This window comes from Streptomyces sp. NPDC002403 (assembly GCF_053593015.1).
In genome coordinates this window covers 1-91,570 of record NZ_JBSFBQ010000015.1, presented here as the reverse complement: position 1 = coordinate 91,570, position 91,570 = coordinate 1, and the positions used below count along the sequence as shown (strand labels likewise).

Sequence of the window (91,570 nt, the reverse complement as noted above, 5' to 3'; positions counted from 1 at the left end):
GTCCGTGCCCGTACCGCCGTCGGTCGAAGTACCGCCGCCGTCCGTGCCCGTACCGCCGTCGGTCGAAGTACCGCCGCCGTCCGTGCCCGTACCGCCGTCGGTCGAAGTACCGCCGCCGTCCGTGCCCGTACCGCCGTTGTTCGTCGTGCCGCCGGTCGCCGGGGTGGAGGGCTGGTTCGTCGCCGGCTTCGAGGGCTCGGTCGGCGTGGTCGGCGGGGAGTAGGTCCGCGACGGCGGGGTGTCCTGCTGGTTGCCGGTGGAGTTCTCCGGCACCTGGCTCCGATCGCTCTGCTCGTCGGTCGGCCCGGACGAACTCTTCTTCGGGGACGGCGAACTGGAGACCGTGTCGGGCTTCTTCTCGTGCGTCGGGCCGGTGTCCTTCGCGGCGTTGACCGCGATGGCGACGCCCGCCCCGATGGCGATCAGCGCGAGCACGACGAACAGCCACAGCTTGCCGCGGCCGCCACCGCCGTTGTGCCCGCCCTCGTAACCGCCGTCGTCGGGGTTCATAGGCGGCAGGATCGGACCCTGCGAGGTGTCCCCGTGCGGCGGGTGCCCCATCGCCATCGTGGCCCCGGCGACGCCCATGGCCGGGGTGTTCCCGCCCTCGTGCACCGCGACCGGGCCGGTGTTCCACGTACCGGTGTGGCCGCCCTGCACCTGAAGCATCTGGAGGCTGTACTGGACCAGGCCGCGCATCTCCTCGGCGCTCTGGAACCGGTCGTCCGGGTCCTTCGCGAGGGAGCGCATGACCAGCCCGTCCAGCTCCGGCGGCACCGCGTCCAGGACCTCGGACGGCGGGACCGGAATGTCCTGGACGTGCTGGTACACGACGGACAGCGGCGTCTCACCCGTGAACGGGGGCCGCAGCGCCAGGAGTTCGTACAGCAGGCAGCCGGTGGCGTAGAGGTCGGAGCGGTGGTCGACGGCCTTGCCGAGCGCCTGCTCGGGCGAGAGGTACTGCGGCGTGCCCATGACCATGCCGGTCTGGGTCATCGTCGACTGCGCGCCGTGCAGCGCGCGGGCGATGCCGAAGTCCATCACCTTGACCGCACCGGAGTTGGTGATGATCACGTTGGCCGGCTTGATGTCGCGGTGCACGATGCCGTGCTGGTGCGAGTACGCCAGTGCTTCGAGCACGCCCGAGACGATGATCAGGGCCTGCTCGGGCGGCGGGGGCTCGGCGCTGATCAGGAGATCGCGGATGGTGCGGCCCTCGACCAGCTCCATCACGATGTAGGGGACGGTCGCCCCGCCCACGATGTCCTCGCCGGAGTCGTACACGGCGACGATCGCGTGGTGGTTGAGCCCGGCGACCGACTGCGCCTCGCGCGTGAACCGGGCCTTGGAGACGGGGTCCTCGGCGAGATCGGAGCGCAGGAGCTTCACGGCGACGGTACGTCCGAGCCGGACGTCCTCGGCCGCGAAGACCTCCGCCATGCCGCCCCGGCCGAGGCGGTGGGTCATCCGGTAACGTCCGTCACCGACGACACCGCCGATGCCCCAGGAGTCGGTGCCATCCGAAACTCCGCCGCCGTTTGCTTCGGAATCGGGTGCCATCAGTCCTCGCCGTCGTATCTGTCCGCGCGTCCGCGGGTTCTCACGGTGTCTAGCTGCATTGCCACGTCACGCTACAGCCTCTTTCGGACGCACCGTTTCCGAGAGGGACCGGTCATCCAACCGCCCGGCGTGCCGTCCACGCAAATTTCATGCGGGTCCTGTAACGCTTCCGAGACGCTTCTTGTGCGTAGGGTCACGGAACGGGCACCTGGCTTGACGTGTCGTACCCCTCGGGCAGACTTGGCGCGTAATAGGGATGATCGCGTGAGTCGCGCGCCGAGGGGGAAGCAAGTCATGAGCCAGGACGGCGCACACGGCGCTCAGGGTCGCTACGCGGGCGGTTCGGTCGCCGGCGGGCGCTACCAGCTTCGCGACCTGCTCGGCGAGGGCGGGATGGCGTCCGTATACCTGGCCTACGACACGGCCCTGGACCGCCAGGTCGCGATCAAGACACTGCATACGGAGCTCGGGCGCGAGCAGTCCTTCCGCGAGCGGTTCCGGCGCGAGGCGCAGGCTGTCGCCAAACTGCAGCACACCAACATCGTCTCGGTCTTCGACACCGGCGAGGACGAGCTCGGCGGCGCGCTGATGCCGTACATCGTCATGGAGTACGTGGAGGGGCAGCCGCTCGGCTCCGTGCTCCAGGCGGACATACAGAACCACGGCGCGATGCCGGCCGACCGGGCACTGAAGGTGACGGCCGACGTGCTGGCGGCGCTGGACACCAGCCACGAGATGGGTCTGGTCCACCGCGACATCAAGCCCGGCAACGTGATGGTGACCAAGCGCGGTGTCGTGAAGGTCATGGACTTCGGCATCGCCCGCGCCATGCAGTCGGGCGTCACGTCGATGACGCAGACCGGCATGGTCGTCGGGACCCCGCAGTACCTCTCCCCCGAGCAGGCCCTGGGCCGCGGCGTGGACGCCCGCTCCGACCTGTACTCGGTCGGCATCATGCTCTTCCAGCTGCTGACCGGGCGGATCCCCTTCGACGCGGACTCCCCACTGGCCATCGCGTACGCGCACGTCCAGGAGGAGCCGGTCGCGCCCTCCACCATCAACCGGTCGGTCACCCCCGCGATGGACGCGCTGGTCGCCCGCGCGCTGAAGAAGAATCCGAACGAACGTTTCCCCAGCGCGGCGGCGATGCAGGACGAGATCGCCCGCGTGCTGGCCGCGAGCGGCACCACGGGCGCGCCGGTGATCGTCGCGGGCGGCGGCAACCCGGCGAACAGCGGCTCGGGCGTCGGCGCGACGGTCTTCCCGCCGGTCGACCAGTCCGGCGCGGCGCCCCAGAGCGTCCAGACGCCGTACCAGCCGGGCCCGTACCAGTCGGGCGCGTACGGCCCGTCGACCCCGGCCCCCGCACCGTCGTACGGCTACCCGCAGGCGGCCCAGCCGTACCAGGGCCCGGTACAGCAGACCCCGCCGCCCTACACGGTCTCGCCGCAGACCCGGACCCAGCAGCACTCCGGCTCGGGCGGCGGCTCCAAGCGGAACATGCCGGTGATCGTGGGCTCGATCGTGGTCGCCCTGATCGCGATCGGCGGTCTGATCACGGTGCTCTCGCTGAAGGACAACGACCCCAAGGGCGGCACGACCGCGAACGAGTCCCCGGCCGCGAGCGAGCACAAGGATCCGGAGCGGAACCGGACGATGGACACGGAGAAGTGCACGGACGCGCTGGAGGACAGCGACGACCCGAACAAGGTCGACGCCCCCAACTTCCTGTACAAGGACATCCTCTCCGCGCGGGCGTGCGCGGAAGCGGCGGGCTGGACCATCAAGCCGATCGAGGTGCCGGGGAACGCCTACGCGGAGGACCAGGTCATCGACCAGTTCCCCACGGCCGGCACCGCCGTACCGAAGACCGGCGCCCACTTCGAACTCCGCATCGCGACGGGCGACCCGGCCTGAGTTATTTCGCCCGGATCGGATTGCTCCTTGGCAGAGGCACGTCCTTGACCGACCTCGCAGCAGGAGCATAGGGATCCGCTGTGCAGACCAGGCTCTCTCGGGCTGGATGACGAGCGCGGCCATCCGGACGTGCCGGTCGGAAGAGCGGGACCGCAGCTTGTCTGAAACGAGCGAGATCGTCTTCCTGTCGGTGCGAAGACGATCTCGCTGCATCCTGACCAGTAAAGCCTTCCCTCTGCTCGCCCCCTGCGGCTGTGAGCCGAGTAGGGCAAGCCCACAGGCCACCCCGCAGCCACCTGACCTTCTCAGCCTCGCCGCGGCACTGTGCTGCTACACCCGAATTTCTCCGGCTCGCCACATAGGACACCGCCTTACGAGCTCGTGCATGGTTGGGGTCAGGGCGTGTCGATCTTGTGGTTGGCGTTCTGATCACGCGGGTGTGGTGGCAAGTGCGAGTTCCTTCGTGTGGTGGGTTGCTTGTTGGTCGGTCAGGAGTCCGGCGACGGCTCGGATGGTGCCGGGCAGGCTGTCTCGTCGAGTGTGGTGCCGGGCGAGGGCTCTCCCGTTCTTGAGGTGGGCGATGCCGTGTTCGACGGGGATTCCGGCTGAGGAGAGCGCGAAGCGTGCGGCTTCGTGGTGGGGTGACAACCTGGCCGTGGGTGTGCGCCGCGAGGCCTTGGCAGCCGGCGTCGGCCAGGATCTGCAGGTCGATGGTGTCGGCGAGCAGGTCGACCAGGTCGGCGTCTCAGGCCTGGGTGATGGCCGACCGGTCCACCTGACCAGCAGGCCAGTACGTCGTGGGTGACGCTGTGCCTCAGATGGACGAGTGTGGCCAGGAGCCGGTCGACGAGGACCAGCTTGCACCTCGCGCCCGCTCCGAGCGCCGCCGGCGTGGTCGGTCGAGCAGCGCGGCATCTCTGCGGGCCTGCCGGACCGGCCCCGACTCCGCCACCGGATCAGCAATCACGGCCGCTGAAAGGCCCGTGCCCCGACACTCCGACCTGATCAACCCACGTGCCTGCATCCCCACCACGCACGGCCCCACGAGCCGGCAGGGCCATCGTCACCGCCAACCATGCACGCGCTCGTTAGCAGCCGATTGCAAATCATCAAACGAGCCCCCACACACAAGAAAATTCACCCATTCGAAGCATTGAACATAAAGAAAAAAATCATCTTCGAAAGCAATCAAGAGAAATACACATCACACTCGCGTCACCCATGAGCGGCCACCCCCTACGAGACGCACAAAGCAGGACGGGCACCCACCCCCGAACCCACCCCCGCAAACAATTTGACCATTTGCCACATAGGGAGCGAATCAGGCTACGCGTAGACAAGCCTATGAGGCATGACATACCTTGACATGCACAAGCCGTTCTATATCCTGCACTCAAATTGGCCGAGCTAAGGAATTCCGCATGCGTAAGAAACTGCTGGGAATGGCCGCCGCTTGCATCGCGGCTACAGTCGCCATACCCGCCACCGCATCACCGGCTGCCGCAGAGTCCGTGGGGGCGGCATGCAGCGTCACTGGCGCCTCAGGCAGCGGCTCATGGGAGTTCGTCAACGCCAACAGCCTGAAAAACGTAAATCTCACCATCAAAGACACCGCCGCAGATGGCCACCATGTGGCAATTCAACTACACACAGTGAATCGCAGCGGAGGGTCCCGCTACTGGACCATGCATCATTTGTACGACGGAAAGGGTTCCTCGCACACGTGGACAACGACAGCCACGGATAATAATGGAATCAAGTACGCCTACATCGAAGTCTGGGTAATGGAGGGAAGCACCTGGCTTCAAAACTGCCAAGACCGCTCCATAATCAACCCGTACATCTAGCTCGACAGCAAGCTTCACAGCGCTGCGAACCGGCGGGCGCGAGGGAGGGCCATCGGTTCCCGCTCATGGCCCTCCCTCTCATGAGGGTCCACATGAGCGAATATCCCTATTCGATGCCCCTGCTCCCTGATATTTACGCCCCAGCATCCGTTGAGGTCGAATCAGCCATCCTCCTCCAGGGCTCATCCACCAGCATCAGACAGACCTTGCGTCTACGCGGAAGCGACTGGGACTGAAGCACTACACCGAGATGCCGGACATACCATCACATGTGACGGTATGTCCATGGCTTCAGGACATCTCCCCTCACGGCCCACACGGTGTGTGGCCTGCCTCATATTGACGGCGGGGGCGGCACTGGGGGCTGCGGCGGGAGAGGCACAGGCCGGACAGGGGTCGTCCGGCCGGTCGACAGGACCGCTGAGCTCCCCGGTGACGCCGCCCTCGCGCACCTCGGCCGGAGCCACCGCCCGGCCCTCCGGTGTTCCCGGCGCCGACCCGTCGACCGCAGACCCGGCCACTCCTTCGGCCGAACCCTCGTCCATACCGACGGCCGTTCCCCCGGGCGGCGGATCCGCCGCCCCCGCGCCTCCGGGCCCTCCGCACCCCTCCGCCCCGGGCTCCGGCTCCCCCGCCGACTCGGCGCCGGCCTCGCCCGCGCCGTCGCCGTCCCGCACACCTCTGTCCGACTCCTCCTCCGACCCCTTCTCCGACTCCTCCTCCGGCTCCGACGAGGAGCCGCCGGGGACCGAGGTGCAGCCCCCGCTCGCCGGGCGTGAAGCCGGGGAGGGGCGCTTGCGGCCCGGGCGGCAGCTCTCGCCGTGGGAGTTCGCACACGTGGACAGTTCACTCCCGCAGCCCGACGCACCCCCCGCGCCGACCGATCCGGATCCGGCGCCTGCCGCGACGCCCGAGGCCAACACCGCCCCCGGAGCCGACCGGCTCTCGCAGCAGGCCCTCGACACGACGACCGTGCAGCGGGTGAAACGAGTATCACTGGGCGCGGGAATCGCGCTGATAGGACTGGGGCTGGGCTTCCTGGCGTTCCGCATGCGACGCACGGACTGAGCCGCTCGCTCACCTTCCACGGACTCTCCGCGAACCGGGCCCCACCAGCGCCCATGCACCCGGCGGAGACTTGCGCCGAGGAACATACTCGGTATACATACTGAGTATGTCGATCCGCCACGGGCTGCTGGCCCTCCTGGAGCGGGGGCCCCGGTACGGCTCCCAGCTCCGTACCGAATTCGAGTCGCGCACCGGCTCCACCTGGCCGCTCAACGTCGGCCAGGTGTACACGACGCTCAGCCGGCTGGAGCGCGACGGCCTGGTCGTGCAGGACGACGAGGACGACCAGGGGCACGCTCTCTACGCGATCACCGACGACGGACGCACCGAGCTGCGGAACTGGTTCGAGACCCCGGTCGACCGCAGCAACCCGCCCCGCGACGAGCTGGCCATCAAGCTCGCCATGGCGGTCGGCGCCCCCGGGGTCGACATCCGTGCCGTCATCCAGTCCCAGCGCCACCACACCCTCAAGGCGATGCAGGACTACACCCGCCTCAAGGCGCAGTCGCTCAGCGACGTCCCGGCCAACCGCGACGAGGTCGCCTGGCTGCTCGTACTGGAGCAGCTGATCTTCCAGGCGGAGGCCGAGGCCCGCTGGCTGGACCACTGCGAGACCCGGCTGGTCCGCCTCGCCGACGCCGCCGCCACGGAGCCGGAACCCGAGGTCCGTACGACCGGCCGCGCCATGTCCCGTATCGCCCGCCCCCGCAGCCGGCGCTGAACGCGAAACCTCAGGGGCTTCAGGGCCTCGGGGCCCGCGGCCTCGGACCAAGGCCGCGGGCCCGTCACTCCACACCCGTTCCGAGGGGAACCACCCACCATGTCCTCGCACGTCCCGTCCCGATCCGCGACACCGGCCGGTGCGCCGGTGCTCGAAATCCGGGCGCTCACCCGCACCCACGGCTCCGGCATCGCCGAGGTGCACGCCCTGCGGGGCATCGACCTGTCCGTGTACGCCGGTGAACTCGTCGCCGTGATGGGCCCGTCCGGCTCCGGCAAGTCGACCCTGCTGACCATCGCGGGCGGTCTCGACACCGCGACCAGCGGCCAGGTCGTCATCGAGGGCCAGGACATAGCCGGGCTCGGCCGCAAGGGCGTCGCCGCCCTGCGCCGCCGCAGCGTCGGCTATGTCTTCCAGGACTACAACCTGATCCCCGCCCTCACCGCCGCCGAGAACATCGCCCTGCCGCGCGAACTCGACGGCGTCTCCGTCCGCAAGGCCCGCAAGGAGGCCAGGGCGGCGCTGGAGGAGATGAAGCTCCTGGACATCGCCGACCGGTTCCCGGACGAGATGTCCGGCGGCCAGCAGCAGCGCGTCGCCATCGCCCGTGCGCTGGTGGGGGACCGGCGCCTGGTGCTCGCCGACGAACCGACCGGAGCGCTCGACTCCGAGACCGGCGAGCAGGTCCTCGCGCTGCTGCGCAGCCGCTGCGACCAGGGCGCCGCCGGTGTGATGGTGACGCACGAGCCGCGGTACGCGGCCTGGGCGGACCGGGTCGTGTTCCTCCGGGACGGTTCGGTCGTCGACCAGACGCTCACCGGCCACGCCGACGCGGAATCGCTGCTCTCCCCCGAGGCCGCCAAGTGAGCCTCTTCACCGGCTGGCGCGCCGCCCTCCGGATAGCCCGGCGCGACGCGATGCGGTCCAAGGGCCGCAGCGCACTGGTGGTCGCGATGATCGCCGTACCCGTCCTCGGCGTCACCGCCCTCGACGTGACGTACCGCAGCGTGACACCGACGACGGCCGAAGAGCTGACGGCCGCTATGGGCTCCGCCGACGCGCTCTTCAGCGACGAGCAGATCGGCCCCATCCACCAGCTGCCCGACGCGCAGAGGTACGAGCAGGTCGACGAGAACGCGCCGCTGGACGAGGACGGCCCGTCGATCGACATCTCCACCACGTTCCCCAAGGGCTCACGGGCGATCAGCATCCAGTCGGTCCCGGCCGGCATCACCACCGGTTACGGCGTCGCCACCACCGAGATCTACGAGTTCCGGACCTCGGACGAGCTGGCCCGCGGCAAGATCGACCTCGTACGTGGTGCGTTCCCGCACGGCAAGGACGAGGTGGCGGCCACCGAGCCGTTCCTGAAGTCGAGCGGCCTGCACGTCGGTTCGACCACCACCGTGCGCAACTTCGGCAAGAAGTACACGATCACCGGCGTGGTCGAGCAGCCGGACCAGCTGAAGGCCGAGGCGCTGTACGCCGATCCGGGAGCGGTCATCGCCCCGTGGCAGGCCAGGGCCGACCAGGACAAGAAGGTGCTGCCGCCGAACACCGGCTCCAAGGAATGGCTGGTCAAGGGCCCCGAGGGAGTGGGGGTGACCTGGCCGGACGTCATGGCGGCCAATGAGTCGGGCGTCCTCGTCAAGTCCCGTCAGGTCGTCCTCGACCCGCCGCCGGACTCCGAGATCCCGCTGGCCAGGAAGGGTGTCGAGGCGTACCCGGACACCTCCGGGGAGGTGAGCGCGGCGCTGGTCACCGTGGTCGCCATGGCGGTCCTGGAGATCGTGCTGCTCGCCGGGCCGGCCTTCGCCGTCGGTGCGCGCCGCTCCCGCCGTCAGCTCGGTCTCCTCGGCACCTGCGGCGGGGACCGGCGTCATGTCCGGGCCGTGGTGCTCAGCGGCGGCCTGGTACTCGGCGGCGTCGGGGCCGTGGCCGGTGTGGCGGTCGGGCTGGCAGCCACCGCGGTGTTCCGCCCCATGATCGAGGAGTGGTCCGGGAACCGCTTCGTCTCGCTTGCCCTCAATCCCACAGAACTTCTGGTCATCGCGGTCATCGGCCTGATCACGGGTCTGCTGGCGGCGTTCGCCCCGGCGATCGTGGCGAGCCGGCAGTCCGTGCTGGAGTCGCTCACCGGGCGACGCGGCGTCCGCCGCTCCTCCCGGGTGCTGCCCGTTCTGGGCGCCTGCGTACTGGCCATCGGATGCGCCGTCGCCGTCTACGGCGGCACCGCCGGGGACTCGACGCTGGTCGCCGCCGGCTCGGTGACCGCCGAGCTCGGGCTGCTCGCCTGCATCCCGGTGATCGTCGGCTTCCTCGGGCGGCTCGGCAGCAGACTGCCGCTCTCGCCCCGGCTGGCGCTGCGTGACGCGGCCCGCAACCGCGGCCGTACCGCTCCCGCGGTCGCGGCCGTGATGGCGGCCGTCGCCGGTTCGGTCGCCATCGCCACGTACATGTCCAGCGCCATGGCCGAGGCGGAGTACAACTACGTTCCCGTGCTGAACGAGGGAACCGTCGTCCTCTCCGCCTTCGACGACAAGACCGCCGCCCGGCTCCCGCAGGCACGGGCCGCCGTCGAACGGAACATGGCCGTCACCGGCGGGCACGCCGACTTCCGGCACGTATGGGCGGGCAGCGACTGCAACGTCTACGGCGACGCCGAGAACGCCTGCGGCTCGGTCGAGCTGGTCAAGCCCGCCGGAAAGGCGACCTCCTGCCCGCTCACCGGCAAGGGCGCCAAGGAACTCGCCGCGCGGCTCACCGCCGACGAGCACAAGAAGCTGATGCGTTCCCCCGCGTGCCTCGTCGGCATCATGTCGTCGGGCGTCTTCAACGCCGGTGAGCATGGCATCGTCGTGGCGGACGAAGCCCTGCTCAGCACCTATGTGAAGCTCGACGACCCCGCCGCCGCGAAGGCGCTGGCCGCGGGCACACCGGTACTGCTGAACCAGGTGTTCGCGAAGAACGGCGAAGTCACCATCAAGGCCGTCCACGCCTACAGCGACAAGGACAAGGAGGGCCGGAAGCTGCACCCGGGCAAGGCCCGCACCACCACCGACAGGCTGAAGGTGTACGTGGCACCCGAGAAGTACGCCGCCACCCCCGGGATCAGCATGATCCTTCCGCGGCGGACCGCGGAACGGCTCGGTCTGCACACCCAGGCGAGCGGAAGCGTGTACGCGGTCACCCACGCGCCCACGGACGCCGAGGAGCAGCGGACCTACGGCGCGATCGAGCAGGCCGGTGGCGGCATCTGGGCACAGTCCGAGTCCGGCTCCGGCGGCCGGATCGACAACTCCATGCTGCTGATCCTGACCCTGTTCGCCGGAATGGTGACGCTGGGCGCCGCCGCGATCACGACGGGCCTCGCCAAGGCGGACGCGGAGGCCGACCTCAACACGCTCAGCGCGGTCGGCGCGCCCCCGGGCGTGCGGCGGAAACTCTCCGGCTTCCAGTGCGTGGTGGTGGCGCTCACGGGTGTGGTGCTCGGCACGCTGGCCGGACTGGTGCCTGCGGTGGCCCTGCGGATGGTCGATCTGCGCCAGGCGCTGCAAACGATGCGGATGGAGCCCACGGAGTCGGCGTACACGCCGATCGTGCTGCCCTGGACCACGCTCGGCCTGCTCGTGGTGGGCGTGCCGCTGCTGGCCGGCCTGCTCGCCACGGCGCTCACCCGTTCCCGCCTCGCCCTGGCACGGAGGGCCGGGTGATTCCGGAGGCCGCCGAGGAGGTGCGGCCGGTGGGCTGACCGGCTGACTCGGTGCCCCCGTGGACGGTGGATCAACCGTTTGCGGGGGCACCACGGTGTTGTACGGCAGGTGTGCGAGACAATGGCGCCATGGAGATGCCGAGGAATGAACGGTCGCAGGAGCACCCCCAAGTCCTCGTGGTGGGGCAGGACGGCATGGCGATCGGCGGCGGTGGCACTGACGACGAATCGCGTGAGGTCCCGGTGACGGAGATGGTCGAGCAGCCCGCGAAGGTCATGCGCATCGGCAGCATGATCAAGCAGCTCCTGGAGGAGGTCAGGGCGGCGCCTCTCGACGAGGCGAGCCGGGTCAGGCTCAAGGAGATCCACGCCAGCTCCGTGAAGGAGCTGGAGGACGGCCTCGCGCCGGAGCTGGTGGAGGAGCTGGAGCGGCTCTCCCTGCCGTTCACCGACGAGTCGGTGCCCTCCGAGGCGGAACTCAGGATCGCCCAGGCCCAGTTGGTGGGCTGGCTGGAGGGCCTGTTCCACGGCATCCAGACGGCGCTGTTCGCCCAGCAGATGGCGGCCCGGGCCCAGTTGGAGCAGATGCGCCGCGCCCTTCCGCCGGGCAGCGGCCATGAGGACGAGGACGGCAGCGGGGACCCGCACGGGGCCCTCAGGTCGGGCCCGTACCTGTAGCCCTCGGCCCCCGCGCCTCCGATATCCCTGGTTCCTGATCCCTCATACGTAGGCCCCTGACAGCGGGCGGCACCGAGGCCCGGCGCACATGGTCCATGACCTGCGCGCCGGGCCTTTCCGTGCGGTGGGGCGGGGGGAGGGAGCGGGGCCCGGGCCGGGCCGACGTCAGGCCGCAGGGATCAGGGACGGCATCAGGCCGGGGGGACCCGGGGCGGCATCAGGCCGCGGGGACCCGGGGCGGCATCAGGCCGCGGGGACCCGGGGCGGCATCAGGCCGGGGGGACCCGGGCCGGCATCAGGCCGCGGGGACCCGGGCCGGCATCAGGCCGCGGGGGTTCGCAGCAGCACCTTCCCGATGTGCGCGCTGGACTCCAGCACCCGGTGGGCCTCGGCGGCGTCCGGCATCGGCACCGTGCGGTCCACGACCGGCCGTACGACACCATCCGCGACCAGCGGCCAGACGTGCTCGCGCACGGCGGCGACGATGGCGGCCTTCTCGGCGAGCGGGCGGCCGCGCAGCGAGGTCGCGGTGACGGCGGCCCGCTTGTTCAGCAGGGCACCCAGATTCAGCTCGCCCTTGGCGCCGCCCTGGAGGCCGATGACAGCCAGCCTGCCGTTGACGGCGAGCGCCTGCACGTTCCGGTCCAGGTACTTCGCGCCGACGATGTCGAGGATGACGTCCGCGCCGGCCCCGTCGGTCGCCTTGCGCAGTTCCTCGACGAAGTCCTGCTCCCGGTAGTCGATCAGGATGTCGGCCCCGAGCTCCGCGCAGCGCGCCAGCTTCTCCGGTCCCCCGGCGGTGACCGCGACCCGCGCACCCACGGCCTTGGCGAGCTGGATCGCCATCGTGCCGATGCCGCTGGACCCGCCGTGCACCAGCAGCGTCTCGCCGGGGCGCAGATGGGCCACCATGAAGACGTTGGACCAGACCGTGGCCGTCACCTCGGGGAGCGCCGCGGCCAGAGCCGTGTCGACGCCGTCCGGTACGGGCAGCAGCTGCCCGGCGGGCACGGCGACCTTCTCCGCGTATCCGCCGCCCGCGAGCAGCGCACACACCTCGTCGCCGACCGCCCAGCCGGTGACACCGGGCCCGATCGCCGAGACACGGCCCGAGCACTCCAGGCCGGGGTACGGGGACGCGCCGGGCGGCGGGTTGTAGAACCCCTGCCGCTGCAGCACATCGGCGCGATTGACCGCGCTGGACACGACATCGACGAGGACTTCGCCCTCGCCGGCCACCGGATCGGGCACCTCGGTCCAGACGAGCGCCTCGGGACCGCCGGGTTCAGGGATCGTGATCGCATACATGGCGGCGAGGCTACTCCGCGGCAGGTGAAGGACCGCGAACGGCGCCACGCGGACGGCCGGTCGTACGTCGACGAGGCCGACGGTACGTTGACGAAGCCGGCCGTACGCGGGCTGGACGGATCAGTCGAGTGGGCGCGGTGTCCCCATGTGCGGACCGTCCGGCGGCGACTCGTTCGAGGCACGCACAATGGTGATCAACCGGTCCGTCAACTGCAGCGGACTGGCCGCCGGATCGTCGTAACCCAGCAGCCGATGCCCCCGCAACACGCTGACCACGAGGTCATCGGTCTCCCGGACGCTCTTGCCCACCTCGGCCTTTATCACCGGGCGTTCGACGAGATCGAGCCCGCTGCCCTGCTGGATCAGGTCCTCCATCACCGTGCCCGCGCTGGGGCTGAGCACGGAGAGACCCAGCAGCCGGCCCGCCGCACTGGCACTGGTGATCACCGCGTCGGCGCCGGACTGCCGGAGCAGCGGGGCGTTCTCCTCCTCGCGCACCGCCGCGACGATCTTCGCGCCACGGTTGAGCTGCCGGGCCGTCAGCGCCACCAGCACCGCCGTGTCGTCGCGCTGGGTGGCGATGATGATCTGACGCGCCTTCTGGAGCTCGGCCCGCAAGAGCACCTCACTGCGCGTCGCATCACCGACCACACCGACGAAGCCCTCGGCGTTGGCGATCTCGATCACCTTCGTCGCCGGGTCGACGATGACGATCTGTTCCTTCTTCAGGCCGGTGGCACACAGGGTCTGGATGGCCGAGCGGCCCTTCGTCCCGAAGCCGACGACAACGGTGTGATCACGCAAGTTGGTTCTCCAACGCTTCAGCCGAAAGTCCTCCCGGGTCCGTTCCGTAAGGACCTCAAGAGTGGTGCCGACCAGGATGATCAGGAAGAGCACCCGCAGTGGTGTCACGAGCACCACATTGGTGAGCCGGGCGGTGTCCCCGTACGGGGTGATGTCGCCGTAGCCGGTGGTGGAGAGGGTGACCGTCGCGTAGTACACCGCGTCCAGCAGGTCGACCTTGCCGTCGGCGGCGTCGTGGTACCCACCGCGGTCCAGCCAGACGATCAGCACCGTTGCGGCAAGCACCAGAAGCGCCATCAGCAGCCGCTTGGCGACCTGCCGTGCCGGTCCGTCGACGACTCTGCGCGGGAGCAGGACCCGGGTGGGTACGACATGCTCGTCGGCGCGCCTGGCCATCGCATCGTGGCCGGGAAGTTTCACGTGAAACACCCTTCCGTCCACGGCATCGCCGAGGCCCACGGTAGATCGAGGATCTCCACCTCGGTGCCGGACCGTACCCCGCCCGGCGGTACGACGGCCAGCCCGTCGGCAGCGGCGACCCCGCGAAGCATCGCCGGACCGTTGTACTGCAGCGGTACGACGTGCTCGGCGCCGCTCCTGGTTCCCGCCCCTCCGCCGCCGTATCCGCTTCCCGGTCCGCCGCTACCGCCGCCCGCCCGGTGGACGACGGGGAGCAGCCGGGTGTCACGCGGATGTCCGTGCACCTCGTCGCGCACGACGGCCCGGTACGGCGCCTCCGGCTCCCGGCCGGACAGGCCCCGGAGCAGGGGCTCGGCGAGGGTGAGGAGCCCGGAGACAGCGGCCAGGGGATTGCCGGGCAATCCGACGAGATACGGTCCCCCGCCCCGCGCCCCACCCCGGCTGCCGGATGGCACCGCCGCTGGGTCCTCCCTCCTGAGCCTGGCCAGCAGCATCGGGTGGCCTGGGCGGACAGCGACCCCGTCGACGAGCAGTTCGGCCCCGATCTCGGCGAGGACCGGGTGGACGTGGTCCACCGGGCCCGCAGCCGTACCGCCCGTAGTGATGACCAGATCGGCCTCGGACGTGGTGAGGACACGCCGCAGGGCAGCCGCGTCGTCGCCGAGGCGCTGCGGGGCCGAGACCTCGGCGCCCAGCGCGCGCAGCCAGGGGCCGATCATCGGGCCGAGCGCATCACGGATCAGCCCGTCGTGCGGCAGACCGCCGGTCAGCAGTTCGTCACCGAGCACGAGGACGTCGACGCGGGGACGAGGCACCACGACGAGTGCGTCGTACCCGGCCGCGGCTGCCAGCCCCAGAAGCGCGGGTGTCACCGGCGCTCCGGCGGGCATGAGCCGATCACCGGCACGGCACTCCTGGCCACGGGGCCTGATGTCCTGCCCGGGCAGGACCCGATGCTTCGCGTGAAGGAGCCCCTTGGCCTCGACCAGGTGCGCGTGCTCGCTGCGGATCACGGCGTCGGCTTCCGCCGGAATGCGGGCGCCCGTGGCGATCCGTACGGCATCTCCGTCGGGCAGTGTGGCGGGGGTGCTCCGCCCGGCGAGGATGCCCGGGTCCCTGCTCGGGCCGGCACCGGCCCTCTTCTCGTCCCCGGCCCCGGCCCCGGCGGCCTCGCGGATGTTCCAGGGCCCCGGTCCGGAGACGACCCAGCCGTCCATGGCAGAGGTGTCGAAGGACGGCAGATCGGTGAGCGCGACGAGCGGCTCGGCGAGTACGTGCCCGAGCGCCTGGTCAAGCGGGACTCTGCCTGCTCGGACCTCAACGGCCTGCCCCGTCCGGACAGCGAGCGCTCGCGCCTCCCCCCAGGGGACCGAGACCGAGTGGCTCTGCTGGTGCCCGTGCTGGTGCCCGCCCTGGTGCCCGTCCTGGCCAAGCGCGTCGGCCGCGTCGGCGTCCCGGTCCGGGGGCAACGAACCAGGTGCCGCCGCGGGACCAGCGGGTTCGTCCGCAGGACGAGGCTGCCCGGTGGAGTGCGGCTGATCTGCGGAGTGCGACTGATCCGGGGCGTGCGGCGCACGGGCCGAATGGCTCCCGACCAGCGCGAGAGCCTGCTCAACGGCCCGGTCCACCGAGGTCTGGCTTCGCTCCCCGCTTTGCGTACGGTCGCCCCCCGAGAAAGAACCGACGGCCGAGGAAGAACCGGCAGCCGCGGAGGAGCCGACGGCCGGTGAAGAACCGGCAGCCGGGGAAGAACCGACGGCTCCGGAAAGGCTGGTGGCCGGGGAAGAATCCGCGGCCGGGGACGGCCCGACGCCCATCGACGCGATATCCGCGCCCGGAGGCCGATCGGACCCACCGCTGCGTGTGGTCATTGCGTCTCGTTCTCGTCCGCCCAGCGAAGGGCGAGCGCCGCGGCCTTGCGGGCGGCCTCGGCCACCGCCGTGGCTCCGTCGCCCCCTTCTTCGCTGCTCGCCTTGGCCGCCGCGTACCCGACGAGGAAGGTCGTCAGCGGCGCGGCGGGCCGGGCGACACCATGGGCGGCGTCACGGGCGAGATCGAGCAGGACGCCGGTGTCGACGTCGAGGTCGATGCCGAGTTCGTTCTTGACTGCGGTGATCCATTCATCCAGCACGGCCCCATGCTCTCTGATACGGGCCCGGGCCGACGCGATGTCCTCCCAGGTGTCGCAGTCGAAGGAGGCGAGCGGGTCGGCCGCCACCCGGGCAAGGTCCAGTTCCTGCGTCAGCAGGCGCAGGGGGAGTCCGGACAGACCGCCGTGCTCGGCGGCGAGCAGTGCGAGCTCACGGCGCAGCGGTTCGGCACGGTAGGCGGCGACGAGAGGCTGGTCGCGACCCTGCTGATCGATGCACAGGGCCCCGTCCCGCTGTCCTTCCCCGGCGGCGTCCAGAAGCGCTCCGACGGTGCCCGGCCCGAGGAACGGCAGGTCGGCGGAGAGCACGAGGACCCGGTCCGCCGCAGTCCGTCGGACCCCTGCGTCGAGCGCGGCCAACGGACCGCCGCCCCGGGGCTCTTCGCGCGTCCAGATCACCGGCCGCACGGTGGCCCGGCGGCCGCCCACCACCACCGTGGTCGAGGCGTCGGCGCAGGCCGCGAGGACCCGGTCGAGCAGTGCACGGCCACCGACCCGGATCCCTGGCTTGTCGGCACCGCCGAGCCGCTTGGCGGCCCCTCCGGCAAGGACGATGGCGTCATACACGGTCATGCATCCGAGTATGCGGGCCGCGGAATCCCGTTGATCCTCCCGGTCGGCCATCGAACCGGTCGAGCCGATCGGGAGGGTCGGGAGGATCGAGCGGGGGAGGCGAACAGGAGCCCACGGACGTTCCCGCCGCACCCGCCGTCTCCACCGCACCCGCCTACAACGTGCGCAGCAGCACCGCCGGTTGTTCCACACAGTCGGCTATGTAGCGCAGGAAGCCGCCCGCCGTGCCGCCGTCGCAGACCCGGTGATCGAAGGTCAGCGAGAGCTGGACCACCTGTCGTACGGCCAGCTCCCCCTGGTGCACCCAGGGCTTCGGCACGATCCGGCCGACGCCCAGCATCGCCGCCTCGGGGTGGTTGATGATCGGGGTCGATCCGTCGACTCCGAACACCCCGTAGTTGTTCAGTGTGAACGTGCCGCCGGTCAGCTCCGCGGGGGTCAGCCGCCCGGCCCGCGCCGCCTCGGTCAGCCGGGCTATCTCGGCCGCGATCGATTCGGCGTTCCTGGCCTGCGCGTCCCGCACGACCGGGACGACCAGGCCCCGCTCGGTCTGCGCCGCGAACCCGAGATGGACCTCCGGCAACCGCACGATCTCCCGCGCTTCCAGGTCCACCGTGGAGTTAAGCTCGGGGAACCGGGCCAGCGCCGCGGTGCAGATACGCGCCAGCAGGGCCAGCACAGAAACCTTGGGCCCGCCGGCCGTCCCACCGACGCTGTTCATCGCGGACCTGGCTGCCATCAGTTCGGTGGCATCGGCATCGACCCAGCACGTGGCGTCCGGGATCTCCCGACGGCTGCGAGCCAGCTTGTCGGCGACCGCGCCCCGTACACCGCGCAACGGAATCCGCTGTGCGGCCGGTCCCGCCGGCACCGCCCCGGAAGCCGGCTCCACCACCACCTCCGGCATCGGTGCCGAAACCGGCCGGGGAGCCGCCGTTGCCTCGGCCAGCGCCCTGATCGCGGATTCGACATCGGCCCGCAGGATCAGCCCGGCCGGACCGGAGCCCACCAGCTGCCGCAGATCGAGCTCATGCTGCCGCGCCAGCTTCCGCACCAGCGGGGAGACGACCGCCACCGGTCCCGTCGCCGTATCCGGCACGGGATCGTGCGCCGGCGCCGGAGCCACGGGCCCCCTCGCGGGAGCAGCTGCCGTCACGGCAGCGGGACGGACGCGACGACGGCGCGCCACCGGTGCGCCCGTCCCGTACCCGACCAGCACATTGCCGGACGACTCCACCTCACCGGAACCGGGACCGGAGGCAGATCCGGAACCAGCGCCGGAAACCGAACCGGCCCCGGACCTGGCCCCGGCGCCGGGCGTGGAACCGGAATCGGACCCGGCCCCCTCGTCGTCCGACCCCACCGCGACCGCCACCGTCAGCAGAGGCGACCCGACCGGCAGTTCCGAGCCCTCCTCGCCGAACCGCGCGGTCACCACACCCCCGTAGGGGCACGGCACCTCCACCATCGCCTTCGCCGTCTCGACCTCGACGACCGGCTGGTCGATGGCGACGACATCGCCGACCTCCACCAGCCAGCGCACGATCTCCGCCTCGGTGAGCCCCTCACCGAGGTCCGGCAACTTGAATTCGAGTACCTGGGGCATCAGCTCTCCGCCTCCCACTGCAGGCGGGCGACCGCGTCCAGCACCCGGTCCACGCCCGGGAGATGGTGCTTCTCCTGCATCGGCGGCGGATACGGAATGTCGAACCCCGCGACCCGCAGCACCGGCGCTTCCAGGTGATGGAAGCAGCGCTCGGTGACCCGGGCCGCGATCTCACCACCCGGACCGCCGAAACCGGAGGACTCATGGACGACGACCGCACGCCCTGTACGCCGTACGGAAGCGGCCACGGTCTCGTCGTCGAACGGCACCAGCGAGCGCAGGTCCACGACCTCCAGGTCCCAGCCCTCCTCGACGGCCGCTTCCGCCGCCTCCATGCAGACCGGCAGCGACGGCCCGTACGTGATCAGCGTCGCGCTGCGGCCCGTCCGGCGGACGACCGCCCGGCCTATCGGCTCCACCGCCACCGGCGCGTCGGGCGACCAGTCCGCCTTCGACCAGTAGAGCCGCTTCGGCTCCAGGAACACCACCGGATCGTCGGAGGCGATCGAGGCCCGCAGCAGCCCGTACGCGTCCTCGACCGTGGCGGGCGTGACGACATGGAGGCCGGGCGTCGCCATGTAGTACGCCTCCGAGGAGTCGCTGTGGTGCTCGACCCCGCCGATCCCGCCGCCGTACGGCACCCGGACCGTGATGGGCAGCGGCATGGCGCCGGCCGTCCGGTTCCGCATCTTCGCGACATGGCTGATGAGCTGCTCGAACGCCGGATAGGCGAAGGCGTCGAACTGCATCTCCACCACGGGCCGCAGTCCGTACATCGCCATGCCCACGGCCGCCCCGAGGATGCCCGCCTCGGCCAGCGGGGTGTCCGTGCAGCGGTCCTCGCCGAACTCCTTCGCCAGACCGTCGGTGATCCGGAAGACCCCGCCGAGCGTGCCGACGTCCTCACCGAGGACGTGCACCGTCGGGTCCTGCGCCATCGAGTCGCGCAGCGCCCTCCCGAGTGCCTGCGCCATCGTGGCGGGCTTGGCCTTCACCGTCCGCTCCCCGGCCGTCGCCGCTGCGGTGGTCATCGCCCGTCCTCCCCGTCGTCATGGCCGTGCTGATCCTGCTGGTCCTGCTCGGCTTCCAGCTCGACACGCAACCGGGCCGCCTGCTCACGCAGTTGTGCGGTCTGCTCCACATAGACATGGGAGAACAGATCCATCGGGTCCAGCACCGGATCGGCGTTCATCCGCTCGCGCAGCGCGGCTGCCATCCGCTCCGCGGCCTGGCGTGCCTCTTCGATCCCGTCGTCACCGAGCAGCCCCCGCCCGGTCAGCTCCCGCTCCAGAAGCCGGATCGGGTCGTGCGCGCGCCAGGCCTCGACCTCGCTGTCGACGCGGTAACGAGTGGCGTCGTCGGCGTTCGTATGGGCGTCCATGCGGTACGTCACCGCCTCGACGAGCGTCGGCCCGCCGCCGCTCCGGGCCCGCGCCACCGCCTCGCCGAGAACCTGGTGCATCGCGGCCGCGTCGTTTCCGTCCACCAACCGGCCCGGCATCCCGTACCCCACGGCCTTGTGCGCCAGGGACGGCGCGGCGGTCTGCTTCGCCAGCGGTACGGAGATCGCGAAGCCGTTGTTCTGCACGAGGAAGACGACCGGGGCACGCCAGACGGCCGCGAAATTCAGCGCCTCGTGGAAATCGCCCTCGCTGGTCCCGCCGTCACCGACCATGGCGAGCGCCACCACGTCGTCACCCTTGAGGCGCGCCGCGTGTGCCAGCCCGACGGCGTGCGGCAACTGGGTGGCGAGGGGGGTGCAGAGCGGTGCGATGCGGTGTTCGCGCGGGTCGTAGCCGGTGTGCCGGTCGCCGCGCAGCAGCGTCAGCGCCTCGACCGGGTCCAGTCCGCGCGCCACCGCGGCAAGGGTGTCCCGGTAACTGGGGAAGAGCCAGTCCCGCTCCTCCAGCACCAGGGCGGCCGCTATCTCGCAGGCCTCCTGCCCCGTGCTCGACGGGTAGACGGCGAGCCGGCCCTGCTTGGTGAGGGCGGTGGCCTGCGCGTTGTACCTGCGGCCGCGGACCAGCTCCGCGTAGAGCCTCAGCAGCAGCTCGGGATCGGCGTCGGCCGCGGCGTCCGTGCCGAGCACGCGGTACGGCTCGGGGTCCGGGAGCAGCGGCGCGGGATCGGTGAGCGGCTTCCAGGCCGGGGGCGGCGTGGGCCGGTAAGCAGCCGCGCCGGGCAGCTCTTGGACCGTCATGACAAGCACCTCCTGGCATCGAGGGGTTTCGAGCGGCGTCTGTCGGCATCGGGGATCGTCCGATGCCTAGGGGTGTCGAAATACATCGAAATGTCGAGCGCTGTCCGAGGCACGAGTGTGGTGCCCCTCACCTACCGATTGTTCGGTCGCGAGCGCATTTTGGCTACAGGCGCCTTCAGCCTGTGGACAAACGGTTCTCCACAGCCTGGGATAGAGGCAGGTCGTCCAGGACAGGGAGGCGGGGGCACATGTCAGCTGAACAAATGGCCGACGGGGGCGAGGACGCCGGCCAGGTTCCGCCCGCGCGCCCGCTCGACGCCATCGACCGCCGCATCCTGCGACTGCTCCAGACGGACGGCCGCGCCTCGATACGGTCGGTGGCCGACCGCGTCCATGTGTCCCGGGCCAACGCCTATGCCCGGATCAACCGGCTCATCGACGACGGCGTGATCCGAGGCTTCAGCGCGCGCGTGGACCACGAGCGGGCAGGGCAGGGAGCCTCCGCCTACATCACTCTCAAGATCGTCCAGAATTCCTGGCGCACGGTGCGCGAACAGCTCCAGGCACTGCCGGGTGCGACTCATATCGCGCTGGTCAGCGGCGACTTCGATGTACTGCTGCTGGTGCACACCCGGGACAACAGGTCGCTGCGCGAACTGGTCCTGACGCGGATCCAGGCCATTCCCGAGGTGCTCTCCACCCGCACGCTCCTCGTGTTCGAGGAGACGGACCTGGCCCCAGGCCCGGACAGGCCCACCGAGCTCACCTGACGACCGTCCGGCCACCGGCCGACGGCTCGGCGTCTCGCCGGCTCAGCGGCTCAGCGGCTCAGCGGCTCAGCGGCTGGACCGCATCCCCTCGAAGGCCACACGAACGAGCGTGTCCGCCAGCCGTTGCCCGTCGACCCCACCGTCGGGCAGCGGCCGGTACCACTCCACCAGGGAGTTGACCATTCCGAAGAGCAGCCGGGTCACCAGCCGTATGTCCACGTCGGAGCGGAGGTCGCCGTCCGCGACCGCCGCCTTGAGCAGATCGGTCACCCGCTGGTCGAACTCGCGCCGCCGCTCCATGGCCCAGCGCTCGGTCTTCGTGTTGCCCCGCACGCGCAGCAGCAGCGTGACGTAGGGCAGTTCGGCTATCAGCACGTCAACGGTGCGACGGGTGACGTACTCGACCCGCTCGATCGCACGCCCCTGCGTCGCCCCCGGCTCGTCGAGAATCCCGAAGAGCCCGTCCAGCGCCCGGCTGACCGCGCGGCGCAGGAGCTCCTCCTTGCCCGCGACGTGGTGGTAGATGGACGACTTCGAGATGCCCGCCGCCTTGGAGAGGTGCTCCATGGACGTGCCGTCGTAGCCGCGCTCGTTGAAGACACGGACGGCAACGGTGAGCAGAGTCTCCGGGGTGTACGTGTCCCGCTTGGCCGTGGTCATGTCCGCGATCCTCCCCTACGAGTTGTCCACAGGTTTGGCGGGCCCCCTTGTCCCGACCGATCGTTCGGTTACTCTAACTCTGTCCGCCCGTCCCTGCCCAGCTCGATGAGGAGTTGGTCCGTCATGGCCGCCGAGCTCTCCCCGCACCTGTTGTCCGAGAAGCACCGCCCCACGCTCGACCAGGCCCTCGACGCGATCCGTACGCGCGCCTACTGGTCCCCGCACCCCGAGCACCCGAAGGCATACGGCGAGGGCGGCGCCCCGGGCAGCCTGGGTGCCGCCGAGGGCAAGGCCGCCTTCGACGCCGTGCTGAACACCCGGCTCGACCTCGGCCAGCCCGGCACCGACGGCTGGACGGGCGGGGAGGTCTCGCCGTACGGCCCGGAGCTCGGCGTCGAGTATCCGCACGCCGACCTGGACGTCCTGCTTCCGGCCATGCGCGCGGCCATGCCTGCCTGGCGTGCGGCGGGCCCCGAGACCAGGGCTCTGGTCTGTCTGGAGATCCTCGCGCGGATCAGTGCCAGGACCCACGAGTTCGCCCACGCCGTGATGCACACCAGCGGCCAGGCCTTCATGATGGCGTTCCAGGCGGGCGGCCCGCACGCCCAGGACCGCGGCCTGGAGGCCGTGGCGTACGCGTACGCGGAGCAGATCCGCACCCCGCAGAGCGCCGACTGGTCCAAGCCGCAGGGCAAGCGCGACCCGCTCCGGCTGCAGAAGTCGTTCACCGCGGCACCACGCGGCATCTCGCTCCTGATCGGCTGCAACACCTTCCCCACATGGAACGGATACCCCGGCCTCTTCGCCTCCCTGGCCACCGGCAATCCCGTCCTGGTGAAGCCGCACCCCCGCGCCGTGCTGCCGCTCGCGCTCACGGTGCAGCTGGCCCGCGAGGTCCTCGCCGAGGCGGGCTTCGATCCCGAGCTGGTCGCCCTGGCCGCCGAGCGACCGGGCGAAGGCGTCGCGAAGACCCTCGCACTCCGCCCCGAGATCAGGATCATCGATTACACCGGGTCCACCGCCTTCGGTGACTGGCTGGAGACCAATGCCCGCCAGGCCCAGGTCTACACGGAGAAGGCCGGGGTCAACACGATCGTCCTCGACTCCACGGACGACTACCGCGGCATGCTGTCCAACCTGGCGTTCTCCCTCTCCCTGTACAGCGGCCAGATGTGCACGACCCCGCAGAACCTGCTGATCCCCCGGGACGGCATCACCACCGACGCCGGCGACAAGACGTACGACGAAGTGGTCGCCGACATCGCCGCCGCGGTCAGTGGGCTGCTGGGCGACGACAGCCGGGCGAACGCCCTGCTCGGCGCACTCGTCAACCCCGATGTGAAGGCCCGCCTGGAGGCAGCCGCGGATCTGGGCGAGGTCGCCCTGCCCTCCCGTGAGGTGGCCAACCCGGAGTTCCCCGACGCCGTGGTCCGCACCCCCGTCGTCGTCAAGCTGGACGCCACCAAGCCGGACGACGAGGAGCACTACCTGTCGGAGTGCTTCGGCCCGGTCGCCTTCGCGGTGGCGGTCGACTCGACGGCCGACGCCGTCGAGCTGCTCCGCCGCACGGTCCGTGACAAGGGCGCGATGACGGTCGGCGCATACACCACCTCACCGGAGGTGGAGCGCGCTGTGGAAGACGTCTGCCTGGACGAATCGGCCCAGCTGTCGCTGAACCTGACCGGCGGGGTGTACGTCAACCAGACCGCCGCCTTCTCCGACTTCCACGGCTCGGGCGGCAACCCGGCGGCGAACGCGGCATTGTGCGACGGAGCCTTTGTGTCCAACCGCTTCCGCATGGTGGAAGTACGCCGCCAGGCGTGATCCGACCGGGGTCCGGGGGCGAAGCCCCGCCCCCGGACCAGGCGTCCAGGGCCTTTCGTCCGGATCAGGCCGGACCAGGGATCTCCGCGTACCGCTGCACCCACGCGTGCATGGCGACAGCGGCCGCGGCGCCCGCGTTGATCGACCGCGTCGAACCGAACTGCGCGATGGAGCACACCATCACCGCGTGCTTACGGGCCTCCTCGGTGAGCCCGGGCCCTTCCTGCCCGAAGAGCAGTACACAGCGCCGCGGCAGCTCGGTCCGCTCCAGGGGCACCGCCCCCGGCAGATTGTCGATCCCGATGATCGGCAGGCCCTCCGCCTCCGCCCACGCGGTCAGCGACTCCGTGTCGGGGTGGTGCCGCACATGCTGGTACCGGTCGGTGACCATCGCGCCGCGCCGGTTCCAGCGCCGCCGCCCCACGATATGGATCTCCTTGGCGAGAAAGGCGTTCGCCGTGCGCACCACGGAGCCGATGTTGAAGTCGTGGCCCCAGTTCTCGACCGCGACATGGAAGTCGTGCCGCCGCAGATCCAGATCGGCGACGATCGCCTCCCTGGTCCAGTACCGGTAGGCGTCGCCCACGTTGCGCCGGTCGCCGTGGGCGAGCAGCTCGGGGTCGTACCGCTCGCCCTCGGGCCACGGCAGCGGGTGGGGCCCGACGCCGATCTCCGTCCCGAAACCGTCGTCGTACTGCAACGGCTCCGCGGAACGCCCGGTCCCTTCCGGCCGACCGGGCTCCTCGGCCGACGACGCCCCGCCGCCGCTGCCTGCGCTGTCCGTGCTGCGTGTACTGCCACTCTCACTACTGCTGCTCACCCGACGAGCGTATGGCCCCCGTCGCCGCTGTGCTGCGGGACCTCCTCGTCATGAGTGCCACGCCGCTGCCCGGGCACTGTGCCCCGGCCCGGGAACAGCCGTCCCCGGGCGCGGGTCACCCGGCCGCCGAGCCACACCAGGAAGACGGTCGGCAGGAAGACGGAGTCGGCGGCGATCATCGCCATGGAGAAGAACGGCAGCCCGAGCAGCAGAGCGATGCCGGCGTGCTCACACATCATGGCGACGAGCAGCACGTTCTTGACCCGCCGGTTGAACAGGGTGAAGGGAAACGCGACCTGGACCACGACCGTGCCGTACGTGATCAGCATCACCATGACACCGCTGGAGGCGAGGATGTCCGACAGCCAGGGCCAGGGCGTGAAGTAGTCGAGCTTGAGCGGGTAGTACAGCGCCGTGCCGTCCTGCCACCGCGATCCCTGGATCTTGTACCACCCCGCGGTGGCGTAGATCAGACAGACCTCGGCCATGATCACGACGAGGGTCGCGTTGTGGGCGAGGTTGGCGATGACATCGAGCAGGGTGCGGGATTCGCTGTGCGGTGCGTAACGGTTCACCGCCCACCAGGCACCCTCGCCGACCCAGAGGATCCAGAGAAGGGTCGGCAGCCACCAGGTGCCGCCGAGCCCGTCGGTCGCACTGGCCACGATCAACACCAGGCCGAGCACCGCCCAGAGGACCGCGCCGGCCACGGTCCCCCTCGCCGGGCGCCGGGAATCGTCCGCTCCCGCACGCGCCTGTCGCGCCGCACGCCGGGCGTCCAACGACCAGACCCGCCCACAGCGCGTGAGCATCAGATAGATCGCCATGAGATGGATGACGTTGTCGCCGCCGTCGCCCATGAAGATGCTGCGGTTCTGCAGGGAGAGCACGCCGGCCATGAAGAGGACCGACATGGCCCGGGTGTGCCAGCCGACCATCAGCAGCGCCGCGGAGATCAGCGCGACCGCGTACACGGCCTCGAACCAGACCGTGTTGTCCGACCACATCAGCGCGGTGAACGCCTGATTCCCGGATATGAGCTGCTGCGCCATGTCCCAGCGCCAGGGGGCGTCGGGGCCGTACATCTCGTGGCGATGCGGAAATTCGCGCAGCAGGAAGAACAGATAGGTGGCCGAGAAACCGATCCGGATGACGGCACTCTGGTACTGGCCGAAGGGCGTGGAGGTGATGCGCTGGATGGAGCGGGCGATCTTTTGGTCGATCTTTGGCTCGATCTTGCGGTCGAGGGCGGGTGCACTCATTTGTCCGCCCCCTCGGCGCCGGCGGGAAGGTCCGCCGCGGTCACCGTCCACCACGGCAGCACCCGGTAGGACGGCCTCGTACTGATCTTCTCCTCGCTCCATGCGGGCGCCGCGACGGACCGCACCTCGGACCGGACCTGGATGCGCTCGACGGTGCCGCCGTAGTCGTGTTCACCGAGGCGCAGCATCGCGATCCGCCGGATGTAGCGCTCGGAGAGCTCACCGCGAAGGCCGATGGCCCGGTTCTCGTTGTCGTGGGAGCCGAGGTAGAAGTCCCAGCCGCGGCGGAGTTCGTTCTGATGGATGTGACTGGGGAGAAGACTGCCGCGTATCGCCTTGCCGTCCTCACCGGAAAGGCTCATCCAGGCAGTGGTGCGGCGCCCGTCGGGGCCGGCTACCTCGGCCCGTACGTGGATGGCGATGTTCTGCTGGAGCGGATTCGGGGCGAAGAGCTTCCAGTTCTGCTCGAACTCGGGATAGATCCAGTCGTCGACCGCTTCGCCGTGCTGTTTGGTGATGGTGTTGGAGGGAGCGACGTGCAGAAACACCATGGCCAGCTGCCCACAGGCGACCAGCCCGATGACGGAGAGCGCGACTGCGGCGACGATCTGGTACGGAAGCGACAGGGCCGCTATTCCGCCACGGGGTCCTGGTTCCCGAGGCCCTGATTCGTGAGGCGGCTCCGATTCGCGAGGCTCCGACTCACGGGGCTCCGATTCGCGAAAACCTGATTCCTGCGCCCGACCAGCACCGAAAGCCACGTGTCCACGCTGGTCGGGCCCCGGCTCGGAACTTCCGCCCCCGCTGTCGGCACCCCTGTCGCCGTACGAATCCATCCCGCCCCGATCCCCGTCGATCCCCGGTCAGTTATCCACAGGGTTGACACCCTACGGGCCGTCGACTCACCATTGAAGACATTGAACCGAACGATCGGTCGGTAGGGAGCCCGGGATGGCGGCAGTGACTGCGGACCAGACAGCGCAGGCGGGAGCGGACAGGCCCGAAGGGGCGGACGAGGCCCTGGAGGCGGTGTTCGACGCCGCGGTGGCAGCGGACGAGCGCATCGAGCCACGCGACTGGATGCCCGATGCGTACCGCGCCTCGCTGGTCAGGCAAATGGCCCAGCATGCCCACTCCGAAATCATCGGCATGCAGCCGGAGGCCAACTGGATCTCGCGTGCGCCCTCGCTGCGCCGCAAGGCGATCCTGATGGCCAAGGTGCAGGACGAAGCGGGCCACGGGCTCTATCTCTACAGCGCGGCGGAAACGCTCGGCACCGGCCGCGAGGAGCTGCTCGACAAACTGCACGCGGGCCGCCAGAGGTATTCATCGATCTTCAATTACCCGACGCTCACCTGGGCGGACGTCGGCGCGATCGGCTGGCTCGTGGACGGCGCCGCGATCACCAACCAGGTGCCTCTGTGCCGCTGCTCCTACGGCCCGTACGCCCGGGCGATGGTCCGCATCTGCAAGGAGGAGTCCTTCCACCAGCGCCAGGGGTACGAGCTGCTGCTCACCCTCAGCCGCGGCACCCCGGCGCAGCACGAAATGGCGCAGGACGCGGTGAACCGCTGGTGGTGGCCGTCCCTGATGATGTTCGGCCCGCCGGACGACGCGTCGGCCCACTCCGCGCAGTCGATGGCCTGGAAGATCAAGCGCCACTCCAACGACGAGCTGCGGCAGCGCTTCGTGGACATCTGTGTCCCGCAGGCCGAGGCACTGGGGCTCACCCTCCCCGACCCGGACATCCGGTGGAACGAGGAGCGCGGACAGCACGACTTCGGGGCGATCGACTGGAAGGAGTTCCAGGAGGTCCTCAAGGGCAACGGCCCGTGCAACGAGCAGCGCCTCGCCCAGCGCCGCCAGGCGCACGAGGAAGGCGCCTGGGTCCGGGACGCGGCGGCTGCCTACGCCGAGAAGCACACCGCGGCACAAGCGCACGCAGCACCACACACAGCAGCGAGGAACGGGGAGGCGACAGCATGAGCAGCTCGACCGAATGGCCACTGTGGGAGGTGTTCGTGCGTTCGCGCCGTGGTCTGTCCCACACCCACGCGGGCAGCCTGCACGCCCCGGACGCGGAGATGGCCCTGCGCAACGCCCGCGATCTGTACACGCGCCGCTCCGAGGGCGTCTCCATCTGGGTGGTCCCGTCCGCCCAGGTCACGGCTTCCTCTCCGGACGAGAAGGACTCCTTCTTCGAACCGGCCGGCGACAAGCCGTACCGGCATCCGACGTTCTACGAGATCCCGGAAGGGGTGAAGCACCTGTGACCGCGGCCCTCGCCCTGGGCGACGACGCGCTGGTGCTCTCGCACCGGCTGGGGGAGTGGGCGGGCCACGCGCCCGTGCTGGAAGAAGAAGTGGCCCTGGCCAACATCGCCCTGGACCTGTTGGGGCAGGCCCGCGTGCTCCTCTCCCTCGCCGGCGACGAGGACGAGCTGGCGTATCTGCGCGAGGAGCGCGCCTTCCGCAACGTCCAGCTGGTCGAGCAGCCGAACGGCGACTTCGCCCACACCATCGCCCGCCAGCTGTACTTCTCCGCCTACCAGCGGCTGCTGTACGAGCAGCTGGCATCGGGCGAGGGCCCGTTCGCCGGGCTGGCGGCGAAGGCCGTCAAGGAGGTCGCGTACCACCAGGACCACGCGGAGCACTGGACCCTGCGGCTCGGCGACGGCACGGACGAGAGCCACGACCGGATGCAGAGCGCCGTGGACACCCTGTGGCGGTTCACCGGTGAGCTCTTCGAGCCCGTCGAGGGGGTGGAGATCGACTGGCAGTCGCTGCGGAGCGGCTGGCTGGAGTCCGTCTCGGCGGTGCTGGAGCGGGCCACGCTGACACTGCCGGCCGGCCCGCAGTCCGGAGCGTGGACGGCGGGCGCGGGACGCCAGGGCATCCACACCGAGCCCTTCGGCCGCATGATCGCCGAGATGCAGCATCTGCATCGCAGCCACCCGGGGGCGTCATGGTGACCGGGACACTCCTGGAGGAGGAGCTGCACCGCCTCGCGGGCTCCGTACCCGATCCCGAACTGCCGGTGCTAACCCTGGACGAGCTGGGGGTGGTCCGGGGCGTGGATGTTCTCGCCCCCGGCAAGGTCACCGTTCGGCTCACCCCGACCTACACCGGCTGCCCCGCGATCGAGGCCATGTCCGCCGACATCGAGCGAGTGCTGCACGACCACGGCATACCGGAGGTCTCCGTGGTCACCGTGCTCTCACCGGCCTGGTCCACGGACGACATCAGCGCGGAGGGGCGGCGCAAGCTGGCCGAGTTCGGCATAGCGCCCCCGCGTCCGCACGATGCCACGGCCCCCGCGAACGGTCCGGTGCCGCTCACGCTCTCGGTGCGCTGCCCGCACTGCGGTTCGACCGATACGGAACTGCTGAGCCGGTTCTCCTCCACCGCGTGCAAGGCGCTGCGCCGCTGCGTGACATGCCGCGAACCGTTCGACCACTTCAAGGAGTTGTAGATGTTCCATCCGCTCCGGGTCCGCACGATCGAACGGCTCACGGACGATTCGGTGGCCGTCGCCCTCGCGGTGCCGCCCGAGTTGCGCGAGACCTTCCGCCACCAGCCCGGCCAGCACCTCAACGTGCGGTACACGGTCGACGGCGAGGAGATCCGCCGCTCGTACTCGATCTGCTCCCCGGTCACCGCCGCGGAACAGGACGATCCGGTGCTGCGTGTGGGCATCAGGCTCGTCGACGGCGGCGCGTTCTCCACGTACGCGCTGAAGGAGCTCGCCGTCGGTGACCTGGTCGAGGCGATGCCTCCGATGGGCCGCTTCGTGCTGGCACCCAGCGCCGGACACTTCGCGGCGATCGTCGGCGGCAGCGGGATCACACCGGTCCTGTCCATCGCGGCCACGCTGCTGGCACAGGAGCCCGACGCCCATTTCTGTCTGATCCGCAGCGACCGGACAGCTCTTTCGACGATGTTCCTGGACGAGGTCGCCGACCTCAAGGACCGCTACCCGGACCGCTTCCAGCTGGTCACGGTGCTCTCCCGGGAGGAGCAGCAGGCAGGTCTCCCCTCCGGCCGCCTGGACCGGGACCGTCTCACCGAGTTGCTGCCCGCGCTGCTTCCGGTGACCGAGGTGGACGGCTGGTACCTCTGCGGGCCCTTCGGACTGGTCCAGGCCGCGGACCGGGCGCTGCGCGGACTGGGCGTCGAACGGACCCGTATCCACCAAGAGATCTTCCATGTGGACGACGGCCCGAACGCATCCGCCCGTCCCCGGGTCGAATCGCCCGCCCACAGCCGGCTCACCGCCACCCTGGACGGCCGTTCCGGCACCTGGCCGGTGGAGGAGGGCGAATCGCTGCTGGAGACCGTGCTGCGCAGCCGCGCCGACGCTCCGTACGCCTGCAAGGGCGGGGTGTGCGGGACCTGCCGGGCGTTCCTGGTCTCGGGCGAGGTGCGGATGGACCGCAACTTCGCGCTGGAGCCCGAAGAGACGGACGCGGGTTATGTGCTGGCGTGCCAGTCGCACCCGGCGACCCCGGAGGTGGAACTCGACTTCGACCGCTGACCGCACCCCGCCGCCACCCCCGCCCCTCGGTCTGCCCGTCTCCCGCTCCTCCACTGTTCCCTTCTTGTAGAACCTGTTCTATCTTGACGACCCGTCAAATTCGGGCACGGGGCATCGGTCAGCGGGAGGCCAGGACAGTGGACTTCACCTTCACCGAGGAACAGCAGGCAGCCGTGGAGGCAGCGCGAGCGGTCTTCTCGGGAGTCGTACCGGACGGGGTTCCCAGCCCCGCTCTCGTGCCGGGCGCGGTGGCCGAGGACATCGACCGCCCGCTGTGGGCCGGGCTCGCCTCAAGTGATCTGCTGAGTCTGACGCTTTCGCCGGAACACGGCGGGGCCGGGCTCGATCTCGTCGCGCTCTGCCTGGTGTTGCGGGAGTCCGCCAAGGTGCTCGCGAGAGTGCCGTTGCTGGAGACGTGCGCGGTCGCGATGGCACTCCAGCGCTACGGAGACCGGCAGTTGGCCGCCGAACTGCTGCCCCGGGCCGGCCGGGGTGAGCTGGTCCTCACCGTCGGGGCCAACGGCCGCTCCGGTCACGATCCGGCCGAACTGGCCGTCACCGCCCGCCTGGAAGCGACAGCCGGAACCGTCCCGACGGACCGCGGCGGGGACACCGCCTGCTGGGTGCTCGACGGGGTGCAGTCGGCGGTGCCGTGGGCGCATGCAGCGGACTGGATCGCGGTTCCGGCCCATACGGACGGGGGCCGGGCGGTCATCGCCCTGATCCAGCCCGCCCAGGAGGGCGTCACCCTGGCCGAGCAGGTCTCCACCAGCGGTGAACGGTTCGCGGAGGTCCGGCTGGAGGCGGTACGGATCGACGGCCGCGCACTGATCGACGACGCCGGGGCCTGGGAGTGGCTGCGCGCCCTCCTCACCACCGGGACCTGCGCGCTCGCGCTGGGCCTGGGCGAGGCCGTGCTCGCCATGACGAGCGAATACACCGGCAAGCGCGAGCAGTTCGGCTTCCCGGTGGCGACGTTCCAGTCCGTCGCGGTACAGGCCGCGGACCGGTACATCGACCTACGGGCCATGGAAGTCACGCTCTGGCAAGCGGCCTGGCGGATCTCCACCGGGGCCGACGGGAAACTCCCTGCCGAGGGCGACATCGCCGTGGCGAAGATCTGGGCGTCGGACGGCGTCCGCCGGGTCGTACAGACGGCACAGCATCTTCACGGTGGCTTCGGAGCGGACACGGACTACCCGCTGCACCGCTTCCACGCCTGGGCGAAGCAGATCGAGCTGTCCCTCGGTCCGGCAGCGGCACACGAGGAGGCACTGGGCGACCTGCTGGCCGCACACCTCCTCGGCTGACACCGGCCACGGGCGGGGTCGCGGACAGCGGCCACGGGCGGCGATCACGCCCCCGGCAGAGCGGCTGCCCGGCTCAGAGCACGAAGGCCGGGCTGCCGTTGTCCGTGACCATCGGGCGTCCGGCACCGTCCCAGGCCAGCATCCCGCCGTCGATGTTCACGGCATCGATGCCCTGCTGCACCAGGTACTGGGTGACCTGGGCCGACCGGCCACCGACCCGGCACATCACGTGCACGCGCCGGCCGTCGTCGGCGGCCTCGGTCAGCTCACCGAAGCGGGCCACGAAGTCGCTCATCGGGATGTGCAGAGCGCCCTCGACATGGCCGGCCGCCCATTCGTTGTCCTCCCGGACGTCCAGCACAAAGCCGTCCGACGGAACCGCCGCGACATCCACCGAGGGCAGCGGTGCGAAATTCATGGGTCATGCCTTCTCTCGTACGTACGCTCCTGAGTCACCCGGAACGCTACTGCACCAGGCCCGCCAGCTCGGCCTCGCGCTGCGCGACCTCGCCCAGCAGCTGCTCGGCGATCTCGGTGAGCAGCCGGTCCGGATCGTCCGGCGCCATGCGCAGCATGGCCCCGATCGCGCTCTCCTCCAGCTCCTGGGCGAGCACCGTCAGCAGTTCCTTGCGCTGGGTCAGCCAGTTCAGCCGGGCGTAGAGCTCCTCGCTCTCGCTCAGCTCCGTCTCCGGGGCCACCGGACCCGCCGCCCACTCCTGCGCCAGCTCCATCAGGAGCGCCTCGTCCCCCCGCCCGTAAGCGGCGTTCACCCGGGCGATGAACTCGTCCCGGCGGGCCCGCTCCGTCTCGTCCTGCGCCAGGTCCGGGTGGGCCTGGCGGGCCAGGTCGCGGTAGAGCTTGCGCGCCTCCTCGGTCGGCCGGACCCGCTTGGGCGGCCGTACCGGCTGCTCGGTCAGCATCGCCGCGGCCTCGGGGGACAGCCCGTCGGAGTCGATCCAGTCGTGGAACAGCTCGTCGACACCCGGCATCGGCATGACGATCGCCCGGGCCTCCTGAGCCTTGCGGATGTCTTCCGGGTCTCCCGTCCTGGCAGCCCGGGCCTCCGCGATCTGCGCGTCGAGCTCGTCGAGGCGGGTGTACATGGGCCCGAGCTTCTGGTGATGCAGCCGGGAGAAGTTCTCGACCTCGACCCGGAAGGTCTCCACCGCGATCTCGAACTCGATCAGCGCCTGCTCCGCCACCCGGACCGCCTTCGCGAGCCGGGCCTCGGGCCGCTCCCCCTCAGCACGACCATCCGGGCCCCCACCGGCACCGCTCTCCGGTCCGTCACCGCTCACCGGTCCGTCACCGGCCGGCCGGCCCTGCTGCTCAAGCGGCTCGCCCGGCCCGTACTGCTCGTGCTGCTCGCTTCGGACGTGCTGCTCTTGCTGTAGGCCGTTGTCCTGCCGGTCGTTGTCCTGCCGGTCATCGTCGTTCCGGGTGGTCGGCACCCCGGCGGCTTCGTGGGTCACCCGTCCAGCGTATGGCCACGGCCCGCGTCCTGAGGACCCGCGGTCGGCCCGATGCCCCTCAGACGCCCAGTTCGGCGGCTATCCGCCCCGAACCGATGGCCCGCACCAACTCCGCGTGGTCCGCCTCCGTACGGTCCGCGTAGGTCACCGCGAACGCCGCCACCGCCTCGTCCAGTTCCTCGTTCTTGCCGCAGTATCCCGCGATCAGTCGCGGATCCGCGCTGTGCGCATGGGCCCGCGCCAGCAGCGCACCGGTCATCCGGCCGTAGTCGTCGACCTGATCGGCTGCCAGCGCCGCCGGGTCCACGCTGCCCTTGCGGTTCCTGAACTGCCGCACCTGGAACGGGCGTCCGTCCACCGTCGCCCAGCCCAGCAGGATGTCGCTGACGACCTGCATCCGCTTCTGCCCGAGCACCACCCGGCGCCCCTCGTGCGCCACCTCCGGCACATCGAAGCCGACCGTCGGCAGATACGGCGCCAGCACGGAGGGCCGCGCCTCCTTCACCTGCAGTACCAAGGGCTCACCGCGGTGATCGAGCAGGAGCACCACGTACGACCGGGTGCCGACGCTCCCGGTGCCGACCACCCGGAACGCCACATCGTGTATCGCGTACCGGGCGAGGAGCGGAACCCGGTCCTCCGAGATCGTGCCCAGATAGTCGCCGAGTCCCGCCGCGACCGCCGCGGCCTCCTCGTCCGGCACCCGGCGCAGCACCGGCGGCGCGTCGATGAAGCGGCGTCCGCCGTCCCCGGAATCCTCGGTGGACTTGGCCGCGAAGCGGGCGCTGGTGTTGTTGCGGGCCTTCTCCGAGACCCGCTCCAGCGTGCCGAGGAGATCCCGCGCATCCGTGTGCGAGACCAACTCCTCGTCCGCGATGGCGTTCCAGGCGTCGAGTGCGGGCAGCTTGGCCAGCAGCCGCATCGTCCGCCGGTACGCGCCCACCGTGTCGTACGCGCCCCGCCGGCAGGTCTCCTCGTCCGCCCCGGCCTCGCGCCCCGCGAGCACCAGCGAGGTGGCCAGCCGCTTGAGGTCCCACTCCCACGGGCCGAACACGGTCTCGTCGAAGTCGTTCAGATCGATGACCAGGCTGCCCCGCGCATCTCCGTAGAGCCCGAAATTGGCCGCGTGCGCGTCGCCGCAGAGCTGGGCGCCCACCCCGCTGACCGGGGTGCCCACCAGGTCATGGGCCATCAGCCCGGCCGAGCCGCGCAGAAAGGCGAAGGGCGTGGCCGCCATCCGTCCCACCCGGATCGGGGCGAGCGAGGGCACTCTGCCCCGGCTCGACTCCTCGACCGCCCGCACCGCATCGGGCCGCCCCGCCGGAAGGTCCAGGAACGCGTGCGAGGTCCTGGGCACCCGCTCCCGCAGTGCCTTGCCCGCCGCCCTCGGCGAACGCGTCGCGCCCCCGCCCGCCGCGGCTGCCCTCCGTGCGAATCCGGGCACGACCGGAATACGCGGATCACCCGTCACAGCCCGCTGAACAGGCACTGTCGCTTCGATGTCGCCCATGGCGCGCAGCCTCCCCCGCCCTCGCCCTGCGCTCCTGGCCCGGCGCCTGTCGCAGATCAATTGCGACGAAGGTACCGCCGTCGGCGGAAAGCCGTCTGCCCCTGTGGAAAACTCACTCGGCGACCTGTGGGCAACGCGTCCGCGGCCTGCGGGCAACGATCCACCCTGGTCAGACGGCTGGACGGCCAGACGGCTGGACAGCTGGACAGCTGGACGGCTGGACAGCTGGACGGCTGGACAGCTGGACAGCTGGACGGTCGGACGCCAGCAGTCAGACGCCGACGGTCTCTTCCATCTCTTCCTCGATCTCCTCCTCGGCATCCGCCTCGGCCCGCGCTCCGGCCCCGGTCCGGGCGGCGTGCTTCGGCCCGTGGGCTCCACCGGCCTCGACGGAACCGGCGTCGGTGCCGGCCTCTGCCGCCGGCGCCGCGGCCTTCCGCCGCCTCGACTCGGACAGCCCCGCCAGACCCAGCACGGCCAGGCCTGCCACGAACCAGAGCGCAAGCACCAGGACATGTCCGCCGAGCCCGTATCCGTCGAAGTACACATGGCTGCGTACACCCTCGACGAAGCCCGCACCGTTCCAGAAGGAGTGCAGCGAAGCGAAGAAGCCGGGCTGGAGTTCGGGCCGGAAGATGCCACCGGAGCTGGTGAAGTTGAGCATCACGAACAGCACCATCAGACCGAGCGTCGTCCAGCGCTTGAGGAAGGTGTGCAGTCCGACACCGATCAGCAGGATGCCCGCCGAGTAGAGCCAGGCCATCGCCCACAGGCCGCCGAGCCCGTGGTCGACGAGACCGAACAGCGGCCCCGCGAGCACCACCCCGATCACGCTCACCACCAGCGACGCGGCAACAGCCAGCGCGGCCCTGATCCGCAGCGCCAGCACGGCGCCGGCGCCACCGATGACCGCGACCGACGCGTACGAGCCGATACTCACCGCGACCAGCAGGAAGAAGATGCCCTGACCGGTCGGGTCGCCGTCCGCGGTCGGTGCCGTGTCCGTCACCTTCAGCGGGTGCCCCTTTTCGGCGGCGACCTTGGTGAACACCTTCTCGACCACCGTGGCGCTGGTGTCCGAGGACGCACTCGCCACGAGCAGTTCGGGGTGCTTCCCCGGCAGGTAGGCGCCGTAACTCGCCTGTGTCCTGAGGTGGCTCACCGCCGCGGCCCGGTCGGGAACGGTACGTACGCTCAGCGCCCCGTCGCTCTTGTCCTGCAGGGTCTGCGCGAGCACCTGCGCGCTCGGCCCCGACCCGACCACGTCCACCCGCAGTTCGTGCGGCTCCGGGGCGTGGAAGGCCCCGAGGTAGGCGAGCCCCATGCCGATGCACATCAGCAGCGGCGTGACGAAATGGCCCAGCACATGGCGGAGAGCGGCGGCGGTGGAGCCGGTGGCGGCACTCGGGCCTGCGGACATGCGGAACACTCCAATGGTTGGCTTTTACAACTCTTAACTCGTTGTACTATACAACTGAAAATCGAGATCCGCGAGACGGAAGGCGAAACAGTGCCGGGGACCCCCGAGGAACGCGAAGATTCACTGGACGTCATCCAGCGCGAACTGACCGCCTTCGCGCGCCGCGCACGGGCCGCCGCAGCCCGCCTCCATCCGGAGCTCCCCCTGGTCTCGTACACGCTGCTGGCGCACATCGAGGACCGACACGGCTGCCGCGCGACCGACCTGGCCGCGCACTACATGCTGGACAAATCGACGGTCAGCCGACAGATCGGCACCCTGGAGAAGCTGGGACTGGTCGAGCGCCACCCGGACCCCGACGACCACCGGATCCAGGTGCTGCACCCCACCGCGGCCGGAACCCAGGCTCTCGCCTCCACACAGGCCAGCCGTCGTATGGCCTACCAGGAACGCCTCGCGGACTGGACGGAGGAAGATCTCGCCCGGTTCGCGGAGTACCTGCTGCGCTACAACTCGGCAGGCGACACCATTCCGCCCGCCCAACAGAACCCGAGGGTCTGATCAACCCCTGAGCCACCAGAAGCCCCATAGGCCCTATAGACCCCGTACGCCGCCTATGACTTGTACGACCCCTAAGCCCCAAGAGCCCATAGGACGCCTCGAATCAGGCGTTTCACGTGAAACAAGAATCCGGAACCGGGAACGAAGAAGCCCCACAGACCGTTGGCCTGTGAGGCTTCCTTCTTGTGCGCGAGGGGGGATTTGAACCCCCACGTCCCTAAGGACACTGGCACCTGAAGCCAGCGCGTCTGCCGTTCCGCCACTCGCGCAAGAGTGGTGTTTCCAGACTCTCTCACCGCTTGGTGCGATTGCCTGGCGACATGCGGAACATTAGCACGCTGGACAGGGTGGATTCACATCCGTTGTTTGACCGACCGACTGGGGGGAAGCGGGAACGCCGAGCGATCGCCCCCACTCCTCATCTGTGCACCCCGGGTGCGGGACACTGTGAGGAGGCCGCCTCTACCATCCGTGTGAGAGGTGACACTCATCCACAGGGCAGACAAGGGGAACCAGCCGATTTCCCGACGCGTGGATACGATCAGTAAGCAGTACAGGGACGACAACAACGGAGGAGGTGCCCCATGGGAGTCATGAAGCGTTTCGAGCAGCGTCTCGAAGGTCTGGTCAACGGCACCTTCGCCAAGGTCTTCAAGTCCGAGGTCCAGCCGGTCGAGATCGCTGGAGCCCTCCAGCGCGAGTGCGACAACAACGCAACGATCTGGAACCGCGAGCGGACCGTCGTCCCCAACGACTTCATCGTCGAGCTCAGCACCCCCGACTACGAGCGACTCAGCCCGTACTCGGGCCAGTTGGGCGACGAACTCTCCGGGCTGGTCCGCGACTACGCCAAGCAGCAGCGGTACACCTTCATGGGCCCCATCAAGGTCCACCTGGAGAAGGCCGACGATCTCGACACCGGGCTCTACCGGGTACGCAGCCGCACCCTGGCGTCGAGTTCGTCACAGCAGGACCCCCAGGGCCGCCAAGGGCTGCAGGGCCAGCCTCCCTACCCGGGCCCCGGCCGCTCCGCGCAGCCCACCGGCGGCTACGGCTACCCGCCCAGCTCCGCCCCTCCCATGCCCGCGGCCCCGCCGCCGGGCGTCGGACGGCCCGGAGCACCCAGCACCGACCGGCACCCACCGGCCGGGCCCAGCCCCCTGCCGAACGCGCAGGTGCGACGCTGGATCGAGATCAACGGCACCCGCCATCAGATCTCCCGCCCGACGCTGGTGCTGGGACGCAGCACCGACGCCGACGTGCGGATCGACGACCCCGGCGTATCCCGCCGGCACTGTGAGATCCGGACCGGAACGCCCTCGACGATCCAGGATCTCGGGTCTACCAACGGCATCGTGGTAGACGGGCAGCACACCACCCGCGCTACGCTCCGCGACGGCTCGCGGATCGTCGTGGGCAGCACCACCATCGTTTACCGGCAAGCCGAAGGGTGAAGCGGGGGCAATGTCAGAGCTGACCCTGACGGTCATGCGGCTAGGTTTCCTGGCTGTTCTGTGGCTGTTCGTGATCGTGGCCGTCCAGGTCATTCGCAGTGACCTGTTCGGAACGCGCGTCACGCAGCGCGGCTCACGCCGCACTGCGAACGACGCACGGCCTCCACAGGCACGCCAGAACGCTGCGGCACCGCCGCAGCAACGCCAGCAGCCGAGCCGCCAGCGCCGGGGGGCACCCACAAAGCTGGTCGTCTCCGAGGGCAGCCTCACCGGCACCACGGTGGCGCTCCAGGGGCAGACCATCACTCTGGGCCGGGCGCACGATTCAACGATCGTGCTGGACGACGACTACGCGTCCAGCAGGCATGCCAGGATCTACCCCGACCGTGACGGCCAGTGGATCGTCGAGGATCTCGGGTCCACCAACGGCACGTATCTCGACCGGACCCGGCTCACCACCCCGACACCTGTTCCGCTGGGCGCGCCGATCCGGATCGGCAAGACCGTCATCGAGCTGCGGAAGTAGTACGACAATGAGCGAGCGGAGCGAGCGAGCCGCGGCGGTCCGGGCAACGGACCCGGCCCGGCTCCCGACCGGAGGGTGGGCAGTGTGGCTCGAGACCGGCTGTACCCCGAGCCGACGGGAGAGGTGCGCATGAGTCTTTCCCTGCGCTTCGCCGCCGGATCGCACAAGGGCATGATCCGGGAGGGCAACGAGGACTCCGGCTACGCCGGACCGCGCCTTCTCGCCATCGCCGACGGCATGGGCGGCCAGGCAGCCGGCGAGGTCGCCAGCTCCGAGGTGATCTCCACGCTCGTCCAGCTCGACGACGACGTCCCGGGCTCGGACATCCTCACCTCGCTCGGCACGGCGGTCCAGCGGGCCAACGACCAGCTGCGCATGATGGTCGAGGAGGACCCCCAGCTGGAGGGCATGGGCACCACGCTCACCGCCCTGCTCTGGACCGGCCAGCGCCTCGGCCTCGTCCACGTCGGCGACTCCCGCGCGTACCTGCTGCGCGACGGCGTACTCACCCAGATCACCCAGGACCACACCTGGGTGCAGCGGCTGGTCGACGAGGGCCGGATCACCGAGGAAGAGGCCACCACCCACCCGCAGCGCGCCCTGCTGATGCGCGCACTGGGCAGTGGCGACCACGTCGAACCCGATCTCTCCATCCGTGAGGTCCGGGTCGGCGACCGCTATCTGATCTGCTCCGACGGGCTGTCCGGCGTCGTCTCCCACCAGACGATGGAAGAGACGCTCGCCAGCTACCAGGGCCCGCAGGAGACCATCCAGGAGCTGATCCAGCTCGCCCTGCGCGGCGGCGGCCCCGACAACATCACCTGCATCGTCGCCGACGTCCTCGACGTCGACAGCAACGACACCCTGGCCGCGCAGTTCAACGACACCCCGGTCATCGTCGGCGCGGTCGCCGAGAACCAGGCCGCGCAGATGTCCGCGGCCGAGAGCACGGCCGCCATGCAGACCCCCGCCGGACGGGCAGCCGGCCTCGGCCGCCCCGTACCGCCGCCCGCAGGAGGCTTCGGCCCGCCCGGAAGCGGCGACGGTGCAGGCGGCGGCTACGGCGCGACACCCGACGGCTCCTTCGACTCGTACACCGACGACGACTTCGTCAAGCCCGGTGGCGGCCGCAAGTGGCTGAAGCGGTCCCTCTACTCCGTGCTGGCGCTCGCCGTCATCGGCGGCGGCCTCTACGGCGGCTACCGCTGGACGCAGAACCAGTTCTACGTGGGCTCGAAGAACGAACACGTCGCGCTGTTCCGTGGCATCAGCCAGGACCTGGCCTGGGTCTCGCTCTCGAAGGTCGAGAAGGACCATCCCGAGATCGAACTCAAGTACCTTCCGGCCTACCAGCGCAAGCAGGTCGAGGCGACCATCGCCGAGGGCGACCTCACCGCCGCCCGCGAGAAGATCGACGAACTCTCCGTCCAGGCGTCCGCCTGCAGGAAGAACGCCGAACGACGTGCCGCCGAGAAGGCCAGCGCCGACGAGGCCCAGGCGCCGGGTACGGACGCCACCAAGACATCCAGCGGCGCCAAGACGTCCGATGACGACAAGACCAAGCCGACCAAAACTCCCGCTCCTGGTCCCAGCCTCTCGGAGGAAGAGAAGAAGCTGGTCCCGCAGTGCGGTAAGCAGTAAGCCGTAGGGGGCCTTCAGCACCATGAGCGTTGTCACCAATACGACCACGATCGGCGCGATCGACGCACCGAGCCGCCGCAACACCGAACTGATGTTGATGGTCTTCGCCGTCGCCATCTCGGTGTTCGCCTACGCCAATGTCGGGCTCGCCCTCAACGGCGAGCTGCCCTCCGGCATGCTCGGATACGGGCTCGGACTCGCCCTGCTCGGCGGTATCGGCCACCTCGCCGTCCGCAGATTCGCCCCGTACGCGGACCCGCTGCTGCTGCCGCTGGCGACGCTGCTGAACGGGCTCGGACTGGCCATCATCTGGCGTCTGGACCAGTCACCACGGTTCCAGGCAACCAGGGACTTCGCTCCCGCCGCCTCCAAGCAGCTGCTGTTCTCGGCAGTGGGCATCGCGCTGCTGGTCGTCGTTCTGCTGGTCCTCAAGGACCACCGCATCCTGCAGCGCTACACCTACATCTCCATGCTGGTGGCGCTGTTCCTCCTGATCCTTCCGATGTTCTTCCCCGCGGTGAACGGCGCCAAGATCTGGATCAAGATCCCCGGCGTCGGCACGATCCAGCCGGGGGAGTTCGCAAAGATCATCATCGCGGTGTTCTTCGCCGGCTATCTCATGGTCAAGCGGGACGCCCTGGCCCTGGCCAGCCGCCGCTTCATGGGCCTCTACCTGCCTCGGGGCCGTGACCTCGGCCCCATCCTCATGGTCTGGGCCTTCTCGATCCTGATCCTGGTCTTCGAGACCGACCTGGGCTCGTCCCTGCTGTTCTTCGGCATGTTCGTCGTCATGCTGTACGTGGCCACCGAACGCACCAGCTGGATCGTCTTCGGTCTGCTGATGTCTGCGGCCGGCGCCGTCGGTGTGGCCACCTTCGAACCCCACGTACAGCAGCGTGTCACCGCCTGGCTCGACCCGTTCGACGGATGGGGCAAGCTGGCGGCCAGCGAGCAGATGGCCAAGTCCCTGATGGCCTTCGGCTCCGGCGGCACCCTCGGCACCGGGCTCGGTCAGGGCAACTCCGACCTGATCGGCTTCGCCGCGAACTCCGACTTCATCCTCGCCACCGTCGGCGAGGAGCTGGGCCTCGCCGGAATGATGGCCATCCTCCTCGTCTACGGCCTGATCGTCGAGCGCGGTGTCCGCACCGCCCTCGCCGCCCGCGACCCCTTCGGCAAGCTCCTCGCGATCGGGCTCTCCGGCTCCTTCGCCATTCAGGTCTTCGTCGTCGCCGGCGGTGTCATGGGGCTCATTCCGCTGACCGGTATGACCATGCCGTTCGTCGCGGCAGGCGGGTCTTCGGTGATCGCCAACTGGGCCCTGATCGGCATCCTGCTCCGGATCAGCGACACCGCACGCCGCCCCGCGCCGACCCCGGCCCCATCGCCCGACGCCGAGATGACCCAGGTGGTCCGACCGTGAACAAGCCCCTTCGCAGGATTGCGGTCTTCTGCGGGCTGCTCGTCCTCGCGCTCCTGGTGCGTGTCAACTGGCTCCAGTACGTCCGCGCCGACGAGCTGAACGCGAACGAGCACAACCGCCGCGTCCAGATCGAGCGGTACGCACACGAGCGCGGCAACATCATCGTCGACGGGAACCCCGTCACCGGGTCCGTCGAGACCAAGGGCAGCGACTTCAAGTACAAGCGGGTCTGGAAGAACGGCCCCATGTGGGCCCCCGTCACCGGCTACTCCTCGCAGGCCTTCGACGCCTCGCAGCTGGAGAGCATCGAGGACGGAATCCTCACCGGCAACAGCGACCAGCTGTTCTTCGACCGTACGCTCTCCCTCTTCACCGGCGAGAAGAAGACCGGCGGCAACATCGTCACCACCCTCAACGGCGCCGCTCAGAAGGCCGCCTTCAAGGGACTCGGCAACAAGAAGGGCGCCGTCGCCGCGCTCGACCCGCAGACCGGCGCCATCCTGGCCCTGGTCAGCACTCCCTCGTACGACCCCTCGGTCTTCGCGGGCAACTCCCTCAAGGACGCCGATGCCCGGCAGCAGCTCCTGAAGGACAAGGACAAGCCGATGCTCAACCGGGCATTGCGCGAGACCTACCCGCCCGGCTCGACCTTCAAGGTCGTCACCGCCGCCGCGGCCCTGGAGAACGGGCTGTACAACGGCATCGACGACAAGACGAACTCCCCGCTGCCCTGGCGGCTCCCGCTCACCACCGGCAACCTCGAGAACGAGGGCAACATCCCGTGCGAGAACGCCTCGCTCCGGGAAGCGCTGCGGTGGTCCTGCAACACCGTCTTCGGCAAGATCAGCGACGATCTCGGCAACCAGAAGATGATCGACGAGGCCAACAAGTTCGGCTTCAACGAGGAGATCTTCACCCCGGTACGCGCCGACGCCAGCGTCTACCCCAAGGACAACCGGCCGCAGAACGCCATGGCCGGCATCGGCCAGGCGTCCAACCGCGCCACCCCGCTCCAGATGGCCATGGTCGCCGCGGCCGTCGCCAACGACGGCAAGCTGATGCAGCCGTACATGGTCGCCGAGCGCCAGGCCCCCAACCTCGACGTGATCTACACCCACGAAAAGGAGCAGTTCAGCCAGCCCCTCTCGGGTGAGAACGCGCAGAAGCTCCAGCAGATGATGGAGACCGTCGTCAAGAACGGCACGGGAACCAACGCCCTCATCGACGGCGTCACTGTCGGCGGCAAGACCGGTACCGCCCAGCACGGCCTGAACAACAGTGAGAACCCGTACGCCTGGTTCATCTCGTACGCGAAGACCGACAGCGGCTCCCCGGTCGCCGTCGCCGTGGTCGTCGAGGACAGCCAGGCCAACCGCGACGACATCTCCGGTGGCGGCCTGGCCGCCCCGATCGCGCGGGACGTGATGAAGGCGGTCATCGACAGCAAGAAGTGACGCCCATCACATCGGGTGCCATACCTGCACATCGGGATACCGGTCAGGTATCAGGTCCGGACTCCGGGCCGATCAGGTAGTGCGCGGCCGGTAGCGTATGCGCGAGCAGCACACCGCCGGACCACACACCGGTGCGGTCGGGACTGACGGAGAGGGCTGGAACTGTTATGGAAGAGCCGCGTCGCCTCGGCGGCCGGTACGAGCTGGGCTCGGTGCTCGGCCGTGGTGGCATGGCCGAGGTCTACCTCGCACACGACACCCGGCTCGGCCGCACCGTAGCCGTGAAGACGCTCCGGGCCGATCTGGCCCGCGATCCGTCCTTCCAGGCCCGGTTCCGCCGTGAGGCCCAGTCCGCCGCCTCGCTCAACCACCCGGCGATCGTCGCCGTCTACGACACCGGCGAGGACTACGTCGACGGGGTCTCCATCCCGTACATCGTGATGGAGTACGTCGACGGGTCGACGCTCAGGGAACTCCTGCACTCCGGCCGCAAGTTGCTGCCCGAGCGCACCCTTGAGATGACCGTCGGCATCCTCCAGGCGCTGGAGTACTCGCACCGCGCCGGCATCGTCCACCGCGACATCAAACCGGCGAACGTCATGCTGACGCGCACCGGTCAGGTCAAGGTCATGGACTTCGGCATCGCCCGCGCCATGGGCGACTCCGGAATGACGATGACGCAGACCGCCGCCGTCATCGGCACCGCCCAGTACCTCTCCCCGGAGCAGGCCAAGGGCGAGCAGGTCGACGCGCGTTCCGACCTCTACTCGACCGGCTGCCTGCTCTACGAGCTGCTGACGGTCCGGCCGCCCTTCATCGGGGACTCGCCGGTCGCGGTCGCCTATCAGCACGTACGGGAAGAGCCGCAGAAGCCCAGCAACTTCGACCCCGAGATCACGCCCGAAATGGACGCGATCGTGTTGAAGGCCCTGGTCAAGGATCCCGACTACCGCTACCAGTCGGCCGACGAGATGCGCGCCGACATCGAGGCGTGCCTCGACGGCCAGCCGGTCGCCGCCACCGCGGCGATGGGTGCCGCCGGTTACGGCGGCTACAACGGATACGGCAACGACCAGCCGACCACCGCACTGCGCGCCGCCGACCAGAACGGCGCCCCCACCTCCATGCTGCCCCCGGTCAACCCGGACGACGGCGGCTACGGCTACGACGACCGCCCGGACCGCCGTCGCCAGAAGAAGAGCAACACCTCGACGATCCTGCTGATCGTCGCGGGTGTTCTGGTGCTGATCGGCGCGATCCTGATCGGCAGGTCGGTCTTCAGCAACGTCGACAGCGGCAACGAGGTCGATGTGCCGAACCTGGTCGGCACGACCATGAAAGAAGCACAGAAACTCGCGGAGAGTTCCGACGTCGTCCTGAAAATCGGCTCGCGCGAACCGTGCGAGGACCAGCCCAAGGGCAAGATCTGCAGCCAGACCCCGAACTCCGGCGACACGATGGCGAAGAAGGAGACCGTCACGGTCGTCGTCTCCACCGGCGCCCCGAAGGTCGAGGTCCCGGACGTCACGGAGAAGTCCGAGGAGAACGCCCGCAAGAACCTTGAGGACAAGGGCTTCACGGTCAAGGTCGTCTCGGTCGAGTCCGAGAAGACCGAAGGCTCGGTCATCAAGCAGGACCCCGTGGGCAACTCGAAGGCCGAGAAGAACTCCGAGGTCACGATCACGGTCGCCAAGCAGGCGATGCCGGATCTTCCGGACGTCCGCGGACGGACCATCGATCAGGCACTGGCCCAGCTCTCCCCCCTCGGTTTCACCAACATCTCCCAGACGCCGGTGGATTCGAGCGAACCTGCGGGTACGGTCATCGACCAGACCCCGGCCGGCCCGAGCAAGCAGGCGAAGGACGTCCAGATCGTCCTGAAGGTCTCCAAGGGCCCGCAGCAGCCGGAACAGACCACGGTTCCCGATCTGCAGGGCAAGACCCTCGCGGAGGTGAAGGCCCTGCTGGCCGGGGCGGGTCTGCAGCTCGGCCAGGTGCAGGGGCCGAATGACGACAACGCGAGGGTCGTCACCTTCCAGCCCAACAGCGGCCAGCAGGTCGACAAGAACAGCGCGGTCAACGTCCAGACCATGCCGGGCGGCGGAAACGGCAACATCTTCGGCGGCCCGTCCGGCTCGCACCGGAACTGACCCCTGCTCCGTCCGATCCCCGAAGGGCCCCGGCCGCCACACGGCGACCGGGGCCCTTCGCTGTGCCCGCCACGAGGAATACGTTGCATAAAGCACATGCATACGTAAACCGATCGTGTCTTCATATGTGCCGATTCGTTGATCAGCTGGGACGGGGCATCGGACTCCGGCCCGCATCCGGCTATGCGAAGGACCAGGAGCATGATCAATGAGGTCGCTCTGGTGGAATCACAGGCACTGCGTCAGAGCTTCACCGAGCGGACGGAGGCACTCGACCGAGTAAAGGCGCTGTCCTTGCTCCCGAACGGTCTGCACCTGACCACCGCCATGGTCGCCGCCTACTTCAAGGTCGCGGAAACCGTCGTCAACAACCTCCTCAGCCGCCACCGAGAAGAGCTCGAATCGAATGGCCTGAGGGTGATCCGAGGCGCTGAGCTGCAGGAATTTAAGGAACTCACCCTGAGTTCCTATCCGGAGAGTTATCCACAGCCCCGTTCGAGCATGGCACTCTGGCTCCGGCGGACAGTCCTGAACGTCGCCATGCTGCTCCGGGACAGTGATGTCGCACGCCGCGTCCGTACGTACCTGCTCGACCTCGAGCACACCTTCCGGGCGCAGCCGGTGGTCATGGAGGCCCCGCGGCGTGGCAGCGACGTCGAATCGCTCGATGCCCGCATCACACGGCTCAGTGAAGAGAGCTTCACCCTCCTTCTCGGCACCGCTGTCGTTCCCATGCTCACCGCTCTCATCGAAGCATCCGGCGAGCAGCAACGGGAACTCATCAGGCTCCGCGAGAACGTCCAGCGGATCGAGCAGCGGATCGTCCGGCACGACGTCCAACTGCGGCGCCTTCAGCGGACGCAGGAACGGCGTCCCCCAGCCGGAGTCATGGCCGCCATGGATGCCATGAGCTGGCGGGAGTTCGAGCAGCACATCGCCGGACTGCTGCGCCGGGACGACTGCACCGACGTCGAGGTCCACGGCGGGAACGGCGATCGTGGTGCCGACATCACCGCATACACCGCCGACGGGCGCCGACTGGTCGTCCAGTGCAAGAACTTCGCCCCGTACCGCTCGGTGTGGAGCGGCGAAATGCAGAAGTTCGTCGGTACCAAGACTCTGCATCGGGCGGACGTTGCCGTGTACGTGGCGACCTGCCCGTTCTCCCGCGAAGCACAGGACGTCGCTATGCAGGCCGGCGTCACCGCCGTGCACCGCGGCCTCCTGGAGGCCTGGGGCTCGGGCGCGAAACTGCAGGTGCTCAAGTGAACCGGTCGGCCGGGACAGCAGAAGGCCCGAAGTCGCAAGGATTGGTTGCGGCTTCGGGCCGGGCTCATCGTATCGGCTAGCGCAGCTCCGCCGGCTTCGTGCGGTCCTTGTCCACCTTCTCCGTGCGTACCAGTTCGCCCCACACGATGTAGCGGTACTTCGACGTGTAGACCGGCGTGCAGGTCGTCAGCGTGATGTAGCGGCCGGGCTTCTTCGCACCCGATCCCTTCGGTACCGGCTGCAGAACGTCGACGTCGTACTTCGACGTCTCGGGAAGCTCCTTGAAGACCTTGTAGACGTACCAGGTGTCTCTGGTCTCGAAGACGACCGCGTCCCCGGTCTTCACCTTGTCGATGTTGTGGAACTTGGCGCCGTGCCCGTCGCGGTGCGCGGCCAGGGTGAAGTTGCCCTTCTCGTCCCACGGGAGGGCCGACTTCACCGGGTCCGTGTAGTAGCCCGCGATGCCGTTGTTGAGGTTCTCGGTGTCGGTGCCCTTCTTGACCAGCACCTCGCCGTTCTTCATCGACGGGACGTGCAGGAAGCCGATGCCGTCCTTCGTGTCCAGCGCCCCCGGTCCGCCCTCCCAGCGGTCGCGGACGGTGTGGCCCTGCTTGGTGGCCTCACGGTCGGCGAGCACATTCGTCCACCAGAGGGAGTAGACGACGAAGAGCCCCAGCACCAGGCCCGCGGTGATCAGCAGTTCACCGAAGACACTGATCACGGTCGCGACGGGATGGCGGCCCCGGCGCCGGGGCGGGGGCGCGGACTCTCCGGTTCGCTCTTCGTGCTCGGTCCTCGCTGTCACCGCACCCGTCCCTGTCGTGATGATGATTCAGCCCACGAGCGCGTCGGGCTTCCCCTTGCTGCGCGGTCGTTCGTCAACCATCTTGCCCCAGACGATCAAACGGTACGTACTCGTGAATTCCGGCGTACAGGTCGTCAGAGTGATGTACCGGCCCGGCCCTGTGAACCCGGAACCCTGCGGAACGGGATCGATCACCGAGACATTGGACGGCGACGTCTGAGGCAGCGTCTTCGTCGTCTTGTACGTGTAGTACGCGTCCTGCGTCTCGACCACGATCAGGTCACCCGGATTCAGCCGGTTGATGTAGCGGAACGGCTCGCCGTGCGTGTTGCGGTGACCGGCCAGAGCGAAATTGCCCTGCTTGGCCGACGGCATCGCGGTGCGCAGCGCGCCCTCTCCGTAGTGACCGACCATGCCCCGGTCGAGGACCTTCTCCTTGCTGATGCCCTCGGCGATCGGAGCGACCACGTCCAGTTTGGGGATGTGGATGATGGCGAAACCCTGCCCCGCTTCGAACACACCGGGGTTGCGGTCGCCCTTCGCCCAGTCGTCCTGGATCTTGTGCGTCTCCTTGCCGGCGTACTGGTCAGCGCGCACATTCGTCCACCACAGCTGGTACGTGACGAACAGCAGCATCAGCACACCGAACGTGATGAACAGCTCTCCGGTGACCCGGCTGGCCACCACGGCCGGGCTGTCCTTGGCCGCGCGCGCCGCACGCCGTGCCTCGACGCGGGACATCGGTTTGTCGGTCTGCGCGGCAGCCGTGGCCGCAGTGTCCGGCCGCTGTTCGGCACGGCGGCGGCCCCGCCCCTTGGCGGCGCGGCGACGTTCGGCGCGGCCTCCGGTGCGGGGTTCCGGATCGGTGCCTTCGGAGTCCGGTTCCGCGTCCGGCCGGGATTGCCGGAAGCTCTCCGCATCGCCCGCCGGATCCGGCTCAAGGCCCGTCCGCAGGCCGATCGTCTCGTCGTCGAGCGGCAGGGGAAGGGGCGCGGGCTGCGCCCGGGGCTCCGGAACAGGGGCCGGTACGGGGGCCGGAACAGGGACCGGTACGGGGGCCGGAACAGGGGCCGGTACGGGGGCCGGGGCGGGCGTCTGCTGCCCGTACCAGTCCCGTTCGAACCCCTCGGGGTCGTACCACTCCCGCGGAGCCTCCTCGGGGCTCTGTGCCCCCTGTGGCGCCCGCGTCGGTGCCTGCACCTGCGCCGGAGGCTCAGCCTGTGCCCCGGATGCCTCGGCCGGGTTGTTGTCCGCCCTGAACCACGGCGAGGCGTGCCGCCCCGGCAGCGGATCGTTCAACGGGTCCGCCAGCCGGTCGACCGCCGCCTCGAACGCGCCTGCGGCCTCGTACGCTCCTTGCTCGTACGGGCCGTCCTGTCCGGCGTCGTGTTCGGGGCGGAGTGCGGTCACGCGACGGCCTTGCCCACCACCGGCGCGAGCCCCGCCGACCTCGCGACGGCCCCCGTGTCACCGCACTGTGCCAGCCAGTTGGCCAGCATCAGGTGCCCGTACTCGGTCAGCACCGACTCCGGGTGGAACTGCACGCCCTCCACCGGCAGTTCACGGTGGCGCAGCCCCATGATGATGCCGTCGGCGGTCCGCGCCGTCACCTCCAGCTCCGCCGGGACGGTGTCCGGTTCGGCGGCGAGCGAGTGGTAGCGGGTCGCGGTGAACGGGGACGGCAGGCCCGCGAAGACCCCCGCTCCCTCGTGGATCACCGGCGAGGTCTTGCCGTGCAGCAGCTCCGGGGCGCGGTCCACCACGCCGCCGTACGCCACCGCCATCGACTGCATGCCCAGGCAGACCCCGAAGACCGGGACGCCCGTCGCCGCGCAGTGACGCACCATCTCGACGCAGACGCCCGCCTGCTCCGGGGTGCCGGGACCGGGCGACAGCAGGACGCCGTCGAAGCCGTCCTGGGCGTGCGCCGTGGTCACCTCGTCGTTGCGCAGCACTTCGCATTCGGCGCCGAGCTGATAGAGGTACTGGACGAGGTTGAAGACAAAGCTGTCGTAGTTGTCCACGACGAGAATGCGGGCACTCACTGGCCGCCCCCCGTTCCGGTCGAGCCGTCCACCGTCACATCACCGAACGGAAGCAGCGGCTCCGCCCACGGGAAGACGTACTGGAAAAGCGCGTAGACGACGGCCAGCACCAGCACGAGCGAGATGAGCGCACGCACCCATGCGTTGCCCGGCAGATGCCGCCAGATCCAGCCGTACATGCTGTCCCCTCCATTCGGTACGGGACCAGACTAAAGGGCGGGGGCAGAAGCGGGGGTCAGCTGTGGAAAGCTGCCGGCTTGCCTTCGGTCACAGGCTGGGTCGCGTCGAGGTGCGCCCAGGCGATCAGCCGGTGGCTGCTGCCCCATTCGGGGTCGCAGGTGGTCAGCGTCAGATAGCGGCCCGGCCCGTCGAAGCCGGACTTTCGGGGTACGGGGTCGATGACCCCGATGTCGCTCGGCACCGTCCGGTAGGGCTTCTTGTCGATGCGGTACGTGAACCACGTCGTCCCGTCCGTCAGCACGACCGCGTCTCCCGGACGCAGCTTCGGGAAGTCCTTGAACGGATCTCCGTAGGTACGGCGGTGTCCGGCCACCGCGAAATTTCCGGTCGCACCGAGGCGGGCGGTCCCTGTGTAGTGACCGAGGCCCTTCTGCAAGGTCCTGACCTGGGTGTTCTCCAGGACGGGCCACTCCCAGCCCTTGCCGAAGCGGGGTATGTACAGCATCGCGAACGGCTTGCCGTCCCGGTACGCGGCGGAGGCGGGAGGCTCTTTCGAGGACCCCGAGGACCCCGGTGGTTTCGACGCCCCCGACGGATTCGGCGCCGGGGAGGTCTGCGGCCCCGGAGCGGACACCGCCCCCTGTGCCCACCGGCTGCGCAGGGAGTCGATCTGCCCCTCGGTGGCGTCGGCCGCCTTCACTCCGGTCCAGAACAGCACGTACACCACAAAGAGCACGATCAGGGCACCGACGGTGATGCAGAGTTCGCTGAATGTCCTGACGATCAGTCGCACCGACACCTGGCCGGCCTCCCCACAGCCGCTCGCTACTGCTTCACCGGCTCCGCATAGTGGAGGTCCACTGTGCCCGAGTAGCCGGGAAGAGTCACCGCCTCGTGCTCGTCGACTTTCCAGCCGAGCCCGTACGCCTTCACGTACAGCAGGTAGTTGCTGATCGCCGGGGAGTTGTTGAGCGCCTGCTTGAGCTTGCCCGGGTCGCCGACCGCGGTGATCCTGTACGGCGGGGAGTAGACCCGGCCCTGGAGGATCAGGGTGTTGCCGACGCAGCGCACCGCGCTGGTGGAGATCAGCCGCTGGTCCATGACCTGGATGCCCCGGGCACCGCCCTGCCAGAGGGCATTGACGACCGCCTGCAGGTCCTGCTGGTGAATGACCAGGTCATTGGGTTGCGGGTCGGGGTAGCCGGGGTTGGCGGTGGCGTTGGGCGGGGCGTCGTCGAGCGTGACGCTCACCGAGCGGCCGGTGAGTTTCGTGGTGCCGCCGTCCCGCTCCAGCTCCTTGAGCCGGGCGTCCTCCGCCTCGGTGCTGCCGTCGTCCCGCCGGACGAGGGCGTCGATGTCCTCGCGCACGGCCGCGGTGGTCTCGTCCAGCTGGGCGTTCTTGTTGCTGCGCTGCTGGATGAGGTCGGAGAGCTTCAGCAGCGAGGAGTCGGTGCGGATATTGGTGCCCTTGGCCGTGTTGGCGCTGGTGACGAAGATCAGCCCGGCGAGCGCGAAGACGGCAGCGGTGAGCACACGGGCCGGGTGCCGGAAGGTGCGCCGGACGGGCCCTTGGGGAGAGTCGGCAGAATTGCTCAACGTACCCTTATCTCCTTCGGCGCCAGGGAAGCACTACGCTAACGGACGCCCGGGGGAGGCAGCATTCCCCCTCGAGCCCGCCCCGGCGCCAGCCACAGTTCCCTGCGCGGTCACGCAGCGCATCGACAGGAGAGTTCCTCGTGCCGAAGTCACGTATCCGCAAGAAGGCCGACTTCACGCCCCCTCCGGCGAAGCAGGCAACCAACATAAAGCTGACCAGCCGCAGCTGGGTGGCGCCGGTGATGCTGGCGCTCTTCCTGATCGGTCTGGCCTGGATCGTCGTCTTCTATGTGACCGACGGCGACCTGCCGATCAAGGACCTGGGGAACTGGAACATCGTCGTCGGCTTCGGCTTCATCGCCGGCGGCTTCGGTGTCTCCACGCAGTGGAAGTAGTACCGCGGCGCTCGTAGGTGCACAGCGGGGCCCCGTCCCGCAAGCCTTGCCCCGAGTTACCCACAGCGTTATCCACAGGCGGGGGAAAAGGTCAGACGATCTGTGGATAACTCCCTGGCGGTTGACGCCGATGTGACTGCAGCCTCCCCCATCGGGGGATGGCACGCCCCTTGTCCTGACTGGAAAAACCCAGCTCAGCGACAAGGGGCACAGTTGTTCCCACAGAATGCACAAGATCCGGCACCGACTGTGGACAACTACGACTGTGGACAGCCGAACCGGGGGCGATGCCCGCTCAGGTCAGCGCGGCCGTTCTGGCGACGACCACGAGGATCACGGCTGCCAGAACCAGGGCGCAGGTGCCGTACTGCACCAGTGCTCGCCGCTCGCGGGGGGCGTGGACCATGCCGATCGCGATCAGCGTGCCCGCGATCAGGCCGCCGACATGTGCCTGCCAGGCGATTCCGCCCCAGGGGTTGAAGGTGATGACCAGGTTCACCGCGAGCAGCGCGAAGACCGGGCGCATGTCGTAGTTGAGCCGGCGCATGAGGACGGCGGTGGCGCCCAGCAGTCCGAAGATCGCCCCGGAGGCTCCGAGCGAGCCCTGCACGGGCGCGGAGAGCCAGTAGGTGAGGGCGCTGCCCGCCAGGCCGGAGATCATGTAGAGCGTGAGATAACGGGCACGGCCGAGCGCCGCTTCCAGCGGTCCGCCGAGCCACCACAGCCCCAGCATGTTGAACGCGATGTGCCACACCTCCTGGTGCAGGAACATCGACGTCACCAGCCGGTACCACTGCCCCTCCGCGACGCCTTCGAGCGGACCGCCGTAGTGGGTCGTGGCGCGGCCGAGCAGCATCAGCTCGTCGACCAGCGCGGTGCCCCTCGCCAGCACCGCCAGGTACACGGCGACGTTGATGCCGAGCAGGATCTTGGTGACGAGGCGAGGATCGGCGGTGATGGCGCCGCCCGCGACGGTGCGCGGCTGATTGGCGGCCGGGCCGTGCCCCGTACCCGATCCCTGGCGTACGCAGTCCGGGCACTGGAAGCCGACCGAGGCATCGATCATGCACTCGGGGCAGATCGGGCGCTCGCAGCGGGTGCAGCGGATGTTCGCCCCGCGACCGGGGTGGCGGTAGCAGCTGAGCGAGCCGTCCGCCGCGGCCGGCCGGTCCGCGCCTCCCGGCGGCTGCCGGTCCATCGGTCCCATCGCTTCCCGGTCCCTTCGGTCCTCGTCATGACGGACACGGGCACGCACAACGCCGCCCTGCTCGTCCGCTATGTATCAGTACGGACGGGCAGGGCGATTGGTTCCCGAACGGACCATCAGCGTGTGATCGGCCGATGACTTCCGGTGATCAACGGGTCTCGACGACGACCGACTGGATCACGACGTCCTGCACCGGGCGGTCGGTACGGGCGTTGGTCGGCGTGGCGGCGATGGCGTCCACGACCTTCTTGCTGGCCTCGTCGGCGACCTCGCCGAAGATGGTGTGCTTGCCGGTCAACCAGGCGGTCGGCGAAACGGTCACGAAGAACTGCGAGCCGTTGGTGCCCGGACCCGCGTTGGCCATGGCCAGCAGGTACGGCTTGTTGAAGCTGAGGTCGGGGTGGAACTCGTCCGCGAACTCGTACCCCGGGCCACCGGTGCCGTTGCCCAGCGGGTCGCCGCCCTGGATCATGAAGCCGCTGATGACGCGGTGGAAGACGGTGCCGTCGTACAGCTTGTCCGTCGACTTCTCACCGGTCTCGGGGTGCGTCCACTCACGCTCGCCCTTGGCGAGCTCCACGAAGTTCTTGACCGTCTTGGGCGCGTGGTTCGGCAGGAGCCGGATGTCGATGTCGCCCTGGTTGGTCTTCAAGGTGGCGTAAAGCTGCTCGGCCACGATCTGCCTTCCGTAAGTCTTCAGTGACGTCCGACGATCCTCGCACGGACGTCGCGCCCCGGCCGTTCGGCCGCCGTCGGCGAACGCGTGACGCCCGCCTCCCCCGCCCCGTCGCGCCCTTGGCGCGGAGCCGCCGCTTCCGTGCCGCTCCTCGCAGGAACAAATGCGGCCAAGTGCGTGACGCAGCGGCGCGGGCTGGAGCGAACCGTGGCATTGTCGTCGGCAAGCTCCCCTTGCACCGTATTGCCCGCAGGTGTCACTCATGACCTGAATGACCCGGATGCCCGCCCGGCATGCCAGACAGGGCTCCGGCGGGCATGATCTCGAAATGGGTGGAAAGGCGGAGTGTCTACCCGCCACCAAGGAGGAGGATCCCGTGACCCGCATCGACAGCGTGCGCGCCGCAACCGACTCGGCGAAGGACAGCGTGCAGCACGCCGCGGAAGTGGTGGCGCCCTACGCCGACACGGCCAAGGACCAGGCCGCACATCTGGCGCACGAAGCCCGCACACGGCTCGCGCCGAAGGTGTCCAAGGCGGCCCAGCAGGCCCGCGTCCAGTACGACGCGCATCTGGCACCACGTATCGAACTGGCCCTCACCCATGTGCCGCCCAAGGTCGACGAGGCCGGCCGGCGCGCCGCCCTCCACACCCGCCGGGCAGCCCGTACCGCCGCGGACTTCACGGTGCCGCGGGTCGAACACGCGATGGCCGTCGCCCAGCCCGTGGCCGAGGAGGCCACGGCCCGCAGCGCCGCCGCGCTGGCCGCGCTGCGCAGCACCGTCACGGCGGCGGAGATCCGGCAGCTGGCCAGAAAGCACGAACGGCGGGCAAAGGCCGGGCGGCTGTTCAAGGGGCTCGTCGTGGCCGGCCTCGTGGCAGGCGGCGCCTACGCCGCCTGGCGGTGGTGGGACAAGCAGGCCAACCCCGACTGGCTGGTCGAACCGCCCGCTGCCACGGAGGTCTCCGACCGTGCCCCGCTGACCTCGGTCGACGGCAGCGGCCCGACCCCGCTCGACCCCGAGTTCCGGGCCGAGCAGGACGAGTCGGAGGCCGACGGCCCGGAGGGCACGGACGGCACCGGACCGGACGAGCGCCGCTGAACCGGCTCCCGGACGACCGCAGCCGAACAAACAACGACAGCACGCAAAACCCCCTCCGACCGTGTTTGTGCCGGTCGGAGGGGGTTTGTGTGTGGAGCCTAGGAGATTCGAACTCCTGACATCTGCCTTGCAAAGGCAGCGCTCTACCAACTGAGCTAAGGCCCCTAAAAACGGACAGCCCCGGACGCTTCAGCGTCTTGGCCACCGCCGCAGACCAGAGTACCGGGTACTCCCGGGAATCCTGCAAAAAGATGGGGTCTCCCGGTCGGCGACCACTCTCCGTAAGATGCTCGCGAGGTTCGCAGCAGCGAAGCCGCAGCGAAGGGGAGACGCCATGGACGCAGCGCAGCAAGAGGCAACGGCAAGGGCCAGGGAGCTTCAGCGCAGTTGGTACGGAGAGCCTCTCGGAGCGCTCTTCCGCCGACTGATCGATGATCTCGGTCTGAACCAGGCCCGGCTCGCCGCCGTCCTCGGGCTGTCCGCCCCCATGCTCTCCCAGCTGATGAGCGGCCAGCGGGCGAAGATCGGCAATCCCGCGGTCGTCCAGCGCGTCCAGGCGCTCCAGGAACTGGCCGGACAGGTCGCGGACGGCAGCGTCAGCGCGGGCGAGGCCACCGACCGCATGGAAGAGATCAAGAAGTCCCAGGGCGGCTCCGTCCTCACCGGCACCGGCCAGACCTCGACCACCGGCGGCGCCCCCACCGTCCGGCGCGTGGTCCGCGAGATCCAGTCGCTGCTGCGGTCGGTCGCGGCGGCCGGCGACATCATCGATGCCGCCGACTCCCTCGCCCCGACCCACCCGGAACTGGCAGAGTTCCTCAAGGTGTACGGCGCGGGTCGCACCGCGGACGCGGTGGCGCACTACGAGGGGCACCAGAGCTAGGGCCCTTCGTTCGCATCAGATCGGGCCGGGCACTACCTCCGAAGGCCGGCCGTGGGCCGAAACAGGAACTGGGAGCGGGCGCAGCGCAATGGGTGAGGTCTTCGCCGGTCGGTACGAACTGATCGATCCGATCGGACGTGGTGGAGTCGGCGCCGTCTGGCGGGCCTGGGACCACCGGCGCCGCCGCTACGTGGCGGCCAAGGTCCTCCAGCAGAGCGACGCGCACACGCTGCTGCGCTTCGTCCGCGAGCAGGCACTGCGGATCGAGCATCCGCATGTGCTCGCGCCCGCCAGTTGGGCCGCCGACGACGACAAGGTCCTGTTCACCATGGATCTGGTGAGCGGCGGTTCGCTGGCCCATGTCATCGGCGACTACGGGCCGTTGCCGCCCCGTTTCGTCTGCACGCTCCTCGACCAGTTGCTGTCCGGGCTGTCCACGGTGCACGCGGAGGGCGTCGTGCACCGGGACATCAAGCCGGCCAACATCCTGATGGAGGCGACCGGAACGGGACGTCCGCATCTGCGGCTGTCCGACTTCGGGATCTCCATGCGCAAGGGGGAGCCGCGTCTCACCGAGACCAACTACGTGGTGGGAACGCCCGGTTACTTCGCCCCCGAGCAAATGATGGGCGCGGAGCCCGACTTCCCCGCGGACCTGTTCGCGGTCGGTCTTGTCGCGCTCTATCTGCTCCAGGGCAGGAAGCCCGACGCGCAGGCGCTCGTCGAGCACTTCGCCTCGTACGGCACGCCGTCCGCCCCGGAGGGGATCCCCGAGCCGTTGTGGCAGGTCCTCGCGGGGCTGTTGCAGCCGGATCCGCAGGCCCGGTTCCGTACGGCCACGGGTGCGCGCAAGGCGCTGACGGCCGCGGTGGAGATGCTGCCGGAGCCAGGGGCCGAGGACGAGCCGGTCGAGGTCTTCGACCAGATCGGGCCGCTGCCGGCCGGTTTCGGCCCCACCGGACCGGTCACGGCCCCCGCCCAGGACCCTCAGGGTCCGCAGCACCCCCAGAACCCTCAGAAAGTCCAGGAGGCCCAGCCGGACCAGGCGCCGGCCCGGCAGCCCGTACAGCAGTCGTACGCCCAGCCGCCGGTCCCCATGTCGGAGACGGGCAGTTTCCACCTCCCGCCGCCTCCGCGGCAGCCCACGCCGCCGCCCCAGCAGGAGCAGCCGGACGCACCGCACGCGGCCTCCCCCTACGCCGCTCCCGCGCCGAATCCCTCGCAGGCTCCCACGGCCGCCGTGCAGCACGAACCCGCGCTCACCCGCGCGTACACCGTCGGGCAGCCGCAGGCTCCCGCCGCCGCACCCGGCGCGGGGGTGTCCCCGGGTGTCCCGGAGGCCGCCGGGGCACCCGCCCCGCAGAGGCGTCCGGGACCGTCCCCGAAGGTGGCGGTCCCGGTGCTGGTGGTGGCGCTGATCTGTTTCGCGGTGGGCATCTGGGCGCTGACCCAGAGCTGAATCCGGTCGCCCGGGCTCCAGCCGCACGGCGCCCGGGATCGGCTCCGGCTACCAGGCCTGCGGCGGGCCTCCGTACGGCCGGCCGTCGGCGGACGGGCCCGCCGGGGCGGTGCTCGCGGCGCGGCGCCGGGCCAGCAGCGTCCACACCCCGAGCCCGAGCACCAGCACCGAACCCGCGCCGATCCCGGCCATGCCGATCGTCTTCATCCTGTCGCTCCTGGCCGCCTGCGGGGCCGCCTGGCCCTTCCTCGCCATGTCCAGGTCGTCCTGCGTGACCGAGAAGATCCCGGCGTCCCCCGTGTACGGCGAATTCCGGGCCTTCCCCTCGACCTTGATCTTCAGGGTCAGCGGAATCGCCTTGTCGCCGTACGACTTCGCGACCTTCGGGCTCAGCGTCACCGACAGGTAGTACCAGCCGGCGAACCGCATCGCGGCGGTGCTGCTGCTGGAGTCGTATCGGTTCTCGTACGCCACCGGGGGCAGCGGACTCAGCGACACGGACCCGGGCCTCCCCGAGTACGACAGCGGTGTCGCGGAGTCGACGTGGCCGTGCGCCGGATTGTCGAGGGAGAGCGCGAGCGCGTTGCTGATGAAATCGTTCGAGGCGTTGTTGTTGCTCAGGTCCGCGGTGGCGAAGATCTGCTGGCCCCAGTCCACCGGCACCCGGTAGAAGAGGGTCTGCCCCGGCCTGATGCCGTCCTTCTCCCGCCACTCGCCGGTCTCCAGACCGGTCGCGTCGTAGTAGCCGGTGCCGCCCGACCGCTTCTGCGGGGCGGCGGTGGGCGGCACGGGCGAGGCGGACGGCCAGTCCTCCGGTGCGTCGGTCGGCATCGAACCGGCCGATTTCAGCTGTGGTTCCGACGCGTAGCGCAGCTCCAGGTCCCATGCGTCGGGCGCCGAGGTCCCCTTGCTCTCCCGCTCGATCAGGACGTTGTACGCACCGGCCTCCTGGCAGGTGCTGCTGTCCTTCTCCATGGTCCGGTAGGCGTACGTGGCGATCGGGCGGGCGAACTCCGCCGACTCGAACCGCGCGTCGTCCGAACTGCACTGGAGGTCCGTGCTGTCGCGGATGCTGACCGTGATCCCGTCCCCGTAGGCGACCAGCCCGCCGCTCCTGGGCACGGCCACCGCCGAGACGTACGCGTTCGTCTTCGCGTCGAGGTTGAGGCGGTAGTAGAGCTTCTCGCCGGGCTTGATCGAGCTCTTGTAGACCGATCCGGGCGTCAGCGCCGACGCATCGGTGCTGGCCTCCGCACCGTCGATCTCCTTCGCCCCGGGATCGAAGGTGTACGCGGCGGGCTCCCCGGCCGCGAACGCCTGCCCCGGCAGCGCCGCCGCGCACATCGCCGCGACCGCGGCCAGCGCCACCCGGCCCCTGTTGCGCTGCCTCATCACGCGCTCCCCCCAGTCGTCTGTGCGGCCCCCGCGCGACGCCCGCGTACGAACACGAGCCCCGCGAGCACCACCACGGCGCCCGCCCCGGCAGCGGCCGCGATGCCGGTCCATCCTGCCCCGCCCGTACCGCTGCTGTCTTCGCCCCTGATCGAATTGCCCTTCTTGTCCGCCTTCTTGGCCACGGCGGGGGCATGGTGCTCAGGGCCGGCCGGCTCGTCACCGAGGACCGACACCCGCAGCACCGCACCGATCCGCGGGTTCTCGGCGGCCCGCGCCACGTCGTAGCGCACCTGCTGGCCCCAGTCGGCCCGGGTTTTGCTGAAGCAACGTAATGATTTGCTCAGGTGAACTCAAGAGCACAGCCATCACGGTCCCGCAACAGCACGAAGCCCCGGCCGCTCAGCGACCGGGGCCCGCAATCAGGCTGTTCTGTCTCACACACCCGAACCTGCGGGCACGGAGTCAGTCGCCTCCGTCCACAGATCCTGCTCGGCGCGATCCGCCTGGATCTGGCGGTACACGAGGAGCCCGCCGATGGCGGCCAGTGCGACCAGGAGAAGCTTCTTCACCGCGCGACCTCGTCTTTCCTTGACGTAGGGGACTTCTGCCGCCCGACTATACACACCGGCCGATATCAACCGGTGACCTGCCCGCAACCCAACTGGCGCCCGGGGAAGAGCGGCCGTCCCGGGGCCGCTCCTCCCCGGGAGATCCGGCGGCGACCCGCGGCCCGTCACAAGCCCGTCGGGACCGGTTGAACCATAAGAGTGGTGTTCATCCGAAGATCAGCGGATCGGTGGCGTCGGTCCATGAAATCGCGAGCCACATCCACATCATCAGAAAGGTAAGCAAACCGGACCACCCGAAAGCGAGGGGCGCCATGAGCACCTTCAAGCCCAAGAACATCTGGACCGCCTTCGTCACCGCCTTCTTCGCACTGCTCGCCGCGCTGGGACTCATGAGCACCCCGGCGGCGGCCACGGAGCAGAGCGCCACGGAGCCGACCACCACGACCCAGGAGCACATGGGTGCGACCGCGGCAACCGCGACCACCCCGTCGGTGCGATGGACCCTTCCGCGCGACCGGGCGCTGCCACCCACGATGAAGCAGCGCATCCGCGCCGAGGCACACGGCTCCTCACCCGCGACCCGCCATGTGTCCGTCGACACCACGGACATCACGAACACCAGGACCGCCGCCCGCACCGCCCACGGGGCCCCGGCGGGGGACGCGTCCCTCCTTCCGCCCTGAGAGCCGCTCAACTGACGTACGGAGCCCCCGGACCGGTTCACACCGGACGGGGGCTTCTCCGTGCCGCCCAGGGGCCCTTCCCGCCCGCAGGAGCCGGCGCCGACCGCCACCTCGACACCCTCGAACACGCCGGCGGCTCCAGGCACACGACAGCCCCGGGAACACGACGGTCCCGGGCTCCTGGCGGCGGGTCAGATCCACGGCCCACCGCCTCCGACCGGATCGTGCCGCACACATCGGCCGCACCCGCAACACGTACACCCCGCGCACACGCGTCGGCCGTACGGGCCTCGCCCCGCCCCACCCGTCGACCGGATACGCCGAAGGCCCCCCACCGTTTCCGGTGAGGGGCCTTCGTGCTGGTGGGGCTAACAGGATTTGAACCTGTGGCCTCATCCTTATCAGGGATGCGCTCTAACCAACTGAGCTATAGCCCCGCCGCGCTGCTGCGCTGACTTCTGAAGATTAGCGCACGTCGGGGCCAGTCCCAAAATCGATACCCGGCGCTCTACTCGTCCTCGGCCAGCGTGAGCTCGATACCGCCCACGAAACCCGCCGACAAGTTGTAGATGAAGGAGCCCAGCGTCGCCAGCGCGGTCGCCAGGACCACGTCGATCACCGCGATGACCGAGGTGAAGATGAGAACCCGCGGCAGCGACAGGAACGACTGGAGATCGAAGCCGTTGCTGTCGTTCGAACCGGTGGCCTCGCTGATCGTCCCGCCCACGGTGGAGAACACGCCCATCGCGTCCATCACCATCCACAGCACCGCGGACGCCACCACGGTGCAGATGCCGAGCGCGATGGAGAGCAGGAAGCTGACCTTCATCACCGACCACGGGTCGGCCTTGGCCACCCGCAGCCGTGCCTTGCGGGTGCGCGGAGTCGTCCGCGCCCCCGTCCGCGGCCGACGGGCCGCCTGCGCGCCGCCCTGTGTACCGTGCGGCCGGCCGCCCTGCGTCCCGTCCGCGGGCGAGGGATACGCCTGCGGCGGGTGGTACGGCCCGCTCGCCTGACCTTGTGCGGGCTCGCGCTCACCCGGCAACGGCCCGGTCGCATAGCCCTCGTACTGGGGCTGAGGCCCCCGGGTGTCCGTCACAATGCCCCCTTGGGAGTCCGTGGCGGGGCCACGGGCACCGTTCGCTCCTGCTCCGGAAGCGGCCGAACCGGCGCCCGTGGCTCCACTCACGCTCTACTCCTCGTGCTCCCCGGCCGAAGGCGACGTGCCTTCGACATTGCCCTCGACCGTGCTCTCGGCACCCTCCGCCGTCGCGGCCTCGGTGTCCTCGGACCCCTCGACCTCTTCGGCCTCACGACCGGCTTCGGCGTTACGGGCAATACCGACGACGGCATCGCGCTTGCCCAGATTGATCAGTTGGACGCCCATGGTGTCACGGCCCGTCTCCCTGACTTCATTGACTCGCGTACGAATCACACCACCGCCGAGCGTGATGGCGAGGATCTCGTCCGTCTCCTCGACCACCAGCGCGCCGACCAGCGAGCCCCGGTCCTCGACGATCTTGGCAGCCTTGATGCCCAGACCGCCACGGCCCTGAACCCGGTACTCGTCGACGGGAGTCCGCTTCGCGTACCCGCCGTCGGTGGCAGTGAACACGAACGTACCCGGCCGGACAACATTCATCGAGAGCAGTTCGTCGCCCTCGCGGAAGCTCATGCCCTTGACGCCCGAGGTGGCACGGCCCATCGGGCGCAGCGCATCGTCCGTCGCGGTGAACCTGATCGACTGGGCCTTCTTGCTGATGAGCAGCAGATCGTCCTCGGCCGAAACCAGCTCCGCACCGATCAGCTCGTCGGCGGTGCCTTCGGCACCGTCCGCCGTCTCGCGCAGGTTGATCGCGATGACACCGCCGGAACGCGGCGAGTCGTAGTCCTTCAGCGCGGTCTTCTTCACCAGACCGCCCTTCGTGGCCAGGATCAGATAGGGCGCGGCCTCGTAGTCGCGGATCGCCAGGATCTGCGCGATCCGCTCGTCCGGCTGGAAGGCCAGCAGGTTGGCGACGTGCTGACCACGGGCGTCACGGCCGGCGTCCGGGAGCTCGTACGCCTTCGCCCGGTACACCCGGCCCTTGTTCGTGAAGAACAGCAGCCAGTGGTGCGTCGTCGACACGAAGAAGTGGTCGACGATGTCGTCTTCCTTGAGCTTCGTACCGCGCACGCCCTTGCCGCCGCGCTTCTGCGAGCGGTAGTCGTCCGTCTTCGTACGCTTCACATAGCCGCCGCGCGAGATCGTGACGACGATGTCCTCCTCGGCGATCAGGTCCTCGATGGACATGTCACCGTCGAAGGGCACCAGCTTGGAACGCCGGTCGTCGCCGAACTTCTCGACGATCGCCGCCAGCTCCTCGCTGACGATCTTCCGCTGCCGCTCCGGCGACACCAGGATCGCGTTGTACTCGTTGATCTTCGCCTGGAGCTCGTCGTGCTCGGCCGTGATCTTCTGGTGCTCCAGCGCGGCCAGCCGGCGCAGCTGCATCTCCAGGATGGCGTTGGCCTGGATCTCGTCGATCTCCAGCAGGCCCATCAGGCCCTCGCGCGCCACCTCGACCGTCTGGCTGCGCCGGATGAGCGCGATGACCTCGTCGATCGCGTCCAGCGCCTTGAGCAGACCGCGCAGGATGTGCGCCCGCTCCTCCGCCTTGCGCAGCCGGAACTGCGTACGCCGGACGATGACCTCGATCTGGTGCGTCACCCAGTGCCGGATGAACGCGTCGATCGAGAGGGTGCGCGGCACACCGTCGACCAGCGCCAGCATGTTCGCACCGAAGTTGGTCTGCAGATCGGTGTGCTTGTACAGGTTGTTCAGAACGACCTTGGCGACCGCGTCCCGCTTCAGCACGACGACCAGACGCTGACCGGTACGCGACGAGGTCTCGTCACGGACGTCGGCGATCCCGCCGATCTTGCCGTCCTTCACCAGGTCGGCGATCTTCTGCGCGAGGTTGTCGGGGTTGGTCTGGTACGGAAGCTCCGTGACGACCAGGCACTGCCGGTTCTGGATCTCCTCGACCGCGACGACCGCGCGCATCGTGATCGAGCCGCGGCCGGTGCGGTACGCCTCCTCGATGCCCTTGCGGCCCACGACCAGCGCGCCGGTCGGGAAGTCCGGGCCCTTGATCCGCTCGATCAGCGCCTCCAGGAGTTCCTCCTGAGAGGCCTCCGGGTGCTCCAGGTACCACTGCGCACCGGCCGCGACCTCGCGCAGATTGTGCGGCGGGATGTTGGTCGCCATTCCGACCGCGATGCCCGCCGAACCGTTGACCAGCAGGTTCGGGAAGCGCGCCGGCAGAACCGTCGGCTCCTGGTTGCGGCCGTCGTAGTTGTCCTGGAAGTCGACGGTCTCCTCGTCGATGTCCCGGACCATCTCCATGGACAGCGGCATCATCTTGCACTCGGTGTACCGCATCGCCGCGGCCGGGTCGTTGCCCGGAGAACCGAAGTTGCCGTTGGAGTCCACCAGCGGCATGCGCATCGACCACGGCTGCGCCAGACGCACCAGGGCGTCGTAGATCGACGAGTCACCGTGCGGGTGGTACGTGCCCATGACGTCACCGACGACACGGGCGCACTTGTAGAAGCCCTTCTCGGGCCGGTAGCCGCCGTCGTACATCGCGTACAGCACCCGGCGGTGCACGGGCTTGAGACCGTCCCGTACGTCGGGCAGCGCACGCGAGACGATGACGGACATCGCGTAGTCGAGGTAGGAGCGCTGCATCTCCGTCTCGAGCCCCACGGGCTCGACACGCATGCCCACACCGGCGGCGGCCGGCTCCTCTTCAGGTGTCACAGGGTTGTTCTCGTCGGCCATTGCTGGTCAAAGTCCTTTCGAGCGGCGGCTTGCTGGTACGGCCGACTCAGATGTCGAGGAAGCGGACGTCCTTGGCGTTGCGCTGGATGAACGAGCGCCGCGCCTCGACGTCCTCGCCCATCAGCACCGAGAAGAGGTCGTCGGCCTGCGCCGCGTCGTCCAGCGTGACCTGGCCGAGGACCCGGTGGTCGACGTCCATCGTGGTGACGCGCAGCTCCTCGGCGTTCATCTCGCCGAGACCCTTGAAGCGCTGGATCGAGTCTTCCTTGATCCGCTTGCCGTTCTGCTTGCCCAGCGCGACCAGGGCGTCGCGCTCGCGGTCCGAGTACGCGTACTCGAAGTCGTCCCGGCCCCACTTGATCTTGTAGAGCGGCGGACGGGAGAGGTAGACGTGCCCCGCCTCGACCAGCGGACGCATGAAACGGAACAGGAAGGTCAGCAGCAGGGTGTTGATGTGCTGTCCGTCGACATCGGCGTCCGCCATCAGAATGATCTTGTGATAGCGCAGCTTCTCGATGTCGAAGTCCTCGTGGACCCCGGTACCGAAGGCCGAGATCAGAGCCTGGACCTCGGTGTTCTGCAGGATCTTGTCGACCCGGGCCTTCTCGACGTTCAGGATCTTGCCGCGGATCGGCAGGATCGCCTGGTACATCGGGTTGCGGCCGGACTTCGCCGAACCACCGGCGGAGTCACCCTCGACGATGAAGATCTCGCACTTCGTCGGGTCGTTGGACTGGCAGTCGCTCAGCTTGCCCGGCAGCGAGGCGCTCTCCAGGAGCCCCTTGCGACGGGTCAGGTCACGCGCCTTGCGGGCCGCGACACGGGCCGTGGCCGCCGCGATGCCCTTGCGGATGATGTCGGCCGCCTCGTTCGGATTGCGGTCGAACCAGTCCGTGAGCTGCTCGTGGACGACCTTCTGGACGAAGGTCTTCGCCTCCGTGTTGCCCAGCTTGGTCTTCGTCTGACCCTCGAACTGCGGCTCACCCAGCTTCACCGAGATGATCGCCGTCAGACCCTCGCGGATGTCGTCACCCGTGAGGTTGTCGTCCTTCTCGCGCAGCAGCTTCTTCTCCCGCGCGTACTTGTTGACCAGCGTGGTCAGCGCGGCGCGGAAGCCCTCCTCGTGGGTACCGCCCTCGTGCGTGTGGATCGTGTTCGCGAAGGAGTAGACCCCCTCGCTGTACTGCGTGTTCCACTGCATCGCGATCTCGGCCGAGAGGAGACGCTCCTTGTCCTCGGCCTCGATGTCGATCACCGACTGGTGGATGACATCGCCCTTGCGGGAGTTGAGGTACTTCACGAAGTCGACGATGCCGCCCTCGTAGTGGTACGTGACCGTGCGGGCCTGCTCCGCCTCGGCGACCTCGGCCACCTCGGCGACTTCGGCACCCAGCGTCGCCTTCGCCGACTCGCGCTCGTCGGTGAGCTTGATCGTCAGGCCCTTGTTGAGGAACGCCATCTCCTGGAAGCGGCGCGACAAGGTCTCGAAGGAGTACTCGGTCGTCTCGAAGATGTCCCCGTCGGCCCAGAAGGTGACGGACGTCCCCGACTCCTCGGTGGCCTCGTTACGGGCCAGCGGAGCGGTCGGCACACCGAGCTTGTAGTCCTGGGTCCAGCGGTAACCGTCACGCCTGACCTCGACCGAGACCCGCGACGACAGCGCGTTGACCACGGAGACACCGACACCGTGCAGACCGCCGGAGACGGCGTAGCCGCCACCGCCGAACTTGCCGCCGGCGTGCAGCACCGTCAGCACGACCTCGACCGCGGGCTTCTTCTCCGACGGCACGATGTCGACCGGAATGCCTCGGCCGTTGTCGATCACACGGACGCCGCCGTCGGCGAGGACCGTGACGTCGATCGTGTCCGCGTGCCCGGCCAGAGCCTCGTCGACCGAGTTGTCGACGACCTCGTACACGAGGTGGTGGAGGCCGCGCTCACCGGTGGAACCGATGTACATGCCAGGTCGCTTGCGGACCGCGTCCAGACCCTCGAGGACGGTGATCGCGCTGGCGTCGTACGAGGCCGTGACCTCGCCGCTGCCGACGGACTCGCCCGCGGCGACAGCCTCGGCGCTCTCACCGGGTGTGGACGGAATGTTCTCGTTGGGGTTGCCGGAATCGGCCACGAAGCGCCCTTTCTGGCACAGCACAGGCCGTTCTCCGGGCAAACGGGAGCGGCTGCGTCGTTCGGCTTGTATCGACGACTCCCGCAAGGATGCGGGATTGTCCATCAGTCTACCGGTAGCGCTGACATGAATGGGGGTTTGCCGGTACCTGAGTACGCATGTGCCGCCCTGAATGAGCGGCTGACGACTCCCCATATTCAGGAAGGGCCCTCAGGAGGCTCACGCGGGCCTTGAGCGCTTCGGCCTGTCAACCTCCAGCTACCGTGAGGGACGCCCCATTCCCAGCCCGTGGTTTCAACCACCACACACCCGTACGAAACGGACTCGACGGGCCGTGCCGCCAGAGAGCGCGGGAACGGCCCGGGGACAGCCCGGGAACGGGCCCGGAGAAGGTGTCGGAGCGGCCCGAGAAGGGCTGTGGAACAGCCCAAGAACAGAGAAAAGCCCAGGTCAGCCGTAGGTGTCGCCCGGACCCGTGCTCCCCGGTGCCCGCAGCGGACCGAACCTGCGCTGCGGGCCGCCGGGCCCGAGCACCTTGATGAACCGGACCGTGCCCTGCCCCAGATCCGCGTTCAGCCGGGCCACCAGCTGCGGCGCCAGCAATCGCAGCTGCGTCGCCCACACCGTCGAGTCGCACTGCACCGTCAGCACCCGCTCGTCCGGGTCCTCGTCGTACCGCAGCGGCACACAATGATTGGCCAGATCTTCACCGACGATCTGCGGCCAGCGCCCCATCACCCCGCCCACCGCCGCAGGCGTCTCCCAGCCGCGCTCGGTGATCAGACGGTTGATCGCAGAACCCAGCGGCAGGGGATCACGTCCATCGGCCCGCGCACCCGAGCGCAGCCCGCCACCCCGCCTGGCCTGCTTCTTCTGCTGCGCGGCAGCACCACGCGCCCGCGCCTGCTCCTTGGCCGCGCGCAACGCCACCCGCGCCAGATCGACACCCGAGGGCTCCGGAGCCCTCCCCCCGCCGGAACGCTCCCGCGCCTGCTCCCCGGGCCCCTGGCCGCGGCCGCTCACAGCCGCTCCACCTCACCCGCGGACACCGCGTACCGCGTCCCCGCCAGCACACCCGGAACGTCGTCGTCCACCGCGGCCGTCACCAGCACCTGCTCGGCCGGGGCCACCAGCTCCGCCAGCCGCTCACGACGCCGCGCGTCCAACTCCGCGAAGACGTCGTCCAGCACCAGCACCGGCTCATTGCCCTCGCTGCGCAGCAGGTCGTACGAGGCCAGCCGCAGCGCCAACGCGTACGACCAGGACTCACCGTGGCTCGCGTACCCCTTGGCCGGCATCCCGCGCAGCCCCAGCAGCACATCGTCGCGGTGCGGACCGACCAGGGTCACACCCCGCTCGATCTCCTGCTTGCGGACCTCCGCCAGGGCGGCGATCAGCAGCTCGTACAGCTCCTCGCGGGTACCGGCCGACTCCACGCCGGCCCCGACCGAGCTGCGGTACTCCAGCGCCACCGGGCCACCGCCCGGCGCAACGTCCGCGTACGCCTTCTCCGCCAGCGGCTGCAGGGTCGCGAGCAGATCCAGCCGCTGCGCCAGCAGCTCCGCACCCACCCGGCCCAGATGCTGGTCCCACACGTCGAGCGTGGACAGGTCCATCGACCTGCCGCCGTGCCGACGCGCCATCGCCGCCGACTTCAGCAGCGTGTTGCGCTGCTTCAGCACCCGCTCGTAGTCCGAGCGCACCCCCGCCATCCGCGGCGAACGAGCTGTGACCAACTCGTCGAGAAAGCGCCGGCGCTCCCCGGGGTCTCCCTTGACCAGCGCCAGATCCTCCGGCGCGAACAGCACCGTACGCACTATCCCCAGCACGTCACGCGGCCTGACCTGCGACGACCTATTGATACGAGCCCGGTTGGCCTTGCCGGGGTTGAGTTCGAGCTCGATCAGCTGCGAACGCTCTCCCTGCGTCACGGCGGCACGGATGACAGCCCGGTCGGCGCCCATCCGCACCAGCGGCGCATCGGAGGAGACCCGGTGGCTGCCGAGCGTCGCGAGATAGCCGACCGCCTCGACCAGATTCGTCTTGCCCTGGCCGTTCGCCCCCACGAAAGCGGTGACGCCCGGGTCGAGAGGCACCTCGACCCGGGCGTACGAGCGGAAGTCGGCCAGCGAGAGATGCGTGACATGCATGGTGTACGCCGACCTTCCCGGCTTCCTGCTCCGTGCTTCGTGGAGCGGACCGGCCGGCTGGGGCCGGCCCGCTTCCCGTTGCGGTTACTTCTTGTTCTCGACCGCGTGGCCACCGAACTGGTTGCGCAGCGCGGCGATCATCTTCATCTGCGGGGAGTCGTCCTGGCGCGAGGCGAAACGCGCGAAGAGCGACGCGGTGATCGCGGGCAGCGGCACCGCGTTGTCGATCGCGGCCTCCACCGTCCACCGGCCCTCGCCGGAGTCGGCGGCGTAACCCCGGAGCTTGTCGAGGTGCTCGTCGTCGTCCAGCGCGTTGACCGCCAGGTCGAGCAGCCAGGAACGGATGACCGTGCCCTCCTGCCAGGAGCGGAAGACCTCGCGCACATCGGTGACGGAGTCGACCTTCTCCAGGAGCTCCCAGCCCTCGGCGTAGGCCTGCATCATGGCGTACTCGATGCCGTTGTGGACCATCTTCGCGAAGTGGCCGGCGCCGACCTTGCCCGCGTGCACGGAACCGAAGTCGCCCTCGGGCTTCAGCGCGTCGAAGACCGGCTGGACCTTCGCCACGTTCTCGGCGTCACCGCCGTACATCAGCGCGTAGCCGTTCTCCAGGCCCCAGACGCCGCCGGAGACACCGCAGTCCACGAAGCCGATGCCCTTGATGCCCAGCTCGACGGCGTGCTTCTCGTCGTCGGTCCAGCGGGAGTTCCCGCCGTCCACGACGATGTCGCCGGGCGAGAGGAGACCGGCGAGCTCGTCGATGGTGGCCTGGGTCGGAGCTCCGGCCGGAACCATCACCCAGACGACCCGGGGACCCTTCAGCTTGCCCACAAGCTCTTCGAGGCTGTGGACATCGGAGACGTCCGGGTTGCGGTCGTAACCGATGACGGTGTGGCCTGCGCGGCGGATGCGCTCGCGCATGTTGCCGCCCATCTTGCCGAGGCCGACGAGACCGAGCTCCATCAGAGATTCCTTAAGCGTTGTGCCGATTCGTACCCAAGGACGAGCCTACGCCCGGCCGGGGACGGGCCGGCGGGCATGCCCGTCGCCGAGCGTGCCCGTCGGAATCCGTCGTGACAGGACCGATGACCGGGTCAGCCGGAGAGGCGGACCGGCATGATCAGGTACTTGTAGGCGTCGTCCGCCTCGGCGTCCACGGCCGGGCGGCCGCTGAGCAGCGCGGGCTTGGTGGACGTCGTGAAGGAGAGCTGGGCGACCGGGGAGTCGATCGCGCTCAGCCCGTCCAGCAGGAACGTCGGGTTGAAGGCGATCGAGATGTCGTCGCCCTCCAGCACCGCGTCGACCCTCTCCACAGCCTGTGCGTCGTCGCTGGAACCCGCCTCCAGGATCAGCACGCCCTGCTCGAAGCTGAGCCGCACCGGGGTGTTCCGCTCGGCGACGAGGGCCACTCGCTTGACGGCCTCGACGAACGGGGCGGTCTCGATGACCGCGACCGAGTTGAACTCCGTGGGGAAGAGCGTGCGGTACTTCGGCAGATCGCCTTCGAGCAGCCGCGTGGTAGTACGCCGGCCCGCGCCCTCGAAACCGATCAGCCCCTCACCGGCACCCGAGCCGGAGAGCGCCAGGGTCACCGTGTCACCGCTGGTCAGGGCCTTGGCGGTGTCCAGGAGCGTCTTGGCGGGCACCAGGGCGACGGCCGAGGCGTCCGGGTTCTCCGGCTTCCAGAGGAACTCGCGGACCGCGAAGCGGTAGCGGTCGGTCGAGGCCAGGGTGACGGTGTCGCCCTCGATCTCGATCCGCACACCGGTCAGCACCGGCAGCGTGTCGTCACGGCCCGCGGCGATGGCCACCTGGGCGGCTGCCGAGGCGAAGACCTCGCCGGGGACGGTGCCCGTGGCGGTCGGCATCTCGGGAAGCGCCGGGTACTCCTCCACAGGAAGGGTGTGGAGTGTGAATCGCGAGGAGCCGCAGACCACGGTCGCCCGTACACCGTCTGTGGAAATCTCCACCGGGCGGTTGGGGAGGGCGCGGCAGATGTCGGCGAGCAGTCGGCCGGAGACCAGCACCGTGCCGTCCTCCTCGACCTCGGCGTCCACCGAGACCCGGGCCGAGACCTCGTAGTCGAAGCTGGAGAAGCTGAGGGCCCCGTCCTCAGCCTTCAGCAGAAGGCCCGCAAGAACGGGCGCCGGCGGACGGGCCGGGAGGCTACGGGCCACCCAGGCCACAGCCTCCGCGAGTACATCGCGCTCCACCCGGATCTTCACCGGAACCGCCTCCTGCTGTTGCTCGCTCGCCCTGCTGGCCTTCGTCGTCTGATCGCGTCTCCCGCCGACGAGGCAGGAAGGACGCCGGGGACCAGTCTGACGTACGGCACCGACACTCGGTGCTGCTCGGGGTCAAGTCGCGACAAGAGGTTCGGAGAGCTCCGGCGCCGAGTTGTGCACAGGCCCCACTTCGAAGCGGATTCCGGGCTAACTCTAGGTGGCAGTAGTAGTAGGGCCTGTGGAAACCGTGGATAACGTCGTTTCCGCAGGTCACATCCGGTTTTTTGTCCACCGACCCTGTGGGTGGCACCGGTGGACAACACGGCGCTTCTGTGGACACGGGAAAGTTCTGCACACCCGATGCACAGGACAGGGGGGTTTCTCCCCAGGGCTGTCCCCAGCTTTACCCAGGTTCCCCACAGCCCAACCGGCCCTCTTGGTGTGACGCCTTTCACTCGGCGCGGTGAAAGGCGGTCCCGCGTTGCCGAACAGTGGACAGAGGTGTGGAGAAGCGACGGGAAGCTGGGGACAACACGGCTCGGGCTGTGGGCTGCCGGTGGACAACATCATCCGGCTCCTGTGGACGAATATTTTGTCCACAGGCTGTGGATCACTGTTGACCACAAATCCCCAGGTGCTTGACCTGGCCTGATGGAGTATCGGCAGTCGCCCCTGTGGAAGCAATATGGACAACTTCCGGATCCCCAGGCTGTGGAGGGGGAAAACTCCCCAGATCTGTGGAGAACGGACGGCCGGCGGCAGGTATTCGAACACCGCGGTGGCGTCGGAGGGTTGGGTGCGGGGGCGAGGGCGGGCCCGGGGCGGGCTCCTGGCGGTCTCCGAAGGGGTCTTCGAGGGGGCTTCGGACGGCCTCAGGGTGCCTGCGCGCGGTCTACGAGGGGCCCCGGGCGGTCTCCGGACGGCGCCCGGACCCGCTTCCGGACAGCCTCCGGGCGGTCTCCGGACAGCCTCCGGGCGGTCTCCTGGCGGTCTCCGGGCGGTCTCCGGGCAACGAAAAGGGCGCCCGAGGAGCCGTGTGAGGTCCTTCGGGCGCCCCCGGGGCGCGTGCGGCAGCGGTCCGTCAGCCGTTCTTGATGCGGTTGGTGAGCTCGGTGACCTGGTTGTAGATGGAGCGGCGCTCCGCCATCAGCGCGCGGATCTTCCGGTCCGCGTGCATCACCGTCGTATGGTCGCGGCCGCCGAACTGCGCACCGATCTTGGGCAGGGAGAGATCGGTGAGCTCCCGGCAGAGGTACATGGCGATCTGGCGGGCCGTCACCAGCACGCGGCTGCGCGAGGTTCCGCAGAGATCGTCCACCGTGAGGCCGAAGTAGTCCGCGGTCGAGGCCATGATGGCCGTCGCCGTGATCTCCGGAGCCGAGTCCTCACCGCCCGGGATCAGGTCCTTCAGCACGTGCTCGGTCAGTCCGAGATCCACCGGCTGACGGTTCAGGCTGGCGAAGGCCGTGACCCGGATCAGCGCCCCCTCCAGCTCCCTGATGTTCCGGGAGATACGGGAGGCGATGAACTCCAGCACCTCCGGCGGGGCGTTGAGCTGCTCCTGCACCGCCTTCTTGCGCAGGATCGCGATCCGCGTCTCCAGCTCCGGCGGCTGGACATCGGTGGTCAGACCCCACTCGAAACGGTTCCGCAACCGGTCCTCCAGGGTCACCAGCTGCTTGGGCGGCCGGTCGGAGGAGAGCACGATCTGCTTGTTGGCGTTGTGCAGCGTATTGAAGGTGTGGAAGAACTCCTCCTGCGTCGACTCCTTGCTCGCGAGGAACTGGATGTCGTCGACGAGCAGGATGTCCACATCGCGGTAGCGCTTGCGGAAGGTGTCGCCCTTGCCGTCGCGGATCGAGTTGATGAACTCGTTGGTGAACTCCTCGGAGCTCACGTACCGCACCCGGGTGCCCGGGTAGAGGCTGCGGGCGTAGTGCCCGATGGCGTGCAGCAGATGGGTCTTGCCGAGTCCCGACTCCCCGTAGATGAAGAGCGGGTTGTACGCCTTGGCGGGGGCCTCGGCGACCGCGACCGCCGCGGCGTGCGCGAACCGGTTGGAGGCGCCGATGACGAAGGTGTCGAAGAGGTACTTCGGATTCAGCCGCGCCGCCGGCTCGCCGGGGCCGGGTGCGGGAGCGGGCTGCGAGCCCATGGGCCCGGATGCGCCGCCGGGCCGTCCGGTGCCGGCGCCGCCCTGCCGGTGCTGCGGCTGCTGCTCCTGCATGTCGGGTCGCTCGGGGCGCTGCTGTTCGTAGCCCTGGCGCTCGGGCGGCTGCGGGCGGTAGTCGTGCTGCGGCTGCTGGGGGCGGCCGCCGGGGTAGGGCTCGCGCCACTGCTCCGCAGGGGCCTCGCGGTCCTGGAACCCGCCGAGCCGGGGCTGCTGCCAGGAGAGGTCCTCCTGGGTACGCGGCCACGCACCGGGGTCGGGGCGCTGCTGCTGGTAGTCGGGGTAGGCCGGCCGGGCGGTCGGCATGCCGTCGTCGGAGGGCCGGTGCCCGTAGCCGTCGTACGCGTCGTTGTGCTGCCGCTCGTCGTGTTGCGGCCCCTGGTAGCGGTGCTGCTGCTGGGGCTGGTGCATCGGAGGCGCGGGCGGGCTCGGAGGCTCGCCCGCGGAGTCGTCGACGGTGATCGCGATGCGGATCGGACGGCCGCATTCGCGGCTCAGCGCCTCGCTGATGAGTGGCGCGAGCCGGCCTTCCAGGACGCGCTTGCCCCATTCATTGGGGACGGCGAGCAGCGCGGTGTCGGCGACCAGGGCGAGCGGCTGGCAGCGCTCGATCCACTGCTTGTCCTTCGGCTCGATGCCCTGCTGGCCCTCCCCGAGGAGTTGCTCCAGCACTCGTGGCCACACTGCGGCAAGATCGGCAGGTACGTCAGCCACAGGGCACGCTCTCTCGCTGGTCCCACGAATGTGTGGTTCTCGGGACGGGATGGGTGGGGACCGGCAGGCAGGAAGAAAAGGCCGGTAACTCGGCCACGGTAGTCAGGGCGACCCGCGTGGTTCAAGTTGTTGTCCACAGCCTGTGCACAGTGGGGGGTGTTGCGGAGCCGGTTTGACCGGATGGCGCAGCCGCGCGTACCGTGACCAGGTCGAGTTGTCGATGGCTGCTGCCGCCTGCCTCCGATGGGCAAAGATCACGATCTGTGATTGTGAAGCGGTGCACTAGAGCGTTTACGCGAGTCTCTCGTGGGCGCACGGTGACAGCCAGGCGATGTCCCGCCAACACACGAGTCATTTCTGGAGCCCCCTAGTGAGCAAGCGCACCTTCCAGCCGAACAACCGTCGCCGCGCGAAGACCCACGGTTTCCGGCTGCGTATGCGCACCCGTGCCGGCCGCGCGATCCTCGCGTCCCGCCGTGGCAAGGGTCGCGCCAACCTGTCCGCCTGATCGCTTACAGGTCATGACGTGCTGCCTACCGAGAATCGGCTGAGGCGGCGCGAGGACTTCGCGACCGCAGTACGTCGAGGACGCCGGGCCGGCCGCCCGCTACTCGTCGTTCATCTACGCAGCGGTGCAACGGACCCGCACGTGACTGGGGAGAATGCTCCCCCGCCGCGTGCGGGTTTCGTTGTCAGCAAAGCCGTGGGTGGAGCGGTTGTGCGCACAGCGGTGAAGCGGAAGCTTCGCCACCTGGTCCGCGAACGGCTTGCCCTGCTGCCCCCCGGTAGCCTGGTTGTCGTACGAGCGCTGCCCGGTGCGGGCGACGCCGACCATGAACAGCTGGCCCGAGACCTGGACGCCGCTCTCCAGCGGCTGCTGGGAGGGGGCGCGCGATGAAGTACCCGCTGCTGGCTCTTATCAAGCTGTATCAGTGGACGATCAGCCCACTTCTCGGGCCTGTCTGCCGTTACTACCCGTCGTGTTCCCACTATGGATATACGGCGATCGACCGGCACGGAGCGATCAAGGGAACCGCGCTGACGGCCTGGCGCATCCTGCGGTGCAATCCGTGGTCACCCGGTGGCGTGGATTACGTTCCACCACGCAAACGTCCGCGTTGGCATGAGCTCCTGCGTAATGCCATGCGCGGTGGCAAGGGCGGGGACTCCGCCGCTGATGTGCCTGTCCGGGGATCGGTCTCCGAACCCCCGAACCAGGCCGCAGAGACTTCGCCCAATGCTCAAGGAGCCTGATTAGTGGACACGATTGCCAGTCTGTTCAGCTTTATCACCTGGCCCGTCTCGTGGGTCATCGTCCAGTTCCACAAGTTGTACGGGGCGATCTTCGGAGCCGACACGGGCTGGGCCTGGGGCCTGTCCATCGTGTCCCTGGTGGTGCTGATCCGGATCTGCCTGATCCCGCTTTTCGTCAAGCAGATCAAGTCGACCCGCAACATGCAGGTGCTCCAGCCGAAGATGAAGGCGATCCAGGAGCGCTACAAGAGCGACAAGCAGCGTCAGTCCGAAGAGATGATGAAGCTGTACAAGGAGACGGGCACCAACCCGCTCTCCTCGTGCCTTCCCATCCTGGCGCAGTCGCCGTTCTTCTTCGCCCTGTATCACGTGCTGTCGGCCATCGCCTCGAACAAGAAGATCGGTGTCATCGACCAGTCGCTGCTCGACAGCGCCCGTCAGGCACACATCTTCGGTGCTCCGCTCGCCGCCAAGTTCATGAACAGCCCGGATGAGGTCGCGGCCCTCGGTGCTTCCCTCACCGACGTCCGGGTCGTCACCGCGGTCATGATCGTGATGATGTCGGCGTCGCAGTTCTTCACCCAGCGCCAGCTGATGACGAAGAACGTCGACCTGACGGTCAAGACGCCGTACATGCAGCAGCAGAAGATGCTGATGTACATCTTCCCGGTGATCTTCGCCGTCATGGGCATCAACTTCCCCGTCGGTGTCCTCGTCTACTGGCTGACCACCAACGTCTGGACCATGGGTCAGCAGATGTACGTGATCAACCAGAACCCGACCCCCGGCAGCAAGGCACAGGACCAGTACCTGACGCGTCTGCTGAAGAGCGTCACCGCTCACGGCGAGGTCCGCGGCAGGACCCGGCGCAACACCGTCAAGCGGATCGTGGCCAAGGGCCCGGACCGCAATGACATCGAGCGGAAGTTCGTCACCGGACTGGCCAAGCTGGGCCTCGCCGCCCAGGAGGACGGCACGGTGGCCAAGAGCGACACCGCTGCAGCCGAGGCCGAGGGCGGAGCCGCGCAGCGGCGTCAGCAGCCCAAGCGCCAGAGCAAGGCCCAGCGTCAGACCGGTGCCGCGCAGGCAGGGGCCAAGGACGCCGATTCCACCGAATCCGGCTCCAAGACCTCGCTGCGGAAGCAGGACGCGCAGGACGCACAGCCCAAGCCGGCGGGCAAGCCCGCGTCCGGCTCCTCACGCCAAGCCAAGTCCGGACAGCGCAAGGGTCCGCAGCGGCCCAAGCACCCGTCCAAGAAGTAAGAAGGAGTCCATCCGTGACGGAAGGCACCACCTCCACGGCCGCTGAGGGCAGCGACACCTTGACCCGCCTTGAGCAGGAGGGCGAGATCGCAGCGGACTACCTCGAGGGTCTGCTCGACATCGCCGACCTCGATGGCGACATCGACATGGATGTCGAGGCGGACCGGGCCGCGGTCTCGATCATCAGCGACTCGGCACGTGATCTGCAGAAGCTCGTGGGCCGCGACGGTGAGGTGCTGGAGGCGCTCCAGGAGCTGACGCGGCTCGCTGTTCACCGGGAGACCGGGGACCGCAGCCGGCTGATGCTGGACATCGCGGGCTTCCGGGCCAAGAAGCGGGCGGAGCTCGCCGAGCTGGGCGCCAAGGCCGCGGATGAGGTCAAGAGCACCGGCGAGCCGGTGAAGCTGGCCCCGATGACGCCGTTCGAGCGCAAGGTCGTGCACGACGCGGTAGCGGCCGCCGGTCTGCGCAGCGAGTCCGAGGGCGAGGAGCCGGAGCGCTTCGTCGTCGTCCTCCCGGCCTGACCGGACCCTTAGTTCTGTCGGCCCCGTCTGTTCACAGGCGGGGCCGATCTTTGTCAGCCTGATAGTCAGCCACCCACAGTGCGGTAGTGCGGTACGGAAGGACGGTTCCCGTGACGGCGGAAGTAGAGCTTCCCCAGGCGCCCGAAGGGGCGCGGGCGGTTTTCGGCGAGTTCTTCCCAGAGGCTGTCCGCTACGCGGAGCTGCTGGCGGATGCCGGGGTGAAGCGGGGGCTGATCGGCCCGCGTGAGGTGCCGCGGCTGTGGGAGCGGCATCTCCTGAACTGTGCGGTGCTCTCCGAGGTCGTGCCCGAGGGTGTCACGGTCTGCGATGTGGGTTCGGGTGCGGGCCTTCCCGGTATCCCGCTGGCACTGGTGCGTCCGGACCTCAAGATCACTTTGCTGGAGCCACTGCTCCGGCGCACGAATTTTCTCCAGGAAGTCGTGGAGCTGCTGGGCCTGGATCATGTGACGGTGGTGCGTGGCCGGGCCGAGGAGGTGCTGGGCTCGCTTCAGCCGGTACATGTGGTGACGGCTCGCGCCGTGGCCCCGTTGGACCGGCTGGCCGGCTGGGGCGTTCCGCTGCTGCGCCCGTACGGGGAGATGCTGGCGCTCAAGGGGGACACCGCCGAGGAGGAGATCGCCGGGGCGCGTGCGGCCCTGGGCAAGCTCGGTGTGGTGGAGACCGAGGTGCTGCATGTCGGAGAGGGAGTCGTCGATCCGATGTCCACGGTGGTGCGTGTGGTGGTCGGTGAGAGTCCGGGCGGTGTGAGGTTCGCCGCGAAGAGGGCCAAGGCCGCCAGGACGAGTCGTACGAGACGCCGTCGCTGACGCCTCCGGATTCCTCCGGCCGCACTGCGGATCCAAGTGCTGCGGGCGGTATGTGCCGTCTGTCGACTGTTTTCCCGGTACGTAGCCGTACGTCCCCATGCGGAGTGTCGTGCCCCTGTAGCTAGGCTGCAGGGGCATCGTGTTTCACGTGAAACGTCGCTCTCTGCTGCACGGCATCATCAGCCGCGGCCGCGCGGCTGCCGCGCCGCGGCATCGCAGGCCCGTTAGGGCTACGGAGTTGTCCACAGAAGTGGATTCATCCACAGAAGAGCGGGCCTCGCTGGTTCACGACCCCGAAAGCATGGCAGGCTCTGCTCATTGCGAGCCTGAAGTCGAGGAGAGTGAATCCTTGCGGTCCGACGCCAACATCGCGGGACCGATGACCGATCCGGTCCCCGGTCCCCGAACCGAATCGGCGGGGGAGGGTGTTTCACGTGAAACACCACCGCCGATGGACGACACCCCCATCGGTCGCGCGGCCCAGCTGGCGGTTGAGGCCCTTGGCCGCGCCGGCGAGGGCCTGCCCCGTCCTGACCGGACGCGCGTCATGGTGGTGGCCAATCAGAAGGGCGGAGTGGGCAAGACGACCACGACGGTCAATCTTGCTGCCTCGCTCGCGCTTCATGGCGCACGGGTTCTGGTGGTCGACCTCGACCCGCAGGGGAACGCCTCTACGGCTCTGGGGATCGATCACCATGCCGAAGTCCCCTCCATCTATGACGTCCTCGTGGACAGCAGACCGCTCTCCGAGGTGGTCCAGCCCGTACCGGACGTCGAAGGTCTCTTCTGCGCTCCCGCCACCATCGATCTCGCCGGTGCGGAGATCGAGCTGGTGTCGCTGGTGGCGCGGGAGAGTCGACTGCAGCGAGCGATCCAGGCGTATGAGCAGCCGTTGGACTACATCCTCATCGACTGCCCGCCTTCGCTGGGTCTGCTGACGGTCAATGCCCTGGTCGCCGGCGCCGAGGTGCTGATCCCTATCCAGTGCGAGTACTACGCGCTGGAAGGGCTGGGGCAGCTACTGCGCAATGTGGATCTGGTGCGGGGTCATCTCAACCCCGATCTTCATGTGTCGACGATTCTGCTCACCATGTACGACGGCAGGACCAGGCTTGCTTCGCAGGTCGCGGAGGAGGTGCGCAGCCACTTCGGCAAGGAGGTGCTGCGGACGAACATTCCGCGATCGGTGCGGATCTCGGAGGCGCCCAGCTATGGGCAGACCGTGCTGACCTACGACCCGGGTTCCAGCGGGTCGCTGTCGTACCTTGAAGCGGCGCGTGAGATCGCCTTGAGGGGTGTCGGGGTCCACTACGAGCCCCAGCATGCCCAGACGGGCAGCGGGAACAGTCAGCAGAGCATTTCGGAGGGGATTCAGTGAGCGAGCGTCGAAGAGGGTTGGGGCGTGGGCTGGGTGCCCTGATCCCCGCCGCTCCGCAGGAGAAGCAGGTGACCTCCACGAGGATGGGACCGGCCTCTGCTGGGGCGGATGCTGTGATGACGGCGGAGCGGGGGGTGGCTGCGGCAAAGGTGGCCGGCCTCACGGGTACTCCGGTGGTGCCGGAGCCGAGCGCCCCGGTTGCGGAGTCCAGGACGGTCGCCGAATCGGTGGGACCTGCAGGGGCGTATTTTGCCGAGATTCCTCTCGGCTCCATCACGCCGAACCCCCGCCAGCCGCGGGAGGTGTTCGACGAGGACGCGCTCGCGGAATTGGTGACCTCCATCAAGGAGGTGGGCCTTCTCCAGCCCGTCGTCGTACGGAAGGTGGGGCCGGAGCGCTATGAGCTCATCATGGGCGAGCGGCGCTGGAGGGCTTGCCAGAAGGTGGAGCTGGAGCGGATTCCGGCTATCGTCCGGGCCACTGATGACGAGAAGCTTCTCCTGGACGCACTCCTGGAGAACCTTCACCGGGCCCAGCTGAACCCGCTGGAAGAGGCGGCTGCGTACGACCAGCTCCTCAAGGACTTCAAGTGCACGCATGACCAGCTGGCCGACCGCATCGGGCGTTCCCGGCCGCAGGTGTCGAACACGCTGCGTCTGCTGAGGCTGTCGGCTCCGGTGCAGCGAAGGGTGGCGGCCGGGGTGCTGTCCGCCGGTCATGCGCGGGCGCTGCTGTCCGTGGACGACTCGGAGGAGCAGGACAAGCTGGCTCATCGCATTGTGGCCGAGGGGCTGTCGGTGCGCGCTGTCGAAGAGATCGTGACCCTCATGGGCTCCGATCCCAAGAGCCCTGCCAAGTCCAAGGGGCCCCGGGCCGGTGGCCGGGTGTCGCCTGCACTGTCCGACCTCGCCACCCGGCTCTCGGACCGCTTCGAGACCAGGGTGAAGGTCGACCTCGGTCAGAAGAAGGGGAAGATCGTCGTCGAGTTCGCGTCGATGGAGGATCTGGACCGCATTCTCGGCAGCCTGGCTCCGGGCGAGGGGCGCGTGCTGGACCCGGCGCCTTCCGAGGAATCCGCTGAGGACGACGCGGGCTGACCCTGCCGATGAGGCTGTGGGGCGGGCTGTGTTCCGGTGGTTTCCGGAACACAGCCCGCCCTTTGCTTTCTCTCGGTGTCGGCTTCATCCCTCGGTGGATACGATTCGTTCTGGTATGGCACATTCGGCTTGAGCCACTCGGTAGGGAGGGCCATGCGATCAGTGAGCCGCAGCCGACTGATGGCAGTAGGGCCGGTGTTGTCGGCAGGATTGTCGGCAGCCTGCTCCTCGAACGGAGTGCACTGACTGTCGTATGCGACGCGACGGGCGAAGGAAGCGAGGAACAGCCTTCATGGGGCGTCGGCTCGTGCCGCTCACACTGGACAACCTTTCCGATCTGCCCAGACGCTGCCGCTCGTGTGTCTTCTGGGAGCTTGATCCGGTCAGTGGGGAAGCTGCGGTAAAGGCGGGAACACCCGGGCTGGAGAAAGAGGCCTGGATCTCGGCCGTTCTCCTGGAGTGGGGGTCGTGCGGCCGCGTGGTCTATGTCGACGATCTGCCGGTGGGCTTCGTTCTCTATGCGCCGCCTGCCTATGTCCCGCGTTCGACCGCGTTTCCCACCAGCCCGGTCTCCCCTGATGCCGTACAGCTGATGACGGCCTGGATCGTGCCGGGCTACCAGGGGCAGGGGCTGGGCCGGGTCATGGTGCAGACGGTCGCCAAGGATCTGCTGCGCCGAGGGTTCAAGGCGATCGAGGCGTTCGGCGATGCCCGGTGGAAGGAGCCCGCCTGTGTGCTTCCCGCGGATCATCTGCTGGCAGTCGGCTTCAAGACCGTACGACCGCATCCCGTTCATCCGAGGCTGAGACTGGAACTGCGTACGACGCTGTCCTGGAAGGAAGATGTCGAACTGGCACTGGACCGGCTGTTGGGGGCAGTGCAGAAGGAGCCGGCGCTGAGGCCGTTGTGATCCGAGAGCCCATGGAAATGTGAAACGGGCCCATCCCCCGAGGGATGGGCCCGTTTCACGTGAAACAGCGAGCTGCGGTCCTGCTCAGCCGAGGAAGTCTTCGAGGTCGCGGAGGATCGCGGCCTTCGGCTTGGCGCCGACGATGGTCTTCGCGACTTCGCCGCCCTTGTAGACGTTCAGGGTCGGGATGGACATGACGCCGTACTTGGCGGCCGTGGCCGGGTTCTCGTCGATGTTGAGCTTGACGATCTCGATCTGGTCGCCGTGCTCGGCGGCGATGGCCTCCAGCGAGGGGGCGATCTGACGGCACGGACCGCACCAGGCGGCCCAGAAGTCCACCAGCACGGGCTTCCCGCTCTTCAGGACGACCTCGTCGAAGGAGTCGTCGGTCACGTTCTTCAGGACGCCGGCCACGGCGACCTCCTTAACTTCTTGGGGTGTGTGGGGTGAGAGTCGTGAATCAGACGGTGGCCGCAGCGGCCTTCTCGTCGTCGGCAAGCGCGGCCAGGAAGCGCTCGGCGTCGAGCGCGGCCGAGCAGCCGGTTCCGGCAGCGGTGATGGCCTGCCGGTAGGTGTGGTCGACGACGTCACCGGCGCCGAAGACACCGGTCAGGTTCGTACGCGTCGAGGGAGCGTCGACCTTGAGGTAGCCCTCGTCGTCGAGGTCGAGCTGGCCCTTGAAGAGCTCGGTGCGCGGGTCGTGGCCCACTGCGATGAACAGACCGGTCACGGCGAGCTCGGACGTCTCGCCGGTCTTGGTGTTCCTAAGGGTCAGACCGGACAGCTTCTGGTCGCCGTGCACCCCGGCGACCTCGCTGTCCCAGGCGAACTTGATCTTCGGGTCGGCGAAGGCACGCTCCTGCATCGCCTTGGAGGCACGCAGCGTGTCACGGCGGTGGACGATGGTGACCGACTTGGCGAAGCGGGAGAGGAAGGTCGCCTCTTCCATCGCCGTGTCGCCGCCGCCGACCACGGCGATGTCCTGGTCCTTGAAGAAGAAGCCGTCGCAGGTGGCGCACCAGGAGACGCCGCGTCCGGAGAGGGCGTCCTCGTTGGGCAGGCCGAGCTTGCGGTGCTGGGAGCCGGTCGTCACGATGACGGCCTTGGCCCGGTGCACCGTGCCGGCCGTGTCGGTGACCGTCTTGATGTCTCCGGTGAGGTCCACGGAGATGACGTCGTCGGGGACGAGCTCGGCACCGAAGCGTTCGGCCTGGGCGCGCATGTTGTCCATGAGCTCGGGGCCCATGATCCCGTCCTGGAAGCCCGGGAAGTTCTCCACGTCGGTGGTGTTCATCAGCGCGCCACCAGCGGTGACGGCACCCTCGAACACCAGCGGCTTCAGTGAGGCGCGTGCGGTGTAAAGGGCGGCCGTGTAGCCCGCGGGGCCGGAGCCGATGATGATCACATTACGGACGTCGCTCACGGGTTTCTTCCTCGTCTCTGCAGACTGCCTACTGTCCACGCCTACTGGGGTCGGTTCAACGACTCTCACCCCACCCAACGGATCCTACGGGGGATGCATTCCCGCCGTGCCGGGGTGGCATCCGGCGCGGTCCTCAGGGGCGCGCGTAGGTGCGGGTCAGCAGGAGTTCCCCCTTGTCCGAGGGGCTCTCCCGGACGCAGGCCGCGTCGATGACGTACGCCTGTACGCGGGTCGCGTCGGACGGGTGCGGAAGGACGACGAGGAAGGCGGCCGTGCCCTTGTACGTGCCCTCCTCCATCGCGAGGGCCGGGGCGTTGCGGCCGATGCCCTGCTCGACACAGGGTGGGACCGAGACGGTGGGTGCGCGCAGTGGCGTCTGGGGCGACCCCGACGAGGCGCTCTTCGGCGTCGAATGCGACTCGACGGACGGGGCCTGCTTATCAGTCCCCATGTCATCTGCTGGCCTCGACGGCTTCGCACCGGCGCTCGTGAGGAGTGATTGCACCTGGCCTTCGAGCGTGGACTCCGCGAAGTCCGCGCTGCCGGCCTCCGCAGAGCCGGCCCTGCGGTCCGCCGCCTTGAGGCTCGCGGATTCCTGGGACGGCTGGACGCTCTGCAGGATGAGGACACTCACTCCGACCATGGCTGCGCCGAGAGCGGCTCCGAGCGCGGCCGTGCGGCGGCGCCGCCGGGCCGGGCGGCGGCCGGGGCCTGTGGTCGCCCGGGGACGTCCTGCGGGACGGTCCGAGGGGGTGGGCTCCGCGTTCGGCTTCTGGGAGGCCGACGGTTCTGTTTCACGTGAAACATGCGCCGAGTCCTGTGAAACAGGCGCCGAGTCATGCGGTGCCCTGGCGCCGAGGGCCGCTTCGGCGGTGAGTGCGGCATCGATGCGGTCCACGACATCGTCCGGCATGCGTTGTGGCATGGGTACGGTGCCGAGCAGCTCGCGGATCTCCGTGAGAGAGGCATGGACCTCACCGCAGAGTTCGCAGCCGTCCACGTGGCCACGGACCTCTGTCGCGCGTGACAGAGGGAGCAGCCCCTCCGCCAGGTCGGAGATCTCCGTGACATCCGGATGCTGGGTCGTGTCGGCCGTTGATGTCATGTGCGTCCACCTCCGCCCTTCACTGCAGCGGGATCGCTTGTGCCCGCATCTCTCGGCCCCGATGCCGGTGGGACGGATGCGCGCGGCGTCCGGTTCCTTTTCGTGGCTGTGTCGTCGGTTTCCGCGCCTTCGCTGCGGAGGTGGGTGAGCAGAGGGGCCAGCCGGGCCCGCCCTCGCGCACAGCGGCTCTTCACGGTGCCCGTCGGCACGTCGAGGATGCGGGCCGCCTCGGCCACCGGGTAGCCCTGCATGTCCACGAGGACGAGTGCGGCCCGTTGCTCGGCGGGAAGAGTGGCGAGTGCGGCCAGGAGTTCACGGTGGAGGTCCTGGCGCTCCGCCGGTGCCTCGGCGGATTCATGCGGTTCGAGGAGTTGCTCGAACCGTTCGGTGTCGTCGACCGGCGCGGTTCTGCGGGTGGCCGCCTTGCGGACCCGGTCGAGGCAGGCGTTGACGGTGATGCGGTGCAGCCAGGTGGTGACGGCGGACTGGCCGCGGAAGGTGTGGGCGGCCCGGAAGGCGGAGACCAGCGCGTCCTGGACGGCGTCCGCGGCTTCCTCGCGGTCGCCCAGAGTCCGTATCGCCACGGCCCACAACCGGTCGCGGTGACGCCGTACGAGCTCACCGAAGGCGTCCGGTTCGCCGGCCACATGGCGAGCGAGGAGGTCTGAGTCGCTGAGTGGTTCTGACGGCTCGGCGGCCACCTCCCCCTCCCTCCCTTTCGCTGCGTCAAGGTGCGTCTGTCTATCACGATTCGAGCGGGCCGGGGCAGGGGGCGGAAGGGGCACGTACGGGGAGGGAACGAGAACATCCGGTGCGATGGCACCGGATGTGCGGGAGGCCGACGGGGGTGCCCCGCCGGCCTCTGCGTCACTTCAGTACGGAGATCTCCGAGATCCCGCCCCGGTAGCCACCTGTTCCGTCCGATGGCAGTTCGGTGAGGTGGATCAGGACGTAGCGGGTCCGCACCGGCTTGGAGAGAGTCTCCTTCAGCTCGCTCCCCGCCGTTGCGAGCCCGGTGAGGCGCTGGGGGAAGTCGGAGAGGGACGACGGTGCGGAGGCACCCGGATCGGCCGCCAGCACCTCGGCCTTCTGCCCGCTGCGGTACATCTTGGCCGTGATGCCCGCGACGTCCTGGACGCTGCCCAGGTCGACGACTATGCCGCTGCCGTCCCTGCGGTTCGGGTAGTTGCCGAAGTTCGCGTAGCCCACATAGCGCGGGGTGATCCAGGCCGTGCTCGCATCGCCGTCGACGGTCTTCGACACCTCGTTCGGCTTGATGCCCGAGCCGCTGGGCATGAACTCCGTCGCCCCGGAGATGTGCAGGGGCTCGGTCGGCTGTCGAGGCTTGCTGTCGCCGTTCTCCGGATCGGTCTGTGTGCTGTCCCCGGGGTCGGAACTCTTGTTGTGGTCCAGCAGCGTCTCGGCGAGCTGCCAGCTGCCGAGGCCCAGCGCGGCGATGAGCAGCGCGGACACGGCCCACTTGAGGGCCTTGCCGGTGCGGCTCTGGAGCGGTGCCGGGGGTACGGCGATCGGGGACTGCGCGGTGACGGGCCCGGTCGGCGGACGCCCGTAGGAGCCCTGCTGGTAGGTGGTGCGCTGGTACTCGGGCGGCGCAGTGAAGGCGGGCTCCGGAGGACGGATGCGGGGCATCGCGGCGACGGCCTTGGCCAGCTCGTCCGGCGTGGTGCACGGCTGTTCCTGCCGGGAGGCGGTGGCGCCGTCGTTGGCGAGCGCGCGCATGGCGAGCTCGGCGAGACCGCGGTGGACGCCGGCCCGCACCTGGTCGGGGGCGATCAGCCCCACGCCCCTGGGCAGCCCGGTCAGGCCGTACGCGTCGTTCTCGTACGGCCAGCGCTGCGTCAGCGCGGCGTAGAGCAGGGCCCCGATCGCCTCGGTGTCCGCCCGCTGGGGACCCTCGGCGGTGATGCCGCGCAAGGCCGCGTTCACCGCGAGGCCGCGGATCCTGTACTGCCCGGTCGAGCTGCGCAGCACCGCCCCCGGGGTGAGCCTCAGATGGGCGAGGCCCTCCCGGTGTGCTGCCGCCATGGCCTGGGAGACCTGGCTGACGAGCTGGTACGCGTCGTGTGCGTCCATCGGCCCCGAGGCCAGCAGGGAGGTGAGCTCGGTGGCGTCGGGGAGCCATTCGTGGACCACGTAGACGAGGTCGTCCTCCTCCACCGCGTCGAGCACCTGCACGAAGCGTGGGTCACCGAGCAGTGCGGAGGACCGGGCCGCGGCCAGTACGGAGCGGGCACGCGGGTGGTCGGCCGGCAGCAGATGGACGCCTACCGCGCGGCGCAGCTTCTCGTCGACGGCGCGCCAGCTGCTGAAGCCGTCCAGACGGGTGACGCACTCCTCCAGCCGGTAGCGTCTGGCAAGTTTGTGCCCGCTGTGCAGATCAGGGGTCGGCAGAGTGGCCTCGGAACCGATGCGCTCACCATCCGTGTCCTGCGGCTTCGTGCCTGCGGTGTCCTGGGCTTCTGCCGTCCCGTCGGTCGTGGTCTCGTCCGCCTTGGCGGCCAGCGGCTCATCACCGCTGTTGTCGGCCACGTCGACGGCAGCCGTGCTACGTTCCGCCACCGTCGTTCCTGCCTCCCCATCCGTTGCGCGATGCCAGCCAGCTCTGCACAGTCACGCCAATTGTGCCCACACTCCGGCGTTATGCACGACACGCAAGGGGCGGCGATGGTTGTGCGGCCGATGATGCTCAGCGACCGAGCCGCCCTCGGACCATGCCGACCATGCCGTTGATCTCCTCGATCCGCATTCTCTTGGCGGCGACGAAGAAGACGCCCAGCAGCACGGCCCCACCGCAGATCAGAGCGGCGAGCGAGCCGAAGGCGCCCTCGCCGAGGCCCTGGAGAACAGCGAAGCCCACGCCACCACCGAGCACCGCTGCCGGGGTCGCGGCCAGGCACAGCCGGGCGTAGGTGCGCACGACATGGGAACCGTCCAGATCTCCGCCCAGGCGGTTGCGCAGCCGTCGCCAGGCGATGCCCACACCGACGGCGTAGGCGAGCCCGTACGAGGCGGCCATGCCGACCACCGCCCAGCGAGCGGGCAGAACGACGTAGCAGAGGGCCGAGGCGGCCGCGTTGACCGCGGCAACGATGACCGTGTTGTAGAAGGGCGTGCGGGTGTCCTCGTACGCGTAGAAGCCGCGCAGCACGACGTACTGCACGGAGTACGGGATCAGGCCGAGACCGAAGGCCATGAGGATGAAGCCCATGGACCGGGCGGCCTCGGTGCCCGCGGAGGCGTACAGGAGGGTGCACATCGGCAGGCCGAGTGCGAGGAAGGCGAAGGCCACCGGCACGATCGCGACGGCGGAGTTCCGCAGCCCCTGGGAGATGTCGTCGCGGACGGCGCCCGGGTCGTCGTCATGGGCGGCGCGGGAGATGCGGGGCAGCAGGGCCGCCATGACGGAGACGGTGATGATCGCCTGCGGCATGCCCCAGATGAGCTGGGCATTGGAGTAGGCGAGGAAGCCGGTGCCGTCCTTGCCGGACAGCTTGCCCGCCGATGTCGCGAGCTGGGTGACGACGAGCACGCCCGCCTGGTTGGCCAGCACGAACAGGACGGTCCACTTGGCCAGCTTGATCGTCTTGCCGAGCCCGTGCCCCTTCCAGTCGAAGCGCGGGCGGAAACGGAAACCGGCCTCACGCAGGTACGGGATCATGGCCAGTGCCTGCACGACCAGACCGAGCAGCGTGCCGATGCCCAGGAGCCGGACGCCCTCCGCCGGAATGGTCTGGACACCCATCTGGGACTCGGCGGACGTGCCGTAGACCCAGATGAACATGCCGAACGTGAAGATCATGACGATGTTGTTGAGGACCGGGGTCCACATCATCGCGCCGAACTTGCCGCGGGCGTTGAGGATCTGGCCCATCACGACGTGCACGCCCATGAAGAAGATGGTCGGCAGGCAGTACCGGGCGAAGGTCACGGCGACGCTGTTGGCCGCCACGTCGTTGGCGATCGTCGGCGACATCATGTGGATCAGCAACGGAGCGGCGAAGACCGCGATCGCGACGATCACACCGAGCGCGACCATGACGAGAGTCAGCAGCCGGTTGGCGTAGGCCTCGCCGCCGTCCTCGTCGTCCTTCATGGAACGGACGAGCTGAGGCACGAAGACCGAGTTCAGGCCGCCGCCCACGGTGAGGATGTAGATCATCGTGGGCAGGGTGTACGCGATGGTGAAGCTGTCGCCGAGCAGGGCCGCCCCGAGCGCGGCCGTGATCACGAGGCTGCGGACGAATCCGGTGAGGCGGGACACCAGCGTGCCGGCCGCCATCAGTGCGCTGGACTTCAGTATTCCGGAGGCACGGCCGCCGGCCTTGGGCGGCTCGGGAGCCGGGGCCGGCTCGGGCTCCGGAGGGACGGGGGCGGATCCCGCCGGGCCCTCCTGGTCCCGGAAGAGATGCGCGAAGGCATCCGGCTGCTCGTCGTCCTCGGAAGCCTGACTGACGAGGTCGTCCACCCCGACGAACTGGGTGGTCGCCGGATTGTCGCCGTACGGCAGGTACCGCGACGGGCCGTCGGGCTCGGGGGGCGGGGTCTGCGCCCAGAGGCGGGGATCGGGCGGGTACTGGGCAGCAGGAGGCTGCTGGTAGAGCGGCTGGGGCTGCTGGTAGGTGCCCGGGGGCGGCGGCGGGTGTGCGGCACGGTCGTACAGCGCCTCGGTCACCGGGTCCTGGACGGACAGATCCTGGGCGCGGTAGGGATCGCGGTCGTAGGCGTCCTGCAGGTACGGATCAGGCGTCTGCGGGACCTGGCCCGGCCCCGGAGGCATCGGGGGCCCACCGGAAGCCCCGGCTCCGCCCGCACCCTGACCGCGGTCACCGTCGTACGGCGCGTTCATCGAAACCCCACCTCATCGTCCCCGGCCGACAGGCCACGACAGACATCGCTCAACGTTCCACTTTCTCACCCGAGGCCGGCGACTCCCCGCTTTCCGGACCGGTGTCCGGAGTCGGGTCACTCGGCTGCTCGGGTTCACCGCCGTCGTCCCCGGGCGCGCCGCCCGTGTTGGCGCGCTTGCGGTGGGTGTACATCCTGATGCCCGCGAGGACCAGGAGCAGCAGCCCGCCTGCGATGACCAGCAGCACGGTCGGCGTGAGCTCGGAGACCTTCACGGTGAAGGTCATCTCTTCGCCGTACGGCGAGCCGTCCTCGGTGTAGAGCTGCGCCGTCATCTGCACCTGGCCGTTGACGTTGGCCGCCGCGTCGAACTTCACGGACTGGCTGTGGCCGGCGCCGATCCGGATCGGCTGCTCCGCCACGGCTCCGCCGTCGTTCAGCTTGAGACGTGTCGCGTTCTCCGACTTCAGCCGGAGGACGAGATGGTCCACGCCCTGCAGCAGCCTGTTCTGCACCGTCACCGGGATCGTGGCGCTGCGGCCGGACAGGGTGACGTCCGACTTCGAGATGAGCTGGACCTCGCCGACGAGGTCCTGCAGATAGCTGCGGACCGAGTCCCGGTACTGCTGGGCCTCCAGCGGCCTGCCGCGCCACGACGTCGACATGGACCGGTTGAGGGCATTGCCGAAGGGGGTCACCACCCGCTCGGGCTGGGTGAGGATGACCTGGAAGTTGTTCAGCGAGACCTGGGTGGACTTGATGTCCTGGAAGGCCTGGGTGGGCAGCTCCTGCCTGCGGAGCTTCTTCGGATACTGGGAGGCCCTGGGGACGCTGGTCGTCGCGTCCGCGTCGGGCTTCGCGGCGGCCGCTTCCACCAGCCCGAGAGGCTGGGTCCAGCGCTCGTCGTCGAGCCCGTGCAGAGCACGCGCCATCGACTGGGCCTGGGCCACGGTGGGCATCCGCTGCGGAGCGACGACGATGCTCCGCTCGATGTCCGTGTCCTGTTCGGTCAGGGCGAGAGTCAGAGCGAGGAACTTCTGTACGGCGAGGGTGGAGTTCCCCGCCTTCGACATGTCGCCCTGGAAGGCCGTGGAGAGCCGGGCATCGGCGACGACCGCGGTGGTGCCCCCGCCGATCGGCCGGGCGGCGGTCGGCGTGTACTGCAGACCGCCGGTCTCCTGGAGGCTGTCGCTGCGGGCGATCACCTTGTGGGCCCCGGCGGAGGTGGCGACATCGACGACCGACGGGTCGATCGCCCCGTCGACGGGCCACGCGAAGTCGGTCGACGGCTTCACGTGGAGAACGGTCTGCACCGTCGTCCCGGCCGCTTCGGTGGCGGTCTGCAGGTGGCTGAGGGTGCCGGAGACGTTCTTGCCGCGGTGCGCGATGGACGCCAGATCGGGGTCGGCGAACGGCAGCGCGACGACCTTCCCGTCCGAGACCGCGGCTTCGAGCGAGGTGAGCCACTTCTTGGCGACGTCCTGGTTCTTCCCGGCGACGGTGGTGTCGCCGGACTTGACTCGGTAGTTCCCCGTCATCGCGTCGACACTGGCCAGCAGGTCCGGGTCGATCACCCAGGTCACCGGCAACTCGCTGCCCAGTGAGACCAGCTGTTCGAGCCGTCCGCCCGGCGCCAGCTCGGCGGCCAGGTCGTCGTCCGCGAACACCGGTGTCTGCTGGTCGTCGGTGCCCGTCTCGGCGGTGACATGGGCCGATGCGATCAGCGGCCAGAGATAGGTGACCTTCGTCCTGGAGTCACGCTCGTCCTCCTGCCAGGGCAGGAAGGTGCGCTCGATCCCCAGTACCTGGTCGTACCGGGCCCGGGAGGTCTGCCCGGACAGCGAGACACCGAGCTGGTAGACGCCGTCGTCGCCGAGCCCGAGCTTGTCGACCGGGACGGACAGCGTGAAGTCCTGACTGATCCCGGAAGGGAGCTTCGCGAACTTCACCGTGTACTTGCCGCCGAGCGGGGCGGGGCCGCTGCCGGGCACGTATCCGGTGCGCTTGGCGGCGGTGTCGATCTCCGTCCTGCTGAGGAGCTTCGAGCCCACCCGCAGGTCGACCGTGGCCTCCGTGATCGTGTCCTTGCCCCTGTTGGTCACGGTGCCGGAGACGGTCAGGGTGTCCCCCTTGACCGGCGCGCTGGGAGCCAGGCTGTCCAGGGACACGTCGACGGTCTCGGACCCGGTGGGGGCCTTGCCGGTCCCGCCGGCGTGCGCCGCGGGAGCGGTCGGTCCGGCCAGCAGCGCCGCGACGAGCGGCACCCCGATGATCAGGGCGGCTGTGCGCCGCAGCCACCGGCGGGCAGGAGAGGGACCGATCCCCTGAATGTCTGCCGCCTCGGCCACGCGCCCTACCCGTCCCTCGTCGTCGTCAGCTGGTGTCGATGGTTGTCGGTTGTTGCGTCCACGCATGGTAACGATGTGCGCGGGTGCCAAGTGCTGGGGAGCTCGCTACATGATCGGAAGAGTCTTGCAGGGCGGGACGAAACCAGGGCGACCGGGCCGGTCCGGGCACGTACCCTTTTCTGTTGTGTCGAACGCCAATGAAGACAGCTCCCGTGCCCTGACCCAGGTGCAGCACCGCGCAGTCAGTGAACTGCTGCGGGTGTCCCCGGTCGCCGACGACCTCGCTCGCCGTTTCCAGGACGCCGGGTTCGGTCTCGCCCTGGTCGGCGGCTCGGTCCGGGACGCGCTTCTCGGCCGGCTCGGCAACGACCTGGACTTCACGACCGACGCCCGCCCCGAGGCCGTACTGAAGATCGTCCGGCCGTGGGCCGACTCGGTGTGGGAGGTAGGGATCGCCTTCGGCACCGTGGGTGCCCAGAAGGACGGCTACCAGATCGAGGTCACCACATACAGGTCAGAGGCGTACGACAGGACCTCGCGCAAGCCCGAGGTGTCCTACGGCGACTCCATCGAGGAAGACCTCGTCCGCCGTGACTTCACGGTCAACGCGATGGCCGTCGCGCTCCCGCAGAAGGAATTCATCGATCCGCACGGTGGCCTCGAGGACCTGGCGGAGCGCGTTCTGCGCACCCCCGGAACACCCGAGGAGTCGTTCTCCGACGACCCGCTGCGCATGCTGCGCGCCGCCCGCTTCGCGGCTCAGCTGGACTTCGATGTCGCTCCGGACGTGGTCTCCGCGATGACGGAGATGGCCGGACGCATCGAGATCGTCTCCGCCGAGAGGGTCAGGGAGGAGCTCAACAAGCTGCTGCTCTCCACCCACCCCCGCAAGGGCCTGGCGCTGCTCGTCGACACCGGGCTGGCGCAGCAGGTGCTGCCGGAGCTTCCTGCACTGCGCCTGGAAAGTGACGAGCATCACCGTCACAAGGATGTCTACGAGCATTCGCTGACCGTCCTGGAGCAGGCGATCGGCTTGGAGCAGGACGGCCCCGATCTGGTGCTGCGCCTTGCCGCTCTCCTCCATGACATCGGGAAGCCGAGGACGCGGCGCTTCGAGAAGGACGGGCGCGTCTCGTTCCATCACCATGAAGTGGTGGGCGCCAAGATGGTCAAGAAGCGGATGACCGCGCTCAAGTACTCCAACGACATGGTCAAGGACGTCTCGAAGCTGGTGGAGCTTCATCTGCGCTTCCACGGCTACGGCGACGGTGAGTGGACGGACTCCGCGGTCCGCCGCTACGTGCGTGACGCCGGCCCCCTGCTGGAGCGGCTGCACAAGCTGACCCGCTCGGACTGCACCACACGGAACAAACGCAAGGCCGCCGCCCTCTCGCGGACCTACGACGGGCTTGAGGAGCGCATCGCGCAGTTGCAGGAACAGGAGGAGCTGGATGCCATCCGTCCCGACCTGGACGGCAACGAGATCATGAAGACCCTGGGTGTCGGTCCTGGGCCGGTGATCGGCAAGGCGTACGCGTTCCTGCTGGAGCTGCGCCTGGAGCACGGACCGATGGAGCACGACATGGCGGTGGAGAAGCTCAAGGAGTGGTGGGCCGCACAGGGCTGAGGCCGCTGGAGCGCGGTCTGCCGGCAAGAGGGGTGGGGTCATGTTTCACGTGAAACAATAAACCAGATAGGAAGAGCGTCGGGGTGGGAAAGAGTTTGGGAGGGCAGGTGTAGATATG

General features: G+C 69.1%; 81 protein-coding genes and 3 tRNA genes. 38 read left to right on the top strand and 46 right to left on the bottom strand.

Going from position 1 to position 91,570, the window contains the following annotated elements:
* Window positions 1-1,560, bottom strand: a 1,560-nt coding sequence (locus tag ACWCPY_RS18775; RefSeq protein ID WP_451266240.1) for a protein kinase domain-containing protein, incomplete at its 3' end; no start/stop codon positions are given.
* Between the two features lie 294 nt (window positions 1,561-1,854).
* On the opposite strand from ACWCPY_RS18775, the gene ACWCPY_RS18770 reads away from it, so the two are divergent.
* A complete protein-coding gene (locus tag ACWCPY_RS18770; RefSeq protein ID WP_451266238.1) occupies window positions 1,855-3,477 on the top strand; it encodes a protein kinase domain-containing protein in 1,623 nt (540 codons plus the stop codon).
* Window positions 3,478-3,965: 488 nt separating this feature from the next.
* On the opposite strand, the gene ACWCPY_RS18765 is transcribed toward ACWCPY_RS18770, so the two are convergent.
* The gene (locus ACWCPY_RS18765; protein WP_451266373.1) at window positions 3,966-4,313 is read right to left on the bottom strand and encodes a hypothetical protein; all 348 of its coding nucleotides are present in this window, start codon (window positions 4,311-4,313) and stop codon (window positions 3,966-3,968) included.
* Window positions 4,314-4,898: 585 nt separating this feature from the next.
* On the opposite strand from ACWCPY_RS18765, the gene ACWCPY_RS18760 reads away from it, so the two are divergent.
* From ACWCPY_RS18760 to ACWCPY_RS18735, 6 genes are all read left to right on the top strand, one after another.
* Complete coding sequence (locus ACWCPY_RS18760; RefSeq protein ID WP_451266236.1) at window positions 4,899-5,324, top strand: hypothetical protein; 426 nt, start codon at window positions 4,899-4,901, stop codon at window positions 5,322-5,324.
* Between the two features lie 432 nt (window positions 5,325-5,756).
* A complete protein-coding gene (locus ACWCPY_RS18755) occupies window positions 5,757-6,392 on the top strand; it encodes a hypothetical protein (RefSeq protein WP_451266234.1) in 636 nt (211 codons plus the stop codon).
* A 106-nt stretch (window positions 6,393-6,498) separates the two neighbouring features.
* A complete protein-coding gene (locus ACWCPY_RS18750; RefSeq protein ID WP_451266232.1) occupies window positions 6,499-7,113 on the top strand; it encodes a PadR family transcriptional regulator in 615 nt (204 codons plus the stop codon).
* Between the two features lie 99 nt (window positions 7,114-7,212).
* Window positions 7,213-7,980 carry an ABC transporter ATP-binding protein gene (locus ACWCPY_RS18745; protein ID WP_451266230.1) on the top strand — a complete coding sequence of 256 codons (768 nt, stop codon included), beginning with the start codon at window positions 7,213-7,215 and terminating at the stop codon, window positions 7,978-7,980.
* Window positions 7,977-10,826, top strand: a complete 2,850-nt coding sequence (locus tag ACWCPY_RS18740; protein ID WP_451266228.1) for an FtsX-like permease family protein — start codon at window positions 7,977-7,979, stop codon at window positions 10,824-10,826. Before ACWCPY_RS18745 ends, ACWCPY_RS18740 begins: the two co-directional genes overlap by 4 nt.
* A gap of 128 nt (window positions 10,827-10,954) precedes the next feature.
* Complete coding sequence (locus ACWCPY_RS18735) at window positions 10,955-11,503, top strand: bacterial proteasome activator family protein (protein ID WP_329820127.1); 549 nt, start codon at window positions 10,955-10,957, stop codon at window positions 11,501-11,503.
* A gap of 321 nt (window positions 11,504-11,824) precedes the next feature.
* Here the strand turns inward: ACWCPY_RS18735 and ACWCPY_RS18730 are convergent, their stop codons facing one another.
* The 7 genes from ACWCPY_RS18730 to pdhA all read right to left on the bottom strand — a co-directional run bounded on the left by ACWCPY_RS18730 (window position 11,825) and on the right by pdhA (window position 20,563).
* Window positions 11,825-12,811, bottom strand: coding sequence for an NAD(P)H-quinone oxidoreductase (locus ACWCPY_RS18730; RefSeq protein WP_451266226.1), 987 nt, complete (start codon window positions 12,809-12,811; stop codon window positions 11,825-11,827).
* 120 nt (window positions 12,812-12,931) lie between these two features.
* A complete protein-coding gene (locus ACWCPY_RS18725) occupies window positions 12,932-14,074 on the bottom strand; it encodes a potassium channel family protein (RefSeq protein WP_451266224.1) in 1,143 nt (380 codons plus the stop codon).
* The gene (locus tag ACWCPY_RS18720; RefSeq protein WP_451266371.1) at window positions 14,032-15,852 is read right to left on the bottom strand and encodes a molybdopterin molybdotransferase MoeA; all 1,821 of its coding nucleotides are present in this window, start codon (window positions 15,850-15,852) and stop codon (window positions 14,032-14,034) included. The genes ACWCPY_RS18725 and ACWCPY_RS18720 overlap by 43 nt, the downstream gene beginning before the upstream one ends.
* A gap of 50 nt (window positions 15,853-15,902) precedes the next feature.
* Entirely contained in the window at window positions 15,903-16,757 is an 855-nt protein-coding gene (locus ACWCPY_RS18715; RefSeq protein ID WP_451266222.1) for an NTP transferase domain-containing protein, read from the bottom strand.
* Between the two features lie 154 nt (window positions 16,758-16,911).
* Window positions 16,912-18,363 (bottom strand): dihydrolipoamide acetyltransferase family protein, encoded by a 1,452-nt coding sequence (locus ACWCPY_RS18710; protein WP_451266220.1) that lies wholly within the window; start codon window positions 18,361-18,363, stop codon window positions 16,912-16,914.
* Window positions 18,363-19,394, bottom strand: coding sequence for an alpha-ketoacid dehydrogenase subunit beta (locus tag ACWCPY_RS18705; protein WP_451266218.1), 1,032 nt, complete (start codon window positions 19,392-19,394; stop codon window positions 18,363-18,365). Before ACWCPY_RS18705 ends, ACWCPY_RS18710 begins: the two co-directional genes overlap by 1 nt.
* Window positions 19,391-20,563 (bottom strand): pyruvate dehydrogenase (acetyl-transferring) E1 component subunit alpha, encoded by a 1,173-nt coding sequence (gene pdhA, locus ACWCPY_RS18700; protein ID WP_451266216.1) that lies wholly within the window; start codon window positions 20,561-20,563, stop codon window positions 19,391-19,393. Before pdhA ends, ACWCPY_RS18705 begins: the two co-directional genes overlap by 4 nt.
* 263 nt (window positions 20,564-20,826) lie before the next feature.
* On the opposite strand from pdhA, the gene ACWCPY_RS18695 reads away from it, so the two are divergent.
* Complete coding sequence (locus tag ACWCPY_RS18695) at window positions 20,827-21,333, top strand: Lrp/AsnC family transcriptional regulator (RefSeq protein WP_451266369.1); 507 nt, start codon at window positions 20,827-20,829, stop codon at window positions 21,331-21,333.
* Between the two features lie 66 nt (window positions 21,334-21,399).
* Here ACWCPY_RS18695 and ACWCPY_RS18690 read toward each other — a convergent pair whose 3' ends face one another.
* A complete protein-coding gene (locus ACWCPY_RS18690; RefSeq protein WP_072487541.1) occupies window positions 21,400-21,993 on the bottom strand; it encodes a TetR/AcrR family transcriptional regulator in 594 nt (197 codons plus the stop codon).
* Between the two features lie 123 nt (window positions 21,994-22,116).
* Here ACWCPY_RS18690 and paaN point away from each other — a divergent pair, with 123 nt between their 5' ends.
* Window positions 22,117-23,817 (top strand): phenylacetic acid degradation protein PaaN, encoded by a 1,701-nt coding sequence (gene paaN / locus ACWCPY_RS18685; protein WP_451266214.1) that lies wholly within the window; start codon window positions 22,117-22,119, stop codon window positions 23,815-23,817.
* A gap of 64 nt (window positions 23,818-23,881) precedes the next feature.
* Here paaN and ACWCPY_RS18680 read toward each other — a convergent pair whose 3' ends face one another.
* From ACWCPY_RS18680 to ACWCPY_RS18670, 3 genes are read right to left on the bottom strand one after another with little or no spacing between them, the layout of a single operon-like run.
* Window positions 23,882-24,637, bottom strand: a complete 756-nt coding sequence (locus ACWCPY_RS18680) for a TrmH family RNA methyltransferase (protein ID WP_451266212.1) — start codon at window positions 24,635-24,637, stop codon at window positions 23,882-23,884.
* Window positions 24,634-25,899 carry an HTTM domain-containing protein gene (locus tag ACWCPY_RS18675; RefSeq protein WP_451266210.1) on the bottom strand — a complete coding sequence of 422 codons (1,266 nt, stop codon included), beginning with the start codon at window positions 25,897-25,899 and terminating at the stop codon, window positions 24,634-24,636. Before ACWCPY_RS18675 ends, ACWCPY_RS18680 begins: the two co-directional genes overlap by 4 nt.
* Window positions 25,896-26,735 carry a DUF5819 family protein gene (locus ACWCPY_RS18670; protein WP_451266208.1) on the bottom strand — a complete coding sequence of 280 codons (840 nt, stop codon included), beginning with the start codon at window positions 26,733-26,735 and terminating at the stop codon, window positions 25,896-25,898. Before ACWCPY_RS18670 ends, ACWCPY_RS18675 begins: the two co-directional genes overlap by 4 nt.
* Before the next feature lie 115 nt (window positions 26,736-26,850).
* On the opposite strand from ACWCPY_RS18670, the gene paaA reads away from it, so the two are divergent.
* The 6 genes from paaA to ACWCPY_RS18640 all read left to right on the top strand — a co-directional run bounded on the left by paaA (window position 26,851) and on the right by ACWCPY_RS18640 (window position 31,742).
* Window positions 26,851-27,885 (top strand): 1,2-phenylacetyl-CoA epoxidase subunit PaaA, encoded by a 1,035-nt coding sequence (gene paaA, locus ACWCPY_RS18665; RefSeq protein WP_451266206.1) that lies wholly within the window; start codon window positions 26,851-26,853, stop codon window positions 27,883-27,885.
* The gene (gene paaB / locus ACWCPY_RS18660) at window positions 27,882-28,172 is read left to right on the top strand and encodes a 1,2-phenylacetyl-CoA epoxidase subunit PaaB (protein WP_093548044.1); all 291 of its coding nucleotides are present in this window, start codon (window positions 27,882-27,884) and stop codon (window positions 28,170-28,172) included. The genes paaA and paaB overlap by 4 nt, the downstream gene beginning before the upstream one ends.
* The gene (paaC, locus tag ACWCPY_RS18655) at window positions 28,169-28,870 is read left to right on the top strand and encodes a 1,2-phenylacetyl-CoA epoxidase subunit PaaC (protein ID WP_451266203.1); all 702 of its coding nucleotides are present in this window, start codon (window positions 28,169-28,171) and stop codon (window positions 28,868-28,870) included. Before paaB ends, paaC begins: the two co-directional genes overlap by 4 nt.
* Window positions 28,864-29,370: a 1,2-phenylacetyl-CoA epoxidase subunit PaaD gene (gene paaD / locus ACWCPY_RS18650; protein WP_329820112.1), complete on the top strand. Its 507-nt coding sequence runs from the start codon at window positions 28,864-28,866 to the stop codon at window positions 29,368-29,370. Before paaC ends, paaD begins: the two co-directional genes overlap by 7 nt.
* Window positions 29,371-30,432 (top strand): 2Fe-2S iron-sulfur cluster-binding protein, encoded by a 1,062-nt coding sequence (locus tag ACWCPY_RS18645; protein WP_451266201.1) that lies wholly within the window; start codon window positions 29,371-29,373, stop codon window positions 30,430-30,432.
* Window positions 30,433-30,569: 137 nt separating this feature from the next.
* A complete protein-coding gene (locus ACWCPY_RS18640; protein ID WP_451266367.1) occupies window positions 30,570-31,742 on the top strand; it encodes an acyl-CoA dehydrogenase family protein in 1,173 nt (390 codons plus the stop codon).
* Between the two features lie 73 nt (window positions 31,743-31,815).
* Here the strand turns inward: ACWCPY_RS18640 and ACWCPY_RS18635 are convergent, their stop codons facing one another.
* The 4 genes from ACWCPY_RS18635 to ACWCPY_RS18620 all read right to left on the bottom strand — a co-directional run bounded on the left by ACWCPY_RS18635 (window position 31,816) and on the right by ACWCPY_RS18620 (window position 36,144).
* Window positions 31,816-32,160 (bottom strand): rhodanese-like domain-containing protein, encoded by a 345-nt coding sequence (locus ACWCPY_RS18635; protein ID WP_451266199.1) that lies wholly within the window; start codon window positions 32,158-32,160, stop codon window positions 31,816-31,818.
* 46 nt (window positions 32,161-32,206) lie between these two features.
* Complete coding sequence (locus ACWCPY_RS18630) at window positions 32,207-33,214, bottom strand: J domain-containing protein (protein WP_451266197.1); 1,008 nt, start codon at window positions 33,212-33,214, stop codon at window positions 32,207-32,209.
* 58 nt (window positions 33,215-33,272) lie between these two features.
* Complete coding sequence (locus tag ACWCPY_RS18625; RefSeq protein ID WP_451266195.1) at window positions 33,273-34,724, bottom strand: DUF2252 domain-containing protein; 1,452 nt, start codon at window positions 34,722-34,724, stop codon at window positions 33,273-33,275.
* A 271-nt stretch (window positions 34,725-34,995) separates the two neighbouring features.
* A complete protein-coding gene (locus ACWCPY_RS18620; protein ID WP_451266193.1) occupies window positions 34,996-36,144 on the bottom strand; it encodes a hypothetical protein in 1,149 nt (382 codons plus the stop codon).
* 90 nt (window positions 36,145-36,234) lie between these two features.
* On the opposite strand from ACWCPY_RS18620, the gene ACWCPY_RS18615 reads away from it, so the two are divergent.
* Window positions 36,235-36,705 (top strand): MarR family winged helix-turn-helix transcriptional regulator, encoded by a 471-nt coding sequence (locus ACWCPY_RS18615; RefSeq protein WP_451266191.1) that lies wholly within the window; start codon window positions 36,235-36,237, stop codon window positions 36,703-36,705.
* 186 nt (window positions 36,706-36,891) lie between these two features.
* On the opposite strand, the gene ACWCPY_RS18610 is transcribed toward ACWCPY_RS18615, so the two are convergent.
* Window positions 36,892-36,974 (bottom strand) — tRNA-Leu (locus ACWCPY_RS18610).
* A gap of 315 nt (window positions 36,975-37,289) precedes the next feature.
* On the opposite strand from ACWCPY_RS18610, the gene ACWCPY_RS18605 reads away from it, so the two are divergent.
* From ACWCPY_RS18605 to ACWCPY_RS18575, 7 genes are all read left to right on the top strand, one after another.
* A complete protein-coding gene (locus tag ACWCPY_RS18605) occupies window positions 37,290-38,159 on the top strand; it encodes an FhaA domain-containing protein (protein ID WP_451266189.1) in 870 nt (289 codons plus the stop codon).
* A 10-nt stretch (window positions 38,160-38,169) separates the two neighbouring features.
* The gene (locus tag ACWCPY_RS18600) at window positions 38,170-38,685 is read left to right on the top strand and encodes an FHA domain-containing protein FhaB/FipA (protein WP_329820103.1); all 516 of its coding nucleotides are present in this window, start codon (window positions 38,170-38,172) and stop codon (window positions 38,683-38,685) included.
* 129 nt (window positions 38,686-38,814) lie between these two features.
* Window positions 38,815-40,326, top strand: a complete 1,512-nt coding sequence (locus ACWCPY_RS18595) for a Stp1/IreP family PP2C-type Ser/Thr phosphatase (protein WP_451266187.1) — start codon at window positions 38,815-38,817, stop codon at window positions 40,324-40,326.
* 22 nt (window positions 40,327-40,348) lie between these two features.
* A complete protein-coding gene (locus ACWCPY_RS18590; protein ID WP_451266185.1) occupies window positions 40,349-41,749 on the top strand; it encodes an FtsW/RodA/SpoVE family cell cycle protein in 1,401 nt (466 codons plus the stop codon).
* Window positions 41,746-43,203 carry a penicillin-binding transpeptidase domain-containing protein gene (locus tag ACWCPY_RS18585; RefSeq protein WP_451266183.1) on the top strand — a complete coding sequence of 486 codons (1,458 nt, stop codon included), beginning with the start codon at window positions 41,746-41,748 and terminating at the stop codon, window positions 43,201-43,203. Before ACWCPY_RS18590 ends, ACWCPY_RS18585 begins: the two co-directional genes overlap by 4 nt.
* 167 nt (window positions 43,204-43,370) lie before the next feature.
* Complete coding sequence (gene pknB / locus ACWCPY_RS18580) at window positions 43,371-45,353, top strand: Stk1 family PASTA domain-containing Ser/Thr kinase (protein ID WP_451266181.1); 1,983 nt, start codon at window positions 43,371-43,373, stop codon at window positions 45,351-45,353.
* Between the two features lie 201 nt (window positions 45,354-45,554).
* Window positions 45,555-46,622 carry a restriction endonuclease gene (locus tag ACWCPY_RS18575; protein WP_451266179.1) on the top strand — a complete coding sequence of 356 codons (1,068 nt, stop codon included), beginning with the start codon at window positions 45,555-45,557 and terminating at the stop codon, window positions 46,620-46,622.
* A gap of 76 nt (window positions 46,623-46,698) precedes the next feature.
* Here the strand turns inward: ACWCPY_RS18575 and ACWCPY_RS18570 are convergent, their stop codons facing one another.
* From ACWCPY_RS18570 to ACWCPY_RS18545, 6 genes are read right to left on the bottom strand one after another with little or no spacing between them, the layout of a single operon-like run.
* Complete coding sequence (locus ACWCPY_RS18570) at window positions 46,699-47,427, bottom strand: class E sortase (RefSeq protein WP_451266177.1); 729 nt, start codon at window positions 47,425-47,427, stop codon at window positions 46,699-46,701.
* 27 nt (window positions 47,428-47,454) lie between these two features.
* Window positions 47,455-48,837: a class E sortase gene (locus ACWCPY_RS18565; RefSeq protein ID WP_451266175.1), complete on the bottom strand. Its 1,383-nt coding sequence runs from the start codon at window positions 48,835-48,837 to the stop codon at window positions 47,455-47,457.
* Window positions 48,834-49,472 carry an aminodeoxychorismate/anthranilate synthase component II gene (locus ACWCPY_RS18560; protein WP_362441274.1) on the bottom strand — a complete coding sequence of 213 codons (639 nt, stop codon included), beginning with the start codon at window positions 49,470-49,472 and terminating at the stop codon, window positions 48,834-48,836. The genes ACWCPY_RS18565 and ACWCPY_RS18560 overlap by 4 nt, the downstream gene beginning before the upstream one ends.
* Entirely contained in the window at window positions 49,469-49,651 is a 183-nt protein-coding gene (locus tag ACWCPY_RS18555; RefSeq protein WP_093548079.1) for a hypothetical protein, read from the bottom strand. Before ACWCPY_RS18555 ends, ACWCPY_RS18560 begins: the two co-directional genes overlap by 4 nt.
* A gap of 56 nt (window positions 49,652-49,707) precedes the next feature.
* Window positions 49,708-50,451: a class E sortase gene (locus tag ACWCPY_RS18550; protein ID WP_451266172.1), complete on the bottom strand. Its 744-nt coding sequence runs from the start codon at window positions 50,449-50,451 to the stop codon at window positions 49,708-49,710.
* A 26-nt stretch (window positions 50,452-50,477) separates the two neighbouring features.
* A complete protein-coding gene (locus ACWCPY_RS18545) occupies window positions 50,478-51,248 on the bottom strand; it encodes a DUF881 domain-containing protein (protein ID WP_451266170.1) in 771 nt (256 codons plus the stop codon).
* A gap of 140 nt (window positions 51,249-51,388) precedes the next feature.
* On the opposite strand from ACWCPY_RS18545, the gene crgA reads away from it, so the two are divergent.
* A complete protein-coding gene (crgA, locus tag ACWCPY_RS18540) occupies window positions 51,389-51,643 on the top strand; it encodes a cell division protein CrgA (RefSeq protein WP_093548084.1) in 255 nt (84 codons plus the stop codon).
* Window positions 51,644-51,938: 295 nt separating this feature from the next.
* Here crgA and ACWCPY_RS18535 read toward each other — a convergent pair whose 3' ends face one another.
* Together ACWCPY_RS18535 and ACWCPY_RS18530 are read right to left on the bottom strand one after the other, a co-directional pair.
* On the bottom strand, window positions 51,939-52,841 hold the full coding sequence (locus ACWCPY_RS18535) for a rhomboid family intramembrane serine protease (protein WP_451266365.1): 903 nt from the start codon (window positions 52,839-52,841) through the stop codon (window positions 51,939-51,941).
* A 157-nt stretch (window positions 52,842-52,998) separates the two neighbouring features.
* Entirely contained in the window at window positions 52,999-53,526 is a 528-nt protein-coding gene (locus ACWCPY_RS18530) for a peptidylprolyl isomerase (protein ID WP_451266168.1), read from the bottom strand.
* A gap of 376 nt (window positions 53,527-53,902) precedes the next feature.
* Between ACWCPY_RS18530 and ACWCPY_RS18525 the strand changes: the two genes are divergently transcribed.
* A complete protein-coding gene (locus tag ACWCPY_RS18525; protein ID WP_451266164.1) occupies window positions 53,903-54,628 on the top strand; it encodes a DUF5324 family protein in 726 nt (241 codons plus the stop codon).
* Between the two features lie 92 nt (window positions 54,629-54,720).
* On the opposite strand, the gene ACWCPY_RS18520 is transcribed toward ACWCPY_RS18525, so the two are convergent.
* Window positions 54,721-54,793: transfer RNA gene (locus ACWCPY_RS18520), tRNA-Ala, on the bottom strand.
* A gap of 169 nt (window positions 54,794-54,962) precedes the next feature.
* Between ACWCPY_RS18520 and ACWCPY_RS18515 the strand changes: the two genes are divergently transcribed.
* Both ACWCPY_RS18515 and ACWCPY_RS18510 read left to right on the top strand, forming a co-directional pair.
* Window positions 54,963-55,511, top strand: coding sequence for a helix-turn-helix domain-containing protein (locus ACWCPY_RS18515; protein ID WP_189543011.1), 549 nt, complete (start codon window positions 54,963-54,965; stop codon window positions 55,509-55,511).
* An 88-nt stretch (window positions 55,512-55,599) separates the two neighbouring features.
* Entirely contained in the window at window positions 55,600-56,970 is a 1,371-nt protein-coding gene (locus ACWCPY_RS18510) for a serine/threonine protein kinase (RefSeq protein ID WP_451266161.1), read from the top strand.
* Window positions 56,971-57,018: 48 nt separating this feature from the next.
* Here ACWCPY_RS18510 and ACWCPY_RS18505 read toward each other — a convergent pair whose 3' ends face one another.
* From ACWCPY_RS18505 to ACWCPY_RS18495, 3 genes are all read right to left on the bottom strand, one after another.
* Entirely contained in the window at window positions 57,019-58,362 is a 1,344-nt protein-coding gene (locus ACWCPY_RS18505; RefSeq protein WP_451266159.1) for a hypothetical protein, read from the bottom strand.
* Window positions 58,362-58,655, bottom strand: coding sequence for a hypothetical protein (locus ACWCPY_RS18500; RefSeq protein ID WP_451266157.1), 294 nt, complete (start codon window positions 58,653-58,655; stop codon window positions 58,362-58,364). Before ACWCPY_RS18500 ends, ACWCPY_RS18505 begins: the two co-directional genes overlap by 1 nt.
* Before the next feature lie 144 nt (window positions 58,656-58,799).
* Window positions 58,800-58,934, bottom strand: a complete 135-nt coding sequence (locus tag ACWCPY_RS18495) for a DLW-39 family protein (protein WP_003958712.1) — start codon at window positions 58,932-58,934, stop codon at window positions 58,800-58,802.
* A 311-nt stretch (window positions 58,935-59,245) separates the two neighbouring features.
* Between ACWCPY_RS18495 and ACWCPY_RS18490 the strand changes: the two genes are divergently transcribed.
* Window positions 59,246-59,617, top strand: coding sequence for a DUF6344 domain-containing protein (locus ACWCPY_RS18490; RefSeq protein WP_451266155.1), 372 nt, complete (start codon window positions 59,246-59,248; stop codon window positions 59,615-59,617).
* 360 nt (window positions 59,618-59,977) lie between these two features.
* On the opposite strand, the gene ACWCPY_RS18485 is transcribed toward ACWCPY_RS18490, so the two are convergent.
* The 9 genes from ACWCPY_RS18485 to dnaA all read right to left on the bottom strand — a co-directional run bounded on the left by ACWCPY_RS18485 (window position 59,978) and on the right by dnaA (window position 72,830).
* Window positions 59,978-60,054, bottom strand: a tRNA-Ile gene (locus ACWCPY_RS18485).
* 71 nt (window positions 60,055-60,125) lie between these two features.
* Complete coding sequence (locus tag ACWCPY_RS18480) at window positions 60,126-60,716, bottom strand: DUF3566 domain-containing protein (RefSeq protein ID WP_451266153.1); 591 nt, start codon at window positions 60,714-60,716, stop codon at window positions 60,126-60,128.
* A 93-nt stretch (window positions 60,717-60,809) separates the two neighbouring features.
* A complete protein-coding gene (gene gyrA / locus ACWCPY_RS18475) occupies window positions 60,810-63,443 on the bottom strand; it encodes a DNA gyrase subunit A (RefSeq protein WP_451266151.1) in 2,634 nt (877 codons plus the stop codon).
* A gap of 46 nt (window positions 63,444-63,489) precedes the next feature.
* On the bottom strand, window positions 63,490-65,595 hold the full coding sequence (gene gyrB, locus ACWCPY_RS18470; protein ID WP_451266149.1) for a DNA topoisomerase (ATP-hydrolyzing) subunit B: 2,106 nt from the start codon (window positions 65,593-65,595) through the stop codon (window positions 63,490-63,492).
* A 426-nt stretch (window positions 65,596-66,021) separates the two neighbouring features.
* The gene (locus ACWCPY_RS18465) at window positions 66,022-66,594 is read right to left on the bottom strand and encodes a DUF721 domain-containing protein (protein WP_451266147.1); all 573 of its coding nucleotides are present in this window, start codon (window positions 66,592-66,594) and stop codon (window positions 66,022-66,024) included.
* On the bottom strand, window positions 66,591-67,721 hold the full coding sequence (gene recF / locus ACWCPY_RS18460; protein WP_451266145.1) for a DNA replication/repair protein RecF: 1,131 nt from the start codon (window positions 67,719-67,721) through the stop codon (window positions 66,591-66,593). Before recF ends, ACWCPY_RS18465 begins: the two co-directional genes overlap by 4 nt.
* Before the next feature lie 84 nt (window positions 67,722-67,805).
* Entirely contained in the window at window positions 67,806-68,684 is an 879-nt protein-coding gene (gene gnd, locus ACWCPY_RS18455) for a phosphogluconate dehydrogenase (NAD(+)-dependent, decarboxylating) (RefSeq protein WP_329820080.1), read from the bottom strand.
* A gap of 131 nt (window positions 68,685-68,815) precedes the next feature.
* Entirely contained in the window at window positions 68,816-69,946 is a 1,131-nt protein-coding gene (dnaN, locus tag ACWCPY_RS18450) for a DNA polymerase III subunit beta (RefSeq protein ID WP_072487582.1), read from the bottom strand.
* A gap of 1,081 nt (window positions 69,947-71,027) precedes the next feature.
* The gene (dnaA, locus tag ACWCPY_RS18445) at window positions 71,028-72,830 is read right to left on the bottom strand and encodes a chromosomal replication initiator protein DnaA (RefSeq protein ID WP_451266142.1); all 1,803 of its coding nucleotides are present in this window, start codon (window positions 72,828-72,830) and stop codon (window positions 71,028-71,030) included.
* Between the two features lie 370 nt (window positions 72,831-73,200).
* Here dnaA and rpmH point away from each other — a divergent pair, with 370 nt between their 5' ends.
* The 9 genes from rpmH to ACWCPY_RS18400 all read left to right on the top strand — a co-directional run bounded on the left by rpmH (window position 73,201) and on the right by ACWCPY_RS18400 (window position 80,083).
* Window positions 73,201-73,338, top strand: a complete 138-nt coding sequence (rpmH, locus tag ACWCPY_RS18440; RefSeq protein ID WP_030930485.1) for a 50S ribosomal protein L34 — start codon at window positions 73,201-73,203, stop codon at window positions 73,336-73,338.
* An 18-nt stretch (window positions 73,339-73,356) separates the two neighbouring features.
* Complete coding sequence (gene rnpA, locus ACWCPY_RS18435) at window positions 73,357-73,728, top strand: ribonuclease P protein component (RefSeq protein ID WP_266416837.1); 372 nt, start codon at window positions 73,357-73,359, stop codon at window positions 73,726-73,728.
* Window positions 73,725-74,084, top strand: a complete 360-nt coding sequence (yidD, locus tag ACWCPY_RS18430) for a membrane protein insertion efficiency factor YidD (RefSeq protein ID WP_451266139.1) — start codon at window positions 73,725-73,727, stop codon at window positions 74,082-74,084. The genes rnpA and yidD overlap by 4 nt, the downstream gene beginning before the upstream one ends.
* A 3-nt stretch (window positions 74,085-74,087) precedes the next feature.
* Window positions 74,088-75,347, top strand: a complete 1,260-nt coding sequence (gene yidC, locus ACWCPY_RS18425) for a membrane protein insertase YidC (RefSeq protein ID WP_451266137.1) — start codon at window positions 74,088-74,090, stop codon at window positions 75,345-75,347.
* Window positions 75,348-75,361: 14 nt separating this feature from the next.
* Complete coding sequence (locus tag ACWCPY_RS18420) at window positions 75,362-75,871, top strand: Jag family protein (RefSeq protein WP_362441333.1); 510 nt, start codon at window positions 75,362-75,364, stop codon at window positions 75,869-75,871.
* Between the two features lie 110 nt (window positions 75,872-75,981).
* Complete coding sequence (gene rsmG / locus ACWCPY_RS18415) at window positions 75,982-76,698, top strand: 16S rRNA (guanine(527)-N(7))-methyltransferase RsmG (RefSeq protein WP_072487588.1); 717 nt, start codon at window positions 75,982-75,984, stop codon at window positions 76,696-76,698.
* Window positions 76,699-76,999: 301 nt separating this feature from the next.
* Complete coding sequence (locus tag ACWCPY_RS18410; protein ID WP_451266363.1) at window positions 77,000-78,076, top strand: ParA family protein; 1,077 nt, start codon at window positions 77,000-77,002, stop codon at window positions 78,074-78,076.
* Entirely contained in the window at window positions 78,073-79,173 is a 1,101-nt protein-coding gene (locus ACWCPY_RS18405; RefSeq protein ID WP_451266134.1) for a ParB/RepB/Spo0J family partition protein, read from the top strand. The genes ACWCPY_RS18410 and ACWCPY_RS18405 overlap by 4 nt, the downstream gene beginning before the upstream one ends.
* 292 nt (window positions 79,174-79,465) lie before the next feature.
* Window positions 79,466-80,083 (top strand): GNAT family N-acetyltransferase, encoded by a 618-nt coding sequence (locus ACWCPY_RS18400; RefSeq protein WP_451266132.1) that lies wholly within the window; start codon window positions 79,466-79,468, stop codon window positions 80,081-80,083.
* A gap of 84 nt (window positions 80,084-80,167) precedes the next feature.
* Here the strand turns inward: ACWCPY_RS18400 and trxA are convergent, their stop codons facing one another.
* The 7 genes from trxA to ACWCPY_RS18365 all read right to left on the bottom strand — a co-directional run bounded on the left by trxA (window position 80,168) and on the right by ACWCPY_RS18365 (window position 89,825).
* A complete protein-coding gene (trxA, locus tag ACWCPY_RS18395; protein WP_329820071.1) occupies window positions 80,168-80,497 on the bottom strand; it encodes a thioredoxin in 330 nt (109 codons plus the stop codon).
* A gap of 46 nt (window positions 80,498-80,543) precedes the next feature.
* Window positions 80,544-81,506, bottom strand: a complete 963-nt coding sequence (gene trxB / locus ACWCPY_RS18390) for a thioredoxin-disulfide reductase (protein ID WP_451266130.1) — start codon at window positions 81,504-81,506, stop codon at window positions 80,544-80,546.
* Between the two features lie 133 nt (window positions 81,507-81,639).
* The gene (locus tag ACWCPY_RS18385) at window positions 81,640-82,611 is read right to left on the bottom strand and encodes a hypothetical protein (protein WP_451266128.1); all 972 of its coding nucleotides are present in this window, start codon (window positions 82,609-82,611) and stop codon (window positions 81,640-81,642) included.
* Window positions 82,608-83,312: an RNA polymerase sigma factor SigM gene (sigM, locus tag ACWCPY_RS18380; protein ID WP_451266126.1), complete on the bottom strand. Its 705-nt coding sequence runs from the start codon at window positions 83,310-83,312 to the stop codon at window positions 82,608-82,610. The genes ACWCPY_RS18385 and sigM overlap by 4 nt, the downstream gene beginning before the upstream one ends.
* A gap of 166 nt (window positions 83,313-83,478) precedes the next feature.
* Entirely contained in the window at window positions 83,479-85,191 is a 1,713-nt protein-coding gene (locus tag ACWCPY_RS18375) for a serine/threonine protein kinase (protein ID WP_451266124.1), read from the bottom strand.
* 127 nt (window positions 85,192-85,318) lie between these two features.
* On the bottom strand, window positions 85,319-87,478 hold the full coding sequence (gene murJ, locus ACWCPY_RS18370) for a murein biosynthesis integral membrane protein MurJ (RefSeq protein WP_451266122.1): 2,160 nt from the start codon (window positions 87,476-87,478) through the stop codon (window positions 85,319-85,321).
* Between the two features lie 49 nt (window positions 87,479-87,527).
* Window positions 87,528-89,825, bottom strand: coding sequence for a DUF6049 family protein (locus ACWCPY_RS18365; RefSeq protein ID WP_451266120.1), 2,298 nt, complete (start codon window positions 89,823-89,825; stop codon window positions 87,528-87,530).
* A 184-nt stretch (window positions 89,826-90,009) separates the two neighbouring features.
* On the opposite strand from ACWCPY_RS18365, the gene ACWCPY_RS18360 reads away from it, so the two are divergent.
* Window positions 90,010-91,452, top strand: coding sequence for a CCA tRNA nucleotidyltransferase (locus ACWCPY_RS18360; protein WP_451266118.1), 1,443 nt, complete (start codon window positions 90,010-90,012; stop codon window positions 91,450-91,452).
* Window positions 91,453-91,570 lie beyond the last annotated feature (118 nt).

Bases quoted from the DNA above. Each gene is read 5' to 3' on its own strand.
- ACWCPY_RS18645 (WP_451266201.1), top strand. From the start codon at position 29,371: ATGTTCCATCCGCTCCGGGTCCGCACGATCGAACGGCTCACGGACGAT.
- paaB (WP_093548044.1), top strand. From the start codon at position 27,882: ATGAGCAGCTCGACCGAATGGCCACTGTGGGAGGTGTTCGTGCGTTCG.
- pdhA (WP_451266216.1), bottom strand. From the start codon at position 20,563: ATGACGGTCCAAGAGCTGCCCGGCGCGGCTGCTTACCGGCCCACGCCG.
- murJ (WP_451266122.1), bottom strand. From the start codon at position 87,478: ATGAACGCGCCGTACGACGGTGACCGCGGTCAGGGTGCGGGCGGAGCC.
- ACWCPY_RS18750 (WP_451266232.1), top strand. From the start codon at position 6,499: ATGTCGATCCGCCACGGGCTGCTGGCCCTCCTGGAGCGGGGGCCCCGG.
- ACWCPY_RS18625 (WP_451266195.1), bottom strand. From the start codon at position 34,724: ATGGGCGACATCGAAGCGACAGTGCCTGTTCAGCGGGCTGTGACGGGT.
- ACWCPY_RS18635 (WP_451266199.1), bottom strand. From the start codon at position 32,160: ATGAATTTCGCACCGCTGCCCTCGGTGGATGTCGCGGCGGTTCCGTCG.
- ACWCPY_RS18510 (WP_451266161.1), top strand. From the start codon at position 55,600: ATGGGTGAGGTCTTCGCCGGTCGGTACGAACTGATCGATCCGATCGGA.
- ACWCPY_RS18575 (WP_451266179.1), top strand. From the start codon at position 45,555: ATGATCAATGAGGTCGCTCTGGTGGAATCACAGGCACTGCGTCAGAGC.
- ACWCPY_RS18735 (WP_329820127.1), top strand. From the start codon at position 10,955: ATGGAGATGCCGAGGAATGAACGGTCGCAGGAGCACCCCCAAGTCCTC.
- recF (WP_451266145.1), bottom strand. From the start codon at position 67,721: ATGCATGTCACGCATCTCTCGCTGGCCGACTTCCGCTCGTACGCCCGG.
- paaD (WP_329820112.1), top strand. From the start codon at position 28,864: ATGGTGACCGGGACACTCCTGGAGGAGGAGCTGCACCGCCTCGCGGGC.
- ACWCPY_RS18695 (WP_451266369.1), top strand. From the start codon at position 20,827: ATGGCCGACGGGGGCGAGGACGCCGGCCAGGTTCCGCCCGCGCGCCCG.
- ACWCPY_RS18715 (WP_451266222.1), bottom strand. From the start codon at position 16,757: ATGACCGTGTATGACGCCATCGTCCTTGCCGGAGGGGCCGCCAAGCGG.
- ACWCPY_RS18490 (WP_451266155.1), top strand. From the start codon at position 59,246: ATGAGCACCTTCAAGCCCAAGAACATCTGGACCGCCTTCGTCACCGCC.
- ACWCPY_RS18705 (WP_451266218.1), bottom strand. From the start codon at position 19,394: ATGACCACCGCAGCGGCGACGGCCGGGGAGCGGACGGTGAAGGCCAAG.
- ACWCPY_RS18710 (WP_451266220.1), bottom strand. From the start codon at position 18,363: ATGCCCCAGGTACTCGAATTCAAGTTGCCGGACCTCGGTGAGGGGCTC.
- ACWCPY_RS18720 (WP_451266371.1), bottom strand. From the start codon at position 15,852: ATGGGCGTCGGGCCGTCCCCGGCCGCGGATTCTTCCCCGGCCACCAGC.
- ACWCPY_RS18595 (WP_451266187.1), top strand. From the start codon at position 38,815: ATGAGTCTTTCCCTGCGCTTCGCCGCCGGATCGCACAAGGGCATGATC.
- ACWCPY_RS18400 (WP_451266132.1), top strand. From the start codon at position 79,466: ATGGGGCGTCGGCTCGTGCCGCTCACACTGGACAACCTTTCCGATCTG.
- ACWCPY_RS18620 (WP_451266193.1), bottom strand. From the start codon at position 36,144: ATGTCCGCAGGCCCGAGTGCCGCCACCGGCTCCACCGCCGCCGCTCTC.
- ACWCPY_RS18600 (WP_329820103.1), top strand. From the start codon at position 38,170: ATGTCAGAGCTGACCCTGACGGTCATGCGGCTAGGTTTCCTGGCTGTT.
- paaN (WP_451266214.1), top strand. From the start codon at position 22,117: ATGGCCGCCGAGCTCTCCCCGCACCTGTTGTCCGAGAAGCACCGCCCC.
- yidD (WP_451266139.1), top strand. From the start codon at position 73,725: ATGAAGTACCCGCTGCTGGCTCTTATCAAGCTGTATCAGTGGACGATC.
- ACWCPY_RS18385 (WP_451266128.1), bottom strand. From the start codon at position 82,611: ATGACATCAACGGCCGACACGACCCAGCATCCGGATGTCACGGAGATC.
- paaA (WP_451266206.1), top strand. From the start codon at position 26,851: ATGGCGGCAGTGACTGCGGACCAGACAGCGCAGGCGGGAGCGGACAGG.
- ACWCPY_RS18515 (WP_189543011.1), top strand. From the start codon at position 54,963: ATGGACGCAGCGCAGCAAGAGGCAACGGCAAGGGCCAGGGAGCTTCAG.
- ACWCPY_RS18535 (WP_451266365.1), bottom strand. From the start codon at position 52,841: ATGGACCGGCAGCCGCCGGGAGGCGCGGACCGGCCGGCCGCGGCGGAC.
- ACWCPY_RS18605 (WP_451266189.1), top strand. From the start codon at position 37,290: ATGGGAGTCATGAAGCGTTTCGAGCAGCGTCTCGAAGGTCTGGTCAAC.
- ACWCPY_RS18505 (WP_451266159.1), bottom strand. From the start codon at position 58,362: ATGAGGCAGCGCAACAGGGGCCGGGTGGCGCTGGCCGCGGTCGCGGCG.
- ACWCPY_RS18730 (WP_451266226.1), bottom strand. From the start codon at position 12,811: ATGTATGCGATCACGATCCCTGAACCCGGCGGTCCCGAGGCGCTCGTC.
- pknB (WP_451266181.1), top strand. From the start codon at position 43,371: ATGGAAGAGCCGCGTCGCCTCGGCGGCCGGTACGAGCTGGGCTCGGTG.
- ACWCPY_RS18555 (WP_093548079.1), bottom strand. From the start codon at position 49,651: ATGTACGGCTGGATCTGGCGGCATCTGCCGGGCAACGCATGGGTGCGT.
- ACWCPY_RS18690 (WP_072487541.1), bottom strand. From the start codon at position 21,993: ATGACCACGGCCAAGCGGGACACGTACACCCCGGAGACTCTGCTCACC.
- ACWCPY_RS18770 (WP_451266238.1), top strand. From the start codon at position 1,855: ATGAGCCAGGACGGCGCACACGGCGCTCAGGGTCGCTACGCGGGCGGT.
- gyrA (WP_451266151.1), bottom strand. From the start codon at position 63,443: ATGGCCGACGAGAACAACCCTGTGACACCTGAAGAGGAGCCGGCCGCC.
- ACWCPY_RS18670 (WP_451266208.1), bottom strand. From the start codon at position 26,735: ATGGATTCGTACGGCGACAGGGGTGCCGACAGCGGGGGCGGAAGTTCC.
- ACWCPY_RS18410 (WP_451266363.1), top strand. From the start codon at position 77,000: ATGGCAGGCTCTGCTCATTGCGAGCCTGAAGTCGAGGAGAGTGAATCC.
- ACWCPY_RS18760 (WP_451266236.1), top strand. From the start codon at position 4,899: ATGCGTAAGAAACTGCTGGGAATGGCCGCCGCTTGCATCGCGGCTACA.
- ACWCPY_RS18745 (WP_451266230.1), top strand. From the start codon at position 7,213: ATGTCCTCGCACGTCCCGTCCCGATCCGCGACACCGGCCGGTGCGCCG.
- ACWCPY_RS18590 (WP_451266185.1), top strand. From the start codon at position 40,349: ATGAGCGTTGTCACCAATACGACCACGATCGGCGCGATCGACGCACCG.
- gnd (WP_329820080.1), bottom strand. From the start codon at position 68,684: ATGGAGCTCGGTCTCGTCGGCCTCGGCAAGATGGGCGGCAACATGCGC.
- ACWCPY_RS18675 (WP_451266210.1), bottom strand. From the start codon at position 25,899: ATGAGTGCACCCGCCCTCGACCGCAAGATCGAGCCAAAGATCGACCAA.